The following is a 115,343-nucleotide window of genomic DNA, read 5'->3' as shown; positions in this document are numbered from 1 at the left end:
AGCCGCTCCCAGGCGGCAAAGGTCGATTGCAGCACCATATCCTTCAGCGCCTCCGGCAGCTGCGTCAGTCCGCGAAACGGGCTGTCCACATGCAAATCCGCCACATGAATAAACCGAAAGGAATTCAACGCTCCACCTCCTGTCGCTATTATCCCGTCCCGAACTCTTGCTGCTTCATCGCGCAGCCCATAGCTTGCACAGCATAGCCAAGATTACCAGCACTACAGCCTTTACAGCGCTTGTACAGCATTAACCTGCAAGCATAGCCAGCGCATCATTAGCGCCGGCTGCGCAGTCTTAATCGTGCTGTTCCGGTCTGTAACTTACATACATGCACTTCAGTTCATTAACGATGCGCGATAGAGAATAGGTCTGCTTCGCTTTCGCCCAGGCGGCCCGCGCCAGCTCATAACGGAACGAGCCGTCCGTCATGACCCGCTCCAACGCATTGCTTAGCGCTATCGGATCATCCGGCGGCACAAGCAGCCCGTTCACGCCGTCATCGATCTGTTCGGCAATGCCGCCCACGTTCGTGCCCACGAGCGCCAACCAGCACAACGCTGCTTCTGCGAACACAGAACCGAACGCCTCCGCACGCGAAGGCAGCACAAAAATATCGGAGAACGGCATGAATTCCTCCGGATGCAGCATATAACCATAGAAGATTGTCTCCTCGTATATGCACAATTCCTGCGCCAAGTGTTCCAGCTCTTCTCGAATCGGCCCGTCACCGATAATATGCAGCACATAGGCATGACCTCTCCGCTTCAGTTCGGCGCACGCATGCAGCAGCACATCCAGCCCTTTGGCAGGTACGAGCCGGCATACAACAATAAGCTGCGGAACGGCGTTATCATGCGCAATCGGCTTGAATCGCTTCTCATCGAACCCGTTCGGCAGCACGCCAATACGTTCGGGATGGCTGACATAAGGCGAGACGTAGTCAAGGAACGACTTCGATACGGTCATCATCTGATCCACGCATTCTTCCAACTCACGATATAGCGAGGTCAAGAAGCGGTGCTCCAACCCGCCTGCTTCAATCTTTCCGTTCAGAATCAACTCCCGCTCGAAGCTGGAATGCAGCGTCATGATAACAGGCGTATCGGGATATAGCTGCTTCATGACCAGTCCCGCTATCGGGTGATGGGCATGTATCAGGTCGTACGATTTCGATAACCGGAGCTTACACCACCATACGTAATCTTTATACGTTTGCATATATTTTTGCACGGTTGGACTTGCTTCGTACTGCGTCCAATCGAACGTCATAAACCGGACATCCTCTTGTCCTTTTCCCCGAATGCGCTTCGGCAGTGAGAACAATTCCATTTCCCAATTCGGCGTTTGAAACCGATCCAATATATAAGGAACCATGGAAGACACGCCTCCCGGTTGTTCAGGCGGGAAAAATAAGGCTTGTAATATGTTCATGTCTTGCGCCTCCTTTATGTTCGCGCTTTTCGCCACCTATCGTTTATGATATATTAGAACATATGTTTCAGTAAAGAACCTAAACTACGGAGTAACTCAATATGATTCAAGCTGCAATCCCCTTTTCAGAAGTAAGTCAGGTTGTAGAAATGACGTCAGCCTGCATGCTCTATATCATTTTCATCATGTTTCTAATGGCAATTCGTCTTTATTCCCGCCAGCGTTCCAATACTTATATTTTACTGATGACCTCATTTGTGATCATGGCTGCGGAACGATCGCTTGATTTAGTGAATGTATCTTGGCTGCAGCAGGATTCCCATGAAATATTCGTAGGAAGAACCGCATTGCAAGCGTTTTCTTTTGTGTTTGTAAATATGTCCATTCTGCGGATGTACAAACGCTCCACCCGAGGCTCGCGGCTGCAATTCGGCTTTCTGTTGCTCTGCATTCCAGCAATAGCCGTATTATCACATCTGCTGACATCCCACTCGGTGTCACCATTCTTTCATGCGTTGCCGCTCATCGTTTATCATATGATCATTACCATCTATTGCTATACGGTGATTGCCCCGCGCATCGGCCAACAAGTCAAATACATATGCAGCTTGGCGGCGCACTTTGCCATGCTTCTGCTCGTAACTGTCAATGCCACATGGTTTGAAAGCTCAAATGCTTTCATTCTTATCTTGGAACGCCTGCTTCCGCTTATCTATTACACGCTTCTGTTCTTTATTCTGTTCGAGCGCGTGGTGGAACTGCTGCACTCGACATACCGGACGTCCATCACTGATGGTCTAACTGGGTTATTCAATCGCAGGTACGTATTGAAGGTTATGCGCCAATACATTCGAAATGAATACAAAATTTCGTTCATTTTCTGTGATATCGATAATTTCAAGAAGGTAAACGATACGTTCGGTCACGACCAGGCCGATGAAATATTGAAGCAGACCTCCCTCATCATGCGCGAAGAAATTGACGATTACGGCATTACCGGACGGTTCGGCGGCGAAGAATTGATCGGGCTCATTCTGCATCGGAATGCACGCGCGGATCAGATTGCCGAGAAGATACGTCAGCGCGTAGAGACCGAGACTAGTGTCACGATCAGCATCGGCATCAGCAATCTCCGCAAACATATGACGGCCGAGGATTTGATCCGCGAGGCCGATCAGGCAATGTATTATTCCAAGACGAACGGCAAAAATCGGGTGACCGCTTTCCAATCTGTATACAGCGCCTCTTACGCTCCCCGATCTCGGGCTAAACGTTGACCATACAACAAAGGGGGTTGTCCCAAAGGTTGAATAACCTGAAGGACAGTCCCCCTTTTCTTTGCTGAAGGGCGGAGTGTATATAGCTGAAAAGCAGCCAGATCCACTGTACAAATTACAGTCTGCATGCCGTTGGGCCGCCCAAATCGTACATTCTGCTGTACATTTTCCAATGGTGCTTGCTTCCGGAAGAAAGTTGAGTTGCTCTGCATGCGTTACAAGCAGCACGCACGGGAAAAGCTGCATTAGCGAGGCAGGCTGTGCGCTCTCCGTCTGGGCGGATGATAGATTGATCCAGAGGCAGATCTTGTCCATCATTTACCAGTGAAACCCCGGCAAAACGAAAAATAGTGAAGCAGGAATAGCCCCTGCCTCACCATTTTTTTCGTAACTTCACTATATTTTTAATGAACCGAGCTATCCCCCAAGTGCATTTATCTTCTTTTAGGACAGTTCCTTTTATTCATATTGCACAAGCGAGGAAAGATACTATTGAAAGCCGCTTATTGCACGTCTCTCTTCTTAAATACAACTATCGAAATGCCAAGCAGCACAATCATATAGATCGCATAGATGGTGATGCTGTAGCCAAACGAAGCGCCCTTAAATGGCAGCGTATCGCCCGTAAAATACGGCTTCCAGTCCAGGTTCGGGAAGATAAGGAACTTGTACCAGCTCTTGCTTGATAGGAAAACGATGGACGAACCAAGGACCCATTTCAAAATAATAGGTATCGTAATCGACAATCCTAAGCTGTGCGTCAGAACCGCAGTCGTAAAGGCAACCAGCGCATAGAACAGCACGTTCGGAAGGCTGAGCGCCATATCGCTTACAATCTGCATCAGCTTGACGTCGGCCGGGATGATATTAAAGAAGATGGCTCCTAACGTCAATCCAATAAACAAGGTAACCATGTAGACCACTAGCAAAATAAGAACTATATTGACGAGCTTCGACATCAGCACCATCGTCCGGCTCGCTGGGCGAATCAGGATTTGCTTAATGGTTCCGTCTTTGTACTCATCCGTTATAATCTGAGCCGACACCACCATAATAAAGATGCTCGTTAGCGCACTTGACACGAAATGGACGTCGCTTGTAAAGGAGATGAATGAATAGGGCTGATCTTTAAAAATAAAAAAGCGCATTACAACGGCTAACAGCAAGGAAATGACGGTGATGAACGCGTAATAGTAAGGGACCTGCCGTTTACTGTTCACTTTCATCCATTCATTTTGCACAAGGGATACGAAATATCTCATTCGATACGGCCTCCTTTCGTCATGGACAAGAACGTGTCCTCCAGAGTCGGAGCAACCGTACGCACCTCATATATAGCGACTCCATGCTGCACAAGATGTTCTACCACCTTCGGAATATCTTCTCTCAATAGTTCAACGGAGAGCGCCCCGCCTTCTCCTAGCGAAGCTGACCATGTAGTGGATGCAAGCGCAGCAAGCGCTTTGTCTGGCTCACTCACATCGAAATGAATGGCCTTCTGTACAGATGCAGCACCGTCCGCATTCGGATCCATTGCACGCTCGCCAATGAATTTGCCATTCTGGATAATGAGAACACGATCACACATAAGCTCGATTTCAGACAACAAATGGCTAGATACGAGAATCGAAATGTTCTCTTTCTTCGCAAGATGGCGCAAGTAATCACGCAGCTCGCGAATTCCCGCAGGATCAAGCCCATTCGTAGGCTCGTCCAATATAAGAATAGATGGATTATGCAGCAGAGCCTGAGCGACGCCTAGACGCTGACGCATCCCCAGCGAATAATTTTTCACCTTTTTATCCAGCGCATTCTCCAAGTCAACGAGCTTCACAATTTCTTGAACCCGTTCTTCCCGAATCGCCTTGCCGCTCATGCGCGCGAAATGGATAAGATTTTTCCGTCCGGTCATAAATTTATACAGCTCTGGATTTTCGACGATAGCGCCAACATTTGCCATTGCCTTCGCGCGATTGGTCCGAATGTTATGACCTTCGATGACGATATCACCGTTCGTCATCGACATCAGTCCTACGATCATCCGAATCGTTGTTGTTTTGCCGGCTCCGTTCGGACCGAGAAATCCGTATACTTCCCCGCGGCGAACGCTGAACGACAAATCATCGATAATCGTCTTGCCTTTTATTTTTTTCGTGACATTCTTTAGTTCCACCACGACATCGTTCATCAAGCACTTCACTCCTTTCAAATTAAACCTTCATCATTTCATCACTTTTAGAGATTGTTCAAAAAGCCCCTTTATGAACACGCACTTTTTATCTGTTTACCCCTGTCAGATTGTTTCCATGCGTTTCGTTAACCGCAAAGCTTGCTCTGCCATTTATTCCATACGTAACGACCTGAAACAACGTTTCGTATTTTCGACTTACATTATTGTCACCTAAGGAGTGCCCTTCGACAAATGTTCAGCATTTCTTTCATCTCTTTTCAACAGCGTTGCATTAACTTTTTATGCTCAACAAAGAATTGGTTCTTTTTTAATTGAAACTAATATATTTCACATTTTAATTCTGCGCTCATGACCAAAAAAGTAAGGGGGCTATGAAAGCAAGTAGCGGACTATTCGTTCATGCTGTATCGGCCTCCTAAATCATAATGTCCTAATTATAGTGAGGTATATTATTCCAGATAACCGTCTTGGGTTTAGTCTATTATTAGACTTAAGTCGAGTGAGTAATCTAGATCATCTCGATCGCACTGGAGAAGGGAACAAAAACTAAGCGACCGATCCCTGTATCAACCAAGAAGTGTCGCCCCCTTGAGAGGCAGAATCTCTTTTACATTTCAATTTCCGTTGCATGAGTATCTTTTTGTCCGGTAAAATAATAAGGCAATTTTATTTTTAATTCCTTTTTTGCACATTCTACTATACAAGGAGTTGTACGATGTCACCATCACCATTACCCCAACTGCCGCAGCACTATATCCAGCAAATGGAGCAGTTGCTCGGCCAAGAAGCCGACGCATTTTTGCACAGCTATGACGCGCAGAGGGCTTTCGGCTTAAGGGTGAATTCTGTCAAATGGGAGCACCATGCCGCTGCGCGCGAACTCACAACGCAGCAATTCCAATTGCGGTCCGTACCTTGGTGCGAAGAAGGCTTTTATTATGATGAACATTCGCGTCCAGGCAAGCACCCATATCATGCCGCTGGCTTGTATTACATCCAAGAACCGTCCGCCATGTCTGCGGTGGCGCTGCTGGATCCGCAGCCAGGCGAATTCATTTTGGACCTGGCAGCCGCCCCGGGAGGGAAATCGACGCAGATCGCCGGCCGCATGCGGGGGGAAGGCGTACTCGTCGCGAACGAGATCCATCCGCAGCGTGCGAAGGTTCTCGCCGAAAATGTCGAGCGCATGGGCATTGCCAACGCTATCGTCACACAGGCGGATCCGCACTCGCTAGCAGCCAAATTTCCATTGGCCTTCGATCGAATTATGCTCGATGCCCCGTGTTCCGGAGAAGGGATGTTCCGCAAAGACCCTAGTGCCATAGAGGAATGGTCCCCTCTCCATGTGGAAGCCTGCGCTGCGCGGCAATGGGACATTATTCAAGCAGCAGTCGCCATGCTCAAGGCGGGAGGCACGATTGCTTATTCCACCTGTACGTTTAATCGCAAGGAGAACGAAGACATCGTAGAGAAATGGCTTGCCGCTTATCCCGAATTCCAGCTTGTAAGAACAGAACAGATTTGGCCGCACCTTGCAGAGGGGGAGGGGCATTTCGTGGCCGTATTTCAGAAGACTTCCGATGGATTAGAAGACGTGCTTGAACAGCACGCTGTCTCGAACTCAATCCGAGCTTCTGCCAAGTCAAAAGGTCGACGCTCCAGTTCGGGCCATTCGGAACGCGGGACATCCCGAACAGCAGATGTTAACAACTCGTTCAGGCAGTTCGAAGCATGGGCAGGCGACCATCTTCCTGACTTCTCCCTTCCTCCAGGGACGCCGCTGCTGTTCGGCGAAGAGCTGTACTGGCTGCCGCAAGGCAATGCTGCTGCGTCCGTCTTCCTGGACAACGGAGCGGCATTAGACCGATTGCGCGTGCCACGTGCCGGTCTCCATCTCGCCCATATGCGGAAGAATCGGATTGAACCCGCACACGCCTTGGCTATGGCGTGCATTACGGGTGGACAAGCAGCACATACGTTGCAAGCGACAGCAGATGATACGCGGATTCGCGCCTTTCTCAGAGGAGAATCGATTGCATTGTCATCAGATTCCGAGTCAGTCCGGACTAAGGGCTGGATGCTCGTTACCGTCGACGGATTACCGTTGGGCTGGGGCAAAGCGTCCGATGGCATGTTGAAGAATCATTACCCCAAAGGGCTTCGTTCCTTATAGAGTTGTTCAAAGAGCCGCCTATTGAGCACGTAGTATAACACGTATTAATGCTAAAAAAACCGCTATCCTTGCAGACACGATGCTCCATACGAAGCTTTGTTTCTGCAAGGCTAACGGTTCGTTTCTTAAGACGAATGGCAATACATCAACAGTTCGTCGATAATCTCATTACGGAACATCATCGTCAGATGGAGCACATCAAAGCTTTGCTCCTCAGCTAGCTGCTTGACGAGCGCTTTTGCGATTACTTCACGCTCGGCACAAGTACCTGGCACGCGAAAATCGATGTAGCCAGCCAACTGTTCCCCGTCGGTACTGACGGTCGCGGCACCGATCGGCAGCGATCCGCTTGCATCGCTGTACAGATCATACAGAAGCGCATTCCCGTCGTCACGAGCCAGCACGACATGAATGTGAGCATTCGCTTCTCCGATCAAGCGCTTAGGCTGCGCGACGATGTCAGAACGGTCGCCAAGCGTCTCATCCGATGTTGTACAACAGGCAGAAGAAGTTATGACCAAGGCTGTCGGCTCCATTTCATATTGTTCATACTCCATTTCATAAGTGCCCGCTTCGTCCTCGAATTCACCTTTTTCTTCGTCACCCGCCACGATCCGCCGCACTTGCCCTAGCACGAACACGACTTCGAAATCAGCCGCTCCCAATGCTTCGGCCACATGGCGGACATACCGCTCAATGTTTTGCTCCACAATAACAAGCGACTCGTCTTGACATGCTTGCGCATCAATGATAAATGACCCTTGCAGCCGTTCTTGTTCACGATATAATAACGATAATACACCGACATAGGTGCCTTGCCACAGAACGTCTATCGCTTCTCCGCTCATCGTTCTGAAATCCGGCCGCAGTTGAACCTCTGCCATCATCCATACCTCCATCCTGACGTTACCCTCTTCTACATCAAGAGTTTGGCATTAGGATTCCCGCTGCAATGATGGAACATGCGTCCAAAATCATAGGTGAGGGCAATCGTCCATACGCGAACTAACCGATAGCATAGTATACAGTATACCGAATGACGTATGTTCCGCCGCATCCTCCAATTGCACGGAACCACGTGCCCTGCTTCGGTTCATTTTTCTGGTCATCGTTTCGCGCGCATTAAACAAAAAAACGACACCACGCAGGGCAGGGGAATGGTTTCCCCGGCCTTTTGTGATGCCATTGCGGACATGCATAGATGAAAATTCATGTTACGACAAACAATGTTTGCGAAGCGCCTCATGCACACCGTCTTCGTTGTTGGACAAGGTCACATCTTGCGCAGCCGCCTTCATTTCCAATGGTGAATTGTCCATTGCAACGCCCATGCCAGCGAATTGAATCATCGTCATGTCATTGAAGTAGTTGCCGATCGCCAGCACCTGTTCACGCGGGATGCCGCGCCTATCGGCTAACTCCCGCAGCGCGCTGCCCTTGGTCGCATCGCGATGCATGATGTCAATGAAGAAATCGCCCGAACGGATGAAGTTGTGCTCATGCTTCCACAGCTTGAGCTCCTCCTCGACCTGATCCATCTGATCCTTCATCCCGCTCATCGTCAGCTTGAGCGGCTCGTCTGTGAGCCCCTCCCACCCCGGGAACTGCTTCGGCTCGATAAGAAACTGACCGTAGACATCATGCATTTCCGGGGATAACCCTTCCAGCTTGTCCACATATAGATCGAACGCGGTATTAATATCGAAGTGAACGTCGTTCTCACGGCAGTATTGAATGTACGGTTCAAGCCCCATGGGCGGGATTTCAAAACGATGGAGCACACGTCGTCCATTGGATGCGACCGTAGCTGCACCGTTATGCGTAATTACAATCCCTTCCAGACCCAATTCATCTAAATAAGGCAATGTGCTTATCGGACTGCGTCCTGTACAAAGCACGATTTCAATTCCTTGAGACGCGACCTCGCGAATCGTGTCCGCATTTTTAGCAGACAGCGAATGGTCGTCATACAGCAAAGTCCCATCCATGTCTAAGGCGACGATACGATATTTCATATGGTGCACTCCTCTCATTTCATAACCTTTTCAAGGTTATTTTTCTATTGATTTTCCTTGCCGAAGCTGGTCGATTTCGTCCTCCGAGCATTCCCGCCATTGTCCCAGAGGCAGCGCGGCGTCTAGCATGAGCGTCCCCATCGAGAGACGCTTCAAATAGGTCACCCGCTTGCCGACTGCCTCGAACATGCGCTTCACTTGATGGAACTTCCCTTCGGTAATCGTTAATTCGATATGTGAATAGATGCGATGTTCTTCTTGCTCATGCCGAAGGATCGTCAAGGCCGCAGGTTGGGTCTCATATCCGTCATCAAGGGTTACCCCATCGCGGAATGCTTCGACATCATCATCGCTAACCTCACCCTCTACGATAGAAAAATACGTCTTCGGCACATGCCTCTTCGGTGACAACAGCTCATGCGCCAGCTTGCCGTCATTCGTCAACAGCAGCAAGCCTTCGGTATCTTTATCGAGCCGCCCTACCGGAAACGGCTCGAAATGGCGAATATCCTCTGGCAGCAAATCAACCACCGTCTGCTCCCTCAAATCCTCCGTCGCAGAAATGACGCCCTGAGGCTTGTGCATCATGACGTAAATATGTTCACGATATTGGATCCGCTCTCCGTCCAATAATATTTCGTCATGCTCCGGGTCCACCTGCAATCCGCTATCCTTCACCACCCGGCCATTGACAACAATCAAGCCGCCTTTGGCCCATTTTTTAATCTCTGAGCGCGAACCGCACCCCATATGTCCCAACAGCTTATCCAAGCGCATTTTTTTCGCCATTGCTTACGTCCACCTCCATGCTGGCGGGTATTCGTTCTTCACCGTTCCTCCCGCCCATTTGGCCAAGCCCAAGCTATATCCGTCCACGCATACCAGCAGCCACCCTTTCGCAGGTGTAGCTGGATCCCGTTCAATATGCTCTTCTCCCAACGTTAACGTTTCGCCGCGCAAATACCGAATCACTTCGTCCTGACCTAATCGAAGCGGCAGCACACGCTTCATGTGCGAACTCGTCATTGCCATCGCCAAAGCGTGCGCAGGCTCGAATCGTTCCCCTTTGCACGTGCCGAGGAATAACCCCGGACGCATGACGCGCAGCGCACCCAACCGATGGATCGGAAGCGGGCACGCATATAAGTAAGGCCCGATCGCCGCATTCGCCTCGGCAATCACCGTCGACATCTGGTCGCGGCAGAAGCAACCGTATGCTTCAAGCTGATCTGGAGTCGGCGGAACGATGCCCTTCGACTTAATCGGCGCAGGCTTGCCCCCTTGCTTGAGGCGTTCCTGACTGGAACGCTGCTTCGCTTTCTGCTCTTTCGCTCCCTGCCTTGACGGCCGGGCGTTCACGACAACGGATCCAACGTGCGACACCTTATCGATGCTATCTGCCTGTTCTTGAAGCTCGACACGTTCCTGCCCTTCCGACTCCGCTAACTCTGAATCGCACCGTTCCAGCACCGCTACGAAATGCCCTTCGCCCTGCAAGCGGTGCGGCCAGAGACGCGCCGTGCCAGCCGTGCTATCGATCGCCTGCTCGTCTGCTTCCCAGCCGTGCTCGTTCATGCAGTCACGTGCCCAATCCGGTCGTCCGGCAGCGAATCCGTTGGCTAACGGAATCGGGACGACACGGAACTCCGGATGCGCGCTTACGAAGCGGGCAATGCACGCTTCGTTCTCTTCCGGCGAGAAGGTGCACGTTGAGTAGACAAGCCGTCCCCCAGGCGCAACCAGCTTGGCTGCGCTGTTCATAATATCCTGCTGCATCGTGGCATAGGTCAGCACCGGCTCGCGCTCCCACGATTTGACCATATCCGGCTCCTTGCGGAACATGCCCTCTCCAGAGCATGGCGCATCGACAAGCACCTTCGTGAAAAAACCGGGGAATGCTTCCGCAATCCGCTCTGGCTTCTCATTCAGCACAACCGCGCGCCGCACCCCGTATAGCTCGATATTGCGGACGAGCGCTTTGGTCCGATCCGGGTGGATGTCGTTCGTGACAAGTACGCCTTCTTCTCCGAGACGTGCGGCAATTTGAACCGACTTACCGCCTGGAGCCGCGCATAAATCCAATACATGGTCGTGGGGACGAACATCTAAACATTGAACCGGCGCCATGGCGCTTGGTTCCTGAATGTAATATAGCCCCGCATGATAATAGGGATGCTTGCCGGGACGAGCCTTATTCGAGATGTAATATCCGTCCATCGTCCAAGGAATCGGCCGCAGTGGATACGGAACTATATTTTGAAGCGATGCAGCATCCAACTTCAGGCCATTTGCGCGAATTCCGGCATAGGACTCTTGGTTGTAGCTTTTCATAAACTCATCGAATTGTTCGCCAAGCCGCTTCTGCATGGTCTGAACAAACGCTGTCGGGAGACTCTTCATACATTCATCCTTTCAAATCTGCCTTCATATCGTCTTAAGATGAATGTTCAAAAAGACCACTTTTCAGCATCGAGAAGTACATGTTTTCGCTTGAAAACTGCATCGGAAGGTCAAAAGGGAGCTTTTTGAACAACCTCTTAAAGACAGCAATGATAACAGCATACCATGATCCCTATCGTTTTTAAACGAAAGTGGCGAAGGAGAAGGCGCGCTTCCCTCCGTCTCATTAATAATACTTACATTATTGTCACATTGGCCATGATTGAGAAACTTTGCCTTGCGCTAGCCGTATGAAACACTGTTTAATTTAATGTGTATAGAGTTGAGAGAAAGGAGGAGCCGAATGTTACGTGTTGAAGGTCTATCCCACGCATTTAAGAATGGCCCCGAGACGACCCAAGTGCTGCATTCCATTGATTTTTCGGTCAAGCGTGGAGAGATGGTCGCTTTACTCGGCAGTTCCGGTTCCGGTAAATCGACGTTACTTAACTTGATGGCGGGGTTGATGAAGCCGACCGAAGGCAATATTTTCATTGCCGAACATGACATCGTGCAAATGAATGAGAACCAATTGGCCGAATTTCGGCGAAAACACATCGGCTTTATATTTCAAGCTTATGAATTGATAGCGAACTTGACCGTTCGCGAGAACGTTGAGCTCCCGCTTATTTTCCAAGGAGTTCACCCTGCTGAACGGAAGCAGAAATCGTTGAAATTGCTGGAGCAGGTCGGCATTCCCGATAAATCGGAACTGTTCACCTCCCAATTATCCGGCGGGCAGCAGCAGCGTGTCAGTATTGCCCGTTCCTTGATTACGGAGCCTTCGGTCATTTTCGCCGATGAGCCTACAGGGAACCTCGATACGCGCACAGAGGAAGAAATTATTGCTATTCTCAAAAGTTTAAATAAAACGATGGATACCACGTTCATCATCGTTACGCACGAGCTTGAAGTCGCGGAGCAGACGAAACGAATCATTACGTTACGCGATGGAAAATTGGTGGAAGATCATGCTCCAGGCGCTCCGATTGTTCCGGCTATGCCGCCCCACAACGTCGCGGAAGAGCCGGTTCCTGCGGGAGGTAAGACGACATGAGAATTCGGGACTATATCAATCTCTCCTGGGATCAACTGAAACGCCGCAAAGTCGTTACCGCGCTGTGCGCCGCTGGTATTTCCATCGGTTGCGCAGCGATTGTCGTTGCGATGAGCGTGGGCGAGTCAGCGCAGGTGTATGCGGAGAGTCAGCTTAATACCTTTTTAAAGATGGACGAAATTACAGTTTCTCCAAATAAAGGCGTGAGCGGAGGCGGAGCGGGCAACAACGGTGCAGCCGCTAAATCGTCAGAAACGGACGAGGTCCAAGAGCGCGGTAAAATAACACAACAGAAGCTCGAGGTCATCCGAAATATTCCGCACGTAAAAGCCGTCGCGGCTAACCAACAGCTCGGATATTTGGAAATGAACACGCTGGATGAGCGCAGAGCCATGGTGGAAGTGATCGCAACCGATCTTGATTCATTAACCAAATTCGGACACGATTTCATGCAGGGAGCTGCTTCCGATTTAGCGGGAACAGCCGTCTTGAACTACGGGGCAACTCTGGGTCTTGTCGATCAGGAGACGATGGACAAGCTCATCCAACAGCTGCAGGACAATCCGTATGATGATTCGCTCATGGAACAGTATCGCAACATGAACCGAATTCCATCCTCCTTGTACCAGCGCCAAGTACGACTTGGCAGTACCGATATGAATGGAAAATCCTTTTTAAGCTCCCCGCTCCGCGTGTCGGGTGTATTGAAGAAACCGAGCGGCAGCAGGGATGATATGATCGCTTATGACAAAAAAGTATATGTCTCGATTGAAACAGGCGAACTTCTGAAGCAGGAGATCCGGTTGGAAAACGGAGAGAATGCGACAGAGCCAGGTACATACAATTCGCTAGTCGTGAAGGTCGACGATCAGAACAATGTGGAGCAAGTCGAGAAGCAAATCAAAAAACTAATGCTGAACACGAGCACTAATTTGCATCAGAAAGACCGGTTGAATGAGCAGTTTGCCATAGTGCGCACGATTGCGCTCGGCATCGGGCTGTTCGTCCTCTTCATCGCCTCCATCTCCATTGTCGTTGCGATGACGATGTCCACGTATCAGCGCCGCCGTCAAATCGGCATCATGAAGGTGCTTGGTGCGAACTTGAAGCAGATTCGCAACATGTTCATTATCGAAGCAGCGCTGCTAGGTTTGCTTGGCGGACTGATCGGAATCATGCTGTCCTATTGGATTGTGTGGGGCATTAACGGCTTGACCGCAGGCTCCATGTCAGACGGGGGCGGAGAATCGATTCTGTTTATTTCGCCGACCTTTATACCGATCGGCATTGCGTTTGCGATAATGACCGGTGTGTTGTCCGGATTATACCCGGCGATTAGCGCCTCGCGCACAGATGCGTTAACTGCGATTAAACGTGACTAGAGATGCAGCAATAGTAACTTTTATACAATCATGATAGACAGGTAGCAATTTGAAGGAGGTCCGCGACGAAAATGAAGAAGAAGATCAAATGGGCGATTATCTTGCTCGTGCTCGCCGGCATCAGCTATGGCTTATACAATTTCGCCAGTCCGTCTCAACCGGCAGATACGATGGAAAATACCGGCGCGATTCCGTTTACGGTAACGAAGGAGACATTGGTGAACAACATTGAGGTCAAGGGTAAGTCGACCTATGAACAGGAAACGTTCATCTATGCCCCATTCGGTTCGGAAGTGAAGCAGTGGGCCGTCAAGGACGGTCAGCAGGTGAAGAAGGGTGAGGTGCTGTTCCGATTGGATCCGAGCGCCTTGCAGAATGAGCTCGCGCAGTCGGAAGCTGCCATCAAGAAGCAGCGGCTTGAAGCACAATTGGCACAGATGCAGTTGAAGCTTGCCGACGAAGATCAGTTGCTTCCTTCAACGGAAGCGGAGATGAAAAAGAAATTTGCGGAAAAGGAAACAGCCAAGCTGCAGTCGGAATTGAACAATGTAACACTCGACATCCAACAGAAGGATCTAGACCAAAAACGGAAGAAGCTGGCGGAAGCCACTTATGCGGCGCCTGCCTCCGGCATCTTCCTATATGATGATCCGAACAAGCTGCCGCAAGCCGTTAAGGATAATGACCGCGTCGGCAAAATCGTCGATTTAAGCAAGCTTCAGCTTGTAACGCCAGTCGGAGAGCAAGATGTGTTCCGCATTAAAGCGGGCATGCCGGTTGTCGTGAAGATGAATGCAATGAAGAATGAGAAGCTGAAAGGCAAAGTGTTGAAGGTTTCGAAATTTGCCAAAAGCGTGACCGATCAACAAAACGCGAACCAGCCCGCACAATTCGAAGTCATCATCGCGCTGGATGCTAATGAGCATCTGATTGCGGGTCTCAGCCTGACAGGCCAAATCGAAACGAACCGCAAAGAAAATGCGATCGTCGTGCCAACCGTGGCGGTCATGCGTGAGAAGGACAACTATTACGTCATGCTGGACAAAGGCAATGGCCAATACGAACGCCGTGACATCAAGATTGGAATGGAGACCCCAGAGAAGACCGAAGTTCTGGAAGGCTTAAAGGAAGGCGACACCGTCGTCCTGCAATAATACAAATAACAAAAGACCGCTCTCGTTCTCCTGTCCCGCTGGGAAGGATGCAGAGCGGTCTTTCGTATGATTAGGTCAGTCAGAGATTTCTGGTTGGCCTTTTGGTTGTGCTGCGATATCCGAAACTTGCGCAGACTTGCTCACTATCGATCCATCTTACTTAGACACGGGTAAGCTTGCACCGGCTTATTCACGCTTCAGGCTCGTTCTGTCCGTCCGGCACGTCCTTCAACCGATAGCTGAGCATCACGAAGACGTAATCATCCTTCGTCGTCTGCTTGGATAATTCGGCGTTCTTTGCGATATCCGATTCGGACGGCTCGAACGGAGACTGCTCCTTGTTAGAGGAAATCGCGTTCTGTACGAGATGCGTTTTCTCTGCCCATTCCATCGGTGTCAACGATGCGTATGCGATATTGGCTTCCGCCAGCATGCCCTCGCCGATCTGCCCCATCTTCATTCCCTCTTCAATCAAGCCCATGCCTTGATGGGTGATGCGAAGTATTTCCTGCACGATGTAACTGGAGTATTCCGCGGTCAGCTGCTTGCCGAACGTAAAGCTCCGATGTTCATTGTTCGACCGGTAATACTTTTCAATCAGATTCCCCTGCTGCTTCGTCTCCACAAGCTCCAACAAATGAGCCTCTTCCAGCTTCTTGACGTGATAATAGAGCCGGGACGGCTTCTCATCCATCTGCTCTGCCATCTGCTTAACCGTGACTGGCTCGTCTTGGGCGAGCCGCAATATGTGTATACGGCGCGGGTCGAGCAATATTTTTGCCAACTCGATATCATCAATAATCTTGTTCTCTCGCAAGATGTCCCCCCTTATCCCGAAGAAGACGCGGCTTGGCCTCCTCCCGACAGCTTCGTCTCGTTCGATTGCCGAAGCGCTTGATTATATTTTAACAGAGGGAAAACGGCAGCGACAATGATAAGCAGCAATCCGGCAATTGCAGTAGCCGTCAATACGCCGAACAGAGAGGCGAACAAGCCGCCCGCACCGATGCCGAGCACCGTTCCCGCTTGCGCTACGGACTCGAACACACCCGAGCCTCGGCCCCGCATCTCATCCGGCATCAGCGTAATGAACAGGCTGCTCAGCGGCACGTTCGTGCATGAGATGGACACGCCAACGCCAAGCGCCCACACATAGACGCTGAGGACCCCGCTTTCCTGATATAAATGGAACAGCGGCACAATCAGCATACAGAACAAGCCGATGGCGCCCACGGCACCCAAGAGCATCACATTCGTTCTGAGCCGCTGCAGCAGAGAAGGGGCGGCCAACGCTCCCATAATGCTTCCGGCAGCAATCATGCTGGAGATAAAGCCGAAATGCTCAGCCGGAATCCGGAACGACTGCAACAGCGCCGCGTTCAAATTCGTGTTGATGACTCCCATGACGAGCATGATGGGAACAAGCAGGATGAGCAGAGCGAACAAGCCATCGTGCCGATAAATGGTGCGCAGCCCATCTTTCAACGATTGCCAATACGGCTCCTTCGCAACGACCTGCTCTTCTTCTTGCCCCGTCATGGCTGTCTGTTGAGCTGTCGTCAGGTCCTCAGACAGCGCTCTCGACATTCCAAAGATGAACAAGGCGGACAACACAAATGTAAATGAATTAAAAGTGAACAGCCAGCCAAAATGTCCAAAGGGAATGAGCAGTCCGGCAAGCGCTGGGCCGATGAGCTTCATCGCCATATAGGTCGCCTGCGAGAACGATACGGCCTGCGTAATGTTCCCTTGGCCGACGACACGCGGAACGATAGCTGTGCGCGCGGGCTCGAAGAGGACGGTCCCGATGCCCTGCAGCAGCACCAACGCATAGATGCCGTAGAGCTCATTCTGGAACACGATGAGCAGCAGGACGATGACGGCTCTGTACAAGTCGGCGGCAACCATGATGCGGCTGCGGCGGAAGCGGTCGATGAACGGTCCGACGAAAGTGCCTAGCAGCATGTTGGGCAGCACTTGAGCCAGCACGACCACACTTAAGGCAAGCGGATTGCTCGATAAGTGCGCGACCAGAAAAATGACGACGAGCCGAGTGATGCCGTCCCCCAGCTCGGAGACGATTTGCGCGAGCCAGAGATGGCGAAAAGCGCGATTGTTTAGCAGCAGCTTCATGAATAAGGCCTCCTTTTATAATTATTTTTATCGTTAAAACTTATTTTAACGATAAAAATAATTTTGTAAATAAGGAATTTGCCTATCAAATGAGAAAAACTCTGTTGAGGCTTTGAGAATGGCCGGCTGCAATGCTCACAAACATTCACCTTAAGGAAAATCAACAATGGCGAGTGCAAACTGACAGGATTCGCGTCATGCTAGTCCAGACCATTTACAAGCAGTCGTATGATACCGACTCTCTCCTCTAAAAAGAGGTTTCCAAAAAGTCCTTTGGGCCACTAACCCCTTAATTCAGAAAACGGGAACCAATCGAATCACCATTTGGTAAAGTTCAATCGTTCTTCACTGCTAGAATCAGACCCTTCTTTACGTTACAAGACACCTCGATGACCCGCTCCAAAAAGAACATGAATTCATCCGTATCTTATCCAATACGCCATTGCCTTCTGTTGCTGGGCTGTTGTTCCTTGCACAAACTGAATCATGGGGAGAGTGAACAAAAGAACGCTTTGACGACTCTTGCCTGCTCAATCTGAACCAACGGGAAGTGAACTAAAGAACGCTTTGACGACTCTTGCCTGCTCAATCTGAACCACTGGGAGAGTGAACAAAAGAACGCTTTTGACGACTCTTGCCTGCTCAATCTGAGCCACTGGGAGAGTAAACAAAAGAACGCTTTGACGACTCTTGTCTGCTCAATCTGAACCACTGGGAGAGTGAACAAAAGAACGCTTTGACGACTCTTGTCTGCTCAATCTGAACCACTGGGAGAGTGAACAAAAGAACGCTTTTGACGACTCTTGTCTGCTCAATCTGAACCACTGGGAGAGTGAACAAAAGGGTACAGCGAGGTAGGTTGAGGGTTGATGAGAATACGTGAAGGCGTGTCGAGATACGTTAAACGGCAGCGTGAAAACTCGATGGATTAGGCTGTAAATTTTGGCTAGGGAAAGCCAGTGACAATATATTTTCTCGCTACAAAAAACTCCCCACGTTTCAACCTACTAAAGGCGAACATGAGGAGTTAAAATAAAGTATTACATGAGCTTGCTACCGCTATTCACATGTAACAGATGGCTTTGAACCTTTCCAGATCACATTCTCACCGTAGTTTTTGCCCCAGTCATACATCATCCGCAATACCGGCATCAGACTTTGACCGTGTTCGGTAAGAGAATATTCTACTTTGGGAGGGACCTCCGGGTAGACCTTTCTGGAGATCAATTGGTCTTCCTCCAATTCTCGAAGCTGGTTCGTCAGCATTTTCTGCGTAATATGCGGGATCAAATTCTTCAACTCGCTGAACCGCTTCGTGCCCTCAAGCCCAAGATGCCATAATATAATCAGCTTCCATTTGCCCCCGATGACGGCCAAGGTAAGTTCTTTTTCACAATTGATTTCCTTGAGATTAATGCGGTCTTTAATTACTGTTGCCATTCGTACCGGCCCCTCCTTTCTGTAGAATACTATAACACGAAGTGTTTATTCTCATGTATAGCTGAGGTTCGAGATTCTGACATGCTCTGCCCTATGGCTGTCGATCTTGAGGAGCGACTCTATTCCAGATTGGCGTGTCTGCCGTACATCCGGTCAGAATCCAGTCCCCGTTTATCCATCATTCGGAGAATAACCGCGTCATAAAACACCAACAATGTCTGCTCGAATAATGACGCCATAGGCTGAATGGTGGCATAGCTGCCATTTGCTTTATCCTTCGGTGCCCCTGGCAGCATAACGGCTACATCCGATAATCTGCCGATTGTCGACTCTGGATTAATCGTGACGGTAACAACCGATGCCCCCAAGCTCTTCGCTTTCTGGGCCATCGGAATTAAGCTTTTCGTTTCCCCTGAACCCGAGCTAATGATGAGGACATCATCCTTGGATATGCCGGGAGTTACCGTTTCTCCGACCACATATGCATTCATCCCCGAATGCATAAGGCGCATCGCGAAAGCCCGTCCCATTAAACCCGATCTTCCGGCGCCTGCCAGAAACACCTGCTTCGACTGCAAAATGATATTGGCCAATTGCTCAGCTTCTTCTTCCGCGATCCGTTCCACCGCGTGATGCAGTTCCTGTACGATCTCTGCTGCATATTTTACCGTTTCCATGGGCAATCAGGCCTGTCTAACCAATTTCTGCATTTCGGCTGCTGTCGCTTTTTTATCTCCCTGACCGGTGATACCTCCGCCTACAATGACGAGGTCTGGATTGGCCTTAATGACTTCTGGCAGCGTACTCAGCTTAATGCCGCCCGCAATAGCCGTTTTCGCATGCTTGACCACGCGTTTGATAGCCGTCAGCTCCTCGAAGGAGTTTTTGCCTGCCGCTTGGTGGTCATAACCGGAATGGACGCAGATGTAATCAACGCCAAGCGCGTCGATCTCCTTCGCTCTTTCCTCGATGTCCTTCACGTTGATCATGTCCACCATAATCTTTTTGTTTTGCTTCTTGGCTTCCTCAACCGCGCCTTTGATTGTCGAGTCGTCTGATACGCCCAGAACAGTAATGATATCCGCTCCTGCTTCGGACGCCTTCATGACCTCATATCCGCCTGCATCCATAATTTTCAGATCGGCCAGCACGCGCAAGGACGGGAACGCTTCTTTCATTTCCTTGACCGCTCTCAGCCCTTCGTTAATGACGACCGGTGTTCCGATTTCGACGATATCTATATGCTCTGCAACCTCTGCTACCAACTGCTTGGCTTCAGGAATGTTTACCAGATCCAATGCCAATTGAAGTTCCATTATTGTGCCACTCCTTTTGCATGTCAATTTATTATGAATTACACGCTCATTGTAGAGCCTTACTGTCAATTTAGGAAGTAGGCACTTTCAAGTGAGGTAGTTACTTAGAGGATACTATTGCAGGTTGATCAGAAAGATCGCCATCCATATTGTAAGCCATAATATAATAAGTTAAATCGTCGGCCAACGGTTGAACGCTCAACGTTTTCATTCCATAGTGGCTATAAATTTGTTCGTTTTTTTGGCTGTCCGTTTCCAAAATACAGGGTATATTTTTCTCATCCGCCTGTCCCATCACAAACTCCATCAATTGCCGCATATACCCCTTATGCCTGTACTGTTCCTGCACCACAATCATAAATACAAAAAGGTAATCCTTTTCGCCCTTGACAAAGCTTTCTGCTCTTTTCAATTTAGAAAACTGTTTTGCAATTTTCAAGAAACTGCTAACTGAAATCACTTTTGCCAGCTTAAGCAGCTTCAGCTTTTCCGATAGCTTTAAACCGTTGCTTTTTGTCCAAAATCCGCAAATCCCCTCATAATTTTCTGAGGTCGCGTAGGCCATTTCGTTTTCGATCAATATCTGAAGGTTGAGATTAAAAAAATGAGTCAACACATATTTTCTTTGTTCAGGACTATCTCCCCAACAATAAAATCCGGCGTTATCTTTAAATCCATCCGCAATCTTTTCGGCGAGCCCATATATCTGTAGCTCTGTTAATCCTTTTATCTGTATCATCATACCACTCCTTTTCAACATGATCCCGATAATGCTGCCTATGGCAAAAACAATGAAGTCAAAAACCTCATACGGGGCTTCGAGACCAGCATCGCAACAATTACAGAACGCACACGCCCTAATTGTTGCATATCACCGTCGCTCTGGCAAGAAAAAGCCACTTTATTCCCATGATGGAAAAAAGCGGCTTTTTATGTTATCCTTTTACGATCTCAATTTTGCGTACGCGGTGTTTATCCTTTTCTAGAATGGTGAACTGTACACCATCGATTTGGTACTGACTTCCCTTCCTGCTGTCGGGAATGCGATCGTATAGCCAGCCCCCAATCGTATCGATATCTTCGCTCTCGATATCGGTTCCGAGCATGTTGTTGATGTCGGAGAGTAGAACTTTACCGTCCACGATAATCTGGTCTTCCGTAATATATTCAATGTCAGCCTTCTCCTCGGCATCGAATTCATCCCGGATATCACCGACGATTTCCTCCAAAATGTCTTCAATCGTAACCATGCCCGATGTACCGCCGAATTCGTCAATGAGAATCGCAATATGCACGCGCTCCTGCTGCATCCGCTTCAAAAGTTGCTTCACCGGAATTGCCTCTGACACGCTCAGGACGGGATGCATCACTTCTGATAACGGAGCATCGGCAATCTCTTCGAACTGGAGAAACAATTGTTTCGTGTTGACCATACCGACTACATGGTCCTTACTGTCCTGGATAACTGGATAACGCGTATATTGTTCCCGTTTGATCGTCGAGATGCTGTCCTGCACCGTATCTATCACTTCGAGACAAACCATATCCGTACGGGGAACCATAATATCCTTGGCATGCAATTCGTCGAAGGCAAAGATCCGGCTTACATAACCGTACTCCGTATTGTTGATCTTGCCGCTCTCGTAGCTCTCGTTCAGAATGATCTGCAGCTCTTCTTCGGAGTGTGCTTCTTCATGCTCCTTCGCAGGCTTGAGACCGAACAAGCGGATGATGGCGTTCGCCGACCCGTTCAACATCCATATAAACGGATACATCAGTTTGTAAAACCAAATAATCGGCTTCACAAACAATACGCTGATTGCTTCCGCCTTCTGTATCGCAAGCGTCTTGGGCGCAAGCTCGCCGACGACTACGTGCAGGAACGTAATGACGATGAACGCGATAGCAAATGAAAGCACAGAGCTCACTTGCTCAGGAAGCGCAAAATAGTTAAAGAGCGGATGCAGCACCTTCTCCATCGTCGGTTCTCCCAACCATCCTAGTCCCAGTGCGGTAATCGTAATGCCCAACTGGCAGGCGGACAAATATCCGTCCAAGTTACTGGTGACCTGCTTGACGGCAAGCGCGTTCCTGCGTCCTTCAATAACCATCTGATCCACTCGGCTGGATCGGATTTTAATAATGGCGAATTCTGTTGCGACAAAGAAACCGGTTAATAATATCAAGATAGCAAACAAGAAAAAACTGACACCTGTAGACAAATTTAATTTCTCCTTTATCATTTCGAGTTCATCTGAACTTATTATAAGAACTTATAACTAAGAAAACAAAGGGAGTATCCAGTCGTTTTGGGTCAAATCTGACTTCATGAGTTCAATCCACTGACGAAACCGAGTTCTCTTATTTATTTTTCAGCTTTGACTTTCAATTCGATAAAATCTTATGATAGGCTTATTGCAATTTCAAAATAATCAGGTGGTTAAAAGATGGATAGCTTCGTCATTACACGCAAAAAAATGTCTGAACTTCTCATGGCTCTGCAACCTGCTGACAATACAGCAAGGGAGCAATCTCCAGCACCGCAAGCGATACTGCAAAAAGCATGGGAGGAATTCCAACAGCAGCTGAGCGGTCTCGACATAACCGCTTCTCCTATGCTGTCTGCAACATTACCGCCCATTTATGAAAAGTTACTGCGTGGGCGCTCCCACAAAGAGGGGCTGTCCTTGAATGAAATTGCAGCTCTCGGAAACCAAGTAGAGTATTCCAACTTTTCGATCACATCCATACAGAATTGGGTCAAGCGTGACATTAAAGACTTTATAGGCTCCCCCCGGCTTGGCAAGAAGTATTCACTGCAGCAAGCCGCCCTCATTCTTATTGTAGAGGATCTACGGGCAACCCTTCATTTTGATTCGATACGAAGCTTGCTAGCGCTGCTATTTATGAACCCGGAGCAGGATGAGGATGACGTGATTCATCCGCTTAATTTCTATGCTGCCTACGCCACACTCTACGAAGAGCTCGATCGGAACAACGACCAAGTGCTTGACGTTCACGGACACGACCCGCTGCGGCTGCGTCATGACCATATGCTGGAGCTGATTATCTCCAATAAGACGGATGATCACATGAGCAAGCTGGCGCCGCAATCTCACTGCCACCGTACTCTTATCCGCAATGCGCTTGTCATTGCGATCACTTCCGTGCAGACGACTTATTTTCAATATTTGGCCAAAAAGTATATGAACGCCACATTGCTGTCTTGCCAAACCAGCCGAAAGAATGAATGAGCTGCAGCCCACATGGTGGAGAGACAAGCCTGTTAATCATAACGGCAAATATGGAAAAAGGTGAATCAGGGACATCCCTGATTCACCTTTTTTTCATTAGCGGCAAGCTGCACTCTGCTTCATGCAGCTTGATAATAATAGAGCCCTTGTTCAGTTGATTTGGTATGTAGCGGTGATGTGATTAATCGTATACGAAGAAGGGGCGGCAAATTGAACATAAAGATAGCCGTCTTCCGTGGCAGTGAAAATTCTTCCAACGTTGCTATTGAAAAAGGTCCCTAGATGATTGCTTGAATCATACACCGAATAGTAGGCATAGCTGCCTTGCGCAAAAATAGTAAGTTGCTGGCCTTTCTTTAAATAAATCCCTTCCAGCGCACTGATTTCATTCGGCCGCAGCGCATAGTACTTGGTAAATTGTTGGGCTTTCTGAACCGCCGATTCGGAAGGTACGACAGGGGAAGCATACGCCGGCGAAGCTGCAGCCAGAACGGCCAGCGCTGACAGGGAAATAAGTAATTTCTTCATTTTGAATCACTCCTTAGTTTTTTGTATTTGATGCAATATTCTGGAAGTTGTCTCTTCTTAAATATAACAAAAATATAATATCTTGTAAACAGTAAATTCCTATCTTTTTTATAGGAATTATAGACGGAATTCGCCTTGTCTCACAACTCTTTCAATAGAGCGAATAAAAAGAGAGGCTTTCCAATAGGTCATTTAGACCTATTTGGACGAGCCTCTCTTTTGGTTCAGATAACAAGGGGGCAAAATATTAGGAAGGCAGCTTACTTTGCTATAGGCAATCCTTCCTCACGCCATCGCACAATACCCCCTTGCAGGTTCATGATGTTCGTGATGCCGTGCGCCTGCAGAATACCAACCGCAATTGCGGAGCGCATCCCCGTCCGGCATTGGACGAGCACCGGCTTGTCGGCAGGCACCTCGCGAATGCGCTGCGGCAGCGTTCCGAGCAGGATGTGCCGCGCGCCCGGAATTCGGCCTTCCTCCCACTCCGCGCCGGAGCGCACGTCCACGACCACCACCTCCCCTTCACTTACCTTGCCGGCAATGTCCGCAGGAGTTACCTCGGCGTACGATTGCAAGCCCGCCACTCCCGACTGGGCACCGCTCCACATCGCCGAAGCTTCTATCGTTCCAGCGATTCGATCGATGCCGATGGCCCGCATATCACGGACGATCCCAGGCAGTTGATCCGCTTCCCCCATGACGTACAGTGGCCGCTCGTCATCGACTAGCCACCCGGCCCATGACGTAAAGGAGCGGTTGTAGGGCAGATTGATCGTCCCCTCCACGTGGCCGGCCGCAAACGCCGGTGAAGTTCTCGTATCAATGACGGTCGCACCTCTTTGCACGAGGCTGCCTACAACCGCAACAACCGTCCCTTCGATCCACTCCGGTGCGGGAAGATCCGCGAGCAGCGCAGGCCCTTCCCGGTTCACCTGCTTCATGCGCGGAAAATAGGTCGGCGGCTCAGGCTGCCCGGCCAACAGGGCGTCCACAAATGATGGCTCATCGTTGAAGGACAACGCCCAATTGAACCTCTTTTCGTATCCGACCGTCGAGGACGGAACAGCGCCGAGCGCCTTGCCGCACGCGCTGCCAGCCCCATGTGCCGGCCATATCTGCACGTACTCGTCCAGCCGCTTGAAGCGCTGTAGGGATTGGAACATCAGCCGCGCTCCCTCCATGGCCGTGCCTGCCAAGCCTACCGCTTTCTCCAGCAGATCCGGCCGGCCGACATCGCCGACGAACACGAAATCGCCCGTGAAGATACCTATCGGGCGATCAGCGCCCCCGCCCCGGTCAGTCAATAGGAACGATACGCTCTCAGGTGTATGCCCTGGCGTATGCAGCACTTCGAACTCAAGTCTGCCTATGTTGAATCGATCTCCGTCCTTCACAAGGCAGTGCTTCAACTGATGCCCGTTCTCTTCACTCACGTAAGCATAGGACCAATCCGGTCCGCCTTCGCCCGACACGTACAGCGTTGCTTTATGCTTTGCCCCCATTTCGCGGGCGCCCGATACGAAATCGGCGTGAATATGGGTCTCCGCCGCAGCGACGACCGTTAGCCCTTCCGCCTGGGCCGTCTTCAAATACGGGGTGACGTCGCGAGCCGGGTCGATGACGATCGCTTCCCCCGTCGCTTGGCAGCCCACAAGATACGACGCATGGGCCAGCTTCTCATCGTAGAAATAACGCAGCAGCATGGATGCCGCTCTCCCCTTTCTCTGGTACAGTTATTAGTCGAGATACCTGTCTCATTGCCTCCACCTACATGCGTCCCTTCAGCATGCCGTGCCAATACAGCTTCGGCAGCAGGCTCTTCTTCAGCACATACATGCTATAACGCTCCTTCGATTGGTCGAACGGGAACGTCTCACGCGGGGTCAGATCGTAATCGAACTCCGCCAAAATGAGCCGATTGTATCCCGTCACGAGCGGACAGGACGTATATCCGTCGTAGCTCGCATCTAGCGGCTGTCCCGCCAGCACGTTCAACACATTACAGGCCGCTACAGGCGCCTGCTTGCGGATGGCGGCGCCGGTCTTCGAGGTAGGCAGATTGCTGCAGTCCCCCAAGGCGAACACGTTCGCGAACCGGACATGCTGCATCGTGTGCTTGTCGACCTCCGTCCACCCACCCGCGTCTGCGAGCGGACTGTCCCGGATGAAGGCCGGGGAGGACATTGGCGGGACGACATGAATCATGCCGTATTGAATCGTCTCCCGCTCCTTCGTGTCCGTATGCTCAAACACGGCTTCCCGCCGGCTCGCGATGAGCTCCACCAGATTGCGCTTATACTTCGCTGTAATGCGTCTCCGTTCCACGACCTGGTTGAGCGCTTCGGCATACTTCGGAACGGCGAAGATGGTTGCATTGCCCGAAGCGAAGATGACGTCAGTCTGCTCTCTGACACCCGATCGGCGGAAGGCATCGTCGGCCAGGTACATAATCTTCTGCGGCGCACCCCCGCACTTGATCGGCGTGTTCGGCTGCGTGAAGATGGCGGTGCCGCCCCGGAATTCGCGGATGGACTTCCAAGTACTGTCCACGTAGTTGTAATCATAATTACTGCAGACGCCGCCGTGCCCGATGCTCTCCTTCAAGCCCTTAATCCGGTCCCAATCAATCTGGATGCCCGCCGCAACGACGAGGACGTCGTATCGGACTTCGGTTCCAGCCCCGGTAACGAAGCGGTTCTCATCCGGATGGAAGCGCACGACTGCTTCCTGCAGCCAGTCGGCGCCCTTCGGGATAAGCGATTTCTGGTTGCGCTCCGTCATCTCCTTGCGGACGACCCCGCCGCCGACGAGCGTCCACAACGGCTGATAATAGTGCTTGGTCTGCGGATCGACAAGTACGACTGAACCGTGAAGCCCTTTCGATGCGCGCAGCAAGCGGGCTGCAACCGACAATCCGGCGCTGCCCGCCCCGACGATGGCGACGGCATAGTGAAGTTGTCTCGGCATCACTTGCCCTCCTCTGCTCCCAAATGCTGCTAGCCTGCTTCAGGATGGGTAATGAATCGATAAGACGTAATCATGCATTCCACTGCAAGAAAATGTGCGCAAGCAAAGTGTTATTGCACCAATGGTCAAATTATATGGCCGGAATCCGGTTCCTATGATTGCACGGCAAAAAAGCAATTCCGCTCCCGTTGCCCGGCAGCCGGAATTGCTTGTCGTCCAACCCATTTCGACTACTCGTACAGCGCCTCCTCGCACGCTATCCCCGCTTCGCTGATAGGGCCCGTCGAACGGGTCATCGACGTCATCCCCTGCCAGCGTTTGGAGACGAACACGAGCAGCAGCATCGTCAACATGACTCCGACGAAGAGCCACAGCACGGTCTGCACCGTCCATACGTCCATCATCCATCCGACGGCAATCGGCATGAGCGAGCCGCCAAGCCCGTTGGCGGCCAGCAGGATGCTTGTCGTCCGCTCCGTCATGCCAGGCAGCGCCTGGTTGGCATGGATAAGCATGACCGCGAACATGCCCGCCATCCCGAGCCCGAGCAGGAAGCTGATCGCGAAGCCGCCCCATGCCTGCGTGCTGAACGGCAACAGAAGCAGCACAAGCAAGCTCCCCGAAGTGGTCAGCCATAGGAAGCGGTAATACGTCAGCTTCTCCGCGAGCACGCCGCACAACGCCCGCCCTATAACCATCGCGAGCCAGTAGACGGTAACGGTCAGCGTCGCTTGGGAGCTGGCGATGCCCCATTTTTCGATAAAAATAGACGGGAAGAAATGAACAACGGATACTTCGCTTCCCCCGTAAAGCATGAAAAATGCGGCACACAGCACAAGAAACGGCAGGCCCTTGCCAGTATACGCAGTCGGCTTCGTCTCTCGGTTGCCCCGTTCCACCGTGCGGGTCAGCATTGCATCGATATTGCCGAACGACAGCCTCTGCCACCCGATGACCGTCACCAGCGCGCACACGCCCAGCAGCAGGAACGAGTAGGCCCATATGCCGCGCGCAATCAAGAAACTCGCCACGAACGGAATCGTCAAAGCGCCGATGCCGAAAGTCACCTCCAGCTTGCTCATGGCGACGGCCTGCCGTTCCTTAACGGCCACGAGAATAATCGTGCCTATGCACGATTCCACCAGCCCTGCTCCGGCACCGGCCAGTCCGGCCAGCAGAACGACGACCGGCCAAGGCGGGAGGAAGAACAGCAGCAGTTCAGCGCTGATGAGGAGAAGCCCCAGCATGACGCCCCGTTTGCGGCTGAACCTGCGGGAGACGGCCGGCATGCCGAGCACGCCGATGAGCATCCCGACGAACTGCACGAAGATAAGCACCCCGCCATCGGTGTAGTTCAACCCATAGTGGGCAAGCAGCTCGGGAAGGACGGCACCCATAATAACGAGCGTCACGCCAGTCACGACGTACGATAGACAGCCCATCCAAATGAGCCGATTAATCATGCCGCTCACCTCCGTCCGCTACCACCAGTTCCACGCCGACCTCGTGCAGCTGCCGTTTCCATTCCTCGTCCGGTTCCCGGTTCGTAATGATAAGGTCGATGTCCTCTAATCCGGTCACACGGTGAAACATCGTTTTTCCGAACTTGGAATGGTCGGCCAGCACGATGACTTGATCGGCCTTCCGTATGACTTGACGGATGAGATAGCTCTCCTCCTCGAAGTCTGTCGTCAGGCCGCCCATCGAAAGGCCGCACGTGCCGAGAAACGCCTTATCGAGGTGGTAGTCGGACATCATTTCGATGGCGCGGGCGCCATAAACCATGCGCTGTCCGTTATACAGCAGACCGCCGAGCAGATGAATCCGCGCTTCGTCCTTTGACGCCAGCATGCCGGCCATGTCGATGGAATTGGTAACGACGACGTTCCGCTTGGTCGTCATATATTCCCCTACATAACGAACGGTCGTGGAAGAGTCGACGTACAGGTAATCCTCATCATGAAGCAAGGAGGCAGCCAAGCGGCCGATCGCCTGCTTGGACGTCGTCTCCTTCTGCAGACGCTGCTCATAGTTCGGCATTTCCTTCGATATCGTCGGCAGGATGGCTCCGCCGCGGGTGCGGACGATGCAACCCCGTTCTTCCAGCTTGATGATGTCCCGTCTGGCCGTATCGCGCGACACGCTCAGCAGCTCGCAGATTTCGTCGACTTCTATGCGCTTATTGACCTGCAAATGTTGCAGAATAGCGACGAGCCGTTCCTCTTGAAACATGCCTTTCTCTCCCATCAATTAAGTTAATTTAAGTATTAATAAGTTATACTAAGCAATAATAAGTGATAGTAATGATTATAAGTAAGAACCGGCAGCTGTCAAGAGGCGAAATGTTCTAGGATGATGGTATGCGCACATGACTAAATATTGTTGCGATTGTTGCATAACCATGACTTAACCAAACTCAGCGCAATACATTAATGCGGTGAATAAACAAAGAAAACAAATAAAAAATAGCCTGTTGAGATTTCTCAACAGGCTAAGACGGCGCACATCGTGCAGCGTCCCTTCACATTATTCGGGCGGGAGAATCGCGGTATCGACTTCCTGCTGCAATCGTTCGTCCGCAATGACGATCGTGAGGTCGCAGAACGGTGGAAGTTCTGGTGAACGCAGCAGCAGCGCCAGCATCTCCCCCGCGTCATGACGAAGCTTCTCCAGATGAATGCCCATTATGTATTCAGGATGCAAGCTCAGCTTGTCAAGGGCTGCTTCAAGCAGCTTAATGGCACCCCGATGATTGCCATTCTGAAAATGATACAGCCCGACAGCTATCTGCAGAAGCCCCTGCAGCAACGGCTTGCGCCCTTCCTCCAGCCACAGTTCCTCCATGACATCGTGACAAGCGTAGTAGTCCCGCTTTTCATTGAACAGCTTGATGAACTGGACATACAAGCAGTCATATGCGATTGACGGCTCATCTGCCATTTCGCTCATTCAATCGGATCTCCGTTCTTCTTCGCCCGTTGCATTTCAGCGATAATATCCTCTTCCAGCCGCTTGAGCTCGTCTATATCGTTCCGCTCCCACACCTCATTGAAACGATTTTGAAGCTGGATCGCCTCGGAGATTCGATGATAGTAATACAGCTCTTGAATAAATGCCAAACAGTTATGCACAATTTTGGACTTGTCTTCAAAGCTGCTCTGCGCGACCAGAATTTCCTGTCTGATGCTGGACATTTCATTATCGAGAATAAATGCGGCTTCGGCTGCCGTCTTCAACCGGTCGCGGACATCGTCCGGCAGGCTGTCCTTATATTTATAATTAAGCGAATGTTCAATCGTAGCCCAGAAGTTCATGGCTAGCGTTCGAATCTGAATTTCTGCCAGCACGACTTTTTGGCCGAGCGCCGTTTGCACGGGATATTCTACAATCATATGAAAGCTGCGGTACCCGCTTTCTTTGTAATTCGTAATATAATCTTTCTCGTAAAGAACGTTCATATCTTTGCGGTGGCGGATAAACTCAGCCACTCGATGTATATCATCAACGAATTGACACATAATGCGTATACCAGCAATATCTTCAATCCCCCGCTCCAACTCTTCAAGTGGAACGTTCAATCGCTTCGCCTTGTCAAGTATGCTGGAGATACGTTTAATGCGTCCAGTCACAAATTCAATCGGTGAGTACTCCTCACGTTTTTTCAATTCAGAGCGCATCGTCTTGAATTTGACCTTAAGTTCTTCGACGGCCTGTTCATAAGGCAGCAAAAATTTTCCCCAATCTCTTCCGTCCATGTGAACGCCTCCTGTCCATTCCACCCGTTACTTTATGTTATAGGCGATGTCTATGACTAGCTTGCAGAAGTCTATGCCCCGTTCAACGATGATTCGCGCCGACAGCCTCGGAAATATGCTGAAACCCGTCCTGCGCCAGCAGCCGCTTAAGCCCCGATGCCAATTCCCGATTAATACCCGGTCCTCTATATATGAGCCCTGTATATATTTCCACCAGACTAGCCCCAGCCCGAATCTTGCGGTAAGCATCCTCAGCGGTGAAGACCCCGCCAGAGCCGATAATCGGTATCGATCCGTTCGTCATTTGATACAATTGTGAAATCACTTCGGTAGACCGTTCCGCCAGCGGCCTGCCGCTTAAGCCCCCCGTCTCCAATCGGTGCACATGGGAAGCCCCCATGCGTGACAACGTCGTATTGGTAGCTATAATACCGGATACGCCACTATTCACAATCGTCTCGGTCATATGCTCCAGCTCGCTGTCGGACACATCCGGAGCAATTTTTACGAGGACGGCCTTGCTGCGGCCGCGTGCCGAATTCTGCTCATTCATTTCTGTTACAACCGCCTGCAGCAGCGCTTTTAGTTCATCTCCATGCTGCAAATTGCGTAGATCCGGGGTATTCGGAGAACTGATGTTCACGACGAATAAATCCGCAACGTCATATAAAGCCCGGACACACTTCAAATAGTCTTCATGTGCCTCCTCATTCGGAGTCACTTTATTTTTACCGATATTCACCCATATCGGAATTGGTCTTGCCGTTAAGGAAGAGAGGCGCGCGCGCATCGCGTTCGCTCCTTCGTTATTAAAGCCCATGCGATTAATGAGTGCCTCATCCGGAGGCAGTCGGAACATGCGCGGCTTGTCGTTGCCCGGCTGTCCTTGCGGCGTCACCGTTCCTACCTCCATGAACCCGAAACCGATAGTAGAAAATCCGCGCACGGCTTCCGCGTTCTTATCGAGTCCGGCCGCAAGTCCGATCGGGCTGTCGAAGGTTAAGCCGAACAAGGAACTCGTCAAGGCAGGGTCCGGCTTGATACCGTACATTCCCCGCATCAGGGCAAGCCCTCCCGGTATTTTAGCGGCCTTTGACATTCCTCCGATGACAAGATGATGCGCTTGTTCAGGATCCATTTTGAAAAATAACGGTTTAGCAATAGTGCGATACAACAAAGGTTCCACTCCGTTCATTATGCCATACATTCAAGCCATGGTACTGACAGCATGCGTGAAGTTACCATACCGCAGAAGATGCGCCTCTCATTTTTCCCAAATGGTGGTATATGTATACATAGCTTCTAGCGGCATTAGGCTCTATGAAATAGTTTAAAGCTTTCTTCCTAAAAAGAAAAGTCTGTATTGTCCCTAAGACATGTCTGGCCTTTTGCTTAGAAACCGATTACAATACAACTATAGATAGGGTTACTACGATGAAAGGTGATGACCTATGGCAACGAAACGAAAACCTCCAACAATACCGACCAAATCAAATGAAGTAATGAACAAGAAAGCTCTGTATTGGCTCGGGGGAGTTCTGGTGCTTATTGTCATTATCGTCTCAATTTTACTTCTTACGAATGGATAATTTAATACGACGAACGGACAAAGAGCCAGGTTCCAAGTTTCCTTGTGGACCCGGCTCTTTCACATTCTTACTTCTTAATCCAACCAACGGTAAATCTTCTTCGGGTTGTCCTGCTTCGGCGTTAAATCCAAGCGATAGCGCTTCTCTGTGTCAGGCACGATTGGCTGCTCCGGAAGCAGATCCGTTCCAATGCTTACCTCCGTACCGATAGGAACCATGTCGAATAACTCCTCAACATCTTCACGCAGCATGCGAATGCATCCTAGAGATCTGTCCTTACCGATGCTATCTGGCTCATTCGTACCATGTATGGCATATAACGAATCGGATAACGTCATGCCGCGGCTTCCGAAGTCACCGGTAGAAGAACCGTTCGGATCCACAACTTTTTCTGTAATTTGGAACCGCCCTTCCGGCGTCCGCTTTCCTCCAAGCCCAACTTTATAATTGCGAACGATAATGTTCCCACTCACGACCGCCAATCGATGGCGCTTCTTGTCCACTACGATGCGCAACGGCTCCCGGAAAGGATCAGATTGGTCGCTCCATACCCGCTTCAACGCGTGTTCCTTTGCTGCTTTCGGGTCCGCCTTCTTCCCTTGCACCCCGTCCTTGTATTGCTTATATACGTTGTCATATGCCGTTTCGACTTCCGTTGACGTACCAGACACCACATTGGAAGGATAGCCTTTGGCAAGCTTCCTCCACTCGTTCGGAGCGGTTCCGTGACGGCGAACCATAGCGGTCAATGCCGACTTGGCAACTAACCGCTGTTCGCTGGCTTGTATCCAACCGCTCACAAATGAACTTGCCTGCTCCTGCTCCTCGCCACAATTGCATTTAGGATCCTGGAGCGGCGTGACCATAATGTGATTCATTTCCTCGCTTGACTCAGCCTGAAGAATCGCATGGAGCGAGTGCGACCATAGCCACCACGAATCATAAGTTGGGATATTCACAAGGTATTTCTTCCACTCTCCATCAGCGGAAGTTCCGAATACCCGCTTCACCGCAGCGGCATACGCGCCATCATCCGAAGCCGGAACCAGAAAGGCTTGCTGTGTCGCTTCATTGGATTCACCGTTGGATATTGCGGCAGCCTTAGATTTCCCGACGCGCTTGTCAGAGGGGTCCTGCTCTCCGGCTGCCTTCATCGGCCAAGACGGTGCCGATGCTTGTCCGCCCGGTATGGCTCCTATCATAATGAAAAACAAGAGTACAAATAGAATCAGACGCACCAGACTGCGGCGAGAACGGCGGAGTTTCTCCTGCTCTTCGCGCTTTTTAGCCCATTCCTCGACGGTCTCGGAAGGGAGCGGCACATTTTCGAATGCTTTGTAAATCTCGCCTGCTTGATTGTAGCAGTAATTGGCTTTGCCTTGCTCACCGGAGCGCTCGTACTGTTTGCCCAACAAGTACCACGCCATACGGTTATCCGGATGCGCCTCGATGTACTGTTTCATATAGGCTTGGTCTTTCTCGGTCCATTGCGGATGCTTCGCGTCTGATTCCGGCGGCACTTCGCTCCCCTCCTTCTATTGTCTGCTTGCTAACGACGCGGCGGAAAATGTGATCCCGTTGCTGCGTAGCGTACATAGATCTGATCGCGAATAACAACCGCTCGCGCTTCAGTAATCCATTGAACATGAAATCCGAACTGTTCGGCGACAAACCGTACGGGAACGACGATATGGCCCTCATGAACGAACGGGGCATCCTGCAATTGCAATTCCGATACCGTTCCGTGTTCCCGTCGCACTGCCTGCTTGCTCCCTGCTTTCATCTCGAATTCTATCTCTCCGAACGAGAAACGAACCTGACCGTCTGCTGACCATTCTGTCTTGTAACCAAGAGTATCCGCCACCACACGCAATGGCAGAAACGTGCGGCCGTTCTGAATGACGGGTGCTGCATCCGTCTTGATTATTCGCCGATTATAGACAAGCTGAATATCTTTGTCCTTTACGCCAAGCTCTCTGCCCGAAGGAATGACACCTTGCGGGAGCTCGTAGCGGCGAATGAGGCGGATTGCGTTGTTAAAGGCATCCGCTACAGCAATCGTGCCGTTCGGCAGCACGGCGACCGCTGCCGGTTCGTGGAATTCGGCGAATGAGGCCACCCCATCCGCATCCCCGCTTTGTTCCGCTTGCCCGCTCAGCGTACACACACTTCCCTTATACACATAACGGATCGCGTGATTCCAACGATCCGCCACAACAACACCGCCTTCATCCGTGAGCGCGATTCCTGTTGGGCCGTTGAAGAGCGCTTCGCTCGCCTTTCCATCCCGGTAGCCACCCGCCGCATATAAAGACGCATCAGGAAAATGCTTGGAATAGTTGGCGGTTGAACTGTTCCCAGCAAGCGTAGTAACGCTTTGCTTCGCTACGTCAACGAGGCGGATCCGATGATTGCCCGTATCGGCTACAATCAGCTGACCGTCGGCGTTCATAACAAGACTGCTTGGTTCATTGAATCGGGCCTGCGCAAGCGCTCCGTCGAGATAATCCCCGGCTGCAGCTACCGCACCTGGTGAATACTCCACTATCCGCTCCGAGCGCGCATTCAAGGTGCTGACGTTCCCCTTCGGATCGATGCGGCGAATGACGTGATTCAGAGTATCTGCCACATACAGCGTACCGTCATTGGCTGCGACGATGGCGCGAGGCTGATTGAAGCGTGCTGACGTCCCTGATCCATCACGCCAACCCGCCACTCCGTCTCCGGCTGCAGTCGTAACAAGACCATCCCGGTCAAGCTTACGAATAACATGATTTGCTGAATCTGCGATATACAGGTTTCCCGCTTTATCCTTCGCCATACCGACAGGTTCATTGAACATCGCCTGTGAGGCGCCCCCGTCACGTAGGCCCCCCTTCGGTATTGTGTCGGCGCTGGTATGAGCTACCGTCCCCGCAACCGTACGGACTTGACCTCCTTCATTCACCTTCCGCAGGCGATGATTACGTGTATCTGCTATGAGAAGCGAACCGTCTGGCTCGGCCATCAGTCCGGTAGGGAAGCGGAATTCAGCCTCTCCTTTCAGACCATCCTTCCAACCCGATACACCTGTTCCGGCCCAATGAACGACCTCATACCACTGTGGGCCCGTCTTCCACCACTTCCAATTCACCGCTGGCGTTTCAAAACGTTCCATCGATTTGTCGTCCCATTTTGCCGCCGAACGCTGGTTCAAGTCTGTAGTTGCCCCTAATGCGTATCCCGTACTTTCGATACTCATACCGAGAACAGATACTGCTAGCAGTATAGTCATACAGTAACAGCAGCTAAATTTACTGTGTTTTGGATTCATCCGTGATTATCCCTCCATTGTTACGGATTCACCTTGATTTCAAGCGGCTTGTCCATCGTGTTTACTTCTAGTAGAGTTCCGGTCGCATTATAGAAGCGGACCTCAGACAGCTTCAGAGACATCGTGCCGCTGCCGCCTGCTATATAGGGCAGACTAAGGATTTGATCATCGCTTTCAAGCGATACCGCATCCGGTGTCGTTACGATTAATCGGTACACGAACCGGTTACCCGCAAGCGTTATTGAATCTACGCTGTTGCTCTTGTCATAATCGTCAGGATGATGAGCGATTTCGAATTTGCTTCCGCCATGACGATAGCGCGCTTTATTATCATTCAATTCCACAGTATCCAACGTGCCTCCGGATACTTCCACCGTGAACTCCACAGCGACTACATCCAACTTCGCCGTCAATCGCTTCAGCACCGTATCAACAACAACCCTGCTGTTGGGTGCTGTGTGATCGACACCACTGGCAAGCTCCAATACATGAGCTTGGGGCTGCGGTTCCGGATCTGGTTTTGGGTTCGGATCGGGATCGGGTTTTGGGTCTGGTTTTGGGTCTGGTTTTGGGTCTGGTTTTGGGTCTGGCTTTGGATCCGGATCTGGCTTCGGATCGGGTTTAGGATCCGGGTTCGGAGTAATCACTCCCCCGCTTCCATTTCCCGAAGAACTGTCTGTTGTCGGTGACTCCAATCGGCATATCGCATTCTCATATGCATTCTCGCAAACTTCTAATCGGGCATGCTTCAAATCATGCTCGAACCGTTTCCGATCTGACGGACTTAAAGCATCGGCATACTTCTGCTCTACCTGCTCCTGAACGTGACGGTCCATTTTCTGCTGTTTAGCCGAGATCTGATATGCAGCATCAGCAGCATAAGTAGATGTTATCTGCTGATGCTGATCATTAATCCACTGCTTGAGGCGCTTCAGAACCCATTGCTGCTGCTGCCGCTCGTTGTCACTGAGCTGCAGCGCCGCCTTCTGCCATGGAATCCGGCTCGCATCTGCTTCCTGCCGAGTAAGCATGCCAGAATCTACTGCAGCATGCACTAGAGCGGCTAAGTACGCCTTCATATTGTGTGCGACGCGAATTTCATAGCCTTGTTCGCTCTCTGAAGCTTGATTGTTCAATCTTTCGCCGCCTAATTCACTGAACGATTTCAATATTTCGCACGACACGTTCACTGAACCAGAGGAATCCACTGCACATCCAGCGGCTTGCCAAGCCTGCACATATTGCTCGTTCTCCTTGGCGGCTTCCGCATAACCAGCGACCATCGCTCGCAGAACGGCCAGATCGAGATCGGCAAGCAGCGCTTTGATATTGGCATATCCGTACAGAACCTCTATGCCATGCCCCCCCGTCGGCAGGAACGTGGCGCTTTGCGCCGGGTATACGAATTGATGATCTAGCGTAATAAGCGCCGTATCACCCTTTGCATCCTTTTTCGCTGTCTTGTCTTGGTTATTCACCTGTTCTAACGTGCTTGTTCTATCACCTGCCGGGCGATCATTCCCGCCAATCTCGGTTGCAGCCGAGTATTCCGCTTGAACAACACCTGCTGTAACGTGCAGCTGCGTCCATCCTAACCGGGGATGCACATAGACGCCGAATTGCGTTCCACGTACGGCCATAACGGCCGTCGGCGTCTCTAACTCAAAGCGATCATCCGCTCCCGTTATCGATTTCACCTTAGCGAACACCGAACCGGCCAATACACCGATTCGTGTCTTCACCCCATCGTTATCACTAAGCTCCGTGAAGCTGACATCCGCATCAGCGCCAATAGTCAGCTCATCCTCCTCGTCATTGCCTGCCAATTGCAGCACGACACGCGATTTCGGTCCGGTTTCGATACGGTCCCCTTGGTTAATGCTCATTTTCTTAAATACTTGAAGCGGCTTGCCCCCGCCAGATTTCGAGACGGTCACGCTCCCTGTCCATTCTTTCACCACCGCAACCCGAACCGCTTTATCTGCGGCTTTCGCCACACCGGGATCGATGAAGGTGACAAATAAGAAGACGAACGCCAGACTCAACGCTGCAATTCGTTTCACTTTCATCCTCCTCTCCTTTACATATCGGACATTTTGAACATCTCCGTCATATGTGTGTTCTTCTTTTCATGAAAATGTAAAAAAGTCTCCTGATCCTATCCATCCGCTTTTGTGATCGTAAAAAATTCCATTTATAAAATTTTTAACCATGCGAGTCATGATCTTCCAAAAAATGCGTTTACCGACTCAACTATAAAAGTTGAACTAAACAATTTGCATCTAAAAATTTTTCAGTTATTAAATCGAAATTGGACGACATCCATACTCACCCAATCTATCTCCTCCGCTAAGAGAAAAAGCAAGTTTACAGCCTTAACCCTATTTTCCTTTTCTCATCTTACATTGGATTATGTACAGTGAACCAGCATGATATATCACTTCATGGCAGGCTTCATTTGAATTTTCCCGATGGTTTGGCACTCATTGACAGCAATCGCTGTAAAGCAGCAAGTTTCCATTGGACAGAATACAGTCCACATGCCGTTTAGCCGCCCATCCGTACATTTTACTGTATGCTTTCCAATGGGGCTTCCTCGACTACGGATCGAGGAGAACAATTTAGTTTACCTCATACAGCAGCAAGCGGACTTACAATTATTTTGATATAAGCTCATACACCATTACGGCTTCCGCCTTGCCTTTCAACCGAAGCGGCCCGATCGATTGGGTCTCGAACGCATCTTGAATACGTCGGTTCGCTTCTTCACCAACCAGCACTTGTCCCGGCTTCGCCTGCGACTCCAACCGTGCCGCTACATTGACGGTGTCGCCAATCGCCGTGTAGTCAAGCCGCAACGTCTCCGAACCCACATTGCCGACCACCGCCTCTCCGCTTTGGATACCGATACCAAAACGTACAGATACATCAAGCTCTGCAGATAGCTTACGGTACAGATCTTCCGAGCGCTGCTGCAACTCCATGGCCGCACGTGCAGCGTGCTCTGCATGTCGATCCAATGTGTGTGGGGCGCCAAATATAGCCATCACTCCGTCACCAATGAACTTATCGAGAGTGCCATGATGCTGAAAAATGGTCTCCGCACACAAGTGTAAATATTGGTTCAGCACTTGGATCGTCCGTTCCGGCTCCAGCCGCTCGGACAGCGGAGTAAATCCGCGGATATCAATGAACATAACCGTAATGTCGCACTTCGTGCCCCCCGCCCGAATCGGAACATTGGATTGCAGCAGTTCCGTCACGACAGCCGGAGAAACGTAGCGTCCGAACAATTCTTCCACTTGTTGGCGCGCACGCCTGTCCTCCCGGCTGCGGTACGCTATAACTAAGATATAGGCCGCGGACATACCGATAACTTCCGTTAAATACGGAATAAATACCGCCCCAATACTATATATCCCGACCCATATGAGAGTGTAGCCGACGACCATGCTCAATCCGCACAGAGCTCCACGCACGCCGCGAATCCGATACGCGCACCAAGCGGCCGCAGAGATGCCTGTAATTAAGGCGAACACGCTCCATCCGAAGGGAGCTTCTTTATAGAACCGTCCTTCCACCAAAGATTGAATCATGTTAGCGTGAATTTCCACGCCATAAAGCGTCATCGAACGGCTCAGCGGAGTCATATGACGGTCGCTGAGTGAAGTCGCATAAGGGCCGATCAGTACAATCGTGTCCTTATAATAAGCAGGATCTACAATTCCAGACAGCACATCACAGAATGATTGCCGGTCATACCCGTTCATCGCTTCTTCCCCGTATCCATAAGGTGATGAGAAGAAATCGATGGCAACTTGGTGGCGGTTGTCTGTCGGAATTCGTTCCCTCCCCTGGTACCACCCACTGTCATTAGGGTCCCAACGAATCTGCTGATCCTTCGGCAAGAGCCGGTTGGCCATAAGTATGTCGAGCGACGGGAGCATCATCCCCTGCTCGTCAGGCAGTCCCAAGCTCATATTGCGGATAACGCCGTCGGAATCCGGAAGCACGTTCACATGCCCGAGTTGTCCTGGATCAATCTGAATGGAAGGGGCGGGCCGATCGACGCGCTCCACGACAAGCGATTGGCCATCCGGCTGGAGCGAGCGCAGCGTCACTTGCACAGGCAAGTAGATGTGTGCATATTTGCTCAATTGTTCGGATAAGGCGCGATCGTCTTCCACTTCTTCGGATGGATCAATCAGCAGCAGATCCAACGCAACCGCCCGAGCGCCGGCTTGCATAAGTTCGCCTACAAGCTCGGCATACACCGCTCGCGGCCAAGGAAACGGTCCCAATTGTTGCAATGACACTTCATCAATAGCAATAATCTTGATTCTGTCGTCGGGGATCTGCTCTTCGACACTCTTCGTCCGCAAGGCGTCCCGAAACGCATGCTCCACCATTTGGAACACGCCGCCATTGCCGTAGCTGTACAAGTACGCCGTAATCATGCTCAAGACGCCAACGATTAGCATCGGTACAGCTATTTTTTTCATTCGCTTCTCCTTTACAACATGAACCACACCTACAACGTAATACTGATAGAATGATATAGTCATTTCGTTTGATCACAATCTATCTCATTGTAGAACGAGGAGCGCATCGTTGGCAATTTCCAGCTGTAAAAAAATAAAAACCCCGCGAATCCGCGGGGATGCTGTAGGTTCTCTCTATAAATGATTCGTGCAGCAGGTTAGTTAAAAGGTGCGTCCGCAATCTTGATAGAATCTGTTGGGCAGCCGTCTGCAGCATCCTGCAGATCGTCGAACAGATCTTCCGGAATATCGGTTACCCCTTGGTTGTTGTCGCCGTCATAAATGACTTCCGCAATTCCTTCATCATCGTAGTCATAAATATCTGGTGCCGTTGCGCCGCAAGCTCCACATGCGATACAAGTGTCTTTATCAACCCAAGTGTATTTTGCCATCGGTTTAGTTCCCTCCTGTAAAAGTACAGATCTTCTTGGTTCCTCCGTTATCAATATAATACAAACAAGTCCGAAATTCAAACGATTTCCAACTTTTTAGAGACGTTTGTACAATCTATGCAGCTCTTGCAGAATAACACTTGCAATCTGCCTCATTCGTCTTGATCTCGCAAAAAATCAGTCTGCAGCGAAGTTCCCCGAACACGATGGTTCCGCAACAGTGTAGATGGATCATCACCAAGCATTCCCAGCGTGACGAGTGCGTTTTCTCCATATTTGTCCCGTATCTTGTCCATCGTCTGGTTCAATTGCTCTCTTTTGGGCTGCTGCTCGTAATCAAACAAGTCGAGCTGAATAGCTGCTTCCTGCTTCGCGAGCAGATTCTGAGCCGTAATGCCTAATAGTCGAACCGGCTTATGTTCAGACCAATGGCGCTCATAGAGCCGCCATGCTTCTTCTAACAATTTCGCGGCGTCATCCGTCGGATCTTCGAGTGTATTAGAACGGGTAATCGTCTTCATGTCCGGCGTTCGAATTGTCAGCTGCACCGTTTGGGCCATCAATTGCTGTCTTCGCATCCGCCGCGCTACTTGGTCAGCTAGATTAAGCAGCACCCGTCGTACTTCTTCAACCGCCTCGACGTCCTTCGGCAACGTAGTCGTATGGCCTATGGACTTGCTCTGTTCCCTTTCGGGATTCACCACACCTTCATCTTGACCATTCGCGGCCCGTTTCATCCAATGGCCATGTACGCCGAACATGGACACCAACCGCTCTTCATCCGCTTGCGCTAGTTCTCCAATCGTGCGGATGCCTGAGCGCGACAGCTTCGTGGCCGTCTTATGTCCAATGCCGAACATTTCCCCGCAGGGCTTGTGCCACAGCAGCTTCGGAACATCCCGAATCCGCAGCACCGTAATTCCGTTCGGCTTCTTCATATCCGAAGCCATCTTCGCCAGCAGCTTATTCGGCGCGACACCGATGGAGCAAGGCAAAGACAGCTCCTCCCGAATCCGCTGCTGCAGTTCGTCTGCGATCGATAAAGGCGTGCCGAATATTTTGGAACCGGTAATATCCATATAGCATTCGTCGATTGACATCACTTCGACAAGCGGTGTGTAACTTTTCGCGATTTCGATAAATGCGCGGGAATACCGCCGGTATAAATGAAAATCCGGACGGATTAGCATTAAATGAGGACAAAGGCGAAGCGCCTGTCTCACATGCATGCCGGTGCGAATGCCAAGCCTTCTTGCCGCATAGGAGCAAGTGACGATAATTCCTTTGCGCAGCTCGATGCTGCCTGCCACCGCTGTCGGCTGCCCTTTATATTGTTCCGGGTCTTCCGCTTCATGGACGGAGCAGTAGAACGCATTCATATCGAGGTGCAGGATGACACGTCCTTTGGAAGGGTAATATTGACGAACTTCGTCACCGGTTCTATCGTTGCCGCTCACAACCTCTCACATCCTTTACACCTATGAACCAAAACAGAACCCCTGTTCTATTTATAGCTTACATACACTTGCTTCTCCATGCAAGAAATAACAGGCAAAAAAATGAAATAATGAGCGGTTGATTTAAAATCCCTAGTGCATAATAAAGCTGAAAATGCACGCAATGGAGCGTTGGAGAGGACATACGTCCGGCACTCATAGACTCCCCATTCACCCGCGATCCAAAAAATCGGCTCTATACAACGCTGAAAGCAGTGCTATAATAGGAAAATAGTTTCTTTCCATATTCATCCTTGCATAACCTAAGGGGGTACCTAGAATGTCGAATGTCATCTCTATCTTTGATACTACGCTGCGTGACGGCACCCAAGGAGAAGGCATCAGCCTTTCCGCGGACGACAAAATAAAAATTGCACGCAAACTTGACGCATTTGGCGCTCATTATATTGAAGGCGGCATTCCGGGCAGCAACGGCAAGGACATTGAATTCTTCAAGAGAGTCAAATCATACGCTTGGAATGCCAAGCTGACCGCATTCGGCAGCACACGTCGCAAACAATCGTTGGCCGAGCATGATACGAGCTTGAATCGGATCATTGAAGCTAGCGTGCCGGCAGCGACACTCGTAGGGAAGTCTTGGGACTTTCACGTTCATACGGCGCTGCAGACAACGCTGGAAGAAAATTTGGCAATGATTTCCGATTCCATTGCTTACCTTAAACGCGCGCAGATGGAAGTGATGCTCGATGCCGAGCATTTCTTCGACGGCTACAAGCACAATCCCGAATATGCGCTCGCGGTGCTGAAGGCGGCACAAGAAGCCGGAGCAGACTGGATCGTCATGTGTGATACGAACGGCGGCACGCTGCCGAACGAAATCGGGCGCATTATTCGTGAAATCAGCACTCAAGTGCAGGTGAAGCTCGGCATCCATACGCACAACGATTGCGAGCTGGCTGCAGCGAATACCCTAGTAGCCGTAGAGGCCGGTGTCACCCAGATTCAAGGAACGATGAACGGCTACGGTGAACGCTGCGGCAACGCGAACCTGTGCTCCATCATTCCGACGCTGCAGTTGAAGATGGGCTATTCGTGCGTAAAAGATGAGCAGCTTCAAGAATTGACCACAGTTGCGCGCTACGTAAGTGAAATTGCCAATGTGCATATGCCTGTCAATCAACCTTACGTCGGCAATGCCGCCTTCGCGCACAAGGGCGGCATCCACGTCTCGGCCATCTTGAAGGACTCGCGCACCTATGAGCACATTCAGCCGGAGCTTGTAGGCAACAAGCAGCGCGTGCTCGTATCTGAGCTCGCAGGACAGAGCAATGTGCTGTCCAAGGCGCAACAGCTCGGATACGAACTGGATGCAAGCAAGCCGGAGACCCGCTCCATCATGGAACGAATCAAGGAACTTGAGCATCAAGGCTACCAATTCGAAGGCGCTGACGCCTCGCTCGAATTGCTGCTTCGCCAAGCGACCGGTCAGACGGAGGAGCCATTTGCGTTCGAATCCTTCAAGATTTTGGTGGAGAAGTCCGCACAGCGCTCCGTCGTGTCGGAAGCCATCGTGAAGCTTAATATTGACGGCGAGACGATATATACGGCTGCAGAAGGCAACGGTCCAGTAAATGCACTAGATAACGCGTTGCGCAAAGCTCTTATCCGCCACTATCCTTATATTGAAGAAATGCATCTTTCCGATTATAAAGTGCGCGTCTTGGATGAAAACGATACGACAGCAGCCAAAGTCCGTGTTCTAATTGAATCTACGGATTCACAAAATGCTTGGAGCACCGTCGGCGTCTCCAGCAACGTTATCGAAGCAAGCTGGGAGGCGCTCGTAGACAGTATTCGCTACGCCTTAATAGGCAGAGAGAAGCGTCAGCTCACCCCAGAACGGAAAGAGCAAATCGGTCTAGTCAATCATTAGCTTATAGAGGTTATTCAATAAGTCCCCCTTTTGATAACGGTGCTGAAAAGCGGCCTTTTTGAACACGCACTTATATGTTCCATATGCTCCGCAACGCCAAAAAGGAACGGCGCTTCTCTCCGTAGAGGCGGCCGTTCCTTATCCATTCCCTGCACTTTTCTGATTGCTCTCATTCATTCCTCAATCAACTTCTCGATTGCCTCTTCCAGATCCTTCGGCGGGCGAAGCCCAATGAACAATTCACGAATGACCCCATTCTTGTCAACCAGCACATTTGTCGGAAATGCGATTCCATTATAAAGCTTAAATGCTTCGCCTTTCTCATCCATCAGCACAGGATTGACTAGACCATATTTCTCCACGAATGCTTTCGCCTTATTTTCTGAATCGTAAGAGGTGACGTTGACTGACAGCATTTCCATTCTATCCTTATACTTCGCATACAGCTTCACCAGATCAGGCGCTTCGGCTTGGCATGGATCGCACCACGATGCCCAGAAATTAATAAAGATCGGCTTCTCCTGCTTGCCGCCAACCTGAAAAGCCGTTCCATTCGTGCTTGTTAACGAGAAAGAAGGCGCCAGCTTCCCGACCTGGGGACCTGTTTCTGTAGGCAGGACTGTGCTGGATCCAGAACCTTGCTCCCGCCCAGACGTATCTTCGGCTTTGCCCATTTGATTTTGCCATGCCCCAAAGCCAATGAGTCCAATGCCCAGTATAAGTACGAGTACGCTCTTTTTCATAAACCTGCTTCTCCTTTGCTGGACTCCTTACAGAGGTTATTCGTTATTCAAAAGTCCCCTTTTGTTCACGATGCATCTCAGGATGTGATTAGGCATCGAATCTTGCCTTTACTCTTGAAGTCCTGTGCTTCCGATGCAGTTTTCTTGCGAAAACTTGCTCTGCACTTCTCGGTGCTGAAAAGTGACCTTTTTAATCATCCATTTACAGTTATTGTACCCCTTTTCCAGCAAAAATACGATCCTGTAATGTAACGAATCGAATGACACATCATTATCAGGGGTACAGTAACGAGGTAAATGTTATGAAACGGAGGAACGAGGAATAATGGAGAAACAACAAGCTCGGTCCATGTGGCTGGAATATGCTGCACTCGCTACCGTGCCGCTCGTGCTTGTCTTAGGCAATTCGATGCTCGTGCCGATCTTGCCAGAAGTAAAACGTCATCTTCACTTAACGCAGTTGCAAACAAGTCTTATCATTACATTGTTCTCTGTCACGGCAGGCATCGTTATACCGTTTACCGGGTACTTATCCGATCGCTTTGGCCGCAAAAAGGTCATCATTCCGTCACTCATCGTCTACGGGATTGCAGGTATCCTGACTGGACTTGGCGCACTGTGGGGCTCCTACGGGATGCTCATCGGTTCTAGAGCCTTGCAAGGCCTGGGAGCAGCAGGAACCTCCTCGATCGCCATGGCGCTAGTCGGGGACTTGTATAAAGATGCGAAGGAAAGCCAAGCTCTCGGCTTGATTGAAGCTTCGAACGGTGCGGGAAAGGTAATAAGCCCCATACTTGGCTCGGCACTTGCATTGTGGACTTGGACGGCTCCCTTTTTTGCCTTTCCTTTCTTCTGTGCATTGTCCCTAGTGGCCGTTATTTGGCTGATCCATGAGCCGGATCAGAGACCAGAGCCGGTTCCGATTAAGAAATACTTGCAAAATATTAAGGTCATCTTCAAGCAGAAGGGACGCTGGTTGATTCCGGCTTTTTTTGCAGGATCATTAGCCTTATTTATTTTGTTTGGCATTTTATTTTATTTGTCGGATATTTTGGAAGAGAAGCCCTATTCGATTAAAGGCATCATGAAAGGTCTGGTGCTCGCCATCCCGCTGTTGGGCATGGTGACGACGGCTTACATCACAGGGAATTTAATTAAAAAGAATGGCGTGCTCATTCGTTGGCTAATGAATATCGGATTGTTGATGATGGCGATTTCGCTTGGATTCACGATTTTCTTCAATAAAAATGTGTACGGCTTTATCAGTCTCATTACCGTGAGCAGTATCGGAACAGGAATGCTGCTGCCGTGCTTGAATACGATGATTACCGGTTCTATAGACAAGGCCGAGCGCGGCATGATCTTATCACTGTATAACAGCTTGCGCTTTTTCGGTGTTGCGTTCGGTCCCCCACTCTTCAGTTGGATGATGGACATCTCACACCGTGTTATTTTCATTACAGTAACCGCACTATCTGTAATCGCGTTCGTGCTAGTGTTCCTCTTCATCAAACCGGACAAAGAAGTACGCTAAACTAAAAAGGAGTCTTGATTTATGATACACTTACCTTGGATGTCTGCATGAGATTAGACATTTCGTCACTCATTGGGACAAGTCAAGGACAAAGAGAGGGTTTCAAGCAATGCACGACTCCATCAACAATCAACCGGATACGAGAGATCCGATTCATATCGAGTGTGCCGTCTGGGAGGCGATGGTGAACCATGCACGCTCCCAGCTGCCATTCGAAACGTGCGGCGTCCTTATCAAACCGCGTCATTGCCGGATGTACAGGGAATTTAGACCGCTTGTGAATCGGGCCTCTGATCGGCTTCACTCCTTCCAGCCCGATGCCCAGGAATGGGTAGCTCTCGTCATGCAAGCCGAGCGTGAACAGCACACGCTGCTGCTCGTCCATTCTCACCCTGGAAGGCCTCCTATCCCTTCTACAGAGGATACGGATGGCATAGCATTAAGCGCTGCCCTATTTGACGCCTATATCATTGTTTCTTTCCATAAGGATGGGACTCATCACAAAATAACGGATGGCGATCCTCCCGATACACGAGCATATCGCCTCCACGCTTCTAGTACGCAGCACAGACATGGCAGCCGTCATATTTTGTTTGAGCCAGCTCATATCACAATTGTGGAGAGGAAAGATGACTCGGAGCGCTTGGTTACGTGCTGATACCAAATTATCGCGCTTATCTTCTCCGAATATCTTTATCTGTACGATCCATAGTCCCCATATCCTCTTCATCCGTACTGTTGAATTCCTCTCTTTCACTCATTCTAAATTTATAAACGATACCTCGAACAATATGTTAGATAATCCAACATATTGTTAATTTATTCGAGTCATTATAAGCTGTAAATGAGTATGTCGACAAATATATGTGATATATTTTTACTTAAATAATGTTCATTTAATGTTCATTGTGTTTGTTTTAAATATACTCGTCTATTATGTTAGTTTATATTACATATATAAAACCATAACGTTTGACTGTATGGTTTGTTTTTTAGTATCATATACATTAGATAAGTGAGGTGAATGACGATGGACAGAAGGAATTTAATTCGAATTGGTGAGCTCGCTCGTGCTGCTAACGTCAGTCAGCGTACGATAGACTATTACACGACGATCGGTCTTCTTGAGCCTGTGCAGCGCACGGATACCAACTATCGTCTGTACAGCCATGAAACGATCGAGCGAATCAAACGTATTAATCAATTAAAACAAGAGAAATATTCATTAGAGGAGATCAAACAATATTTCTCTCAGCTAAGCAAAGTGATTGCGGAGCACGATATTGCTGCAAGACTTACCGAACTGCAGCTTCATATGGAGAAGCTGGAGCGCGAAGCCAAGGAACTGCAGCCAATGATCGATAAGCTCAAGGCGAAGCATACCAGTTCTCTGTTCAACCGCTTGGCGACACAAAGCGCAGCTTGTGTAGAAGTGCTTCTCACCTTCATCGACAAAGGGAACAACCACTTTATGATGTAAATGAAAGTACGTATCATGAAATGACCTTTCACAGTCGCCTAGCTAAAGTTATACTCATTACTATTTTCAAGATCAAATCGTAATAGAGGTTGTTCAAAAAGCGAACTTTTGAACACGAACTAATAGGAGGTAAGCCATATGTTTTTTCACCCAATGGATTTTTTAATCATCATCGCTTTTGGACTCTCTCTGTGGGCACAATTCCGTGTTAAAGGTACGTTTAGTCGCTTCTCACAAGTGCCTATATCAAGCGGGATGACTGGTTACGAAGCCGCCCGCCGCATGCTGGACAACAACGGCCTGTACGATGTGCCGGTCGAACCGGTGCAAGGCGCACTGACAGACCACTACGACCCGATTCACCGTGTCGTTCGACTATCTGAGCCAGTGTACTATGAGAACTCCATTTCGGCGGTCTCAGTTGCCTGCCACGAAGTCGGTCACGCGATCCAACATCAGCAATCGTATCCGATGCTTGTGCTCCGTCACCGCATCTTCCCGGTTGTCAACTTCGCTTCTGGGTTTGCACCATTTCTCATCATTGCCGGTTTTCTGTTCGCGTGGTCTGGAATGCTGCTTGCTGGTATTATCTTCTTCTCCGCAGCCGTCTTCTTCCAGCTGGTGACGCTGCCGGTGGAGTTTAACGCGAGCAACCGGGCAAGAGACATTATGATTTCAGAAGGCTTCATCACGAATGACGAGGAACGCGGTGTGGCTAAGGTTCTGAATGCAGCTGCACTCACTTATGTCGCCGCCGCACTCATCTCCGTCCTCGAGCTGCTGAAGTACATTATGATTTTTACGAGCCGCGACGACTAAGACCGGCTTAGCTCCTATAATATATGACAAAGCCCCTTCATCCCCTGCCTTGTAGAGAGGATGAAGGGGCTACTTGCGTTGGCGACTCCCAACAATGCCAACTTCATTTACGTTGATGAAGCATTCGAAGAGGATGCAGACCTTTTTGAACGCGCAAGCTCATACAGATCGTGCTGCTCGAAATATCGCAGCAGAAACGCATGGAACGTCTGTGCGACGAGCGGCAGCTTCTCATCCACCCGGCGAATCAATCCAATCGTTCTCGTGACGGCCGGATCAACGACACGAACACGGGCCGGCTCTAGCTCGGACGTATGCTTGAGCGCCATATCCGGCAGCAAGCTGACTCCCATCCCCGCAGCGACGAGCCCTCGTATCGTCTCCGTCTCTTCCCCTTCGAAGCTGATGCGAGGGGTAAATCCAGCTTCAATGCAAGCATCCCACACAATGGGACGCAGTGAATATCCTGGACTGAACATCACAAAGGTCTCATCCTTCAACTGCTTCAATGAAATGGACTCTTCCCCTGCCAACGCATGATTCGGAGGCAGAATGGCAAGCAGCTCCTCCGTCAACACGATTTCACCGGTGACTTGATCACATTCTTTCGGATACGGCGAGATAAAAGCCAAATCCACTTCACCCGATACCACATCTCGAATTAAAGACGGATACATTCCCTGTTTAAAACGAAATTTGACATTAGGATGCCTTTTGCGAAATTCAGCCACCATCTTCGGAATTAGATGAACTCCCAAGCTGTGGGGAAATCCGATTCGAACTTCACCAAGCTCCGGGTCCATAAACTCCTGCACCTCTTGGACTGCTCGTTCCAGCTCTTTCAAAATCACTTCCGCCCGCTTGCAGAACAGCTGACCGACTGGAGTCAACTGAAGGTTGCGGCCTTTTTGCAAAAACAACTTCACTCCAAGCTCTTCTTCCAATTGATGAATTTGCCGACTTACCGCTGACTGAGCGACGTGCAGTTCCTCCGCCGCTTGCGTCACATGCTCTTTTTGCGCCACCTTAACAAAGTAGTGCAATTGCCTAAGTTCCACGACTCCTTCGCTCCGATCTCGATTTATGCTTGTATAATTATCGAATTAACCGCAGAATGCTGTACACCGCAAACCCGGCTACCAACCCGCCGATATGGGCGCTCCAGCTAATCCCGCTGATGATGAACGACTGTGCAATACCAATCCCTAGAATGATTAAGAGGGTCTTGCGCGAAGCGTCATCCAGCGTCCAGCGTTGAAATATTGCAATGAACAAATATGCTCCGTATAAGCCGTATATCGCTCCAGAAGCGCCGACAGCAAGCGTGCCCCATTCCGACAGCATAAGCGCAGCTCCATTCCCAAGCAGCCCGCTTGCCACATACAGTAAGGCATATTTAAAAGAACCCAATATTTTTTCCAGCGGCGGTGCAAATACGAACAACGCGAACATATTGAACAGGAGATGCTCAAAGCCGGAATGAAGAAACATCGCCGTCGCCATGCGCCACGTTTCATGGATGTACGGTTCTTCTTTCCAGATCGCACCGAAACGGAACAGATTTTCTCCATTCTGCGAACCGCCGCTTACGGCTAACACGGCGAACATCACCAAGTTAGCGATAATAAGGAGGGTCGTTACTGGATAGTTCTTCACATAGCTGCGCCAATTCTCGTAACGAATAAAAATCATACGCTATCCCTCGCTTTCTCACCTTATATCTTACTTCTCGCTCAATCATTCTCAATGATGCACGCAACCAATCACGAAGCGACATTGGACAACTGTGCGAGTTAAACATTATAATGGAAATTAGGTTTACCAAATATTAGACCGTTATGTAAGAAGGAGGTTCCAACCATGTCCGTAGAACGTACAGGTGTAGCAACACTTAAAGGCAATCCCATCACATTGCTAGGTCCAGAACTTAAAGTAGGCGATAAAGCGCCTGATTTTCAATTAAACAAATCGCTTGTCGAAGCTGTCAGCCTAAAAGATCTCGCAGGAAAAGTGAAACTCATTAGCGTTGTTCCATCCATCGATACTGGTGTATGCGATGCGCAGACGCGCCGCTTCAATGAAGAAGCCGCTAAGCTTGGTGACAACGTAGCCGTATTAACGGTAAGCGTAGACCTTCCAATGGCACAAGCGCGCTGGTGCGGAGCTGCTGGTGTGGAGAACGTCGTCATGCTGTCCGACTACAAAGACAACAACTTCGGCGAAGCTTATGGCGTGCTCATTAAAGAGCTGCGCCTCGACATGCGCTCTATCTTCGTACTGGATGCCAACGACACAGTCCAGTATGTCGAATATTTAAGCGAAATGACGGAGCATCCGAACTACGAGCAAGCGATTGAAGCAGTCAAATCTCTGCTATAATCCTCTGCGCATAGAGTAAAAGCGAGAGAAGAGTTTCGGCTCCTCTCTCGCTTTTATATGTACGAGCTTATTACTGTGCCTCATCGGCAGCCGCTTAAGAGGTAATTCAAAAAGCCCCTTTTGGATCACGAAGCATTCCAAGAAGTTTTTTGAACACGCACTTTAATTATTATTAACTTTAACTGCTGCCATCTTCTTATCCAAGACGGCATACAGGTCCAATATGACCCGGTAGTTTGCACCGAAGTCTCCCATTCCTCCGCGAGAAGCCGAGTAAATATCGACTGCCGTTCTCATTGGTCCAACGTTGATGACGGAAACGGTAATATCCATCGTTCGTCCGGTCATCGTACGTTTCTCCAGAGTAATCTCGCCTACCGAAGGCACTTCATGCAACACTTTGTATCCTTGTATCTTCTTCAAAGTCGATGCGACTTCTTCCCAGACTTTATCCCGAGACATCTGGTAGTAATGCGTTTTCAATTTAGGGTCCTTTGCCCGATCGCCGCTCGATTCAAAGCTGCGAACGATGCCAACCAACACACGTTTGAGTGACAAAAGCGTGTTCCTCCTTTTCATGACAGCCGTTGCTCACTAATCTATAGTCTAACACTGTTCGAAGGTTAACGAAAGAGGATTTCATATAGAAAAAGAAAAACACCTTCAGGGCGGACCAAGGTACGCTTTGAAGGTGATTCGGTTGTTGTATACCCGCCTATGCCGTTTGGCTTCTATGTTTCTGAACCTGCTCTCGCAGGTGGGTGTCCGCAAAAGTACTTATGACTTCCCTTCGGAGAGGGCCTGTCAGCCGTGCTTCGATATTGAACTCCCAAGAAACAACCATTGGTTCAAAACAACGAAAGCCTACACGCACATCGCAGGATGTATTCTTATTATAATGTTTTCATACCCAAAAGTAAACCTAGCTTCAAGCCCAATTCAGCCGTCCCTGACACGGTCCGTATGCTTCGGGAACTCATCATAACACAGGACCAGATATGAATTCAAGTACCTCCGTACGATTTGTTCAACACATTTCGCGTTCTTGCAAGCTTCTCGGTGCCGAACAGTGACCTTTTTGAGCACTTACTTGGATGTGTATCTGTTCTCTTCCACACTTTCTTTGACCGGAGCGTTATCCACTTCATCAAATGGCACTTCCGCATCCGGATCCGCTTCCTCCCCCTCATCCGTCTGCTCTTGTGCGCGCTCATGCTGGTCCTGCATCTTCTGGAACACAGCATAAAAGTTAAAGAACGCATAGTAGGCAATAACGGCTCCTGAGAAGAAAATGATAAGGAACGGCCATTTGAACAAGCTGAAATATAAAATAGCTCCGCTCACAACCGTCGTCATAATGATGCGCAGCGGTCTGAGAAGCGTGAGCAAGATGCTGTTCTTCACCAATTGCACCGTCTTCATATGATAGTGCGATACCATCGAGAAAAAGTTAAACAACGACACGAACAGCACGATTAGAAATCCGAGCATGACGAATCCAATCGCTTGGAAAGACTTCAGCTGAGTCATGTATACGGTATAGTCTACATACATGATGACGAACAAGAACGTATAGAAGATACCGCCGATCATAGCTTGCTTGTAGTTCTCTTTATATGATTTGAAGAACGTACTCAGCAGCTTCACGTCCGTTTCCCCCATCACCCATTTCCGCGCAACGGAGAACATCGCTGCTGTGGCCGGGAACAGTGTAAACGGTGCCACAATCCCCATCGCCCAGTTCATCGTAATGGATTCGTTCAAGAAGTTCTGCTGCATAACAAGCAATTTCATCAATAAAAAAAAGAAAAACGGAGACGAACAGAGCAGCCACAGCACGTTCGTAACCGAAAATCGCATAATCCATTCCGAAATTCGGTAAAAGCCGCCCATTATCCCTCGAAATTCCAAAGGTCATTCCCCCTCATGCATCCTGTCCTATAACTATAATACAAATGGGTCATGTAATGCCAGTGCCTATTTTCTTACTGCTGGGTAGCCGTTTAAGAGGTGCTCACCTTATGGCATATGATGTTGCCTTAATATAAATCCACGCTTGTTCTAAGGGGGTTGCTGCATGGGCCAAGTCGTATTTCATTCATGAAGCAAAGAGACCGCCACAGGCGGTCTCTTTGTCTCTGTCGAACAGGCTTATGTCAAGATACATGTTGCGTCTATTCTATAACCTGTTCACCTGTACTATTCGTTATCGCGACTGCGGCGTCCTTCATCATTGCTGCGGCGCGGACGACGATCTCCACTTCCGCTGCGGTCACGCCATTCACCACTACGGTTGCTGCTGCTGCTGCTTCCTCCACGGTTGTCACGGTCGCGGTTGCCGCCGTATCCTCCACGGTTATCGCGTCCGCCGCTGCGCGAACCACCGGATCCACCGGAACCGCCAGAGCGTCCGCCACGATTGTAAGGTGCAGACAGCTTGCGCCCGCTTGTACGCACATCTGGCTTGCGACGCTTCGCACGAATCGGATCCTCAGGCGTCAAGGAAATTTCAACATCTTTCTTCTCACCTGTCATCAGCTTAAATGCAGCCGACAACAAATGGACGGAATCGTATTGCTCAAGCAATTGAATCGCAATGCCTTTGTACTCGGTCAAATCACCGTCTTGCAGCACTTCGAGCATGCGTTCCGCGATAATGCGCTGTTTGCCCTCAATCGCCTCCGCCATGCTTGGCACCGGCTTGCGAGGAATGCGATGGCGCGTGACGCGTTCGATAAAGTGCAGGTGGTCGATCTCACGCGGAGTGACGAAGGACCAAGCGCTACCTTCCTTACCTGCACGACCCGTACGACCAATACGGTGCACGTATGATTCCGGATCCTGCGGCAAGTCAAAGTTGATGACATGCGTTACGCCGGATACGTCCAAGCCGCGCGCTGCTACGTCCGTTGCGACGAGCACGTCAATGCTGCCGTCACGGAATTTGCGCATAACGTTATCGCGTTGGTTCTGAGATAAGTCGCCATGCAGCCCGTCAGCCGAATACCCGCGCTTCTGCAGCGCTTCAGCCAATTCATCAACCCGACGCTTCGTACGTCCGAAGACGATAGCAAGCTCAGGAGATTCCATGTCCAAAAGACGGCTTAATGCATCAAACTTAACACGTTCAGGCACTTCGATGTATGCTTGAGCGATAAGTGGCGCACTAACTTGCTTCGGCATTACCGATACATGCTCAGGCTCACGCAGGAATTGATTAGCAAGCTTCTGAATGTTCGGTGGCATTGTAGCGGAGAAGAGCATTGTCTGGCGTTCATCCGGTACCAGGCTCAGAATCGATGTGATATCTTCCATGAAGCCCATATCCAGCATTTCATCAGCTTCATCCAGAACGACCGTTGTTACATCATTCAGTCGGATCGTCTTCCGGTTAATATGATCCAATAGACGTCCAGGCGTTCCGATAATAATTTGAGGGTGCTTTTTCAAAGCGCGAATTTGTCTTCCGATATCTTGACCACCGTATATCGGGAGCGAACGAACGCCTTTGAATCGAGTCAATTTTCCGATTTCCTCGGCAACTTGAATCGCCAATTCACGTGTCGGCGTCATAATAAGCGCTAGCACGCGCTCATCTGTAGGGTCAATCTTCTGAATCAACGGAATACCGAAGGCGGCCGTCTTCCCTGTACCCGTCTGCGCTTGTCCAATAAGGTCACGTCCTGTCATCGCTACAGGGATCGCTTTCTCTTGGATCGGAGTCGCTTCTTCAAACCCTAATTCCGTAATTGCTTGCAGCACTTTCGTCTCCAAGCCAAATTCTGCAAATGTCTTCAATATATTCATACTCCTTCGTTGTGGACAATCCACAGCCTTGTCTGTATTCTTAAGTAGCGCGACAATGGTGACGAATGGCACATTCAGCCGACCGTCTTCTCATATACAATGCGGAGGTGATCCTCACTTGAAACGCTTAACTCCGCGGATTTATCATGAACATCGTGGATAACAATAGCCTACTCAAGAATATCCAGCATATTATAACACAAACGCCTTAAAGAATACCAGCAGAGATATGACCAAATACTACGTTTTGAGGTGAATTTGCTTGAAACGAATTTTACACGCCTTTATTTTAATTATCGGCGCAGCGTGCATCGCCGTATCCTTCAATCTGTTCCTCATGCCGCACCATTTGTTAAGCGGTGGAGTATCAGGCCTGTCGCTCGTAACCAATTACATAACAAAATGGGATCCGTCGATTTTATATTTCGCTTTTAATCTGCCGATTATCGTCTGGGGATGGTTCATTCTCGGTAAACGATTTATCGTATACAGCATTATTAGCGTCGTGGCTACGACGTGCTTCATTTCCATTATTCCGGTGAAGATGGTCACGAATGAACCGCTGCTTGCGGCGGTATTCGGTGGAACGCTTGTCGGAATCGGAAGCGGAATATCCCTGCGCATCGGAGGCTCGTCCGGCGGATTTGATATTATTGGTTCTATCGTGACTCGTTACCATGATTTTTCCATTTCCAACATTCTGGTTGCTCTTAATGCGGTCGTCATCGTATCGCATGGATACATATCTCAAGAGTGGGAATTGGTGCTTTACTCCATGGTGTCCATCTTTACTACGGGAAAAGTGATCGGCACCATATATATTAACCATTACAAAGTGACCGTATTTATTATTACGCGGGAAAAAGATACCTTGATAAATAAACTGCTCTGTCTCCCGCACGGGGTTACGGTCATTAAGACGAGAGGGGCCTTTACGGACATCGAAAAGGACATGCTTATGACGGTAACGACACGCTACGAGCTGTCGGAGCTGAAGCGAACGATTATGGAAATCGACCCGAAGGCCTTCGTCAATATCGTGGAAACAGTAGGCGTCATCGGGAATTTCCGCCGTCCGAAGAGCATGTGACCTCTTGCATGTATTCGTGAAATCAAGCCGTAAGCTTTATCCTAAAATGTTGGATATATGAAGGAGCCCGTCCTCTAAATGGACGGGCTCTTTTCTGTCGAGCGGAATCACCAAATCATTAAACGATGCCCTCGCTTCGCTGTCCTATGTTAACGGACGTGTCTGTTCTGCAAGTGTCAAGAAATAATCAAGCGTCTTATTGACGCGCTGAATGACATTGGCATGCTGCGGCTGGTTTTCTTCCGTAAACTGACGGAAATCTCCGCCAATAGACACCCACTCCGGACAGTTGATTCCATGCAGATTGCGGACAATCGTTTGTAAATGCGTCAAGGAGCTGACGCCAACGGCTCCTCCCGCTGAGCTAGCCGATAACACGACTTTGTTGTTGACGTATTCAAAGCTTAAGTAATCCAGCGCATTTTTCAGCACGCCTGACATACTGCCGTGATATTCCGGTGTTGCCAACACGATTGCATCCGCCGATGACGCGGTCTCCTTCAGTCGAATGACATTCGCATCATCTTCGTTCGAATCCGGACAATAAAGCGGCAGCTGCAATTGATATAGATCAATAACGATTGCTTCGTGCCCCTTCTCTTCTAACTGTGTAGCCATATAACGAACAAGCTTCGTGCTTGTCGCTTCTTTGCGATTGCTGCCTGCAATGAGTACGATTCGCATGACGCACTCTCCCTTCATCATGTTGCAGTTAAAAAGCATTCATTCATGTCACGGGATGGAATGATATATCCGCTGCCGATCTGACAGCGTTTCTTCTCTAATAATGTCAGTTCCTGCACCGCCTGGCCGGGCATGGTCTGCTCGAAATGCGCTTCCGCATGGATGAACGCTTGCTCTTCCGTCTCCGCTAAGAGAACACACACGAACGAACCTTGTTCTATGGACGCTTCCAACCGAAATATGTACATCTGTACCATCCCTCCCCTTCGGTCATCATACAAAAACAGGAAGAAATCGTCAAGATACCAAGACGTTCATGCGTCGTGTCCGAACCGCATCTTCTAGAAGCCTCTTCGCCTATATTTCATCTACCGGAAGATCCGACACATCCGCTTGCAATCTGTGCAGCTCTTCCTTCAGCTCGCTAGTGACGGCTTCATATTCTGGAAGTCCATATACGTTCTTCAGTTCATAAGGGTCTTTATTCAGGTCAAACAGCTCCCATTCAGGCGGCCGATTCTCGTCAAGCGATCCCGGAGTGCCAAGCGCTTGCGCATAATAGTATATCAGCTTGTAACGGTCTGTCCGAATGCCGTAATGGGAATACACATGATGATGCTCATCGAGATGCATCCAGTAACGGTAGTACATCGCGGTTCGCCAATCATCCGGTGTTGTGCCCTGCAGCAGAGGCCGCAACGAACGGCCTTGCATATCCGCCGGCGCTTCGATGTGAGCATAATCCAAAAATGTCTGCGCAAAATCTACGTTTAACGCCATCGACTCTGTCACACTTCCCGGTGCGATTTCGCGCGGGTACCGTACTACAAATGGCATGCGCAGCGATTCCTCATACATAAAGCGCTTATCGAACCATCCGTGGTCGCCCAGGAAAAACCCTTGATCCGAGGTGTAGATGACAATCGTATCCTCCGCAATTCCTTCTGCTTCCAAATAGTCCAGCAGCCGCCCCACATTGTCATCAATCGAAGCGACACACCGCAAATAGTCTTTAATATAGCGTTGATACTTCCAACGCTTCGCTTGCTCATCGCTAAGCCCCTCAGGCGGATTCCCCTTCGTATCGGTAACGACCATATCCCGGCCGATCCGCATCTTCGCTTGAACTGCCGCTTGCGCTCGATTTGCGTAGTCGTCATCGAATGTTTCCGGATAGGGAATTTCCACGTCTTCGTACATGCGGCTATGACGTTCGTCCGGCTGCCATGGCCGGTGCGGCGCTTTGTGATGACACATCAGCATGAATGGCCGATCCTTGTCCCGCTTCCGCAGCCACTCTAGCGACTTATCGGCAATCACATCCGTTACATAACCTGCGATTCGCTGTCTGCCGCCCTCTTCGATAAATTCAGAGTTGAAATAATCTCCTTGACCATCCAGCACGCTCCAATAATCAAATCCAGTCGGATCGGCAAATCCGCCATGTCCCAAATGCCATTTCCCGATAATGGCCGTCTGATATCCATCAGCTTGCAGCAGCTTCGGGAATGTCTGCTTCCTCCCGTCAAAGTGATCATCAATCGATTTGACCCCATTCAGATGGTTGTATTGGCCAGTCAGAATAGATGCCCGGCTCGGGGAACAGATCGAATTCGTACAGAAGCAATGATCGAATCGAATGCCTTCATTGGCAATCCGATCGATATTCGGAGTATTGTTGATGCGGCTGCCATAACAGCTCATCGCATGTGATGCATGGTCGTCGGACATTACAAACAAAATATTCGGTCTTTGCAGCTCAGATCTTGTTGTCATTGGGCTCCACTCCTAAGGAATCAGGTTTAGACTCTTATTGTAATCGTTTGCAACCGTTCATTGTTCTATTGTAATATACCTGTTTCTCATTCGCTACCGTATACACGGGTATGGTTTGACTTTTTTCCGGACAATGAGAATGCCGCCTCATATAGATTACGAATGCCTCTCCCTACCCTAGCTTGCTCCAATAATCATGTGAAACCTCTCTCCTCTAAAGAAGATTCGCCAAAAAGTCCTTTTGTCCACTATCCCAATTATTCAGAGAATGAGCGCAATATCGAATTCTAATGCTTCAATTTAGGTACGCAATATATTTGCAATATGTCTTTCTGGTGCCTAATATCGCTCGCACTGCAATTTCATGCAACACCAGTGAACCTCGACCCATCAGAAAGAAAAGATATTCAATCTCCCATCCCAATAACCAATTACCTTACCTTCTGTCAGTTGCTGAACTGTTCATTGCAGAATCTGAATTACTCATTGCCGTTTCCTTGGTCATTGATTGCACATATAAATCACTTTCTGCAATTCCTTAAGAATTCATTACACAGCTGAATCACTCTCTGCAGTTCCTTAAGGATTAATTACACATACGAATCACTCTCTTCAGTACCTTAAGAATTATTACACATCTGAATCACTCTCTGCAGCTCTCTAGTCATTCATTACATGTATGAGTCAATCACTTCAATACCAAGCATTTATTTACGCAATCTGACGCAATGGGAGAGTGGATAAAAGAGCATATCGAGACAGAGTTGAAAGGAACACGCAAAATAAATTGGAGATGTGCCAAGCCTTCCTTGCGCAAAAATCTATACTTTCTAATCTTTTAAAAAATACACCGCCATTTCAGATAACATCATCTGAAACAGGGTGTATTTCTGTTTACTTAAAGCGGAATGCCTTTCTTATACTTCTCGACTTCCGCAGGAGATGCATAGACGAAATGTCCGGGTCTGATTTCAACCAATTTGGGCTGCTCTGCCCCGTAGTTATGAATTTGCGGGTTATAGTAAATCCGCTTGCGGTTCCGTTCGTGATGCGGGTCAGGCAGCGGTATTGCGGACAGCAGCGACTTCGTATACGGGTGCAGCGGTTGTTTGTACAGCTCGTCGGCCTTGGCCAGCTCCACAATTTTCCCGTTGTACATCACGCCGATCCGATCGGAAAAATATTTAACGACCGACAGATCATGCGCAATGAACAAAATCGTTAACCCCAGCTTCTTCCGCAATCTGTTCAGCAAATTCAATACCTGAGCCTGAATGGATACGTCAAGAGCAGATATCGGCTCATCTGCGATAACCAAATCCGGGCTCGTAATCAACGCACGCGCAATGCCGATCCGCTGGCGTTGGCCCCCGGAAAATTCATGAGGGTAACGGCCTGCATGCTCTCTTGTCAGACCGACCGTTTCCAATATGTCATATACCATATCGAGCATTTCTTCTTCATTTCTGCATAGCTTGTTGATTTTCAGACCTTCTCCGATAATCTCCTTTACCGTCATGCGCGGATTCAAAGAAGCGATCGGGTCCTGGAATATCATTTGCATGCCGCGCGTAACTTCTTTTTTTATTTCTTTGGTCAGCTCCCCAGAGATTAGCGTTCCGTTAAAATAGATCTCCCCGTCCGTCGGCTCATACAACCGGATAATCGTTCTGCCGGTCGTTGTTTTGCCGCAGCCGGATTCGCCGACCAGACCGAACGTTTCCCCCTTGTAGATCGTGAAGCTGATATCGTCAACAGCCTTCATTACCGTTTTTCTGCGTCCGCGGCCGCTTGAGAAGTACTGTTTCAGATTTTTCACTTCCAACACTGGCTGTAATGTCGAATTTATCATTTCAACGCACCAGCCTTTCGGTTTGCTGCGCAATTCTCCTCTTCAGCACGTCGGGAATTTCCACTTTGGGCGCATTCGGATGGAGGAGCCAGGTGGCAGCGTAATGCGTATCGCTCACTCTGTACATCGGCGGATCCTCCTCGTAGTCGATGCGCATGGCGTAACGGTTGCGCGGCGCAAATGCATCTCCCTTGGGCGGATATAGCATGTTCGGAGGCGTGCCCGGAATGACGAGCAGTTCGTCTGAAGAGCTCGTATCCAGATCAGGCATCGATACTAACAAGCTCCACGTATACGGATGCTTCGGATTGTAAAAAATCTCATCCACCGTACCGTATTCTACGATCTTCCCCGCATACATTACAGCCACCCGGTCAGCCACATTAGCGACTACGCCCAGATCATGAGTGATGAAAATGACCGACAGATCACGTTCCTTCTGAATCTGCTTGATTAAGTCCAAGATTTGCGCCTGAATGGTCACATCCAGAGCAGTCGTTGGTTCATCACAGATTAACACTTCCGGATCGCAGGCAAGAGCAATGGCAATGACTATTCGTTGTCTCATGCCACCGGAGAATTGAAACGGATATTGCTCGAAGCGCTTCTCTGGATCGGGAATACCGACCGCAATCATTAACTCGATCGCTCTTTGTCTGGCTTCTGCCTTGCTGATGTTGCGTACTCTCAAAGCTTCCATAATTTGTTTTCCGACTTTCATGATCGGGTTTAAAGATGACATCGGATCCTGAAAAATCATTGAAATTTTGGAGCCTCTAATTTGCGTAAACTGGCGCTCCGAATATTGGGTCAGATCCGCGCCGCGATAAATGATGTTCCCGCGTTCAATGTTTGCGTTTTTAGATAAAATACCCACAATTGCTTTGTTGGTTACAGATTTCCCCGATCCCGACTCGCCAACAATAGCCAACGTTTCCCCTTTGCGCAGATCGAATTGAACGCCCCGCACCGCATGCACCTTTCCGGAGAACGTATTGAACGTAATATGCAAGTCGTTCACCTGCAAGATTGCTTCGTTGTTAGTTGTCATCTTTCCCCCACCCCGCTCTTATTCTTGGCCTCGTAATGTCGGATCGAAGGCATCTCGCAAGCCATTGCCGAACAAGTTAAACGACAGCATCAATATCGAGATGACGATCGCCGGGAATAGCGTCAAATGGGGATGCTCCAACAGCACCTTCTGTCCTTCCGCCAACAATACCCCAATCGAAGGCTCAGGCGCGCCAAGTCCTAATCCCAAATAAGAGAGAAATGATTCGATAAAGATGGCTCCCGGTACGGCAAAAGTAGCTTGCGTAATGATCGGTCCAATGGCGTTCGGCAAGATGTGCCGGAAAATGAGCAACCGATCTTTGGCCCCCATCGTTCTGGATGCCAATACATATTCCTGCCCTTTGTATTTGTAGAACTGGGCCCTGATCATACGGCTCATGCCTATCCATCCGGTAACAATCATCGCCAATATGAAGGGAAGTATGCCCGCGCCCAAATACATGACGAATAGGATAACTAACACCAGCGGTGGAACCCCGCTCAAAATTTCGATAATGCGCTGCATTACCATGTCAACAGTTCCGCCATAGTATCCAGATATCGAACCGTATGTGACCCCAATCAGCACGTTTATCGTTACAGCCATGAACCCGATCAACAAGGAAATGCGCGTTCCTTTCCACAAACGCGTCCATTGATCCCGTCCCAGGGCATCCGTTCCCATCCAAAAATAAGTATCTTTCGCCCCTTTTAATTCATACATATCGACTTTGGCTTTCACCATCGGTATTTTCCGGCCGCGGTAATCCATGTCGTATTCTTCCATCACTTTGACGATACTGCCTTTATATTTCTGATCCAGACTTGTCTTCTTAATGTCCATCACTTTCGTGCCATCCCAAATTCCGATCTTCTCTATGCCCGGCACGCGCGGCGGCAGCAAAGCCCATTCAATATGCTGCTCCCGATACGAAAATGAGCTCAATAACGGAGCGATAATTGCCATCAAAATAATCAATCCGATGAAGAAGGCGGCGACGAAGGACGCATTGTTCTTCCGGAATCGCAGCATAGCGTCTTTGAAGAAGCCGATGGCCTTCCCTTCGAACTTCTCGTCCGCAAGCTGCTTTTCACGCTGTACAAACTCAAAGGGGTTCTGCTCCCTGTTGTTGTCCGTTTCCAATTTCATCACTTCTTCCCTCCCATGCGGATCCGTGGATCAATGATGCCGTAAGACAAGTCGACCACTAAAATACTGATCAGAGCGATTACGGAATAAAAGAACATGACGGCAATCGTAAGCGGATGATCCAAAGCATTGATAGCGTTAATAGATAAGGAACCGAGACCCGGCACGCTAAATATATTCTCAATGACGATCGCACCCGATAAAATCGAGAAAATCATCGGTATAAAGATGTTGGCCAATGGAATGAAAGAGTTGCGGATCGCATGCCGCAGCGTCGCCTGCATTTGTGATAGCCCTTTCGTCCTAGCCAACAGCATATAATCTGAATTCAGCGTTTCGCATAATTCGGCACGCAAATAACGAGTAACGATCGCGATTTCTCCGAAGGACAGGGCTAGAATTGGCAAAATCATCGATTTGAATTTCGTCCATGTCAGTGCCTGTTCGGCTGAAAGCAAAATCGGAACCAGCTCCCACTTGAACGCCACGATATACTGAAGCAAAGCCGCAATAACGAAGGAGGGTACGGATATAAACAAAACAACCATCATATTGAGCCCGTGATCCGTCGCGGTATTCTTCTTCAAGGCCGCCATAATCCCGCACATGACCCCTATCGGCAGCGTAAATAAAAGCGCTAAAATATTGAGCTGAATCGTAATCGGGAGCTTATCCTTGATGATATCGAATACAGGCACCTTCGGCTGCACCTTAATGGAATCACCGAAATTAAAGGTCAGGAAGTCCCCTAAAAAATATACATACTGCACGACTAACGGCTTATCCAAATGGTACTTCGCTTCAATGCGCTCCTTAATGTCTATCGGCAGCATCGGATCGTTCACTATGCTGCCAGGCATGGAATGAATCAAAAAGAAAAGCAGGCTAATAATCAAAAATAAGGTGATTGCCATGGCAACCAATCTTTGCGATATGTATCGTAGCATGGGCCTGAAGCTCCTTTTCGCAAATTCGGAGACCTTGCGCGGGCTGAAGCTCGCTCAAGGTCTCTGGACATCATTATTCCAAAATATTCACTTGCAGCGGAGCAAATCCGATTGACGGGAGAAACTTCCCCTTCCCCTTCAGATCCATCCGATCTTGAAACAGTACCGCGTTGTTATTTTGGAATAGTGGAATTTGCGGAACGTAGTCCAGCAGCATTTTTTCCATTTGCACCAATGCGTCTAATCTTTCCTCCGGCTTCAGCAGCAGATCACCGGTCACCGTTCGCTTCTGCAGTTCATCGAATTCAGCGCTGCTAAAGCGATGCGAACGGTTCGGGAAGTCTGTTCTCCACGCCTTCATGCTGGACCATGGATTGAACGGATTCTGCGTAATAGAGCCGATTCCCAATTCGAAGTTGCCATCCCGATAAGCATCATAGGCTGCCGAAGGCGGCATCGCTCTTAATGTAATATCGAGCTTATCTTTACCGAACAAGTTCTCGTACAGCTCTTCTGCCACTTCCGCCGTGCGCTTCATCGTTTCCTGCGAGTCGAAATAAGTGAGCTCAATTGTAATCTTTTTGTTGCCATTCGCTTGGTATGCCTTTTCGAAATATTGTTTGGCCTGTTCCGGCTCATACCCGGTTCCCGGCGGAATATTGGCTTTTGCCGCTTCCGTTTCGCGGTATCTCTGTCCATCTGCATAGTCACCGACCATGCAAATGGTCGAAATATAGTACGGAGCCGATTTAAAAGTTTTAAAAATACCTTTCGCTATTTTGTCGCGATCAATCCCGTAAAACAGCGCTTTGCGCAGATCGTTATTTCCCAAAATCGGGTTTTTCTTTGATTCGGTATTTACATAAAATCCCCACACGCCATTTGCTTCGGTGTATACAACCCTTGGATCCTCGCCATATTTATCAAACTGCTCCCCGCTTATCGAGACATTTTCGATTTCGCCCTTCTCCCACAGCTGCATGCGGGTGGAGCTCTCCGAGACGACTCTGCTTTCAATGCGGTCAGGTGTATATACCGCACTCATCGGTGCATCTTGATTTTTCTCAAACACGCGGTATTGATCACGAACCCACTCGCTTAACCGATACGTGCCACTTGAGGGAACCTGCTCCAGCGTGGTCCCGTAGGTTGTTTCGCTGTGGTCTGGCTTCATCCCCGCTTCATACAGCTGTTTATGAACGGGAGACGTACTGCCACCTTGCGAAAAGACTGTGTAAACGTCGATTTCCGGCATTTCTATCTCCAAAGCAATCTCTAGCGTCAAATCATCTTTCGCTTTAATACCGACCTCTTCCCACTTCGCTTCACCTTTAAAATACTTGTTAGCGCTTACAACAGGGATGTTGTCAAACAGTACAAACGCATTTCGGTTGGCCAGCTTCGGATCGAGCAGCATTTGATACGAGTATTCATAATCTCGCGCCGTAATCGGCGTGCCATCCGTCCACTTGAGGCCCTCTTTCAATTTAAAGGTCCACACCTTGTTGTCAGTGGTCGCTGGCAAATCTGTGGCGTGATTGCTTACGAATTTAATATTATCTGAAGTCTCATCGTAAATGAGATCTAACAAATTCCCATTTATATATTCAAGTAATAATGACGTTTCAGCGCTTTCACTCGTATGTTGGTTGAACGTCTCTGCGGACATCCCCGAAAATCTTACCACGGTAGGCTTGTCCGAAGGCTGCTTTTGTTCGGTAACAACCTTATCCTTGTCCTCCTTGCTTTCTTGGTTGGCGTTATTTCCATTTCCGCTGGTGCAACCGGTAAACGTCAGCACCATCATCATGGCCAAAATAACCAAGAACGGTTTTTTTGGCTGCTTCATAAATATCCCCTCCTGATAATATTGTTGTTTTATGTAAATTTGTGTGAGTAACAATGGAAATGAACATACGGACAACCGCATAAATTGACAAGGTGTTAATAATCATCAAAATGCGTCAGTTGATGCCAATCTGTAGCCATCATGTTAATTGTCTAGTTGAGATGATAGGTCAATAGCTGAGAAGTGTGAGAAAGCTGTCGAAAACAAACCATTGCAAGCCACATGAAGCATTCCCTTGAGGGAATATCTGGAACGCAATTATTAAAATCCTATCAAAGTCCCTAATAGTAGTCAAGATATAAATATGTGTGCCGAAAGGGGGATATTCCTAAAAATGAGGTCTGGCAGGAATATTGTATCTATTTGGCGAATGTGTTCGAAATGTATCAAAAAAATAAGCGCTTATTCGCCACGACAATCTAAAGATGTGACATCATCGATAGAGCGAGAACCAAGTGCCGATAGAGGAGCCGGAAAATGAAACGTCTATTGCTCATTACCGTTTTGTTTACAGTTGCTTATACGGCTTATAACAGCCACGCCCCGATTATTCTAAATCTTTCGAATTCGTTTTTTATTAGCGGACTTATCTATTTGTTTATTGCGTTGTTCAGTTATGTGAGAAATATCGGTTTTTTCAAGACTTTAAGCTACCATCTGTACCGAAAAAGACAGGCCGACAAGCAGGATGACGCCCTCAATGCCGCAGGAGGCACATCGGAGCAGCATCAGCAGAAAAAGATTGAATTGCATGAATACACCGCTCAGCTCGGCAAAAGTAAATGGTCAAACAAATTATTTTATTTGTTCTCGATACCGTTGTTGCTCTGTTCGTGCGTCTTGGCATTTGCCTCAATGTAATCGTATTTCAACATAAGATGAAAGTATAATTCACATGCAACGGTGAAGACAAGAAGCCTCCGGAGTACCTGCTGCCATCAGCAGGACCGGAGACTTTGTTATGGACTTTTATAGACGGCCGCGTATCATCAGACCGCCCTGCTTACGCTGCGCTGCTATTTCAACTTCCACAGCGCCGGCACGTTCGGCGGCTCCCAGCCTTGCAGCGAGGTATGACTTTGCACACATTTATACACTGTGCCGTTGTAGGTCACTTCATCATTCAATCGATAGGCGGTTCCTGCTGACCAAGCTCCCGATCCGGATTGTTCATCCGTCGTCACCTCGATGGACGCGCCTTCCGATACGTTGCCTGCCGCATCCAGCGCCGTGACGGTAAAGTTATACGCCGTATTCGGACTCAACCCTGTGATGTCCGCAAATGGAACGGTCACTTTTGCGCTTTTGGAGCCGTACGCTGCGGTATAAGCAACAACCCCGACGTTATCGGTGGAGGCAATCCAGCTCAAGCTCACGCTTGTCGATGATTTCCCCGTCACCTGCAATTGCGAGGGCGCGGTTGGAGGCGTGTTGTCAGCATCTGCCGCCGTTGTGACCGTCACTGCATTGCTCGAATCCGACAAAAGACCTGCTGCATTCTTGGCTTTAACCGTAAACGTATATGTCGTGCCTGGAGTTAACTCTGCAACGACATGATGTGTCGGCTGGACGGCCGTCAAATAGCTTCCGCCGTTGTACACCTCGTAGGTCACTGCTTTCGTCGATGCGTCCCACTCAAGCGACACGCTGTTCGCCGTTACCTTGGCAGCGCGCAGATGCCCTGGCGCCGGCGGAATTGGCGGGTTTGGCTTCGTTCCATCCAGATACGCCCGGTGTTTTTCGGAAAATTCGGACTTATTGAAGCGGTCCCAGTTGATGGACCAGGTCATCAAGCCTCTTAACCCTGGATACCCCGCTGCGTTGCGCAGCTTGTAGCGTCCTCCGTACGATTGTCCCTTCATAGCGTAATCAAGCGCCTTATGGACTTCGGACACCGGCGTAAATCCGCCGCCTGAATTCACATTCGCAGGGAGTCCGATGACTACTTGATCCGGTCGAAGCGGCGCAAAAAAACGATCCTGTTTTTTTGCCACCGGGAATCCTGTCAGCACCATATCAACCATCGCCACATGAAAATCAGCATCGCCCATCGCATAATACGTATCATCGAGCGCCGTAATAGAGCCCGAATTGTAATGCTGCACCTGCACCCAATCCAATATGTCGCGCAATCCCTCAATGACCGGCAAATAAGCGCCCGCCCGATTATCTGCGCCAGTTGCGTTCCCGCCGTAGAAGCTATAGCCTACCTGCACGAAGAACGTTTCCGGAGCCATCGTCACCATGAACGAATCGCCGAAGTGACTATGCAAGTCACGCACGGCGGCAATCAGATTTGTAATGACAGGAGTCGTCGGATGACGGAAATCAGTATCGCCCGGGTTCAAATAGAGAGAGTGGCCTTCGAAGTCGATGTCCAACCCGTCAAAGCCGTAAGTGGAAATAATGCTTTTCATCGATGTGACAAAGTTATTGCGCGCCTGATCCGTCTCCAACTGCACCTGACCATTCGCCCCGCCAATCGAGATGATTACTTTTTTTCCTTGGCTCTGTAAGTATTTCACGTCCGCCTTGAAATCGGAGTCCGTGTACTTGTAAGGCGTAAAGCCTATCGAGCCGCCTTTCGGCCCGTTGGCCGGCTCTGCGAACGCCACGTTGATGACATCAAAATTGGGCGACACGTCACGCAGGCGGATGAAGCCAGAACCGTTGTCGAAGTTGTGCCAATAGCCGACGATTATTTTTTTGTCTGCCGGAAGCGAAGCAGAAGGCTGTTCCGCTGCCGATCCCGATTCAGTCGGTTCAATGGCCGCAGGCGGCACATTGCCGCCCCCGGTATCGTCTACAGCAACTTCAGAGGCAGCAGCGGCGCAATCCCCGATTACTTTCCATACACCCCACTCGCCGCTTTGATCCGGTCGATCGCCCTGGGTCCACCATTTGGCTTCATATATTTTCCCGTTGTAAGATACGCGCTGCCCGCCCGTATAGACGGTGTTTTCCCCCCAGCTCGGAGCGGAGCAAGGCGTTCCGCCACCCGAATCGGTCGTCACTTGTATGCTCGTTCCGGGCGAGACGTTGCCAGCCGCATCTCTTGCTGTAATGGTGAACGTATACGCCGTGCCAGACGTCAGTCCAGTAATGGTTGCGGTCGTGCCCGGTGTATTCTTGCTGCCGGATGAGTAAGTTATCGTATATCCCGTAACTCCGACGTTATCCGTGGATGCCGTCCAACTCAGACTCACGCTCGTAGCGGTTTTTGCGGTCACGATTACATTCGTCGGCGCACTTGGTGGTATCGTGTCGTTGCCGCCACCCGGGTTTCCGCTTTGCAGATCGCTGGTCAATTTGTTCAGCAGCACCTTTTTGCGATCGCTGCTGTAATCCCAGAACATGGCGCCGCCCAGCTGCTTCGACTTGATGAACGCCGTTTTATGTCCGAACGATTCGACGTCATCATACGTAATGAAGATGCCATTCGAAGGATTGTACAAATAAGGGACTTTGGCAACGTCGTTCCAATAGCGTGTATAACCGTTACGATTAATATAATTGCTCTCCAAGTCGCTATAGTCGAAGACGCCCTTCTCCCATGTCCCTACATTTGGCGCACCTGCACATTGCTGATATTGCCCATTGCCCGCATTTGCGCATCCGCCCCAGCCGCGGCCGTAGAACGGGGTTCCAAGCACAATTTTCCCAGCTGGAACGCCAGCATTGATATGTCCCTGCACGCCAGCTTCAATATTGAACGCGGCTGCTGCCGGGATACCTGCCGCCGCAGCGGCCGGATCGTAGTAGAGCGGTGAATTATGCGCGCTGATGGTTTGCCAGCCGCCGTTGAAGTCATACGTCATGATGTTAATCCAGTCGACGACTTTGGCGATTTCACCAAGCTCCGTGTTGTTGGCATATGTCGGACTCGCTCCGGATGCAATCGTAAGCAAATAGGTTTTGCCATCGACCGCTCCGGCCGCATCCAGCTTATCGCGGATCGCCTGCAGCAGCAGCGTATAATTGTGTTTGTCCTCTGGACGGGCGCTGTTGCCCTTCAAACCGCCGCCAACCGGATATTCCCAATCAAGGTCGACTCCGTCAAATTGATATTTTCGCAGGAAATCAACGGCCGAGTTAGCAAAAGTCTCACGCGTAGCCGCACTCGCCGCCACATCGGAGAAACGGTTGGACCATGACCAGCCGCCAACTGAAATGATCGTTTTCAAGTGGGGATTCGTTAGCTTTAATTTGTTCAACTGCTTGATGTTTCCCCGTATTGGCTCATCCCACGTATCGCCGGGATAGCTCTTCTGAACATCGATCCACGGATCGCCCAGGACGATAGTGCCGTTCGGAACGTTTATAGTTCCATTCGCATCCTGACACGTCCACGTTTGCGGATTCGGTCCCGTCGGCTCTGGGTTGCCGTGAATTCCATTCCAACAAATATCCGCGAACGCATAGTTAACGTGCGTCACCTTGGACACGTCCATATCGCTGACTTGATAATTGCGGCCGTATGCCCCCCAGGAAGGATAGTAGCCAACGACCTTATACCCCGCCCCTGCAGCGGCCTCCTCCGCTTTGACGATTCCCGACTCCATTGCCGTAAACGGTGTAAACAACATCATTACAGCAAGCACAATAGTAGTGAACTTACGCACCACAGCCATCTGCAAATGCATTCATCAATTCCTCCTCTTCTATAAGTAAAATAACTTGTTCACCAATACAGACCATAAGTCGGCTAATTGCCGCCGAACTGGCTGCACAGGAAATAACAGAGATTGGACGCTCGGCATCACCTCCTTGCAATGAGAGTTCAAAAGCAAACCGCTTAAATTAAAAGGCGTACATTACAATAGAAGCTGCAAATATGAGGAGCAAGGGAGAGAGCGTGAAGAGGGCTGCGGTTAGAACCGTTTCGGAATGTTGAAACATAAAAGCTGATAACACAACTAATTTACTTAGAATACAAGCTGTTGTTAAAGGGATAACATTTTACTATGAGGGGGAGATTACTCCACAGCATTCAAAAACTTCGTAGCAGTCCGGGCTATCAAGCAACCCTATTAAGGCTGAAATGAAACAATTAGAGGTAGGGGGAGGTAGAGGGGTGTCCGCGTAGAGCCCTGATGATCGCCTTTGAGTTGAGGCATCCCCAATACAGCCTCTTCCCCAGGAACATGAATCTCACTGCGTGGAAGCGACATCCCCTCTGGATATGAACCAGCCTGCCAGTGGCTTCTGCCGCCCGTCAAACCTTCCAGTGCAAGACACCATTCAGAGCAAGTACCATAACTGTAAGGACATTTACTCCAGAGCTAGTACACCATCATGGTGTAAAGAGACCATACAAATCGAGCGCACCATTCCAGCGCAAGGCCACTATCACCCTCGATGTTCCTCTTCTCTTCACTCCATGTTAACTACTTTCGGGTACAGAATGTGGGAGTCACGGAGGTTAAGCTTGCTATACAACGTTTTTCTGGCAGTATCTGAATCATTGGGAGAGTGAAGCAAAGGATGATAGGGGGAAACATACCATTTGATGCAAAGCAGACAAACAGCATACCTTGTCCCTTGATTCTTACTTCAGTCACCGTTCGTTCCATTGGAAAATATACAGTCTTCTGCCAGGGTTTCAGGGCAAGATCGCCTTTCCGCTGGAAATCGTCCAATCAAAACCGGGATTCCCGCTGTACAGCGCCGTTTAAGCAAGATTCTGCTGGATCATTTCCAATGGATTAACATGCAATCGCGCCCAAACCGCCAAATCATTGGACACAATCCAATCATTACCACTTAACAACACAACAAAAACCCGGCCAACCCGCATTCATGCAGTCAGCCGGGCTCTCACAGCGCTTGTCCGAGTTGCCGGCAAGCCCGCTCCACTTACTGAGAGAGGCGGGTAGCCAGATCGTACAGCCCCATGTTGAATTCCTTCTTCGTGTTGACGACCAAATCGATATCCGTCGCCACAAGCTCTCCTTTGATAATACCGCAGCCTTTGCCAGACTCGCCTTCCATCAGCTTGCGAACCGCGAAGTCGCCGAGACGGCTTGCCAAAATGCGGTCAACCGCCGTAGGCGCGCCGCCGCGTTGAATATGTCCGAGAACCGTTACGCGCGGTTCGACAGTCGGGCAGCGTTCAATAATGCCTTGCGCGACATCTTCTCCACGACCTACACCTTCGGCCACAATGACGATGCTGTGGCGTTTGCCGCATTCGAAGTTCTCCTTCATGCGCTGCGCCACTTCATCGATGCTGAATGCCACTTCCGGCACGAGAATCGACTCCGCACCGCTTGCCAGCCCAGCATACAGCGCGATATCGCCGCAATGGCGTCCCATCACTTCCACGACGGAAGAGCGTTCGTGCGAGCTCATCGTATCGCGAAGCTTGTTGACCGCATCGACGACAACGCTAACTGCTGTATCGAAGCCGATTGTGTAGTCCGTGAAGGAAATATCATTATCAATCGTACCTGGCAGCCCCATTGTCTTAATGCCGAGCTTGCTCAATTTGTTAGCGCCTTGGTAGGAACCATCTCCACCGATGACGATAAGGCCGTCGATGCCGTGAGCACGCAAAATTTCCGCGCCTTTTTGCTGGCCTTCCGCCGTTCTGAACTCTTGGCAGCGTGCCGATTGCAATATCGTTCCGCCGCGTTGGATAATGTCACCGACGCTGCGAATATCCATTGGGCGAATATCTTGATTGATAAGCCCTTGATAACCGCGTTGAACTCCATACACTTCAATTCCATTGTACAGCGCCGTGCGAACCACCGCACGGATAGCAGCATTCATTCCTTGAGAGTCTCCGCCGCTTGTCAATACGGCAATCTTTTTTACAGCAGTCATGTTGTTTCCTCCCTCTAATCCTCAATACATATGTTTACGTATCCAGCGGCTGTTCAGCCAAAAAAACAATCGCATCAACGGACTATTTCTCATTAATCGCTTGGATACGTTTTTCACTTCTTCTTGTTCTCTCACTTTTGAGTCGGATAAATATAGAGCAAGGAGCCCTTCGATGATCATACGATGAAAGCGTCCTTCCGGCAGTGAACTAATTCGCACCGTCGCAATTTCTGCAATATGGCCGATCCGCTCCACTACCTTGCCCTGCCCATCGTAATAATTGCAGAAGTTCAAATCCCCGCCGACTCTGTCTTCTTCTTGGTCAATCAAGTAATCAAGCAGAATATGCAATCCGCATACGTATGGAAAATAGGCCTCGCGAATTTGCTCCACTTCTCGATTCGTCAAATGCTCGTCCGCCGCAGCTAAAAACAACTGAAACACACCGAGTGTGGACCCTGTTGCCGCCGCGAACTCATTCCATGCCAGTTCTGGATATTCAGCCTCGTAGGATTGCCACCACGTGAGCAGCGCGTCTTCCCGCTTGTCTGGATGAATATGCTTATAGACTTGCAGGTCAGTATAAAGCCCGACGAGACGCACAATACTTGACTGTGCGGTTGAATATCCCGGCAATCTTGCAATACTGGCACGGCATTGTTCCACTAACGCATGCAAGTAGCCGCCATCGTCCTTATCTTCTCTTAACGCATAATAATCCTTAAGCGGCTCCTCCGGCTGAACCGCATCCAGCATTGACTGGTGCAGCAATCGAAAATCATCCGGATCCATAGAGGTGCTGCGATCACATAAATTGTCCAAATAATCGCTAATAGTCTGAAATGCTACAATGAGCGGAATTAACACATCACGCACCTCTAACCGAGCTGCAGCATACACCGCACCGCCTTCACAGTGAAATTGCTTGCTAGCAATGCTCGCCAGCGCCTGCTTGCGCAATTCCTCATTCGGTATAAGTTCCGCCCGCTTCTGCCATGCCGACAATGCGGAACGAACTTCCGGCAGTATGTATTTATATACGCGGTACATGAGCCCGATCGGTTCTTTCGGAGCAGATGTACGACGTTGGCTTTGCTGGTTCAAGGATAACCTCCGTTCTCCATCGGTCTAACTGTGAATGCACTCATTTTAGCCACAACTATTATATTACGAAGTGACAGTTTGCACAAACCTTCTGATGGCTTCTATATTAGTGGTGGATTTTGGCATCCATCTCTTGATGGCTGTTGTACCACAGATGCAAATCGTTGATGATGCTGGCCAGCTCGGCAATCTCCGAATTGAGACGGCAGGAGACTTCGAATTGCTCCTCGTCATACAGAGCGTTCTGCTTGCCTATGATATCCCGCTCCAGCGCTTTTATCCGATCCGGTATCAACCCTCGAATCTCTTCCCATTTTGCCAAAATAGCCGATCGTTCATCCCAATGGAGCGATTCCCAAGCGACATGCAGAACCGGCACTTGTATGCCTAACCGGCCGTCCCGTTCAAATACAAAACTCCCCATGCTGACAACCCTCTCTCTTAAAATGAAGGACCAGCTGACGCTGACCCGATTCGTGGATATGTCGGTAAGATGTGCCTGAACGATGCCAGGTTAGAGCAACTTAGCAGTAATGTATCATTGACCATGGATAAAGTAAACGACATCGCACACGCTGCTCACACGGATCAGCGTGCCGTTCATGACAACTAAATAACCTCAACAGAAATAAGTAAACTTATTATAACATGAATCTTGTCCCTTATTATTCAAGGAAAGAAGCTTACCTCCTGCCAGAAGCATGCTATACTAGACCGTAATCTTTTTTAGAGGTTGTTCAAAAAGTCACCTATTGATCACGAACTTTTACGAAATCATCATTTCATACCAGCTGGTCAAGACTGCATAGGAGGAGCTCACAATGCTACACACAGCGCAGAGAAATAATGAAGCGCATTGGCTGCGCGCTTTTACATTTACGATATTTATGACGACCTCGGTAGTCGTTTCCTATTTTCCGCTGTACTACAAAGCGCTTGGCTTTTCGAGTATGCAGATTGGAATGCTCTATTCCATCGGGCCACTCGTATCCATTGTATCCAACCTGTTCTGGGGCGTAACAAGCGACAAGCTCGGTACCGTAAAAAAAGTGCTTATCGTGCTGCTCGCAGCTCAAATTGTGCTGTCTGTCGTATTGAGCCAATTCACCTCCTTTGGCGCGGTTGTTGCCATGTTGATTTGCTTTTACTTCTTTTACTTTCCGATTTACCCGTTAAGCGACAGCTTCGCAATTATTACGGCCCAATCTCAAGGCAAGAGCTTCATCGGGATCCGTGTTTTCGGTTCTATCGGCTTTGCCGTATCAGCGATCATCTTCGGCATGGTGCTGCGTTCTGTGGGCGCTCATTATAGCGTATGGGTCGTCGTAATGTTAGGCATTCTTTCCCTTGTGCTGGCCTTCTTCTTGACCGATAAACGCGCTACGTTGAAGAAAATGGAGTTTTCAGGATTATGGGCTGTTTTGAAACAACGGGAAGTCTTGCTGTTCTTTCTGTTTGTACTGCTGCTTGCAATAGCGCATCGTCTGAACGAAGCATTTCTTGGCTTATCGCTCTCCCAATTAGGAGCAGATGAATCATTGATCGGCTGGGCATGGATGCTTTCTGCGTTGAGTGAAATCCCCATCTTCTTCCTATTAAATGCGTTCGGGGACAAATTCAAGGAGCTGCCGCTGCTTGCCTTCTCCGGATTAACTTACGCTATCCGATTGCTTCTCGTTGCGTATATGCAGAACCCGGTGTGGATTGTCTCCACCCAGTTAATGCACAGCATTTCGTTCGGCATATTTTATTTTGTAGCCGTACGCTATATTAGCCGAATTATTCCGGACGAATACCGTTCGACAGGGCTAGCGCTCTATACGATCGTCTGGTCGAGCATCGCCGGGTTGTTGAGCGGAACGCTTGGCGGCGTGCTGCTGGAAGCATACGGCAAAGATACCGTCTATCACGTCGGTGCGATATTCGCATTCGCCGCTTGTCTCGGGTTCATGATGCTTGCGCTTCAATCGCATTATGCAGAAACGGGATCTCGTTGGCCGATTCGACGCAGACGTTGAATGAATTCGATACGGGAACATTAATCAAGCTTCCAAGCTCAACACGGTTTCGTTGCAATTTTCCATCCGTGCCGTATAATAATGGTAGGTCTTAGTACAAGGTCTTAATCTTAATTATATACAGTCTGCAATTGTACAAACCATCATTTTACGATAGCTTAGGCTGCCTAAGGGCAACCACGGCGGAGGGATCAGACATGACAACGTATGAAATCATGAAAGAAGTCATTCACGAACGCCGCAGCGTGCGACGTTATGAGGACCGTCCGGTAACGGTGGAAGATGTAAGGGAGCTCATCGATTGTGCGCGATATGCGCCGAGCGATACGAACTCTCAGACATGGGAATTCATCGCGATCTTGAAGCCCGAATTGATCGCTCGGATTGAACAGCTTACATGGGATGCCCTGCATACGCGCGCGAAGCAGGCTGAAGCCCAAGGCTTAGCGAAGGAAGCCCGATTGCTCGTCAAATCGTTCGGACCGTACGCAACCGCTTTTTCCAATGCGCCTGCGCTTATTATATGTCTGGCGTCCCCGTATACGTCTAAATTCCGCGAGCGCATCTTCGATCCGATTGGGCTCGTGCCATCCACGGTGTGGGATGAGGAAGGCATCAAGAGCAGTTGCTTGGCGATTCAGAACTTCATGCTGGCAGCGCATGCCCGCGGTTTGGCGACCTGTCCGATGACCGGTCCCGTGCTCTTGGCTGACCAACAAATCAAGGATCTGCTGGACATCCCTGAAGATCGTCAGGTTAACATGGTGCTTGCGCTCGGATACCCTTCGGACACGCCAGCGAAGCTGCCCCGCAAGCCGGTAGAAGACATTTTACGTATTATCGAATAAAGAAGCCCCATTTGGACACGCGCGAGTACGGGAACTTATCCCACTCACGACACAAGCCCCTTCGTCCTTTCCAGCAGGAAAGAGCAGAGGGGCTTGTCTATAATTACAACTTGCCGCACATCGTCATTATCTTCGAAAGAATCCATCATTTTCATCAGCTTCTCCGCATTCTCGCCATCACCCACTGGTTGTTCTTCACTTGGTCCGCTTTCCGGTCAAAAAGAAGGGAAGTGACATCACTCCAACGATTCCTCCCTTGCCGCAATTCCTCCATGAAGCTGGCGGAATTGAGCGGGCGTCATTCCTTCTTGCTGCTTGAAACGTTGAATAAAATAGCTGGCATGCTGAAATCCGACCTCATTGCCGATTTCACTGACGGACAGTTCAGGCTGGCTCATTAACAATTGCATTGATTTGCGGATACGAAGCCGGTTCACATATTGAAGGGGGCGAAACCCCATCGAGCGGCGAAATAACGTGCATACATACTGCGGAGAGATATTGATTCGATCCGCCATCTGCTGCAACGTCACTTCCTTCATATAATGTTCATGAATCCAGTCTAACAAAGGGGCTAGCGATTCGATCCCCTGCTTCGGCTGTCGTCCAGCTTTGCCGGTATCCGCCCAACCGCATCGCCCCCATGCCATTACCAGCTCATACGCGAGCGAAGATAATACAGTCCCTTGACCGTAAGCAGAATCGCTTAGCAGCGCAAGCGCGCGCCGGATCGGATCCATTGTAATATCGGGCGATCTCAACGTCATATGCGACGATTGGCGGATGTTCACCGTAGACAGCAGTTCTTGCGCCAGTGCACCTTGAAAGCCGAACCAATATATTCCCCACGGTTCTTCCATGGGCTTGTATTCATGCGGAACATCGGGAAACAGGAGGACGCCTTGCCCCGAACTTATCTCAATTGTCTCCTCGTTCCCTTCCCAACGGAATATTCCCCGGCCGGAAGTGCATTGCAGCCATTGGTAATCAGGATAGCCATGCGGCCGATCAATTTCGGTCTGATGACTCCAGCTCCCCACCGTAGTGACGATGAGCGGCAATGTTCGCTCCTTGTCGGTAAGCATAGGGAAGTGCAAGCTGTCCATGGGTATCACCCCTTTCCTTCGCCGTCAACATTCCAATTGCATTTGTTTCATATCCTTATATGTACTATAAAATCGTTAGATTGAAAAGCATCAGAATCCCGTCCTATCATATAAATAGAGGCAAAATCATGTTCAAATCGTTATATATCTGTGCCCGTATCTATTAAAATGACACGTTCATAGGAAAGGAAGATGAAGATGACTACCTCTCATTCGAACGCACATCCTGCACAACCATCTTCGGCCGCACCGATTTGGCAAGACGAAACTGTGCTGCATCTGAATCGCTTGGAGCCCCGTGCTTACTTTATCCCGCATGAGAATGCGACTGAAGCGCTCACATATGAACGCGGAGCTTCCCCTTGCTTTCAGCTGCTTAATGGCGAATGGAAGTTCCACTATGCAGAGTGCCCGGAAGACGCACCGCAGCACTTTTTCGAGCTCGATTACGATGACATCTCATGGGAACGCATCCCGGTGCCTTCGAATTGGCAGATGGAGGGCTACGGCAAGCCGGAATATACCAATGTGCTGTATCCGATTCCCGTCGATCCGCCGTATGTGCCTGATCATAACCCGACCGGATCCTACCGCCGTACCTTCTGGATAGACGAGCAGTGGTCCGACAAGCGGATCGTCCTGCGCTTTGAAGGGGTCGACAGCGCATTCCACGTGTGGGTTAACGGTGAACATGCCGGTTATAGCCAAGGCAGCCGCATCTCCGCCGAATTCGATATTACTGCGCTTGTTCGTCCGGGCAGAAACCATATTGCCGTACAAGTGTACCAATGGTGTGACGGCACCTACTTGGAAGATCAGGATATGTGGTGGCTAAGCGGCATATTCCGCGATGTGTACTTGCTTGCTTTTCCAGGCACACACTTGTGGGATTTTACGGTACGGACACCGCTGTCAGACAATTACCGGCGGGCCGTGCTTGAGGTAGATGCTTCCCTGCGCAATGATCGCGCGGTGTCTTCTGCCAACAACCAACTGCTGCTTACGTTGCTGGATGCTGATCTGCAGCCTGTCGCCCGTGCGTCGTCAACGCCCATTGCCGCCATTACCGCTGGCACTGCAAGCACAGTCAACTTTGCTGTTGAAATCGAAGCGCCGCAGCTATGGACGGCCGAGACTCCGTATCTGTATCACCTGCTGCTCGAACTTCGGGATGAACACGGCGAGATTCAGCAAATCACCGCCCAGAGAGTCGGATTCCGTGAAGTGAAGATAGCGGATGGGAACCTGCTTGTTAACGGGAAAGCCATTATGTTGAAAGGGGTCAACCGCCACGAGTTTCATCCTGACCTCGGCCGGGCCGTCCCGTTGGCGACGATGTCGGAAGATATCCGCGTTATGAAGTCGTTCAATATTAATGCGGTCCGGACAGCGCACTATCCGAACGATCCGCGCTTCTATGAGCTCTGTGATCAGGCGGGGCTCTATGTGATCGACGAAGCCGATCTGGAGACGCATGGGTTCCAACCTGTCGGATACTGGGCACAGCTCAGCAATGAGCCAAGCTGGCGGCAAGCGTATGTCGAACGTATGCAGCGCATGGTCATGCGGGACAAAAACTTTGCAAGCGTCATCATGTGGTCGCTCGGCAACGAATCAGGCTGCGGTCCGAATCATGCCGCGATGGCGGAATGGGCAAACGGATACGATCCGACCCGCGTCGTGCATTATGAAGGAGACTGGGAGGATATACTCGGCCTCGACATCGTCTCAAGAATGTATACGGCGGTCAATGAAGTGGAGACCATTGCGCAGAATGGCGACCAGCGTCCGTTCATCCTATGCGAATTCGCCCATGCCATGGGCAACGGTCCAGGCGGGTTCACTGAATATGTCGAAATGTTCTATCGGTATCCAAAGCTGCAAGGAGCATTCGTATGGGATTGGGTGGACCAAGGCATACGGCAAATTCGGGAAGACGGCCGTTCCTTCATGGCGTACGGCGGTGAATTTGGCGAAGTGGTGCACGACGGCAACTTCTGCCTGAACGGCTTGGTCGATGGCGATCGCAAGCCATGGCCTGCACTGCATGAATATAAGAAGGCGATTGAGCCGGTGAAAGTCTACGTATCAGATATCGCTTTAGGGCAATTTGTGATCGAGAACCGATTCGACTTCATCCCGCTCTCTGCGCTTGCCGGAGTGTATACGATTGTGGCAGACGGAGCAGTTGTCGCAAGAGGCCCGTTCGATGTGCCGGATGTAGCGCCGCGCGAAAGCCAGCCTTGGACGTGGGACGCATGGCAGGTGTTGGGCAGCTCCGCTCATCGATTACACGGCAAAGACGTATGGCTGCGGCTGTCGTTCCGCACGTGCCGCAGCGAAGATTGGGCGCAGTCCGGACATGAGTTGGCTTGGGCCCAGTTCCAGATCGAACCATGCAGCGGTAAGAGCAGCGTGGAGAACGGCATGACCGAAGCCGATGCTGCCATTGATGCAGCTCCCTCCTCCACCGCGTTCAGTGTCATAGCGCCGCTCGAAGTGCAAGAGGCCGGAAATATATTCGTCGTGTTAGGCCGCGATTTTACGATTCGCATCGATCGCCGCAATGGCGCCATCGTGACATGGCAATCGCAAGGCATCGATCTTCTGGCGGGAAGCCCTCACATCCAATTATGGCGTGCAGTCATTGATAACGATCGCTATACAGTCAAGGATTGGCGCCGCTTCGGCTTGCACCAGATGACAGAACGGCTTGAATCCATTCAAGTCAATTCATCGGAAGCAGTACAAGGATTGATTCATTTGAATGTCAACATTCGGATGAGTGCCCCGACTGTCAAATGGGGAATTCGCTGCCATCACCGGATTACGATACATCATGACGGCTCGCTTACTTTACAGGTTAGTGCTGTACCAGAAGGCGAGCATCCAGATGTGCTGCCGCGCTTTGGCTATGAACTTAGCCTTCCGCACACGTTGGGTCACTGCTCGTGGTATGGACGCGGTCCCGGCGAGAGCTACATTGACAGCAAGCAGGCTGCTGCCATAGGCTGGTACGATGCGAATGTGGATGATTTGATGGTCGCCTACGAGAAGCCGCAAGAGAACGGGAACCGTACGGATACACGCTGGGTTGCCTTCACGAATCAACGCGGGTTTGGCCTGCTGGCCCATAGCGACACACTGTTCGACTTCAGTGCGCATCGTTACGCCGTACAAGACCTTGAGCGTGCCGCGCATCATGCGGACCTGCTGCCAAGAAATGAGATCATCGTGCATCTCGATAAGGCGCAGCATGGGCTTGGCAGCAACAGCTGCGGTCCGAAAGCACTGCCGCAGCACGAGCTGAAGTGCGAACCGACATCATTCAAGGTTCGTCTTGTCCCTTTCAGCCGGGACGGCGTGTCACCGGGGCAACTGGCTCGCCAGACATGTCCAGCGGCTGAGTAGCTGAGACATCATCAGAAGCACAGTGAGGCCCGGTTGACCGCGCCTCACTGTGCTTCTGAAAATAAACAGCAAAAAAGCAGCCTCGCCGAATGAACGGAACAAGGCTGCTTGGCTTTGCTATTGTACACTATTTATAGATGACGATCCCCTAGCCGGGTAATCTCATTATAATTTAATGACATTAGCAGCTTGTGGACCACGGTTTCCTTGGGTAATTTCGAATTCAACCTCTTGACCTTCGTCCAAAGCTTTGAATCCGTCGCCTTGGATTGCGGAATAATGAACGAATACATCTTCACCGTTCTCCACTTGAATAAATCCGTAGCCTTTCTCTGCGTTAAACCATTTTACAATACCTTTCAAGATCAAAACCTCCTCACATAATCCACCCTTACAGGCGAATATTTACATTATAATTGAGGACATTTGAGAACGCAACTTTTTTTATTGAACAATTATTTGATTTCAAGTATGGGCTGGGTTATCATGATCGATAAGACTGTCTCAGTGAGACAGTACGCAAGATTCACGGTGTCCTGCACCATGGAAACGGGGTTTTTTATATGATAAAAAAGCATGTCATTTACAAGACGGACAATTGGAATATGATGACGGTTGAAGTGCAGGGCCGCTATATCATATTGCGAGAAATATCAGACCAATGGGGCGAAGAATGCCATAACTTTCTAAGCCGCCCGGCACTTATGCATTGGGCCAAGCAGCGCTTCCCCAAAGAAGACTATGTCGGCAAGGAAGAAGAATGGAATCAGATTATGGACGCTTTCAAGCAAGTGTAAAGGCAGGTAATCCATGAATTCGTCAACGAACCTAATCTTCATTATTTTGGCTTTCTCACTCGGAGCCGTCCTGATATGGAAAAAAGAAACCGTGCCTGCTCCGATGCGCCGCCCGATGGCTCTTCTGGCGCTTCTCTTAATCGCATTCGCTTTTTTCCTGATTGTGTACTCGCTTGTCACGCTGGGTACCTAAGACAAGATTCGATGTCGAATCATATCTTGGGATGCTACGTGATCAATAAGGGAGCTTTTTGAACAACCTCTTTCAATAGTTTTACGGCACTTCGGTCATACTAGCCTTCAGATTCAAGTCTCAGCCTGAACGACAGGAGGATAGATATGACCGCACAGCGCCGCGCTATAATCTTACTCGTCGTAGGATCTTTATTAGGTGTCACGCTAATCCCTGCTCCAGCATTGCCGGCTCAAGCAGCCGATTCAGCTTGGCAACCGCGATTTCAAGAACATTTCATGAGGAGGGTACATATGCAACAAGTTATGAAACGCTCGGAAGTACCGCAAGAGGACCGTTGGAAGCTGGAGGATCTATTCGGCTCCAAGGCAGAATGGGAGCGAGAGTACGAGCTCGTGCTTCAATTGTTGGAGAAGATGAAGCAATACCATGGCAAGCTAAGCGACGCTAAGACGTTGAGCGCTTGCTTCGAACTGGAAGATGATATTTCCTTACATACTGAACGCTTATACGTATATGCCAATATGCGCCATCACGAAGATACTGCTGAACCACAATATCAATCGCTGTCCGAGAAGTCGAAGCAACTGACAGTTACAGTAGGAGAAGCGCTCTCCTTTATGACTCCGGAGATTCTAGCTCTCTCTGATGAGCAGCTCGATAAGCTGATTGCGGATCCTGCGCTTGCAAGCTACCGCTTTACGTTGACAGAAATGAAGCGCCAGAAGGCCCATGTGCTGTCGAAGCAAGAGGAAGCGTTGCTTGCTCAAGTCGGAAGCATGTCGAAAGCGCCTGAAAGCATCTACAGCATGCTGAACAATGCGGATATGAAGTTTCCGAAGATCAAAAATGAAAAAGGCGAAGAAGTAGAGTTGACGCACGGACGTTACATTCAATTTCTCGAAAGCCGCAACGCCGACGTGCGCAAAGCAGCATTCGAAGCCGTATACGGCACGTACCGTGGCCAACGCAACACGATTGCCGCGACACTGAATGCCAACGTGACGAAGAATCTGTTCTACGCGCGTGCACGCAAATATCCTTCAACACTCGAAATGTACCTTTACGGAGATAACATTCCGAAGGAAGTATATACGAACCTGATTAATACGATTCATAAGCACTTGCCGCTAATGCATCGCTACATGAAGCTCCGCAAGCAGCTCCTGAATGTTGATGAGCTGCATATGTACGATTTGTTCGCTCCTGTCGTGGATGAGTTCGACATGAACATCACGTTCGACGAAGCAAAAGCAACCGTCAAAGAGAGCTTAAAGCCGCTTGGCGAGAAATATTTAGAGGCGCTGCAAGAAGGCTTCAATAATGGCTGGATCGATGTGTACGAGAACGAAGGAAAGCGTACAGGGGCTTACAGCTGGGGCGCATATGGCACGCATCCTTACGTGCTGCTGAATCACAAGGATAACTTGAACAGCATGTTCACGTTGACCCACGAAATGGGTCACGCGCTGCATTCGTATCATTCCGATAACAACCTGCCGTATCGTGATGCGCAATATACGATTTTCTTGGCAGAAGTGGCGTCGACATTGAACGAGGCGCTGCTTATGGATTATATGCTGAAGAAGACGAACGATAAGAAAGAGAAGATGTATCTGCTCGCCTATTACATCGACCAATTCCGTACAACGGTGTTCCGTCAGACGATGTTCGCGGAGTTCGAGATGATCATTCACGAGCGCGCCGAGAAAGGCGAAGCATTGACTCCACAGCTGCTGTGCGAAGTGTACTATGATCTGAACAAAAAATATTACGGAGACGACATGGTCGTCGACAAAGATATCGAAATGGAATGGGCACGCATTCCACACTTCTATACTAGCTTCTATGTGTACAAATACGCGACAGGCTTCTCTGCCGCACAAAGCTTTGCCAAGCAAATACTGGATGATGGCCAGCCGGCCGTTGAACGCTACTTGGGCTTCCTGAAGAGTGGTGGCAGCGACTACTCCATCAACATTTTGAAGAAAGCTGGAGTAGACATGTCCACGCCTACTCCAATCGAGGAAGGCATGAGCCTTCTGGAATCGCTCATTGAAGAAATGGAGCAAATGGCTGCAAAATAAGATGCCATGGAATAAGAAAGCGGGGGCCCCTCTGGGCACCCGCTTTCTTGCTGTTGAGACACCCTAGTTCATTCCCTCGAATGGCCAGCTGCGCTGAATCCCTGCCTCATCGAGTTCTTTTTGATAAGCCTTCAGGTGAAGTGAATGACCATGCACCTCGCGAGGCGTCACGCCATGATCCAGAGCGTACGCAATGAGATGACCGACCGACTCCCCAATGTTCCATTCGGTCGGGTGGAGACGGTAGCAGCCATTCGTAATTTGTGTTGTACCGATATTTTTGCTGGCGGGAAGCACATTCTGGACCCGCCTCGGTATGAGCGCACCGAGCGGAATCTCATACGGATAGGCTGGAATGAACATACTGCGGCGGCTCTTGGCCGTCATATGTAAATCCAAGAAATAATGCCCTACACCGACACTATCCTCATAACAGCGTATTCCCTCGCCTTTGTCTTGCCGCAATTCCTTATTTACATCCGCTTCGGTAATCGTATAAAGCGCCTGAATTCGTCTCGACTCACGAATATATGGAGATTTCGCCAATCCGTCCTCCGTTCCGACCGCTTTGCCGCACAGCCGGAGTCCGGGATAGCCCGTTCCCCCGTCCTCCCGAGGAGCTTCAGTCTGCAGCCAATATAATAGTGATAAGCTTAATTGTTTTGCCATTTCTACATGCTGCATCCGTTCTTCATATGGCATTTCAATAATCGATGCCAAGGAGTAATCGTTCTGCGGCCAATTGATAAGCGAGATGTCACCCTCCGACTCCCCTTCTTTGAACTGGGCTGCATCCACGACACGGCGATATGTCCACAGCGGCAGATCGCTGCTTCCTGGCAGGAATGTAAAGCTGCGATATTCCTCATCAGCGTTCGGCTTCATATCCCACCAGCTCAGCAGCGGATAGGGCGATCCCTCATGATAGAAGCTGCGCCAGAACTCGTACATCTCTGGTTGCGGGATCGAAGGGGCGAGATGAGCTGCATGCTCCGGCAGCATCTCAACCGCCATCACGACCGTGAACGCCTGTGTATCCTCTTGATTCGCTTCAAGGAGCGCATGCGGCTCTCCCGTATTCTGCTGCGACTCAGCCCCGACATTGTACTCCACGCCAGCGAGCGGCAGTAAGTCGCCGCATTCCGTTGCATCCACGAAGTAATCCCCGGCAATCGTCGTCTCTTCCCCGCTCTTCAAGTGCCGGACTGTCACTTGCTGCACCTTTTCTCCTTCCGCCTGTGCCTGAATCGGTATCGTGTCATACAAAATATGAAGGCGCCCCTCGTTCACAAACGGCCACAACCACTTCTGCAAAATGCCATGCGCTACGTTCGGTTCATGACTAAGACGGCTGACCCATGCATTGCCTGGATTGAAATGTTCGTCGAAGTGCGCCTCGCCGCGCACTTGATCAGGCTGCACCCGTTGGCGGTAATGTCGTCGAACCTGTTGGCGGAATTCCCGATAGGAGCCTGTACATCCCGTCTGTTCTATCCAGGGATGCTCGTCGGGCGGCACGGCCTGACTCGTTAGCTGGCCGCCCACCCAATCCGTCTCTTCCGTCAACACAACTTGATACCCCCGCTTTGCCAATGTCCATGCTGCAAGCGTACCTCCAAGCCCCCCACCGATAACAACTGCATCCGCTTTCATGTTTTCCATCGCAGTCCTCCTTTTCCACATTAACCCACCTGTTATGAGCATATCATGCTTCAAGAACGTTTTGAATATTTTCACCTTAATTAAATTTATTTTTGGATAATGCATTCAACTTGTGACGAAAGCGGTCGAACATTATACTGAGAGGTAGATATATAGAACCATGAGGAGGATAACTCGATGCGTATTCAATGGTCTTTGCTGGCAGGGCTCTTTTTCGCGTTGATTACGGCCATCTTCGCCGTCATTAACGTCAATCCGGTCCAAGTCAATTTGTTATTCGGTACATTTGACGTACCTCTTATTTTGCTCATCCTTGGCTGCACCCTGTTAGGGGCCATCATTGTGGGCTCCTACAGCATTTATTTGCAGTACAAATCCCAGAAGAAGCTGAAAGGGCTGGAACAGCAGCTTGCTCAAGTGATGGACGCGACGGGGTATGTCATTCCGGACACTGTAGAAGAGCCAGCTCTGCAAGGCACTGAGGATCTGAGCGATACCTCCAACGCTTCCGCTGATCGGAAGCACGCCGAGTAGCATAACTACCACTATCTATATGGAATTAAACGGATGCAAAGATGAGGAGGCTATATAATGAATCAACCTGTCATAACATCGGAGCCGTTTCATGCGGCGATAGATGAGAATTATGTAACTTCGTTTTTAATGGAACTGCTTCAGACCCCAAGCCCAACCGGCTATACACATCACATAATGAAGCGAATTGGCGAAGAAGCGAAACGTCTCGGATATTCATTTGAGCTTACGCAAAAAGGATGCGGCGTGATCAAAGTGAACGGCGCAAAAGGCAATGCCGAGAAAGTCATCGGCTTATCAGCGCATGTGGATACGCTTGGCGCAATGGTCCGTTCCATCAACGCAGACGGGACGCTGCGGCTCACTTCGTTAGGCGGATACATGTCTCATTCAATGGAGAACGAATACTGCCAAATACATACTCGGGACGGACGGGTCTATACTGGCACAATTATGACCAATCACCCGTCTGTACACGTATATAGCGACGCACGCGACTACGCGCGTGAAGAGAAAAATATGATGGTGCGCATCGATGAGCTTGTCCACTCCAAGCAGGATACCGAAGCGCTTGGCATCCGTACGGGCGATTACGTGTCCTTCGATGCGCGCCCAGTCCATCTGCATAACGGCTTGATCAAATCGCGTCACTTGGATGACAAAGCAAGCGTTGCAGCACTCTTCGGCGTATTGGAGAGCATAAAGCGCACATCTTGGCAACCGCAGCACGATATCGTCATTTTCATTACGAACTATGAGGAAATCGGTCACGGCGCATCATACATTCCCCAGGAAATAACGGAAATGATCGCCGTCGATATGGGCGCAATGGGGGACGATTTGTCATGTAAAGAGACCGATGTATCTATATGTGCCAAAGATTCCTCCGGTCCTTACGATTACATGATGACCGGACAATTGATCGCATTGGCCGAGCGGGAAGGAGTCGAGTATGCGGTGGACATTTATCCTCATTACGGCTCGGATGCTTCCGCCGCTTTACGGGGAGGTCATAATATTCGCGCCGCGCTCATCGGACCGGGCGTGCATGCATCCCATGCGATGGAACGTACCCATCAGAAGGCAGTCATCAATACGGCGCGGCTTCTCTCCGCTTACATTACAGAGTAAACTTACCGGACGGAAGTAGGGACATGATAGTTATCAGGACTCTATCACTCGAACGACAACTTGCATCGATGAGAAGGAGGAAGAAATATGACGGAGCGCTTTCGAGCATTAGTCGTGCGCAAGTCAGATGGCGATATAATGGACGTGTCCGTTCAGGAGCTCGGCTTGTCCGATCTGCCGGAGGGCAGTGTGACGATCCGTGTTGCTTATTCCAGCTTAAATTATAAAGATGCATTAGCTTGCGCACCGAACGGCGGCATCGTTAAATCGTACCCATTCATCCCCGGAATCGATCTGTCGGGTATCGTAATGACAAGTCATGATCCGCGCTTTACTGCCGGTCAGCCAGTGCTGGTTACCGGTTATGAGCTAGGGGTGACTCATTTCGGCGGTCTGTCCGAAATCGTCCGCGTCCCTGGAGATTGGGTCGTGCCTGTACCCGAATCACTCAGCTTGCGGGAGGCGATGGTGTTCGGAACGGCAGGATTTACGGCGGCATTAGCCGTAGAACGCCTCGAACAGCACGGCATTCGTCCAGATGATGGCCCGGTTCTTGTAACCGGAGCAAGCGGCGGAGTCGGCTCCATTTCCGTCGCTATGCTGGCCAAGCTTGGTTACGAAGTAACCGCCGCGAGCGGTAAGAGTCAATTAGCCGATACACTGCGGAATTTAGGTGCCGCTCATGTCGTATCGCGGCAGGGGTGGCAGCCTGAACGGCCGCGTGCGTTGGATAAGCAGCGCTGGGCGGCAGTAATCGATGTATGTGGCGGTGACATTCTTGCAGCAGCGCTCGCTTCTACCCGGTATGGCGGAGCCGTTGCGGCTGCCGGACTGACTGCGGGAGGACAGCTGCCGACATCGGTCTATCCGTTCATCTTGAGAGGCATAGCCCTATACGGAATTGACTCGGTCTATGCTTCAGCCGCTCACAGGACTCGACTCTGGTCAAGAATGGCTGATGAATGGAAGTTCATTGCACAAGACAATGAATGGATTCATGAGATATCCCTTCAAGATGTGCCGGAATATACCGCTCGTATGCTCGAAGGGCAGACATGGGGCCGCGCGCTCGTCCACGTAGCTGCGGAAGATTAGAAATGATCGTGAATGAAACAATGACGCTGCGCGAACGCACAAACGCCAGCTGCGCATGTCAGTGTTACCATATTATCTAAATAGAGCAGGCGCCGATTCATAAGGTCGGCGCCTGCTCTTTGTATTCGTTTGGTTATGACTATCCCATTGTTGGTTCGGATCGTTTCCAACGCGCGAGCATTTCGTTGACCACCTGTTCCAATGGCACGCTGATGGCGACCTTTGGAATATTTACTTGAGCTTTCACTAAATGCTTGTTCGCTTTTGCAATCGATTGCTTCCACGATGGAATCCGCGCCATAAGCCGATCCGGATTCACTACTTGGATGCCGATAAAATGCTGGCCCATGAATTCATAAATAAAAATGTCTTTTACTTCATCCCATCTCACTTCACCTGCCGCACTCAAGGAGGCATTATCGATGAAGCCTTCATTAGAAACAACTAGCGCCGGCTTCGGCACCATCAGGCGAAAGAGGGAGTATGCCAATGTTACCGCAAAAAATAATGAACAAATTCCGCCAACGACAATGGATACTCCTTCACTGTCAAGCATCAATACAATACCGATGACGACGAACACAAGCGACCCCAACAAAGTTAATATCAATTTGCGCTTGCCTGGATAAATGACATATGCATTCGACTCCGCTTCATATGCTGTCACGACAGAGCATCTCCTTTCATCCCAACTATTCTTATATAAACCGATGAAGGAGCACGTAACCTCATGTTGCACTCTATCCCGTCCGTACCGATGTTATTTCTGTTTCTCTGCCTCAATCTGTTCTGCTAACTCGCTTAAATAGGTCCATCGCTCCATTAAATCACTCAACTGTGTCTGGGCAGCGCTATCTTCCTTCATGAGCTCCTGCAGACGGGCGGAGTCATTGAATGCTTGCTCCATTTCCTTCTGGATGCGCTCCATATTTTCTTCCGCCTCTGCAATTCGATCCTCGATTTGCTCATATTCACGCTCTTCTTTATAAGACATTTTCAGCTTAGTCTTACGCTCGAGACGTTCGGATTTATCAACTGCTGTAGCCGCCTTAGCCGCTTGATCGGACTCCGCGCTCGCTGTTCCGCCGTATTTTGCCTTCCACTCCATATATTCCGAATAGTTGCCTACATGCTGTTCTATCGCTCCATCTTCGAACGACCAGATACGTTCCACCACACGATCCAGGAAATAGCGATCATGGGACACGGTAATGACTACGCCCGGGAAATCGTCCAAATAATCCTCAAGCACAGCTAGTGTCTGCACGTCCAAATCGTTCGTAGGCTCATCGAGCAGCAGGACGTTCGGCGCTTCCAGCAGCATGCGCAGGAGTTGCAGCCGTCTCTTCTCTCCACCAGACAGCTTGCCGATTAAGGTCCACTGCATCGCCGGAGAGAACAAGAACCGCTCCAGCATTTGCGCTGCGGTAATGGTCTGCCCTTCCGACGTACGAACCGTTTCCGCCCCTTCGCGCACGTATTCGATTACCCGCATCGACTCATCCATTTCCTCATGCTCCTGCGTGAAGAATCCAATGCGGACCGTCGGCCCCAGCACGATCGACCCTTCGTCAGGCTCTCGCAGTCCAGCAATGATGCGCAGCAGCGTTGATTTCCCGCTTCCATTCGGTCCGATTATGCCGATGCGATCTTCGGGAACCGCAATATAATTCACATCCTGGAACAGCGCTTGGCCGTTAATGGAGCAACCGACATGCTCAAGCTCCATTATCTTCTTGCCCAACCGGGCAGATAAGGTCGAGACGTCCACCTGATCGCCTTTTGCAAGCGGTCCGTCCGCTTGCAGATCTTCGAACCGTTGAATGCGCGCCTTCTGCTTCGTCGACCGCGCTTTCGCACCACGCCGGATCCAAGCCAACTCCTGACGCAGCAGGTTCTGTCGTTTATCTTCGGTTGCCGCTTCCCTTGCTTCACGGTCCGCCTTCAGCTCCAAGAAACGGGTATAGTTCGCTTCATAGAAGAAAGCGCATCCTCGATCAAGCTCCATCATACGGTTGGCAACCCGATCGAGAAAATAACGATCGTGCGTAATCATAAGCAGTGCACCCGATCGCTTCTGCAGCAGCGTCTCTAGCCATGCGACAGTATCGTTATCGATATGGTTCGTCGGCTCATCCAGCAGCAAAATATCTGACGGATGAATGAGCGCAGAGGCGAGTGCAACACGCTTGCGCTGTCCGCCGGACAAGGTTCCCATCTTGGCGTCGAACTGTTGAATGCCAAGCTTGGACAGAATCGTCTTCGCCTCGCTTTCGAGCTGCCATGCTTGCAGCCGCTCCATATCATCGCTTGCGCGCACAAGCTTCATCTGTATGGCTTCATCGTCAGGCTTGCGGCGAGCTTCTTCCAAGCATTCCGTATATTTCCGGACAGCGACCATCTCGGGCGCATTTCCGCCAAGCACTTGATCGAGAACGGCAGCCTCCGGATCAAAGACTGGCTCCTGCGACACATACTGCAGGGTCACCCGATTTCCGATAAGCACTTGCCCTTCTTCCAACGGTTCCACTCCAGCGATAGTGCGCAAAAAAGTTGATTTTCCCGTACCGTTTACACCGACAATGCCCAAGCGGTCCCCAGCTTCAATTCCGAAGGTTACCTCCTTGAACAGCGTCTTCTCTCCGTAGCTTTTGCCAAGCTGATCTATCGTCATTAAATGCATCATAAATCCTCCATTCGGTTCGCAAGCAAATTCGCATGATTTGCCCAAAAAGGGAGAACCCGAGGTTCTCCCCTTGCTTTTATACACTTTCGGCACCTTTGGCTAAGTCGCTCCTCTTACTGCCCGGCGGCTTCTTCATGACTCGCGGCACACCCATTCATGAACAAATCAGCAACAAATCGAATGCGCTGCTGCAAATCTCGTTCCGTAAATGTAGGCGAGAACAAAATATCCATCTTGATCATATCCAACATTCCCGCGTACGATTTGGCATGAAGTGTCGCTTCCGGCACCCCGTAAGCCTCCATCGTCTCCGAAATAAGACGCATATAGCTGTGCATGAAGTTTCGAAGCGCAGCCATCATGTCCGGGTCATTATTCGGTGTCTTGAAGAACAGCTTCGTATACTCTTTGCGGTTATAGTAATAGCGCAAATGATGGTCCGCAATAAATCGCAGCCGTTCCTCCAATGAATGGCGTTGATTCAGACCGAATTCCAGTTCGCGCAAATATTGTTCAAAATCACGCACCGTCATCGCGGTGAACAATTGTTCCTTACTCTTAAAATATAAATAAAGTGTTCCTTTGGCAATGCCTGCTTTATCGGCAATATCAGACATTTTCGTCTCGTAAAAGCCATCGGAACCGAAGAGCTCGTATGCCGCATCTAAAATGAGATGCAGCTTATCGCCATAACCGTAACTCATCGGCCCACCTCCTCCACATTTGCCCAAGCCATGACCTATGCCTGACATTCTTTGTTCGAATATATCACGAGTTCGATTGCTTGTCGATTTGTTACATTCCATATAACAACAAAACAAGACAAGAAGCAGCACCGCCGGCGCTAGAAGTAATCATATTGACTCTATCATTGTTCATCCAGCCTGCCCCGCGAACGAGCACGGTCGGGATGCCGCAATGTTCGGTTCGTTCCGTATCCGCGCCGCACTTGCTGCAGCGGTAGCTCGCCTGGACGGTAGCGCCGAATAAGGAATCGAGCATGGCTCCCGCCACACCGCCTATTCCTGCTGCGCCAATGATCACCCCTAAATCAACCCAATTATGCTGCTCGTTCAAAATGAGCATAAAAACGACGGCTGCAATGCCAATGGTCAGCGCCCCCGCAACAGAAGCTAGTGTGCCTATGACCGATACAGCCCCCGATGTTCCCGCGGGAACTGTACGGCCTGTCAGTATAGAACGGGGAGGCTTAGGGCTGAGGCTGCCGATTTCCGTTGCCCACGTATCCGCATTGACCGTAGCCATTACCCCGATAAACAACCACATCCATATCGAATTCGGAGCAACGTAATTCAAGAGACAGAGAATCATGCCAATGCCGCCGTTCGCCAACACTTGCCCTGCATCGCGCTCTCCTGTTTTTTCATACAGTTCATCAAAGCGCACCTTCATTCGCTTTTTCCACTTGGACCAGCCAGTTGACGTAATGAAAAAAGTCAACAGCAATCCGAACCAGAGAAGGTCGCCACTCCCATAATATATCGTCCCCATGATAACAGCTGCAGCGGCACCCGATTTTGTCAGCGATCGCTTCCACCACGCTGCGCCTGCCACCAGCAGACTTCCCGCGAAGCCAATCAACCAAGGACTGATGCTGCCCAATAGCCTCATCCACTCTTGAAACAAATTCGTCCCTCCTCGAGACTCCACCAAGCCAGTTCTGTTCCGATCATTCTAACCCTGCTCCGTAATAATGCAGGAACCGAGCACCTCTTCGCGCAGACAAAGGGCTAATCGATCCCGCGCCTGTACAGGACCGACTCCTGCAGGCGTACCGGTAAACAATAAGTCTCCTTCACCTAAGCCGTAATGCTGAGCGACGTATGAAATGAGCGTATTCAGCGAAAAAATCATCTCTTCTGCACTGCCAAACTGTACGGTTTCATCATTTTTCACTAACGAAAAAGGGATGCGTTCAAGCTCAGTCGTTCCCGGAAACGGCACAAAGCGCGTAATGGGGGCACTATTTAGCACTCCTTTTGCCGCAAGCCACGGATGTCCTTTTTGCTTCAGCACATCCTGCACGTCTCTAAGCGTAAAGTCAATGCCTAGCGCATAGGCATCCACCGCTTCGTCCGCGGTCATGCCTGGGGTCACCTTGCGGCCAATGCGAAGCACAAGCTCAATCTCATGGTGAACCGCACCGGTATGAAGCGGCAGAGGAAGCTGCGTCCCATCGGCAATCAGCGATACAGCATGGGAAGGCTTCAGAAATACCATCGGCTGCGTAGGCACGTCATTGCCGAGCTCTGCCGCATGCAAGCGATAATTGCGTCCAATGCAGTACACATTGCGTACGGCGGATGGGTCAAAGTTTACTTTTAGGTCTGCGTTCATCGTTTATGTCTCCCCTCATGGCAACTTATTTATGATTTCGATGCGATACGTCCTTGTCCGTCAATGGATACACGGTTGGAGATGCTTTCGACGTGCTTCATCAGCTCGGTACCTTTCTCTCCCTCAAGCGGTACCGGCTGCCCCAGCTCGGTAAAGAACGGCTTCATCTGCAGCTCGCATTTGCCGCTCTTCGTGCATTCCGCCTGCAGCACCATCGTATCCCACGTCTTCGGCAGTTCATTGAGTGTGAACACAAAATTGCCCACGCTGTACGCAATCCACTTATCTTTATATTGCTCAAAGCCTTGCAGCACGTGCGGGTGACCGCCAACAATCAGATCGGCACCGGAATCGACATATAATTGAGCCAATTCTTTTTGATATTCGAGGGGATAATCCTCCCGCTCTTTGCCCCAATGGGCAATGACAATAACGAGATCGGCTTGCTGCTTCGCTTCCTTGATCGCCGCGGCCGCCTGCTCCTTCGTACCTTCATAGGTGGTTGCGACCCCCGGCTTATTCTTCCCTGCATACCAGCTTGAGTCAGGAATGACGCGGGTAAAGCCGAGAATTGCCATCTTGATGCCTTGGCGTTCTACAATGACGGGACTGTAAGCTTCTTTGCTGTCCTTCCCTGCCCCGACATACTTCACCTTCGCCTTATTGAGCGCTTCGAACGTATCAAGCAGTCCATTTTCGCCTTGATCCATCGTATGGTTGTTGGCCAGATTGACGATGTCAATACCTGCATTCGCTATGGCTTGGGCCGCCTGCGGAGATGTCTTATAGACGAAGTCCTTCTCCTCCGCTGGAACGCCATCCGTCGTCAACGGCGTCTCCAAGTTTCCGATAGACAGATCCGCTGCTTGCAACAACCCTTTTACGTATTGAAATGGAAAGTCGTACCCCTTCTCCTGAACGACGCCCTCTACTTTGCCCGCCATCATCATATCCCCGACAAATGTGAGGCGTACCACCGGCTCTTTCCCGGCGGAATCCTGATTCCCGGGCTGGGCGCTCTCTGAATCGCCTCCATCGCCACGTTGGCCGCTCGCATCGTCCTGCTCCTTATTCGCATCCGCGCCGTCCGATGAAGGTCCGGTTGCCGGCTCGACAGTCAACTCATTCACATCAGGCGCCGATCCGCCGATTAATCCGCTTTGCCAGCCGTAGATAGCGGCCGCAATGAGGATAATGCCCAGAATGGCATTTCCCCACAGGCGATGCCGCTTTTTCTTTTTACGTTGTTCCCGCTCCTCTTTAGCTCGATCCATTCTCGATAATGTCATAGTTTCTCCTCAATCTCGGTCACTGAATGACTTCTATTTTAACGTTCTTTTTCCAGCCTGCAGGAAACTAGGTAGTTACCTGAGTCCTATGGTAAGATGGGTTCAGATAAAATGTGTTCATCGCAACAATGGGAGAAAGAAGGTTATAAAATGCTATATCATGTGCAATGCTTTGCCGGCTTGGGCGAATTGATCGGACAAGCCGTCGCAACGGTGGAAGCCCATGGTTCCACCATTTCCGTAGCAGAGCTGAAAGGTATAATGGCTGTCCGATATCCGCATGCGGCGCAAGCGATTCTGCGCGCCTTCATGGCCGTCAATCAACAATATGCCGCGGACGACCACATGATCGTGCCGCAGGATGAATTGGCCTTAATCCCGCCGGTATCCGGCGGAGACGGTACCTCTGCGGTCTCCGCTGAGACAGGCGCCCGTTCCAATGATGACCGATTTGTGCTTATGTATAATTCCATTGCAGTCGAAGCCGTCTCCAGCGCAGTCGCGCATCCAGACCATGGTGCAGCGCTGCTGTTCATCGGCACGACTCGTGAGCACACGAACGGCAAGCGCACGATCCAGCTCGATTATGAGGCATACGTTCCGATGGCGCTCAAGATGCTCCAATCCATCGGCGAAGAGATCGCCGCACGCTGGCCTGGCACGTTAACGGCGATTACCCACCGATTAGGCACGGTTCCTGTGGGAGAAGCAAGCGTCGTTATCGCCGTATCTTCTCCCCATCGCGCAAGCTGCTATGATGCGAGCCGTTATGCCATCGAACGCTTGAAGCAGCGCGTGCCCATTTGGAAAAAAGAAATATGGGAAGATGGCTCTAAATGGGTCGGGCATCAGCTCGGGGCCGAACTCTGGAATCCGATGACGGAGCCTTATCAACCCAAGTAACGGTCATGTATGATGCGCGCTTCGACCGGATCTTTTGTGCCGTGCACCAGCACTCTTCCGTCACGGAAGACGACCAGGCGGTGCGCATCGGCCTGCAAGGATACTAAATACGGATTGACCCGTACCTCTCCATGCTGTGCAGAATGAAATCGCTGGGCGATATCGTCCAAATCAAGCTCTATGTGATGAGCAGGCCGTATTTGAACGGTGTCCCGTCCGCACAGAATGTCTGTCTTGCGGTGATGGGCTGCGCTAAGATACGGATGCGTGGCCTTTATCCCGCAAGATGGACAATCGACCCGTCTCGCGTCCTTCACTCCGATCGCCGTATGCTGATTCGTCCACAGGTCGAACGAGACCAATGTATGACGCAGCGCTTCACGATGTCCTGTCAACCACTTCAACGCCTCTGCCGTCTGATAAGAGACCACCATCTGTACAGCCGGGGCAATAATTCCAGCCGTATCACATGTAGCCCCGCCAAGCGGCACCGTTTCCATCAGACAATGCAGACACGGCGTCTCCTTCGGCACGAACATCATTGACATGCCGTAACTGCCCACACAAGCGCCATAAATCCATGGTATGCTTTTTTTCATCGCATAATCGTTAAGCAAAAGACGCGTATCGAAATTATCGGTCGCATCCATAATCAGCTGCGCCCCGTCCGCTAATGCGTCTAATTCGTCAACCGTTACATCAGCGACGACCCCGCACACGTTAGCCTCGCTATTAATCGCCTTCAAACGCCGTTCGGCAGCAACCGCCTTCGGCAGGCGCTCAAGCGCATCCGCTTCGACGTACAGCTGCTGGCGCTGCAGATTGCTCCACTCCACATAATCCCGGTCCACGATCGTCACCGTTCCGACTCCCGCACGCACTAGCATTTCGGCAGTGCCTGATCCGAGCGCTCCCGCACCGACGATGAGAACACAGCTCTCCTTCAGCCGACGCTGCCCTTCCGGGCCGATAGGCTGGAAACGTTCTTGACGGGAGTAGCGATCATGGTTCGAACCATTGTCTATTGTCACGTCCGAATCAGCCGACGCTGTCGTTTCCTGCATGTCGTCGCCTCCTAAAATATTACGCGTAGCTGCTTGCTAACCTCTTACATATCATCACTACTATTTTACATGAATGCGATGCAAAAGCCTACTTCATCTCTTCCATACGAGGGCCATTCATTAATATCGCTTTCTTCTTGTGTTGAATGTCTCGTATCGCTCATACAATATAGGTGAACGACCGCTTGAGCCCTATTATATTTTACTGAGGTGAAGCCATGCCCACCCCGCGCGTGCTTATCGGAAGTCCCGTCCGCCAAGCAGCGGATATATTGAATCCTTTTCTAACGTCGTTGGAACGGCTCGATGCGAAGCGGCATTCCGCAGATTTCCTGTTCATTGACGATAATGAATCCCCCGAAGCATCGCTTGAACTCGCTGCGTTCCAATCACGAACCATGGGCAGGCGCAGCGTTCTAATCTGGCCAAGTCAGGAGCCCTCCGTTCCATATCGGTGCAATGAAGTAACCCACGAATGGAATGAAACGCTCGTCTGGCGCGTCGCCGCCATGAAAGACCGCATCATCACCCATGCAAAGACTCACGATTACGATTATTTGTTCCTCATCGATTCCGACGTCCTCGTCTCCCTCGATACGATTGATCGTTTGCTTACGGCGGAGAAGGATATTATTTGCAATATATTTTGGACGTCCTGGCAACCGGGAACGATTGAGATGCCTCAAGTATGGCTTCAGGATGTATATTCGCTAGTTCAAAAAGGCCGATCCGAATCATTATCCGATGAGGAAGCCAACCGCCGGCTGCACGCTTTCCTGCAGCAGCTAAGAGAACCTGGCATCTATGAAGTCGGCGGTCTCGGTGCCTGCACCTTAATTAGCCGACAGGCGATTCGCGCTGGTGTTCGTTTCGCTGAAATTCGCAACGTGTCCTTCTGGGGAGAGGACCGGCACTTCTGTATCCGTGCGGCAGCTCTTGGCTTTCCATTGTTTGTCGATACGCGCCGGCCGGCCTACCACATCTATCGTCCCTCGAACCTGCAGGGGGTTGACGCTTATTTGCACGCCACATCGCAACACTATGCGGAAGGCGGCGAGCACGGTCCTAATTAAGCAAATCACAAGGTATTTGCATGCCTTTGAAGCGTTCAAGGATACTTCAAAGCCTTTGCTGACAAAGGGGGGTTCTCATTTACGATGCGTTCCAGACCATATCGATTAACACTTTCCATGATTGTCCGCAATGAAGCCGACCGATATTTGAGCAGAATGCTTAAGCGGCATCGCCATCTCATCGATAATGCCCTCATTATCGACGATGGCAGCACAGATAACACGGTGCAAGTATGTGCAGAAGCGCTTCACGACGTTCCTCACTCCATCATTCGCAATCCGGTCTCCCGCTTCGCGGAGGAATATCGCTTGCGCAAGCAGCAATGGGACGAAACAATGCGCCTCGAGCCAGATTGGATCCTCATGCTCGATGCGGATGAAGTGTTCGAACCCAGCTTCGATCAAGACATTGAAGCGATCCTTAGGCAGCAGATAGCTGATGCCTTGTATTTTCGCTTATACGACATGTGGAACGATACTTGCTACCGGGAAGACGACGTATGGCGAGCCCACTCCATCTATCGCCCGTTCCTCGTTCGTCCTCGCCATGGGGATACGTATACATGGAAGGAAACGAATCAGCATTGCGGCCGCTTCCCAGCCCAAATCGAGCATCTGTCATACGCATGCCATCCCGCCCGTATCCAACATTTTGGTTGGGCCCTAGCGGAAGATCGCTGCGCTAAATACGAACGCTATCGTTGCTTGGATCCAGACGGAACATGGGGTTCAATGGCACAGTACGAATCGATTCTCGATCCCGATCCGCTCTTGCTGCCCTGGAATGAGTAACAACGGGTGAAAATTTATATTTTCAGTTCGTTTTCTATTCTTATGAAAGATGCTCATTGCAGGGAATGAGTTGCTGATGTTCTAAATAGAGGGGAAAGTGATGCGAAGAATCGAACGGGCATACCTTCTCTGGGAAGGGTAAAGTGACACCATGGGAAAACGTTGCGTTAATGCAGGGGCGCGTTCAGACTGTAGGTGATCCGCTTCATCAGCCCCTTTGCATCATTCTCCCCTTCCATCAGAAGGCGGCACGCCCATTCGCGATTCTGGACGCCGTCAAGCTAACTCCCATCCTGATTGGCCGCTTCACGGCAGCTTCTTGACATGGTATCTATACGAGGTGGCATGTACCTTATCTTCGCCACGACATTACCCTTCCTGACTGTACGGGAGAATGGGTCTAAGGAACATTCAGCAGAAGACCTACCCCGTGTCCTTTGGCCATAAGCAAAAATTTATATTTTCAGTTCGTTTTCTAATCATCCCATCGCAACTATCCATCCACCTGTCGGCTTCGCCACTGCGATGTCGCCTTCAGATGCCTTAGCGCCTCAGCCGCAGCGGAATGATATTGACTCGTGTTCCTGCAGGCATGACCGCGCTCGTCGGCGGAATGCAGATGAGACAATCCGCATCGCGAATCGTAATCGTAGCGTTGGACATATCAATCCCAGCCAGCCGTACCGTAAGATTGCCATTCTCATCAGCGGCATAATTGCCGCGGACGAACCGTTCAAAGCGGTCCTGCTTCGCAAACGGCTCAAGAAGCATCGCCGTCATGCGATGAGGAAGCGGTTCATGTGCCCCCTGCATGCGAAGCAGCGCCGGACGGACGAACATTTCGAACCCGACATAGCAAGCACTCGGATTGCCGGATAAGGCGAAGAGCGGCTTGCCGTGCAAGAAGCCGACGGTTGTCGGACTGCCTGGACGCATCGCAACCTTATTGAACAACAACTCACCAGACCAATTGTTTGTCAGATCGTACATGACATCGTAGTCACCGACAGACACGCCTCCTGTCGTAACGACGGCGTCGAATTCCTTTATCGCTTCCATGATGACTGCCTTCGCCCGTTCCAGTTCATCGGGAATATGCGGCAGCATGTGTGGGATTCCACCTGCTTCCCGAACCTGAGCGGCCAGCATGAAGCTGTTGCTGTTGCGAATCTTGCCCGGCTCCAGTGGCGCAGAGACATCGAGCAGCTCGTGTCCGGTGGACAAGATAGCTACACGCGGGCGGCGGTGCACTTGAACGGTCGCGCAGCCAAACATGGCGAGCAAGGCCATTTCGCCTGCACCGATACGGCAGCCGCTGCCAACCATCAGCTCGCCCTGCGCAATCTCTATGCCGACAGGCAAAATGTTGTCGCCTTCCCTCACCGGCTGCTGCAGCTCCAGCTCCCGCTGGTCGGCTGTGCCGTATTCCGTCGTCTCCTCCAGCTTGACGACCGCATCTGCACCTTCCGGAACCTGTGCGCCCGTCATAATGCGCACCGCTTCCCCCGGAAGCAACGCTCGGCTTGCAACCGTGCCGCACGCTACCTCCTCCGTCACGCGCAGTCGAACTGGCTTCTCCAGCGAAGCCTGCGTAATGTCTGCGGCACGGATGGCATAACCGTCCATGATGGACCGGCGAAAATGCGGCACCGGCACATCTGACCGCACGGTCGCCGCCGCATGTCTGCCGTATGCTTCTTCCAGCGGGATGTATTCCACCCCTCCCGCCTTCATTCGCGACATGACCATGGATTGCGCTTCCTGCACGGATATAATTGTGCGATTAAATTTTGGATCTGATGTATACGTATTGGGCTTCGTCATTTGCGCCCTCCTTCTAACCGCCTATTTGGGACATCGTACGTTCCGTCGGTTGATGCGATAACGATTGGCCGGACATTTCGTGCGCCATCTCATGGTTGAGCGGCTTCGCATCGAGCGATCGCAGCATCGCTTCAGCCAGCGCGGCCTCATTGCCTATATAAGTGCGAATGTTAAATTCATCGGACCAGCACAAGCAAGGCTTCAAGCAGCCATCCGCCGTCAGCCGCAACCGATTGCACGTTTCGCAGAAATGAGCGCTTACCGGATGAATGAGGCCGAATGAGCCTGGCGCCCCCGGCAGACGGTAATATTCAGCCGGTCCGCCTTACCGTGGCATGCCTTCCGGAATCGCTTTCGAGTTCACTGGCCGCCCGCCGCTCTTCAAGAGACATATAGCTTTCCTTCCAGCCTGTTTGCCGCCCGCCTATGGGCATATACTCAATAAAGCGCAGACACACCGCAGATTGCAACGATCTGTGATAGAGATTCGCATATAATCGTGAACACGCCCATGACCGTCGATCAATGTTTGCTTCACCGGCATCCCCCCTTCCGGACTAGCTCTAACACGTTTATTTCAATTAAAATGGACAGCATCTCTCTCCATAAAAAGCATCTGCTCATTGACAGGATATTATCATCAATGAACATCGTCTTTGCAAATACATATACACGGTTATTAGCAGACATGTCAAGGCAAGCACCCTAATAACACAAAGAAGGCCGCAGCACGGCCTTCTTAGAAAAAACTATTCGATATCACCCAGTTGTCGTATAGACGGGCTCCAATTCATTGTTACGGCTTGCAAAGTACGAATACGCGTCTTCTCCCGCCGCTCTGCCGCTGCGAATGCAGTCTGGCATGCCGACTCCTTCATATGGCTGACCAGCCAAATATACGCCAGGCAGATCGCGACGGACGCCATCGCGCAGCGCGCTAATCGCTTGCACGTGTCCAACCGGATACTGCGGCATGGAATTCCTTAAGCGGGTAATCTCCACGAACTCAGGCTCGGCTTCAATACTCATCAGATCGCGCAGCTCATTTTTCACCGTTCGTTTCAATGCATCGTCCGGCCATTCCACACGTTCTTCATCACCGGCACGGCCGATATAGCAGCGAACGATAAGTTTGTCCTCGCTGCTCGTGTGAGGCCATTTGATCGAAGTCCACGTACACGCGGTAATGGCTCTTCGTTCCTTACGGGAAATGAGGAAGCCGGTTCCATCCACTGGCATCTTAATCTGCTTGCGATCGAATACGCTGACGACGTTCGCTACCGACACATGATTGATGGCCTGAAGCGCACTTACATCCACATGTCCCTTCAGGAATGATGCCGCATGATAAGACGGAGTCGTCACGACGATGGAAGACGCCTCCAGCGTGCTGCCATCCTGCAGAGCAATGAGGTAGCGGCCATCTTCCAGCTTGTCGAACCGTTCCGCACCGACGCCTACCCGAAGCTCGACCCGGTCCTTCAGCACTTCTTCCAATCTCTCGACAAGCGAAGTCAAGCCGTTCCGGAACGTCAAGAACATCGATCCCTTCGCCACATCCGGCAGTCCGGGCAGCGATTGCCCCGCCTTGCGGTTCGCCTGCATCCCACGGATTAAGCTGCCATGCTTGCGCTCCACTTCCCCGAATTGCGGGAATGTCGCCTGCAGGCTCAACTTGCTCATATCCCCCGCATAAATGCCGGCCAAGAGCGGTTCTGCCACATTCTCGGTAACTTCCTTGCCTAGTCGCCGGTCCAGAAACGATCCCAACGATTCGTCATCCGACGAGGTGCGGGGCTTCTTCACCAAATCCATCAGCGCGCGCAACTTTCCGAAGACGGAGATAAGGCCCGTCTTGGCGAACGGTCCCAACTCCGTCGGAATGCCAAGCACGAGCCCCGGCGGCATGCGATACATTTTGCCCCGCCGTACAATATATGTTTTTTTGGCATGCGGATTCGTCGCCACGAGCTCCGATTCCAATCCTAAATCGCGTGCTAAATCAATCATCGGCAGCTTGCGGGCAAGAAAAGAGTCTGGTCCTTTCTCAATGACGCAGCCTTCCTTGCGCAACGTTTCTATCTTACCGCCCAAGCGCGAAGCAGATTCAACGATGGTGACGGACAGCGATTGTCCGCGCTCCTCCGCTTGCTTCACCGCGTAATAGGCGGCAGATAGTCCCGTAATTCCTCCGCCGATAATGACAAGATCCCGCGAACCATTCATGATGTGCCCCTTCTTTCTGTCAAGCTCACTATTGATCCAATGTCATAACGACATCCGCAAGCGCTGACATATATTTCGGATCATCATTCAGCATGCGAATGCGTTTAAAATTCAAGTTCATACGCTCTGCCGCCTGAGTCGCCTCGATATCCAAGTCATACAGCACTTCCAGATGATCAGATACAAATCCGATCGGTGCGGACAGCACATGCTTCACACCTTCTTGACGCAACGAATCAAGCGTATCCAGTATATCAGGTCCCAGCCACGGCGCAGCTGTCCGTCCGGCGCTCTGCCAGGTAAAGCGCCATTGTCCTTCCTTCAATTCGCAGCGCTCCGCAATGGCGGAAGCGGTCGCATTCAATTCGTCCGGATACGGATCATTCATTTCTAAGATGCGTGCCGGCAAGCTGTGCGCACTGAACAGCACTTCCACTTCTTCACGGGGCGCGCCTTCCGACACATAAGCATCTAATTGTTCTTGAACACGCTCTGTCAACGCATCTAGCAAATCGGGATGCAGATGGTAGCTATTCACGCATTTCAGCGCGATATCCTGCTGCTCCGCCGCTTCCTGCGCGCGTTTGTTGTAGCTTCCCACGCTCATTACGGAATAATGCGGCGCCAACACCACACTGACCGCTTCACGAATGCCATCCTGCGCCATCGCGGCAATGCCGTCTTCAATAAACGGATCGACATGCTTCAAGCCTTGATAGCACACATATTGCACGTCCGTTCCTTCCGCCGCACGATCAAGCATGCGCTGCAATCCTTGGACTTGACGGTCGGTATGCTCGCGCAGCGGGAATACTCCCCCCACAATCGCTTCATAGCGCTCTGTAAGCTCCTGAAGCTGCTCTTCTGAAGGCGGATTTCCACGGCGAATATGCGTATAATACGGCTCGATTTCTTCCATGCTGCGCGGAGTCCCATAGGACATCACGAGAACTCCTACTTTGCGTTTACCCATCTCTTCGCCTCCCTCTTGTCTCCAATACGTTCTATTCTATTGTTTTGCGAGTGCTTCGCTGGAATAAGAATGGATGAACTCCGTTAACTGTTTCAATTTATCTAGCGATGCTTCCGGGAACAGCCCGTGACCGAGGTTGAAAATATACCCCGGCTCCTGCATGCCCTCATCCATGATATGAGCCGCTTCGCGCTTAATGACATCCATCGGTCCTGTGAGCAAATAAGGATCTAAGTTGCCCTGTACCGCAAAGCGGCCATCCAGACGTCGGCGTCCTTCCTGTATCGACACGCGCCAATCTAAGCCAATCACATCAGCCTGCAGCTCATGCAAGCACGGCAGAAGCTCGCCCGAGCTTACACCCGGGAAGTAAATTTTCGGCACATCCAGATCAGACAGTTCCGCATAAATGCGCTCTATCGTCGGCAGCACAAAGCGCTTAAAATCGCGCGGTGACAAAGAACCTGCCCAGCTGTCAAACAATTGGAACGCCTTGCTTCCATTTTTAACTTGAGCACGAATATAGGTGATGACCATATCGCCCAACTTATCCATCAGGGCAAACCATACTTCAGGCATTTCATACATCATTGTCTTCGTACGGATATACGACTTGGACGGACGCCCTTCGATTAGATAGCTAGCGATGGTGAATGGAGCTCCCGCAAACGTGATGAGCGGAACCTTCAGCTCCGCATCCAAAATGCGAATCGTCTCCAAAACATGTCCCAGATCCCCTTCCGGATCAACTGGCTTCAGCCGCTCGACATCGGCAGCGCTTTGAATCGGATTGTGAATAACAGGCCCGACTTGAGCTACGATATCGAAATCAACACCAATGGAAGCAACCGGATTCATAATATCGGAATACAATATCGCCGCATCGACACCGAGCTTGTTCACCGGCATCATGGTGACTTCCGCAGCCAATTCGGGCTGGCGGCAAATTTCAAGCAAACTGTATTTCTCTTTAATTTTGCGATAATCAGGATCAGTACGTCCAGCTTGTCTCATGTACCACACAGGCAGCCGATCTACTTGCTCTCCTCGGCATGCACGCAAGAAACGATCATTATAATTCATCAATAACCCCCACTTTGACGGCATTGTGCAATTTGTTACAACCTACCGCTTCCATTATGCCCCTTTTCTCGTCTTGCCACAACCGGACCTTCCTACGAAGCTATGACAATCTGTTGACAAAAATCACCCAAATGTGAACAACTTTTGACATTTTATCACACAAATTCTTAAAATGCCGCTCCTCCCGCTTACAAGTAACTTTTACCTTTATAGTGACGAGCTAAACACATTCACGATCAACTTCTTCATTAATCATTGGAAAAAGGGACCGGCTTCACATGATAAGGGGGTGAGCGTATGGGTATCGGTAATATCGGCATCGTCCTGATCGTCATCCTTGCCCTGCTGCTCTTCGGCCGTACAAGCTTCTTTGTTGCTGTCATAAAAAAACAATATTTGCGCAACATATTCAGGTAATAAAAGGGATTGCAGAAGGACATTGAACGTTATAGAGCATACCTCCGTTTATGTCATATGACACAATCGATATAGTAAAAGTATGATATAATGAACACCAGTTGCTGGCGCATCGGACGGACCGTGACCTGAGAAAGTGGTGAATAGGGAAATGCAGCAATGGAAAGTAAATCTAATCATCCTATGGTTCGGGTCATTTTTAGCCATGGCAGGCATGACCATGGTAACGCCATTTTTGGCGCTTTATTTGCAGCACGACATTGGAATGAGCAATCAACATGAAATCGCCGTCTGGTCGGGCCTAATTTTTGCGGCGAATTTCTTGACCTCATTCATATTTCAGCCGATATGGGGCAAATTCGCGGATAAATACGGCCGCAAAATTATGATTTTGCGTTCTGGCTTCGGCATGGCGGTGGTAACGGCTTTAATGGGATTGGCGCAGACGCCTATGCATCTATTGCTCCTGCGCATGTTGAACGGAACCATTTCAGGCTTTAACCCGGCTGCCGTCGCGCTCGTGTCGTCAACGACACCGAAAGAACGCATGGGCTTCGCGATGGGCATCCTTCAGTCCGGTGTCGTCGCTGGTACGATTCTAGGCCCGCTTATCGGCGGGGTTCTAGCGGATATGGTAGGCTACCGTCCGATATTTTACATTACCGGTACGCTGCTCTTCCTCGCGACCATGCTCACTATGCTTATGGTTAAGGAACCGTTCGACCGCGAGAAGGCGGCCGAGACGCCGCAAATGTCCGTCATGGCCGGATTTAAGCAGCTGGCAGGCATTCCGCAGCTGCTTGCTTTGTTTGCGGTCACATTTCTGCTGCAATTCGCGATGATGAGCCCTGCATCCCTGCTGCCGCTTTATGTGCAGGAGCTGCATGGATCACAGCAGAACTTGGCGCTCCTCGCCGGCTTTGTTAGTGCAGTGGCGGGGATGTCGAACATGATTTGCTCGCCGATACTGGGCCGGCTCAGCGATCGGATCGGCTCCCACCGCATCTTAACGGTATGCTTAATCGGGGCTGCGTGTACGCTCATTCCGCAAGCCTTCGTGAGTAAAGTATGGCAGCTTGTCGCCATACGGTTCATGTTGGGTATGTTTATGGGCGGTCTTTTGCCCTCCGTCAACGCGCTCATTCGGAAATATACGCCTGACGGGATGGAGAGCCGTGCCTATAGCTTTAACAGCAGTACACTCGCTCTAGGAAATATGATCGGTCCTATTATGGGCGGGGCTGTTTCCGGCTTCATTGGAATTCAAGGCATTTTCATTATGTCTGGAGTATTTCTGCTTATCAATACAGCTTGGGCCCGCTTCTCTCTATATGGTCGGAACCGTGCGACGCACCGTCCGTGACGTCTCTATCGAACGAATGCAATCAACTAAGATAAGGTCACACGTCGCCACATCGATTCACACTGCCACTCAGCACGAACAGAGGCCAAGGGATAACCTTGGCCTCTGTTGTTATGTCAACGACTGGACTGATGCGCGTTCGACGAATTGAAAGGGCAGCTTATGCTTCACTGTCTCTTCGGCAGGATTAATTATTTTACGATAACAGACTTGAAACATGAGACTTCCAGCCTCCTCGTTGCAATGCCCCAGAGCCGTCAATTCCAGCACATCGGCAAGCGGCAAGTTCTCGCAGCTAATGATGGACATTTGGTCTGGCACCTTTATCCCCAGCTTCCGTCCTTCAAGCATCATACCCGCCGCAATCTCGTCTCCGGATACAAGCATCGCGGTAGGAAGCTCCTCCAGCTTGGCCAAGCTTCTTATCACTTCAGCACCCTTCGCAATGTCATAGCATTGATAGAACATCCACTCTTTCCTCGGACGCTCGCCAATCCGCTCCAATGCATCGCTGAAGGCGCGCTTGCGAATGCCGCTGTTGAAGCTGTGCTCCCGGGCCAGCGTAAGACCGATATGCCGATGCCCCCGCTGAATGAAATAATCCATCGCATGCATATAGCTGTTATAATGGTCGAACGACACCGACGAAATCGTCTGTTCGCCCGTATCTTCAAAGGCAACGATCGGCCCATACGCTGCGTATTCTTCCACGACATGCCAAGGAACTGCCTTGGACACGATGATTAATCCGTCAATCTGCTTCATCTTCAACATATCCAAGGCGCGCAGCTCTTCTTGCTCCCGATAGTCGGATTGAAAAAAAATGAGGTTGTATTGATGCTTCAATGCCTCATCGGCAAGCCCTTTCATAAAGCTCGTAAAAAAGGGCTGATTCATATACGGCAATAAAATTCCGATCATTTGCGTTCGACCTTTAACCAGATGGACAGCATTAACATTCTGGCTGTAATTCAGCTTCCTGACGACTTCCAGTACGGCTTCTCTCTTTTCCCGGCTGACATAGGGATGATTGTTCAAGACACGCGACACTGTTGTGACAGATACGCCAGAAAGCTCCGCGATTTGTTTAATGTTTGCCAAGCGCAAATCCCCCCTGTCCAGGCTAATACTTGTATTATAGATGATTACGATCGCATTAACGAAATTTAAATTTAGAGATTGTTCAAAAAAACCTTTTGAGCACGAAGCATCGCGAGATATGATTCGACATTTACAAATTCAGCTTGACCTGAAATGCATTTCATCATTTATGTTGGGATTGCAGTCACCTGAAGTCGGCGTAACCGGATGTTGTCGGGCGTTACGGCTCGGTGGCTCGCCCCTAAGAACAGCAGCATGAAGCAGGAGGTCTAGAATATGGAACGTAATATCGTTTTCTTCGATATAGACGGAACGATCTTGAACGAGAACCACGAAATTGCCCTATCGACAAAACGCGCCATCCAAGAACTGCAGGATGCCGGTGTATATACCGCAATTGCTACCGGCCGAGCACCATCCACCTTTACGTGGATCCGCGAAGAACTAGGCATCCACTCCTATGTATCGATTAATGGACAATACGTCGTCTTCGAAGATGAGGTCATTTACGATCAGCCGCTGGACACCGTTGAGCTTGAGGCTTTCGCTTCCATGGCCGCATCACTTCATCATCCTATTGTGTACATGCATTCGCACGGTATGTCCGCCTCCATGGAGCATCAACTTATTCACGACGGATTGCGAACATGCAATCTGGAGCATCCGCCCGTCTGTGCAACGGGCTATAGGGAAGCAGCAGTATATCAAGGCGTTCTATTCTGCAATGACGAGGCGACGATACCGTTTGCCGAGCGCTTTCAGAACATGCAATTCTACCGTTGGCACTCCTTGGCGACGGACTTCCTGCAGAAGGATGGCTCGAAAGCGGTGGGAATACGTAAATTTCTGGAACGGACCGGTATGAGCCAGGAGCACTGCTATGCATTCGGAGACGGCGTGAACGACATCGAGATGCTGCAGTTCGCCGGAACAGGCGTAGCTATGGGCAACGCTTCGCAGGAGGTCAAGCGGCACGCCGATCTCGTCACGGCTTCTCATACCGAGGATGGCATATGGAAGGGACTGCGGACCGTCGGCCTGCTGTAATACGAACAAGCCTCCGACCCACATGGGCGGAGGCTTGTTATTATTCATCCGCCTTGGCATCTGTCGGCAACGGAATGATGGTCATGTCGTCGAACCCGGTTTCCCGTTCTGTTGCCCATATCAAATTCAAACTGGCAGGATGTTCAGAACGTTTAAGAAAACGATAACGATGATGACCGGAATCACATATCGCAACAGCAGCACATATAAGGCCAAGCCTTTGCGCCATCCTGCCGCTTCCGATGAAAATTCGGCGTACAACCGTTCTTTTGGCATGCGGTATCCGACAAACAAGGCGATAAGCAGCACGCCGATCGGCATCAGAACATTCGTCACAGCGAAATCCGCCGCATCAAATAGCGACAATCCCATAATTTGGACGTTTGACCATACGCCAAAGGATAGAGCCGATGGAACGCCTGCCATAAAGATGAGGGCCCCGAACAGCCAGCTTAACCGTTTGCGCTTCTGCTCCTCCCCGCGGGAAAATCCCGAGACGAGAATTTCCAGCATCGAAAAGGCCGAGGTCATGGCTGCAAATAAGAACAGTGCGAGGAACAGCGCAATGAAGATGCTTCCGTATGGCATCTGCTCAAACAGTGCAGGCAATGTGCTGAACAACAGTCCCGGTCCTTCTTGCGGCTTCATGCCAAGCGCGAACACAGCCGGGAAGATGGCCAAACCTGCCATGAACGAGGTCAAGACGTTCAACCCGACAACGGATAAAGAGGACTTCACCAAAGATTCCTTTTTATTCAAATAAGAACTATACGTCACCATAACAGATACCCCGACGCTAAGACAGAAAAAGGATTGTCCTAATGCATACAAGATCGCTTTTCCTGTCAATTTTCCAAAGTCAGGCTGCAAAAAATACAACAGCCCTTCGGTCATGCCTGGCAACGTCAACGATCGCGCAATCAGAACGAGAAACAAGATGAACAAGCCTGGCATCAAAAGACGGCTAGCACGCTCAATACCACCTTTAATTCCTTGTCCGACCACGATAATCGTAATGAGCATGAAGGTGAACTGCGCCGTCACCGAAGACCATGGATTGGATACAGTCTCGTTAAACAACGTATCGTAATTCTGCCCCGCCTGCAGCAGCCCGCCAACTAATCCGCGCGCCAAATACAGCAGTATCCAGCCTCCTACCACGCTGTAATAAGATAAGAGCAGGAAGCATGTTCCCATACCGAGATACCCGGTCCAGTGCCACTTGGATCTGGGAGCGATGTCCCGATAGGCAGAAATCGCTTCTTTACCGGTACTGCGTCCGATAACGAACTCCGCAAGCAGCAGTGGCAACCCGATGCCTAATGTAAATAGTAGAAAAACGAGAAAGAAAGCGCCGCCTCCGCTCGTTGCCACCACATTGGGGAATTTCCAGATTGCGCCCAATCCGATGGCCGACCCTGCTGACGCCAATATAAAACCTATTTTTGAAGACCACTGCTCTCGCGATTTCATTTGTTCCTCCTGTTGTCACTCTTGTTGAAATAGTTGTGTGTTGTCATATACACCCTCTTTAAATGGGCAGCCAGTTCATCCCGTGCATGAAGACAAGCACGACGATAACGGGAAGGACAAATCGCAGCATGAAGACATACAAGGCAAGTCCCTTCCGGGCCCATGCCGACTCGCCTGACCACTCTGCCTGCAGCCGCTCCCGCGGAAATCGAAAGCCAACAAATACAGAGATGAGCAGCACGCCCAGCGGCAGCATCACATTGGTCACCGCGAAATCCGCCCATGCGAATACGTTTCTGCCCAGCCATACGAAGTCGCTGCCGACCCCGAAGGAAAGCGCGGACGGGATGCCGAGCATAAATATAATCGTTCCGAACAGCCAGCACATCTTCTTGCGGCGGGCTGCATCCCCGTGGGCGAAGGCCGCGACGACTATCTCAAGCAAAGAGAAGGCCGATGTCAGCGTGGCGAACAGGAACAAAGCTAAAAACACCGTAATGAACAGACTCCCGTACGGCAGTTGCTCGAACACAGCAGGCAGTGTCACGAACAATAATCCCGGTCCTTCTACCGGCTTCATCCCAAGCGCGAACAGAGCCGGAAAGATGGCAATGCCCGCCATGAACGAGGTCATCACATTCAAGCCGACAACGGACAGTGCCGGCTTGCCAAGCGGTTCGTTCTTCTGCAAATAGGAGCTATATGTCACCATGCAGGATCCGCCTACGCTCAAGCAGAAAAAGGACTGTCCGAGGGCATACAGCAGCGCCTCAGAAGACAGTCGGCTGAAATCCGGCTTTAGAAAGTAGACGAGCCCTTCACTCATTCCCGGCAGCGTAAGCGACCGGATAATAAGCACGACAAAGAGCAAGAACAGCCCTGGCATCAGGATCCGGCTTGCCTTCTCGATGCCCTGCTTGACTCCCCTGGCCACGACCACAATCGTCAGCAGCATAAATGCGCCTTGAGAAAGCACTGCCTCCCATGGATTGGCCGATGTCTGGTCGAAAAGAGCGCCATAATCGCGTCCGGCTGTCAACAAAGATCCGGTAATGGCGCGAATGAAGTACAGGACGATCCATCCACCGACGACACTGTAGAAGGAAAGCAATATCGAACAGGTCGCCATTCCTAAATATCCAACCCAATGCCAGCGGCTGTTCGGTGCCAAATCGCGGTAGGCAGACACCGCTTCTTTTCCGGTGCTCCGTCCAATGAGAAATTCAGCGAGCAGAAGCGGCAATCCGATCCCAAACGTAAATAAAATGAAAACAAGAAAAAAGGCGCCCCCGCCACTTGTCGCCACGACATTCGGAAATTTCCATATCGCTCCGAGTCCGATGGCTGAACCGGCTGACGCCAAAATAAATCCAAGCCTGGAAGTCCATTGTTCTCCCGATTTCATAATAGTCCGTACCCTCCGTTACATAAGTTGCTGTCACATATTATAACACAAGGGAGCAAAGGCCTTTCCAGACGCAAATCTTTACACTTATGCGAACTAGCGCACGATGGCTAATGCCAGACCGTCATAAGCCGGCAGCATTGTGCTAATCAGACGATCGTCTTGTGCGATCATTTCATTAAAGCGGCGCATCGCTAGCACAGAAGGACCTTGCTTGTCAGTGTCTAAGGTGCGTCCTCGCAGCATGAGATTGTCACCGGCGATAATGGCTCCAGGCCGGGCCAGTGTAATGGCATATTCCAAGTAATTCGGATAGTTGCCTTTATCAGCATCGATAAAGAAGAAATCGAAGCGTGCGCCTTCCTTCTTCAAAGCTGCCAACGAGTCAAGCGCTTCCCCGACCCGATACTCCACTTGTTCGCCGAAGCCCGCCTCCGTTAGGTGTTGCTTCGCTAAATCGGCATAGTCCTGACGCAATTCCAGCGACACGAGCTTGCCTTCCGCAGGAAGCCCCCTCAACAGGCAGCAGCCGCTGTATCCGCCTAACGCGCCGATTTCCAACGCATTCCTCGCATGCGACATGCGGACAAGCATCGTCAACAAGCGCCCATATCCGGCCGGAACGGATATTTCGGGCAGACCATTGGCGCAAATTTGCTCTTTAATATGCTCCAACGTGACATCCTTCGTGTATAACTGCTCTAAATACGTTTCTACCGCTTCATTAGACATTTTCCCAACCTCCTGCTTTTTATGATATGATGAATGCCATATGAGTACAAGTCAGACAAAGTAGAACGGAGTGAAGAACACCGATGAATCGACCTTGGTCGTTAATCGCTACCGCCCCGATGGGACTGGAAGCCATTGTGGCGCGAGAATTGCATCAGCTAGGTTATGAGGATGCGCATGCAGAGAACGGACGCGTGCATTTCAAAGGAGGACCGCTCGATGTATGCCGGACCAACCTGTGGCTGCGCACGGCGGACCGCGTGCTTATCAATATGGGAGAATTCCCGGCACGAACGTTTGAGGAACTGTTTGAAGGAACGAAGGCGATACCGTGGCACGAATGGATTCCCGCACACGGAGAATTCCCGGTCGACGGCCGCTCTCATAAATCCCAGCTTTCCAGCGTCCCCGCTTGCCAAGGGATCGTGAAGAAGGCGATTGTTGAACAACTGAAGCAGCATTATCATATCGACTGGTTCGAAGAAACCGGACCGCTTTACCGCATCGAGATATCGTTGTTGAACGACCGGGCGCTCCTTACCTTGGATACGACCGGACCGGGACTGCATAAGCGTGGATACCGGAAGCTTACCGGTAAGGCGCCGCTCAAAGAAACGATGGCAGCCGCATTGGTGCAGTTAAGCCGCTGGAATCCGAATCGCCCGCTGTATGACCCTTTCTGCGGTTCGGGTACGATTCTCATTGAAGCGGCAATGATAGGCTGGAACGTAGCTCCCGGGCTGCGTCGCTCCTTCCCTGCGGAAGCTTGGCACGTCATCGAAGAGGCTCACTGGGAGACGGCGCGCGAGGAAGCGTTCGATTCGGTGAAGGATGATATCGATCTGCAGCTGACGGGATCCGATATCGATGCCGAAGCGATTCATCTCGCTGAAGCGGCCGCCAAGAGCGCAGGCTTCTCCAGGGAGATTAACTTCCATGTTACACCAGTCGCCAAGGCAAAGCCAGAAGGCGATTACGGCGTTGTCATTACGAACCCGCCTTACGGGGAGCGGTTGAATGAAAAGGATGAAGTGGAACGCATGGTGCGCCAACTGGGCTTCATGGCGAAGGGCTTGCCGACATGGTCGTTCTTCACGATTAGTCCGAACCGGCAGTTCGAGCATTATTTCGGCAAGCCGGCGGACAAGCGGCGCAAGCTGTTTAACGGAAATATCGAATGCCAGTTCTACCAATATTTCGGTCCGCTTCCACCTCGACCGCCTCGCGGGTTGCATTCCCCAGAGCAGGGCTAGCTTGAATTAACCAGACATCCTTAACGAGCTAATCGTTTTGGATGTCTTTTTATTTTTATATATTTCGTAAATCTGTTATGATGGGGAGTGTTTATTTTTCCATACAGATTTTTTCAATTTGCAAGGAGAAAGGAAGAAGTTATGAAACCGACAATAAACGGTCCAGTCCGATACTCGAACCGCAGTCTACGGCTGCTGTCTTTAGTTGGACGGTTGGATATCGTCTGGTTTGTTGTCTTGATTTTGTGGAAGCTCATTTGGTTCGACAAGGCGCTCTCCATCCCGAATATGGCGATGTCCACGAGCGATTTCTGGGTTGCCCTTGGTGCGGTGCTTATCGTCGGGGGTTGGACCTTAGGGTTATCAGCGCGTTGGCGCACCTTGGCCTTAATGATACTGAATGTGATTCTCACGATACTGATTTTTTCGGATTTAGTCTATTTCCGTTACTTTCAAGATTTCATTTCCGTGCCTGTTCTGCTGCAAGCGGCGCAGGTCAGCTCGCTCGGAGACAGCATCGCTTCGTTGATAATGCTGAAGGATGGCTTGTTGTTCATTGATTGGATTGTCGTCATTCCGTTATCCATCGTGACATTCCGCATGCTGTCGAAGGAGCGTCGCGTTCAGAGCAGCAGCTATATTCTTCCAGGGTCATCCAGAAGACGTCCCAAGATAATAACGCGCCTGATCAGCGGCATTGTCAGCATCGCTATCGGTTCCTTGCTCATCGCAGTACCCGTGCAGCAAGCGACAAGCACGTGGGCGAAAGGCTTGTTCGCCGGTCATTGGTGGAACGCTTCGATTTATAACGTTACCGGACTACTCGGATTTCACGGCTATGACGTGTACCGCTATGCCAAGGATAACTGGTTCTCTGGCGCCACGATTTCCGCCGAGGAACTGGCGGGGGCCAAGCAATGGTTTGCCGACCATCGCGCCGATCGCCAAGGTCCGCCCGTCTCGTTCAGCAAATACAAAGACAGCAATGTCATCATCGTACAAGCAGAAGCATTTGAGAACTTCGTCATCGGCAAAAAGATTAACGGTCAGGAAATTACGCCGCACCTTAACGCCTTGTTGAAGGAAAGCATGTATTTTAACCGCTTCTTCCATCAAACGGGACAAGGCCGGACCTCGGATGCAGACTTTGGCGTCAATGGCAGCCTTCACCCGCTTCCGACGGGTTCCGTCTTCATTCGTTACCCGAATCAGACGTATGATATGCTGCCAGGAATTTTAAAATCAGCGGGTTATGAGACAGGGGCATATCACGCGTATGACGCAGGGTTTTGGAATCGCTATTTAATGTATAACAATATGGGCTACGATTTCTTCATGAGCCGCAAAGATTATAAAGTGGACGAGCCGCTAGGATGGTCGGTCGGAGACAAGTCTTTCCTGCGCCAGTCTGTTGCGCGCATGTCGGAAGCACAGAATCCGTTCTACAGCTTCTTAATTACGCTGACGAGCCATCACCCGTACAAGCTGCCGGAATCCGCACAGCAATTGAACGTCGACCCGCACAAAGATACTATCTTTGGTGATTACTTGCAGGCCATACGTTACGTGGATGATGCTGTCGGAGAGATGACCGCCGATTTAAAGCAGCGCGGATTATGGGATAAGACGATTTGGGTGCTCTACGGGGACCATGACAATTCCATCTGGGACCGGGAGCCGCTCGCCCAATTGCTGGGGCATGACATCAGCGACTTGGATATGCTCGAAATGAAGAATCAAGTCCCGCTCATCGTCCATCTTCCAGACGGAGCCAACGCAGGCACGTACGACACCCCAAGCGGCCAGTTGGACATTGCTCCTACCCTATTGCACTGGCTTGGCATCGATGCGGGTGACAAATATATGATGGGCCACAACCTGCTCGCCCCTAACAACCGGCTCGTCGTGCTGCGCAACGGCTCCTTTACCGACGGCAACGTATTCTATGTGCCTTCGGCAGACGGGCTGTTCGAGAACGGAACCTGCTTCGATTACAGCACGCGCCAGACGACTGATGCATCCCGCTGCGAGCCTTTAGAAGCTGAAGCCAAGCATCGTCTAAGCATCTCGGATCAGGTCATTACGCATAACTTGATTAAGCAGTTCCGGCAAGACGGAAATTGAACGTACATTGAGCAAAAAGGGTCGTCTCGTAAGTAGGTTTTTCTACTGAAGAGACGGCCTCTTTTTTAGAAAACGCCAGCACCACGTGCTTATCCAGCGACTGTACTCTACAGTTGAAACAATATAAGCCTTGAGGTATTACGTTCATAGTAGGATCCTTCATATAGCACTTAGCTCCACTCTCCCCTTAGTTCAGAAACTACATAAAGTTGATGCAGGATAATACCAGCGCGTGCACTTGCTTATAGCAGCACCTTTTCATTTTTTGAGAAGTTAAAAACTAGAGAGCTACGACATGAGATAAATATTTCAGAAAAAGGTTTTCAACACGAAGAACGCCAAAGAGCAGCAACTGGAATGGAGCATAAATACAATCAAGATGGTCAAACAGTCACAATTGGAACAATTCAAGAAATGCTGCTAGAACGCTCATACAG

96 protein-coding genes, 1 other RNA gene and 1 pseudogene (1 of these 98 running past the window's edge) are annotated in these 115,343 nt (G+C 50.3%); 31 read left to right on the top strand and 67 right to left on the bottom strand.

Annotated elements, in window-relative coordinates; genetic code table 11:
• Both A372_RS0128395 and A372_RS0128390 read right to left on the bottom strand, forming a co-directional pair.
• On the bottom strand, positions 1-128 hold the start of the coding sequence (locus tag A372_RS0128395) for a metallophosphoesterase family protein (protein ID WP_019424327.1). The gene continues 1,237 nt to the left of window position 1, outside the view; the window shows 128 of its 1,365 coding nt (coding positions 1-128); the start codon lies at positions 126-128; its stop codon lies beyond the left edge, outside the window.
• A 169-nt stretch (positions 129-297) separates the two neighbouring features.
• Positions 298-1,434, bottom strand: coding sequence for a glycosyltransferase family 4 protein (locus A372_RS0128390; RefSeq protein ID WP_019424326.1), 1,137 nt, complete (start codon positions 1,432-1,434; stop codon positions 298-300).
• Between the two features lie 101 nt (positions 1,435-1,535).
• On the opposite strand from A372_RS0128390, the gene A372_RS0128385 reads away from it, so the two are divergent.
• A complete protein-coding gene (locus A372_RS0128385; RefSeq protein ID WP_019424325.1) occupies positions 1,536-2,711 on the top strand; it encodes a GGDEF domain-containing protein in 1,176 nt (391 codons plus the stop codon).
• A 503-nt stretch (positions 2,712-3,214) separates the two neighbouring features.
• On the opposite strand, the gene A372_RS0128380 is transcribed toward A372_RS0128385, so the two are convergent.
• Positions 3,215-3,973 (bottom strand): ABC transporter permease, encoded by a 759-nt coding sequence (locus A372_RS0128380; protein ID WP_019424324.1) that lies wholly within the window; start codon positions 3,971-3,973, stop codon positions 3,215-3,217.
• Positions 3,970-4,902, bottom strand: coding sequence for an ABC transporter ATP-binding protein (locus A372_RS0128375; RefSeq protein ID WP_026011339.1), 933 nt, complete (start codon positions 4,900-4,902; stop codon positions 3,970-3,972). The genes A372_RS0128380 and A372_RS0128375 overlap by 4 nt, the downstream gene beginning before the upstream one ends.
• Before the next feature lie 715 nt (positions 4,903-5,617).
• Between A372_RS0128375 and A372_RS0128370 the strand changes: the two genes are divergently transcribed.
• Positions 5,618-7,075, top strand: coding sequence for an RsmB/NOP family class I SAM-dependent RNA methyltransferase (locus A372_RS0128370; protein WP_019424322.1), 1,458 nt, complete (start codon positions 5,618-5,620; stop codon positions 7,073-7,075).
• 125 nt (positions 7,076-7,200) lie between these two features.
• Here A372_RS0128370 and A372_RS0128365 read toward each other — a convergent pair whose 3' ends face one another.
• The 4 genes from A372_RS0128365 to A372_RS0128350 form a co-directional block, all read right to left on the bottom strand.
• A complete protein-coding gene (locus tag A372_RS0128365; protein WP_019424321.1) occupies positions 7,201-7,974 on the bottom strand; it encodes a hypothetical protein in 774 nt (257 codons plus the stop codon).
• Between the two features lie 315 nt (positions 7,975-8,289).
• Positions 8,290-9,090: a Cof-type HAD-IIB family hydrolase gene (locus tag A372_RS0128360; protein ID WP_019424320.1), complete on the bottom strand. Its 801-nt coding sequence runs from the start codon at positions 9,088-9,090 to the stop codon at positions 8,290-8,292.
• Between the two features lie 36 nt (positions 9,091-9,126).
• Complete coding sequence (locus A372_RS0128355; RefSeq protein ID WP_019424319.1) at positions 9,127-9,879, bottom strand: pseudouridine synthase; 753 nt, start codon at positions 9,877-9,879, stop codon at positions 9,127-9,129.
• 3 nt (positions 9,880-9,882) lie between these two features.
• Entirely contained in the window at positions 9,883-11,490 is a 1,608-nt protein-coding gene (locus tag A372_RS0128350) for an RsmB/NOP family class I SAM-dependent RNA methyltransferase (RefSeq protein WP_019424318.1), read from the bottom strand.
• A 343-nt stretch (positions 11,491-11,833) separates the two neighbouring features.
• Here A372_RS0128350 and A372_RS0128345 point away from each other — a divergent pair, with 343 nt between their 5' ends.
• The 3 genes from A372_RS0128345 (at position 11,834) to A372_RS0128335 (ending at position 15,122) form a co-directional block, all read left to right on the top strand.
• A complete protein-coding gene (locus tag A372_RS0128345; protein WP_019424317.1) occupies positions 11,834-12,586 on the top strand; it encodes an ABC transporter ATP-binding protein in 753 nt (250 codons plus the stop codon).
• Positions 12,583-13,968: an ABC transporter permease gene (locus tag A372_RS0128340; protein ID WP_019424316.1), complete on the top strand. Its 1,386-nt coding sequence runs from the start codon at positions 12,583-12,585 to the stop codon at positions 13,966-13,968. The genes A372_RS0128345 and A372_RS0128340 overlap by 4 nt, the downstream gene beginning before the upstream one ends.
• A gap of 71 nt (positions 13,969-14,039) precedes the next feature.
• The gene (locus tag A372_RS0128335) at positions 14,040-15,122 is read left to right on the top strand and encodes an efflux RND transporter periplasmic adaptor subunit (RefSeq protein ID WP_019424315.1); all 1,083 of its coding nucleotides are present in this window, start codon (positions 14,040-14,042) and stop codon (positions 15,120-15,122) included.
• Positions 15,123-15,312: 190 nt separating this feature from the next.
• On the opposite strand, the gene A372_RS0128330 is transcribed toward A372_RS0128335, so the two are convergent.
• The 7 genes from A372_RS0128330 to A372_RS0128300 form a co-directional block, all read right to left on the bottom strand.
• Positions 15,313-15,939, bottom strand: coding sequence for an ArsR/SmtB family transcription factor (locus A372_RS0128330; protein ID WP_019424314.1), 627 nt, complete (start codon positions 15,937-15,939; stop codon positions 15,313-15,315).
• An 11-nt stretch (positions 15,940-15,950) separates the two neighbouring features.
• Positions 15,951-17,255, bottom strand: a complete 1,305-nt coding sequence (locus tag A372_RS0128325; RefSeq protein ID WP_019424313.1) for an MFS transporter — start codon at positions 17,253-17,255, stop codon at positions 15,951-15,953.
• Positions 17,256-18,314: 1,059 nt separating this feature from the next.
• Positions 18,315-18,695, bottom strand: a complete 381-nt coding sequence (locus tag A372_RS0128320; protein ID WP_019424312.1) for a winged helix-turn-helix transcriptional regulator — start codon at positions 18,693-18,695, stop codon at positions 18,315-18,317.
• A 119-nt stretch (positions 18,696-18,814) separates the two neighbouring features.
• Complete coding sequence (gene hxlB / locus A372_RS0128315; protein ID WP_019424311.1) at positions 18,815-19,372, bottom strand: 6-phospho-3-hexuloisomerase; 558 nt, start codon at positions 19,370-19,372, stop codon at positions 18,815-18,817.
• A gap of 6 nt (positions 19,373-19,378) precedes the next feature.
• Positions 19,379-20,011, bottom strand: a complete 633-nt coding sequence (hxlA, locus tag A372_RS0128310) for a 3-hexulose-6-phosphate synthase (protein WP_019424310.1) — start codon at positions 20,009-20,011, stop codon at positions 19,379-19,381.
• A 100-nt stretch (positions 20,012-20,111) separates the two neighbouring features.
• Positions 20,112-20,750 (bottom strand): GNAT family N-acetyltransferase, encoded by a 639-nt coding sequence (locus A372_RS0128305; RefSeq protein ID WP_019424309.1) that lies wholly within the window; start codon positions 20,748-20,750, stop codon positions 20,112-20,114.
• A 196-nt stretch (positions 20,751-20,946) separates the two neighbouring features.
• Positions 20,947-22,233: a hemolysin family protein gene (locus A372_RS0128300; RefSeq protein ID WP_019424308.1), complete on the bottom strand. Its 1,287-nt coding sequence runs from the start codon at positions 22,231-22,233 to the stop codon at positions 20,947-20,949.
• A 225-nt stretch (positions 22,234-22,458) separates the two neighbouring features.
• On the opposite strand from A372_RS0128300, the gene A372_RS0128295 reads away from it, so the two are divergent.
• Positions 22,459-23,265 carry a DUF1836 domain-containing protein gene (locus tag A372_RS0128295; RefSeq protein WP_019424307.1) on the top strand — a complete coding sequence of 269 codons (807 nt, stop codon included), beginning with the start codon at positions 22,459-22,461 and terminating at the stop codon, positions 23,263-23,265.
• A 150-nt stretch (positions 23,266-23,415) separates the two neighbouring features.
• Here the strand turns inward: A372_RS0128295 and A372_RS0128290 are convergent, their stop codons facing one another.
• From A372_RS0128290 to A372_RS0128225, 14 genes are all read right to left on the bottom strand, one after another.
• Positions 23,416-23,793 (bottom strand): hypothetical protein, encoded by a 378-nt coding sequence (locus A372_RS0128290; RefSeq protein WP_019424306.1) that lies wholly within the window; start codon positions 23,791-23,793, stop codon positions 23,416-23,418.
• A gap of 260 nt (positions 23,794-24,053) precedes the next feature.
• Entirely contained in the window at positions 24,054-25,499 is a 1,446-nt protein-coding gene (locus tag A372_RS0128285; RefSeq protein WP_019424305.1) for an MBL fold metallo-hydrolase, read from the bottom strand.
• Positions 25,500-25,563: 64 nt separating this feature from the next.
• Positions 25,564-26,763 carry an FAD/NAD(P)-binding oxidoreductase gene (locus A372_RS0128280; protein WP_019424304.1) on the bottom strand — a complete coding sequence of 400 codons (1,200 nt, stop codon included), beginning with the start codon at positions 26,761-26,763 and terminating at the stop codon, positions 25,564-25,566.
• 230 nt (positions 26,764-26,993) lie between these two features.
• A complete protein-coding gene (locus tag A372_RS0128275) occupies positions 26,994-28,226 on the bottom strand; it encodes an MFS transporter (RefSeq protein ID WP_019424303.1) in 1,233 nt (410 codons plus the stop codon).
• Positions 28,219-28,995 (bottom strand): DeoR/GlpR family DNA-binding transcription regulator, encoded by a 777-nt coding sequence (locus A372_RS0128270; RefSeq protein ID WP_019424302.1) that lies wholly within the window; start codon positions 28,993-28,995, stop codon positions 28,219-28,221. The genes A372_RS0128275 and A372_RS0128270 overlap by 8 nt, the downstream gene beginning before the upstream one ends.
• A gap of 294 nt (positions 28,996-29,289) precedes the next feature.
• Positions 29,290-29,712 carry a DUF309 domain-containing protein gene (locus A372_RS0128265; RefSeq protein ID WP_019424301.1) on the bottom strand — a complete coding sequence of 141 codons (423 nt, stop codon included), beginning with the start codon at positions 29,710-29,712 and terminating at the stop codon, positions 29,290-29,292.
• Entirely contained in the window at positions 29,709-30,518 is an 810-nt protein-coding gene (locus A372_RS0128260) for a GTP pyrophosphokinase (RefSeq protein WP_019424300.1), read from the bottom strand. Before A372_RS0128260 ends, A372_RS0128265 begins: the two co-directional genes overlap by 4 nt.
• An 82-nt stretch (positions 30,519-30,600) precedes the next feature.
• Positions 30,601-31,695: a quinone-dependent dihydroorotate dehydrogenase gene (locus tag A372_RS0128255; protein ID WP_019424299.1), complete on the bottom strand. Its 1,095-nt coding sequence runs from the start codon at positions 31,693-31,695 to the stop codon at positions 30,601-30,603.
• 486 nt (positions 31,696-32,181) lie between these two features.
• The gene (locus tag A372_RS0128250; protein WP_019424298.1) at positions 32,182-33,627 is read right to left on the bottom strand and encodes a L,D-transpeptidase; all 1,446 of its coding nucleotides are present in this window, start codon (positions 33,625-33,627) and stop codon (positions 32,182-32,184) included.
• Positions 33,628-33,656: 29 nt separating this feature from the next.
• Entirely contained in the window at positions 33,657-35,303 is a 1,647-nt protein-coding gene (locus A372_RS34885; protein ID WP_019424297.1) for a stalk domain-containing protein, read from the bottom strand.
• 137 nt (positions 35,304-35,440) lie between these two features.
• Positions 35,441-37,489: a FecR family protein gene (locus A372_RS0128240; RefSeq protein ID WP_019424296.1), complete on the bottom strand. Its 2,049-nt coding sequence runs from the start codon at positions 37,487-37,489 to the stop codon at positions 35,441-35,443.
• A 588-nt stretch (positions 37,490-38,077) separates the two neighbouring features.
• A complete protein-coding gene (locus A372_RS0128235; RefSeq protein ID WP_019424295.1) occupies positions 38,078-39,922 on the bottom strand; it encodes a CHASE2 domain-containing protein in 1,845 nt (614 codons plus the stop codon).
• A 197-nt stretch (positions 39,923-40,119) separates the two neighbouring features.
• Positions 40,120-40,353: a ferredoxin gene (locus A372_RS0128230; RefSeq protein ID WP_019424294.1), complete on the bottom strand. Its 234-nt coding sequence runs from the start codon at positions 40,351-40,353 to the stop codon at positions 40,120-40,122.
• Positions 40,354-40,505: 152 nt separating this feature from the next.
• Positions 40,506-41,810 (bottom strand): DNA polymerase IV, encoded by a 1,305-nt coding sequence (locus A372_RS0128225; RefSeq protein WP_019424293.1) that lies wholly within the window; start codon positions 41,808-41,810, stop codon positions 40,506-40,508.
• A 319-nt stretch (positions 41,811-42,129) separates the two neighbouring features.
• Here A372_RS0128225 and cimA point away from each other — a divergent pair, with 319 nt between their 5' ends.
• A complete protein-coding gene (cimA, locus tag A372_RS0128220; RefSeq protein ID WP_019424292.1) occupies positions 42,130-43,743 on the top strand; it encodes a citramalate synthase in 1,614 nt (537 codons plus the stop codon).
• Between the two features lie 173 nt (positions 43,744-43,916).
• Here cimA and A372_RS0128215 read toward each other — a convergent pair whose 3' ends face one another.
• The gene (locus A372_RS0128215; protein WP_019424290.1) at positions 43,917-44,486 is read right to left on the bottom strand and encodes a TlpA family protein disulfide reductase; all 570 of its coding nucleotides are present in this window, start codon (positions 44,484-44,486) and stop codon (positions 43,917-43,919) included.
• Between the two features lie 325 nt (positions 44,487-44,811).
• Here A372_RS0128215 and A372_RS0128210 point away from each other — a divergent pair, with 325 nt between their 5' ends.
• The 4 genes from A372_RS0128210 (at position 44,812) to A372_RS0128190 (ending at position 48,319) form a co-directional block, all read left to right on the top strand.
• Positions 44,812-46,020 (top strand): MFS transporter, encoded by a 1,209-nt coding sequence (locus A372_RS0128210; RefSeq protein WP_019424289.1) that lies wholly within the window; start codon positions 44,812-44,814, stop codon positions 46,018-46,020.
• A gap of 109 nt (positions 46,021-46,129) precedes the next feature.
• Positions 46,130-46,678, top strand: coding sequence for a Mov34/MPN/PAD-1 family protein (locus A372_RS36745; RefSeq protein WP_083858954.1), 549 nt, complete (start codon positions 46,130-46,132; stop codon positions 46,676-46,678).
• A gap of 372 nt (positions 46,679-47,050) precedes the next feature.
• The gene (locus A372_RS0128195) at positions 47,051-47,500 is read left to right on the top strand and encodes a helix-turn-helix domain-containing protein (protein WP_019424286.1); all 450 of its coding nucleotides are present in this window, start codon (positions 47,051-47,053) and stop codon (positions 47,498-47,500) included.
• Between the two features lie 138 nt (positions 47,501-47,638).
• The gene (locus A372_RS0128190; protein WP_019424285.1) at positions 47,639-48,319 is read left to right on the top strand and encodes a zinc metallopeptidase; all 681 of its coding nucleotides are present in this window, start codon (positions 47,639-47,641) and stop codon (positions 48,317-48,319) included.
• Between the two features lie 107 nt (positions 48,320-48,426).
• Here the strand turns inward: A372_RS0128190 and A372_RS0128185 are convergent, their stop codons facing one another.
• Complete coding sequence (locus A372_RS0128185; protein WP_026011337.1) at positions 48,427-49,377, bottom strand: LysR family transcriptional regulator; 951 nt, start codon at positions 49,375-49,377, stop codon at positions 48,427-48,429.
• A 37-nt stretch (positions 49,378-49,414) separates the two neighbouring features.
• A complete protein-coding gene (locus A372_RS0128180; protein WP_019424283.1) occupies positions 49,415-50,011 on the bottom strand; it encodes a rhomboid family intramembrane serine protease in 597 nt (198 codons plus the stop codon).
• A gap of 168 nt (positions 50,012-50,179) precedes the next feature.
• On the opposite strand from A372_RS0128180, the gene tpx reads away from it, so the two are divergent.
• Positions 50,180-50,698: a thiol peroxidase gene (tpx, locus tag A372_RS0128175; protein WP_019424282.1), complete on the top strand. Its 519-nt coding sequence runs from the start codon at positions 50,180-50,182 to the stop codon at positions 50,696-50,698.
• 162 nt (positions 50,699-50,860) lie between these two features.
• Here tpx and A372_RS0128170 read toward each other — a convergent pair whose 3' ends face one another.
• The 4 genes from A372_RS0128170 to A372_RS0128160 all read right to left on the bottom strand — a co-directional run bounded on the left by A372_RS0128170 (position 50,861) and on the right by A372_RS0128160 (position 54,496).
• A complete protein-coding gene (locus tag A372_RS0128170) occupies positions 50,861-51,256 on the bottom strand; it encodes a DUF1499 domain-containing protein (RefSeq protein WP_019424281.1) in 396 nt (131 codons plus the stop codon).
• 146 nt (positions 51,257-51,402) lie between these two features.
• Positions 51,403-51,585, bottom strand: a non-coding RNA gene (gene ssrS, locus A372_RS36740) — 6S RNA.
• A gap of 199 nt (positions 51,586-51,784) precedes the next feature.
• Complete coding sequence (locus A372_RS0128165) at positions 51,785-52,609, bottom strand: YesL family protein (RefSeq protein ID WP_019424280.1); 825 nt, start codon at positions 52,607-52,609, stop codon at positions 51,785-51,787.
• Between the two features lie 288 nt (positions 52,610-52,897).
• Complete coding sequence (locus A372_RS0128160) at positions 52,898-54,496, bottom strand: DEAD/DEAH box helicase (RefSeq protein ID WP_019424279.1); 1,599 nt, start codon at positions 54,494-54,496, stop codon at positions 52,898-52,900.
• Between the two features lie 271 nt (positions 54,497-54,767).
• Here A372_RS0128160 and A372_RS0128155 point away from each other — a divergent pair, with 271 nt between their 5' ends.
• A complete protein-coding gene (locus A372_RS0128155) occupies positions 54,768-55,595 on the top strand; it encodes a YitT family protein (protein WP_019424278.1) in 828 nt (275 codons plus the stop codon).
• 144 nt (positions 55,596-55,739) lie between these two features.
• Here the strand turns inward: A372_RS0128155 and A372_RS0128150 are convergent, their stop codons facing one another.
• The 8 genes from A372_RS0128150 to A372_RS0128115 form a co-directional block, all read right to left on the bottom strand.
• Positions 55,740-56,279: an NADPH-dependent FMN reductase gene (locus tag A372_RS0128150; RefSeq protein WP_019424277.1), complete on the bottom strand. Its 540-nt coding sequence runs from the start codon at positions 56,277-56,279 to the stop codon at positions 55,740-55,742.
• A 17-nt stretch (positions 56,280-56,296) separates the two neighbouring features.
• Entirely contained in the window at positions 56,297-56,527 is a 231-nt protein-coding gene (locus A372_RS0128145) for a DUF3906 family protein (RefSeq protein ID WP_019424276.1), read from the bottom strand.
• 109 nt (positions 56,528-56,636) lie between these two features.
• The gene (locus tag A372_RS0128140) at positions 56,637-58,055 is read right to left on the bottom strand and encodes a sulfatase family protein (RefSeq protein ID WP_019424275.1); all 1,419 of its coding nucleotides are present in this window, start codon (positions 58,053-58,055) and stop codon (positions 56,637-56,639) included.
• Between the two features lie 898 nt (positions 58,056-58,953).
• On the bottom strand, positions 58,954-59,904 hold the full coding sequence (locus A372_RS0128135; protein ID WP_443146852.1) for an ABC transporter ATP-binding protein: 951 nt from the start codon (positions 59,902-59,904) through the stop codon (positions 58,954-58,956).
• 4 nt (positions 59,905-59,908) lie between these two features.
• Positions 59,909-60,958 (bottom strand): ABC transporter ATP-binding protein, encoded by a 1,050-nt coding sequence (locus A372_RS0128130; RefSeq protein ID WP_019424273.1) that lies wholly within the window; start codon positions 60,956-60,958, stop codon positions 59,909-59,911.
• Between the two features lie 18 nt (positions 60,959-60,976).
• Positions 60,977-62,110, bottom strand: coding sequence for an ABC transporter permease (locus tag A372_RS0128125; protein WP_019424272.1), 1,134 nt, complete (start codon positions 62,108-62,110; stop codon positions 60,977-60,979).
• Positions 62,110-63,057, bottom strand: coding sequence for an ABC transporter permease (locus A372_RS0128120; RefSeq protein ID WP_019424271.1), 948 nt, complete (start codon positions 63,055-63,057; stop codon positions 62,110-62,112). The genes A372_RS0128125 and A372_RS0128120 overlap by 1 nt, the downstream gene beginning before the upstream one ends.
• A 73-nt stretch (positions 63,058-63,130) precedes the next feature.
• Positions 63,131-64,906 carry a peptide ABC transporter substrate-binding protein gene (locus A372_RS0128115; RefSeq protein ID WP_019424270.1) on the bottom strand — a complete coding sequence of 592 codons (1,776 nt, stop codon included), beginning with the start codon at positions 64,904-64,906 and terminating at the stop codon, positions 63,131-63,133.
• A 477-nt stretch (positions 64,907-65,383) separates the two neighbouring features.
• Here A372_RS0128115 and A372_RS0128110 point away from each other — a divergent pair, with 477 nt between their 5' ends.
• Positions 65,384-65,767, top strand: a complete 384-nt coding sequence (locus A372_RS0128110; protein WP_019424269.1) for a DUF3899 domain-containing protein — start codon at positions 65,384-65,386, stop codon at positions 65,765-65,767.
• A gap of 155 nt (positions 65,768-65,922) precedes the next feature.
• Here A372_RS0128110 and A372_RS0128105 read toward each other — a convergent pair whose 3' ends face one another.
• The 4 genes from A372_RS0128105 to A372_RS0128090 all read right to left on the bottom strand — a co-directional run bounded on the left by A372_RS0128105 (position 65,923) and on the right by A372_RS0128090 (position 73,262).
• Positions 65,923-69,549 carry a glycosyl hydrolase family 18 protein gene (locus A372_RS0128105; RefSeq protein WP_019424268.1) on the bottom strand — a complete coding sequence of 1,209 codons (3,627 nt, stop codon included), beginning with the start codon at positions 69,547-69,549 and terminating at the stop codon, positions 65,923-65,925.
• A 1,213-nt stretch (positions 69,550-70,762) separates the two neighbouring features.
• The gene (pfkA, locus tag A372_RS0128100; RefSeq protein WP_019424267.1) at positions 70,763-71,734 is read right to left on the bottom strand and encodes a 6-phosphofructokinase; all 972 of its coding nucleotides are present in this window, start codon (positions 71,732-71,734) and stop codon (positions 70,763-70,765) included.
• Positions 71,735-71,755: 21 nt separating this feature from the next.
• Positions 71,756-72,838, bottom strand: a complete 1,083-nt coding sequence (locus A372_RS0128095) for a tetraprenyl-beta-curcumene synthase family protein (protein WP_019424266.1) — start codon at positions 72,836-72,838, stop codon at positions 71,756-71,758.
• Positions 72,839-72,944: 106 nt separating this feature from the next.
• Entirely contained in the window at positions 72,945-73,262 is a 318-nt protein-coding gene (locus tag A372_RS0128090; RefSeq protein ID WP_019424265.1) for a hypothetical protein, read from the bottom strand.
• 397 nt (positions 73,263-73,659) lie between these two features.
• Between A372_RS0128090 and A372_RS0128085 the strand changes: the two genes are divergently transcribed.
• Positions 73,660-74,856, top strand: coding sequence for an MFS transporter (locus A372_RS0128085; RefSeq protein WP_019424264.1), 1,197 nt, complete (start codon positions 73,660-73,662; stop codon positions 74,854-74,856).
• Between the two features lie 197 nt (positions 74,857-75,053).
• Positions 75,054-75,704 (top strand): nitroreductase family protein, encoded by a 651-nt coding sequence (locus tag A372_RS0128080; RefSeq protein WP_019424263.1) that lies wholly within the window; start codon positions 75,054-75,056, stop codon positions 75,702-75,704.
• A 236-nt stretch (positions 75,705-75,940) separates the two neighbouring features.
• Here the strand turns inward: A372_RS0128080 and A372_RS0128070 are convergent, their stop codons facing one another.
• Positions 75,941-76,810 (bottom strand): AraC family transcriptional regulator, encoded by an 870-nt coding sequence (locus tag A372_RS0128070; RefSeq protein ID WP_019424261.1) that lies wholly within the window; start codon positions 76,808-76,810, stop codon positions 75,941-75,943.
• 198 nt (positions 76,811-77,008) lie between these two features.
• On the opposite strand from A372_RS0128070, the gene A372_RS0128065 reads away from it, so the two are divergent.
• The gene (locus tag A372_RS0128065; protein ID WP_019424260.1) at positions 77,009-80,221 is read left to right on the top strand and encodes a glycoside hydrolase family 2 TIM barrel-domain containing protein; all 3,213 of its coding nucleotides are present in this window, start codon (positions 77,009-77,011) and stop codon (positions 80,219-80,221) included.
• A gap of 165 nt (positions 80,222-80,386) precedes the next feature.
• Here the strand turns inward: A372_RS0128065 and A372_RS0128060 are convergent, their stop codons facing one another.
• Entirely contained in the window at positions 80,387-80,584 is a 198-nt protein-coding gene (locus A372_RS0128060; RefSeq protein ID WP_019424259.1) for a cold shock domain-containing protein, read from the bottom strand.
• Positions 80,585-80,784: 200 nt separating this feature from the next.
• Here A372_RS0128060 and A372_RS0128055 point away from each other — a divergent pair, with 200 nt between their 5' ends.
• From A372_RS0128055 to pepF, 3 genes are all read left to right on the top strand, one after another.
• Entirely contained in the window at positions 80,785-81,018 is a 234-nt protein-coding gene (locus A372_RS0128055) for a hypothetical protein (RefSeq protein WP_019424258.1), read from the top strand.
• A gap of 13 nt (positions 81,019-81,031) precedes the next feature.
• Complete coding sequence (locus tag A372_RS0128050) at positions 81,032-81,211, top strand: hypothetical protein (protein ID WP_019424257.1); 180 nt, start codon at positions 81,032-81,034, stop codon at positions 81,209-81,211.
• Positions 81,212-81,504: 293 nt separating this feature from the next.
• A complete protein-coding gene (pepF, locus tag A372_RS0128045) occupies positions 81,505-83,298 on the top strand; it encodes an oligoendopeptidase F (protein WP_019424256.1) in 1,794 nt (597 codons plus the stop codon).
• Between the two features lie 63 nt (positions 83,299-83,361).
• On the opposite strand, the gene A372_RS0128040 is transcribed toward pepF, so the two are convergent.
• Entirely contained in the window at positions 83,362-84,960 is a 1,599-nt protein-coding gene (locus tag A372_RS0128040; protein ID WP_019424255.1) for an FAD-dependent oxidoreductase, read from the bottom strand.
• A 177-nt stretch (positions 84,961-85,137) separates the two neighbouring features.
• Between A372_RS0128040 and A372_RS0128035 the strand changes: the two genes are divergently transcribed.
• The 3 genes from A372_RS0128035 to A372_RS0128025 all read left to right on the top strand — a co-directional run bounded on the left by A372_RS0128035 (position 85,138) and on the right by A372_RS0128025 (position 87,720).
• The gene (locus A372_RS0128035; protein WP_019424254.1) at positions 85,138-85,494 is read left to right on the top strand and encodes a LapA family protein; all 357 of its coding nucleotides are present in this window, start codon (positions 85,138-85,140) and stop codon (positions 85,492-85,494) included.
• A 57-nt stretch (positions 85,495-85,551) separates the two neighbouring features.
• Complete coding sequence (locus tag A372_RS0128030; protein WP_019424253.1) at positions 85,552-86,625, top strand: M42 family metallopeptidase; 1,074 nt, start codon at positions 85,552-85,554, stop codon at positions 86,623-86,625.
• Between the two features lie 87 nt (positions 86,626-86,712).
• Positions 86,713-87,720 carry an oxidoreductase gene (locus A372_RS0128025; RefSeq protein ID WP_019424252.1) on the top strand — a complete coding sequence of 336 codons (1,008 nt, stop codon included), beginning with the start codon at positions 86,713-86,715 and terminating at the stop codon, positions 87,718-87,720.
• Between the two features lie 139 nt (positions 87,721-87,859).
• Here A372_RS0128025 and A372_RS0128020 read toward each other — a convergent pair whose 3' ends face one another.
• The 6 genes from A372_RS0128020 to A372_RS0127995 all read right to left on the bottom strand — a co-directional run bounded on the left by A372_RS0128020 (position 87,860) and on the right by A372_RS0127995 (position 94,053).
• Complete coding sequence (locus A372_RS0128020; RefSeq protein WP_019424251.1) at positions 87,860-88,387, bottom strand: STM3941 family protein; 528 nt, start codon at positions 88,385-88,387, stop codon at positions 87,860-87,862.
• A 93-nt stretch (positions 88,388-88,480) separates the two neighbouring features.
• Positions 88,481-90,403 carry an ABC-F family ATP-binding cassette domain-containing protein gene (locus tag A372_RS0128015; protein ID WP_019424250.1) on the bottom strand — a complete coding sequence of 641 codons (1,923 nt, stop codon included), beginning with the start codon at positions 90,401-90,403 and terminating at the stop codon, positions 88,481-88,483.
• A 116-nt stretch (positions 90,404-90,519) separates the two neighbouring features.
• Positions 90,520-91,110, bottom strand: coding sequence for a TetR/AcrR family transcriptional regulator (locus A372_RS0128010; RefSeq protein ID WP_019424249.1), 591 nt, complete (start codon positions 91,108-91,110; stop codon positions 90,520-90,522).
• A gap of 91 nt (positions 91,111-91,201) precedes the next feature.
• Positions 91,202-92,053, bottom strand: coding sequence for a DUF92 domain-containing protein (locus A372_RS0128005; RefSeq protein ID WP_019424248.1), 852 nt, complete (start codon positions 92,051-92,053; stop codon positions 91,202-91,204).
• Positions 92,054-92,101: 48 nt separating this feature from the next.
• Positions 92,102-92,764, bottom strand: coding sequence for a fumarylacetoacetate hydrolase family protein (locus A372_RS0128000; RefSeq protein ID WP_019424247.1), 663 nt, complete (start codon positions 92,762-92,764; stop codon positions 92,102-92,104).
• Positions 92,765-92,793: 29 nt separating this feature from the next.
• Positions 92,794-94,053, bottom strand: coding sequence for a CapA family protein (locus tag A372_RS0127995; RefSeq protein ID WP_019424246.1), 1,260 nt, complete (start codon positions 94,051-94,053; stop codon positions 92,794-92,796).
• Between the two features lie 150 nt (positions 94,054-94,203).
• Here A372_RS0127995 and A372_RS39165 point away from each other — a divergent pair, with 150 nt between their 5' ends.
• Entirely contained in the window at positions 94,204-94,956 is a 753-nt protein-coding gene (locus tag A372_RS39165; RefSeq protein WP_019424245.1) for a molybdenum cofactor biosynthesis protein, read from the top strand.
• Here the strand turns inward: A372_RS39165 and A372_RS0127985 are convergent.
• Positions 94,944-96,020, bottom strand: a complete 1,077-nt coding sequence (locus A372_RS0127985; RefSeq protein WP_019424244.1) for a ThiF family adenylyltransferase — start codon at positions 96,018-96,020, stop codon at positions 94,944-94,946. The two genes, A372_RS39165 and A372_RS0127985, sit on opposite strands and share 13 nt — an antisense overlap.
• 218 nt (positions 96,021-96,238) lie before the next feature.
• Here A372_RS0127985 and A372_RS0127980 point away from each other — a divergent pair, with 218 nt between their 5' ends.
• The 3 genes from A372_RS0127980 to A372_RS0127970 all read left to right on the top strand — a co-directional run bounded on the left by A372_RS0127980 (position 96,239) and on the right by A372_RS0127970 (position 98,208).
• Positions 96,239-97,093, top strand: coding sequence for a glycosyltransferase family 2 protein (locus tag A372_RS0127980; RefSeq protein WP_019424243.1), 855 nt, complete (start codon positions 96,239-96,241; stop codon positions 97,091-97,093).
• Between the two features lie 84 nt (positions 97,094-97,177).
• Entirely contained in the window at positions 97,178-97,885 is a 708-nt protein-coding gene (locus A372_RS0127975; protein ID WP_019424242.1) for a glycosyltransferase family 2 protein, read from the top strand.
• 143 nt (positions 97,886-98,028) lie between these two features.
• Positions 98,029-98,208, top strand: a complete 180-nt coding sequence (locus A372_RS0127970) for a hypothetical protein (RefSeq protein WP_019424241.1) — start codon at positions 98,029-98,031, stop codon at positions 98,206-98,208.
• A gap of 220 nt (positions 98,209-98,428) precedes the next feature.
• On the opposite strand, the gene A372_RS0127965 is transcribed toward A372_RS0127970, so the two are convergent.
• The 5 genes and pseudogenes from A372_RS0127965 to hemE all read right to left on the bottom strand — a co-directional run bounded on the left by A372_RS0127965 (position 98,429) and on the right by hemE (position 103,991).
• Positions 98,429-99,709 (bottom strand): molybdopterin molybdotransferase MoeA, encoded by a 1,281-nt coding sequence (locus A372_RS0127965; RefSeq protein ID WP_019424240.1) that lies wholly within the window; start codon positions 99,707-99,709, stop codon positions 98,429-98,431.
• 13 nt (positions 99,710-99,722) lie between these two features.
• A pseudogene (locus tag A372_RS36735) lies at positions 99,723-100,019 on the bottom strand (GTP 3',8-cyclase MoaA); the annotation flags it as partial.
• Between the two features lie 449 nt (positions 100,020-100,468).
• Positions 100,469-101,935, bottom strand: coding sequence for a protoporphyrinogen oxidase (gene hemG / locus A372_RS34875; RefSeq protein WP_019424238.1), 1,467 nt, complete (start codon positions 101,933-101,935; stop codon positions 100,469-100,471).
• Between the two features lie 28 nt (positions 101,936-101,963).
• The gene (gene hemH, locus A372_RS0127950; RefSeq protein ID WP_019424237.1) at positions 101,964-102,908 is read right to left on the bottom strand and encodes a ferrochelatase; all 945 of its coding nucleotides are present in this window, start codon (positions 102,906-102,908) and stop codon (positions 101,964-101,966) included.
• Positions 102,909-102,944: 36 nt separating this feature from the next.
• Positions 102,945-103,991: a uroporphyrinogen decarboxylase gene (gene hemE / locus A372_RS0127945; protein ID WP_019424236.1), complete on the bottom strand. Its 1,047-nt coding sequence runs from the start codon at positions 103,989-103,991 to the stop codon at positions 102,945-102,947.
• Between the two features lie 568 nt (positions 103,992-104,559).
• On the opposite strand from hemE, the gene A372_RS0127935 reads away from it, so the two are divergent.
• Positions 104,560-105,771, top strand: a complete 1,212-nt coding sequence (locus A372_RS0127935) for an MFS transporter (protein ID WP_019424234.1) — start codon at positions 104,560-104,562, stop codon at positions 105,769-105,771.
• A 111-nt stretch (positions 105,772-105,882) separates the two neighbouring features.
• Here A372_RS0127935 and A372_RS0127930 read toward each other — a convergent pair whose 3' ends face one another.
• Positions 105,883-106,872, bottom strand: coding sequence for a LacI family DNA-binding transcriptional regulator (locus A372_RS0127930; RefSeq protein ID WP_019424233.1), 990 nt, complete (start codon positions 106,870-106,872; stop codon positions 105,883-105,885).
• A 276-nt stretch (positions 106,873-107,148) separates the two neighbouring features.
• Between A372_RS0127930 and A372_RS0127925 the strand changes: the two genes are divergently transcribed.
• Complete coding sequence (locus A372_RS0127925) at positions 107,149-107,919, top strand: Cof-type HAD-IIB family hydrolase (protein WP_019424232.1); 771 nt, start codon at positions 107,149-107,151, stop codon at positions 107,917-107,919.
• Between the two features lie 126 nt (positions 107,920-108,045).
• On the opposite strand, the gene A372_RS0127920 is transcribed toward A372_RS0127925, so the two are convergent.
• The 3 genes from A372_RS0127920 to A372_RS0127910 form a co-directional block, all read right to left on the bottom strand.
• Positions 108,046-109,392 carry a sodium-dependent transporter gene (locus A372_RS0127920; RefSeq protein ID WP_019424231.1) on the bottom strand — a complete coding sequence of 449 codons (1,347 nt, stop codon included), beginning with the start codon at positions 109,390-109,392 and terminating at the stop codon, positions 108,046-108,048.
• A 58-nt stretch (positions 109,393-109,450) separates the two neighbouring features.
• The gene (locus A372_RS0127915) at positions 109,451-110,797 is read right to left on the bottom strand and encodes a sodium-dependent transporter (RefSeq protein ID WP_019424230.1); all 1,347 of its coding nucleotides are present in this window, start codon (positions 110,795-110,797) and stop codon (positions 109,451-109,453) included.
• Positions 110,798-110,893: 96 nt separating this feature from the next.
• Positions 110,894-111,529, bottom strand: coding sequence for an O-methyltransferase (locus A372_RS0127910; RefSeq protein WP_019424229.1), 636 nt, complete (start codon positions 111,527-111,529; stop codon positions 110,894-110,896).
• Positions 111,530-111,612: 83 nt separating this feature from the next.
• On the opposite strand from A372_RS0127910, the gene A372_RS0127905 reads away from it, so the two are divergent.
• Together A372_RS0127905 and A372_RS0127900 are read left to right on the top strand one after the other, a co-directional pair.
• The gene (locus A372_RS0127905; protein WP_019424228.1) at positions 111,613-112,782 is read left to right on the top strand and encodes a THUMP domain-containing class I SAM-dependent RNA methyltransferase; all 1,170 of its coding nucleotides are present in this window, start codon (positions 111,613-111,615) and stop codon (positions 112,780-112,782) included.
• A 141-nt stretch (positions 112,783-112,923) separates the two neighbouring features.
• Positions 112,924-114,906, top strand: a complete 1,983-nt coding sequence (locus A372_RS0127900; protein ID WP_019424227.1) for an LTA synthase family protein — start codon at positions 112,924-112,926, stop codon at positions 114,904-114,906.
• Positions 114,907-115,343: the final 437 nt, after the last annotated feature.

It is taken from the genome of Paenibacillus sp. OSY-SE (assembly GCF_000283315.1).
Classification (GTDB): Bacteria; Bacillota; Bacilli; order Paenibacillales; family Paenibacillaceae; genus Paenibacillus_B; species Paenibacillus_B profundus.
Note: the sequence above shows the minus strand (reverse complement) of the source record. Positions and strands in the feature narration are given on the sequence as shown.

Excerpts from the sequence above, each read along its gene's own strand:
- A372_RS0128390 (WP_019424326.1), bottom strand. The coding sequence starts at position 1,434 with ATGAACATATTACAAGCCTTATTTTTCCCGCCTGAACAACCGGGAGGC.
- A372_RS0128385 (WP_019424325.1), top strand. The coding sequence starts at position 1,536 with ATGATTCAAGCTGCAATCCCCTTTTCAGAAGTAAGTCAGGTTGTAGAA.
- A372_RS0128380 (WP_019424324.1), bottom strand. The coding sequence starts at position 3,973 with ATGAGATATTTCGTATCCCTTGTGCAAAATGAATGGATGAAAGTGAAC.
- A372_RS0128370 (WP_019424322.1), top strand. The coding sequence starts at position 5,618 with ATGTCACCATCACCATTACCCCAACTGCCGCAGCACTATATCCAGCAA.
- A372_RS0128365 (WP_019424321.1), bottom strand. The coding sequence starts at position 7,974 with ATGGAGGTATGGATGATGGCAGAGGTTCAACTGCGGCCGGATTTCAGA.
- A372_RS0128360 (WP_019424320.1), bottom strand. The coding sequence starts at position 9,090 with ATGAAATATCGTATCGTCGCCTTAGACATGGATGGGACTTTGCTGTAT.
- A372_RS0128355 (WP_019424319.1), bottom strand. The coding sequence starts at position 9,879 with ATGGCGAAAAAAATGCGCTTGGATAAGCTGTTGGGACATATGGGGTGC.
- A372_RS0128350 (WP_019424318.1), bottom strand. The coding sequence starts at position 11,490 with ATGAAGAGTCTCCCGACAGCGTTTGTTCAGACCATGCAGAAGCGGCTT.
- A372_RS0128345 (WP_019424317.1), top strand. The coding sequence starts at position 11,834 with ATGTTACGTGTTGAAGGTCTATCCCACGCATTTAAGAATGGCCCCGAG.
- A372_RS0128340 (WP_019424316.1), top strand. The coding sequence starts at position 12,583 with ATGAGAATTCGGGACTATATCAATCTCTCCTGGGATCAACTGAAACGC.
- A372_RS0128335 (WP_019424315.1), top strand. The coding sequence starts at position 14,040 with ATGAAGAAGAAGATCAAATGGGCGATTATCTTGCTCGTGCTCGCCGGC.
- A372_RS0128325 (WP_019424313.1), bottom strand. The coding sequence starts at position 17,255 with ATGAAGCTGCTGCTAAACAATCGCGCTTTTCGCCATCTCTGGCTCGCG.
- A372_RS0128320 (WP_019424312.1), bottom strand. The coding sequence starts at position 18,695 with ATGGCAACAGTAATTAAAGACCGCATTAATCTCAAGGAAATCAATTGT.
- hxlB (WP_019424311.1), bottom strand. The coding sequence starts at position 19,372 with ATGGAAACGGTAAAATATGCAGCAGAGATCGTACAGGAACTGCATCAC.
- hxlA (WP_019424310.1), bottom strand. The coding sequence starts at position 20,011 with ATGGAACTTCAATTGGCATTGGATCTGGTAAACATTCCTGAAGCCAAG.
- A372_RS0128305 (WP_019424309.1), bottom strand. The coding sequence starts at position 20,750 with ATGATACAGATAAAAGGATTAACAGAGCTACAGATATATGGGCTCGCC.
- A372_RS0128295 (WP_019424307.1), top strand. The coding sequence starts at position 22,459 with ATGGATAGCTTCGTCATTACACGCAAAAAAATGTCTGAACTTCTCATG.
- A372_RS0128290 (WP_019424306.1), bottom strand. The coding sequence starts at position 23,793 with ATGAAGAAATTACTTATTTCCCTGTCAGCGCTGGCCGTTCTGGCTGCA.
- A372_RS0128285 (WP_019424305.1), bottom strand. The coding sequence starts at position 25,499 with ATGCTGCTGCGTTATTTCTACGATGAGAAGCTGGCCCATGCGTCGTAT.
- A372_RS0128280 (WP_019424304.1), bottom strand. The coding sequence starts at position 26,763 with ATGCCGAGACAACTTCACTATGCCGTCGCCATCGTCGGGGCGGGCAGC.
- A372_RS0128275 (WP_019424303.1), bottom strand. The coding sequence starts at position 28,226 with ATGATTAATCGGCTCATTTGGATGGGCTGTCTATCGTACGTCGTGACT.
- A372_RS0128270 (WP_019424302.1), bottom strand. The coding sequence starts at position 28,995 with ATGTTTCAAGAGGAACGGCTCGTCGCTATTCTGCAACATTTGCAGGTC.
- A372_RS0128265 (WP_019424301.1), bottom strand. The coding sequence starts at position 29,712 with ATGAGCGAAATGGCAGATGAGCCGTCAATCGCATATGACTGCTTGTAT.
- A372_RS0128260 (WP_019424300.1), bottom strand. The coding sequence starts at position 30,518 with ATGGACGGAAGAGATTGGGGAAAATTTTTGCTGCCTTATGAACAGGCC.
- A372_RS0128240 (WP_019424296.1), bottom strand. The coding sequence starts at position 37,489 with ATGAAAGTGAAACGAATTGCAGCGTTGAGTCTGGCGTTCGTCTTCTTA.
- A372_RS0128235 (WP_019424295.1), bottom strand. The coding sequence starts at position 39,922 with ATGAAAAAAATAGCTGTACCGATGCTAATCGTTGGCGTCTTGAGCATG.
- A372_RS0128230 (WP_019424294.1), bottom strand. The coding sequence starts at position 40,353 with ATGGCAAAATACACTTGGGTTGATAAAGACACTTGTATCGCATGTGGA.
- cimA (WP_019424292.1), top strand. The coding sequence starts at position 42,130 with ATGTCGAATGTCATCTCTATCTTTGATACTACGCTGCGTGACGGCACC.
- A372_RS0128215 (WP_019424290.1), bottom strand. The coding sequence starts at position 44,486 with ATGAAAAAGAGCGTACTCGTACTTATACTGGGCATTGGACTCATTGGC.
- A372_RS0128210 (WP_019424289.1), top strand. The coding sequence starts at position 44,812 with ATGGAGAAACAACAAGCTCGGTCCATGTGGCTGGAATATGCTGCACTC.
- A372_RS36745 (WP_083858954.1), top strand. The coding sequence starts at position 46,130 with ATGCACGACTCCATCAACAATCAACCGGATACGAGAGATCCGATTCAT.
- A372_RS0128195 (WP_019424286.1), top strand. The coding sequence starts at position 47,051 with ATGGACAGAAGGAATTTAATTCGAATTGGTGAGCTCGCTCGTGCTGCT.
- A372_RS0128190 (WP_019424285.1), top strand. The coding sequence starts at position 47,639 with ATGTTTTTTCACCCAATGGATTTTTTAATCATCATCGCTTTTGGACTC.
- A372_RS0128180 (WP_019424283.1), bottom strand. The coding sequence starts at position 50,011 with ATGATTTTTATTCGTTACGAGAATTGGCGCAGCTATGTGAAGAACTAT.
- tpx (WP_019424282.1), top strand. The coding sequence starts at position 50,180 with ATGTCCGTAGAACGTACAGGTGTAGCAACACTTAAAGGCAATCCCATC.
- A372_RS0128150 (WP_019424277.1), bottom strand. The coding sequence starts at position 56,279 with ATGCGAATCGTACTCATTGCAGGCAGCAATCGCAAAGAAGCGACAAGC.
- A372_RS0128145 (WP_019424276.1), bottom strand. The coding sequence starts at position 56,527 with ATGTACATATTTCGGTTGGAAGCGTCCATAGAACAAGGTTCGTTCGTG.
- A372_RS0128140 (WP_019424275.1), bottom strand. The coding sequence starts at position 58,055 with ATGACAACAAGATCTGAGCTGCAAAGACCGAATATTTTGTTTGTAATG.
- A372_RS0128130 (WP_019424273.1), bottom strand. The coding sequence starts at position 60,958 with ATGACAACTAACAACGAAGCAATCTTGCAGGTGAACGACTTGCATATT.
- A372_RS0128125 (WP_019424272.1), bottom strand. The coding sequence starts at position 62,110 with ATGAAATTGGAAACGGACAACAACAGGGAGCAGAACCCCTTTGAGTTT.
- A372_RS0128120 (WP_019424271.1), bottom strand. The coding sequence starts at position 63,057 with ATGCTACGATACATATCGCAAAGATTGGTTGCCATGGCAATCACCTTA.
- A372_RS0128115 (WP_019424270.1), bottom strand. The coding sequence starts at position 64,906 with ATGAAGCAGCCAAAAAAACCGTTCTTGGTTATTTTGGCCATGATGATG.
- A372_RS0128110 (WP_019424269.1), top strand. The coding sequence starts at position 65,384 with ATGAAACGTCTATTGCTCATTACCGTTTTGTTTACAGTTGCTTATACG.
- A372_RS0128105 (WP_019424268.1), bottom strand. The coding sequence starts at position 69,549 with ATGCATTTGCAGATGGCTGTGGTGCGTAAGTTCACTACTATTGTGCTT.
- pfkA (WP_019424267.1), bottom strand. The coding sequence starts at position 71,734 with ATGACTGCTGTAAAAAAGATTGCCGTATTGACAAGCGGCGGAGACTCT.
- A372_RS0128090 (WP_019424265.1), bottom strand. The coding sequence starts at position 73,262 with ATGGGGAGTTTTGTATTTGAACGGGACGGCCGGTTAGGCATACAAGTG.
- A372_RS0128085 (WP_019424264.1), top strand. The coding sequence starts at position 73,660 with ATGCTACACACAGCGCAGAGAAATAATGAAGCGCATTGGCTGCGCGCT.
- A372_RS0128080 (WP_019424263.1), top strand. The coding sequence starts at position 75,054 with ATGACAACGTATGAAATCATGAAAGAAGTCATTCACGAACGCCGCAGC.
- A372_RS0128070 (WP_019424261.1), bottom strand. The coding sequence starts at position 76,810 with ATGGACAGCTTGCACTTCCCTATGCTTACCGACAAGGAGCGAACATTG.
- A372_RS0128065 (WP_019424260.1), top strand. The coding sequence starts at position 77,009 with ATGACTACCTCTCATTCGAACGCACATCCTGCACAACCATCTTCGGCC.
- A372_RS0128055 (WP_019424258.1), top strand. The coding sequence starts at position 80,785 with ATGATAAAAAAGCATGTCATTTACAAGACGGACAATTGGAATATGATG.
- A372_RS0128050 (WP_019424257.1), top strand. The coding sequence starts at position 81,032 with ATGAATTCGTCAACGAACCTAATCTTCATTATTTTGGCTTTCTCACTC.
- pepF (WP_019424256.1), top strand. The coding sequence starts at position 81,505 with ATGCAACAAGTTATGAAACGCTCGGAAGTACCGCAAGAGGACCGTTGG.
- A372_RS0128040 (WP_019424255.1), bottom strand. The coding sequence starts at position 84,960 with ATGGAAAACATGAAAGCGGATGCAGTTGTTATCGGTGGGGGGCTTGGA.
- A372_RS0128035 (WP_019424254.1), top strand. The coding sequence starts at position 85,138 with ATGCGTATTCAATGGTCTTTGCTGGCAGGGCTCTTTTTCGCGTTGATT.
- A372_RS0128030 (WP_019424253.1), top strand. The coding sequence starts at position 85,552 with ATGAATCAACCTGTCATAACATCGGAGCCGTTTCATGCGGCGATAGAT.
- A372_RS0128025 (WP_019424252.1), top strand. The coding sequence starts at position 86,713 with ATGACGGAGCGCTTTCGAGCATTAGTCGTGCGCAAGTCAGATGGCGAT.
- A372_RS0128015 (WP_019424250.1), bottom strand. The coding sequence starts at position 90,403 with ATGCATTTAATGACGATAGATCAGCTTGGCAAAAGCTACGGAGAGAAG.
- A372_RS0128010 (WP_019424249.1), bottom strand. The coding sequence starts at position 91,110 with ATGAGTTACGGTTATGGCGATAAGCTGCATCTCATTTTAGATGCGGCA.
- A372_RS0128000 (WP_019424247.1), bottom strand. The coding sequence starts at position 92,764 with ATGAACGCAGACCTAAAAGTAAACTTTGACCCATCCGCCGTACGCAAT.
- A372_RS0127995 (WP_019424246.1), bottom strand. The coding sequence starts at position 94,053 with ATGACATTATCGAGAATGGATCGAGCTAAAGAGGAGCGGGAACAACGT.
- A372_RS39165 (WP_019424245.1), top strand. The coding sequence starts at position 94,204 with ATGCTATATCATGTGCAATGCTTTGCCGGCTTGGGCGAATTGATCGGA.
- A372_RS0127985 (WP_019424244.1), bottom strand. The coding sequence starts at position 96,020 with ATGCAGGAAACGACAGCGTCGGCTGATTCGGACGTGACAATAGACAAT.
- A372_RS0127980 (WP_019424243.1), top strand. The coding sequence starts at position 96,239 with ATGCCCACCCCGCGCGTGCTTATCGGAAGTCCCGTCCGCCAAGCAGCG.
- A372_RS0127975 (WP_019424242.1), top strand. The coding sequence starts at position 97,178 with ATGCGTTCCAGACCATATCGATTAACACTTTCCATGATTGTCCGCAAT.
- A372_RS0127965 (WP_019424240.1), bottom strand. The coding sequence starts at position 99,709 with ATGACGAAGCCCAATACGTATACATCAGATCCAAAATTTAATCGCACA.
- hemG (WP_019424238.1), bottom strand. The coding sequence starts at position 101,935 with ATGAATGGTTCGCGGGATCTTGTCATTATCGGCGGAGGAATTACGGGA.
- hemH (WP_019424237.1), bottom strand. The coding sequence starts at position 102,908 with ATGGGTAAACGCAAAGTAGGAGTTCTCGTGATGTCCTATGGGACTCCG.
- hemE (WP_019424236.1), bottom strand. The coding sequence starts at position 103,991 with ATGAATTATAATGATCGTTTCTTGCGTGCATGCCGAGGAGAGCAAGTA.
- A372_RS0127935 (WP_019424234.1), top strand. The coding sequence starts at position 104,560 with ATGCAGCAATGGAAAGTAAATCTAATCATCCTATGGTTCGGGTCATTT.
- A372_RS0127925 (WP_019424232.1), top strand. The coding sequence starts at position 107,149 with ATGGAACGTAATATCGTTTTCTTCGATATAGACGGAACGATCTTGAAC.
- A372_RS0127920 (WP_019424231.1), bottom strand. The coding sequence starts at position 109,392 with ATGAAATCGCGAGAGCAGTGGTCTTCAAAAATAGGTTTTATATTGGCG.
- A372_RS0127915 (WP_019424230.1), bottom strand. The coding sequence starts at position 110,797 with ATGAAATCGGGAGAACAATGGACTTCCAGGCTTGGATTTATTTTGGCG.
- A372_RS0127910 (WP_019424229.1), bottom strand. The coding sequence starts at position 111,529 with ATGTCTAATGAAGCGGTAGAAACGTATTTAGAGCAGTTATACACGAAG.
- A372_RS0127905 (WP_019424228.1), top strand. The coding sequence starts at position 111,613 with ATGAATCGACCTTGGTCGTTAATCGCTACCGCCCCGATGGGACTGGAA.
- A372_RS0127900 (WP_019424227.1), top strand. The coding sequence starts at position 112,924 with ATGAAACCGACAATAAACGGTCCAGTCCGATACTCGAACCGCAGTCTA.